The organism is Streptomyces sp. CAU 1734 (assembly GCF_039888735.1).
Lineage (GTDB): Bacteria > Actinomycetota > Actinomycetes > Streptomycetales > Streptomycetaceae > Streptomyces.
In genome coordinates this window covers 457681-571904 of the sequence record NZ_JBDQQP010000001.1, presented here as the reverse complement: position 1 = coordinate 571904, position 114224 = coordinate 457681, and the positions used below count along the sequence as shown (strand labels likewise).

Annotated in this window: 95 protein-coding genes, 4 tRNA genes, 1 other RNA gene and 2 pseudogenes (2 of these 102 only partly in view); 53 read left to right on the top strand and 49 right to left on the bottom strand. The window is 72.0% G+C overall.

Going from position 1 to position 114224, the window contains the following annotated elements:
* The 3 genes in view from pdhA to AAFN69_RS02340 are tightly spaced (at most 29 nt apart) and all read left to right on the top strand, a layout consistent with a single transcriptional unit that may run on beyond the window.
* A protein-coding gene (gene pdhA, locus AAFN69_RS02350) for a pyruvate dehydrogenase (acetyl-transferring) E1 component subunit alpha (RefSeq protein ID WP_347726510.1) crosses the window boundary here: on the top strand, positions 1-984 show its 3' portion. It extends 186 nt beyond the left edge of the window; the window shows 984 of its 1170 coding nt (coding positions 187-1170); the start codon falls outside the window, past its left edge; it ends in the stop codon at positions 982-984.
* A 2-nt stretch (positions 985-986) separates the two neighbouring features.
* Complete coding sequence (locus AAFN69_RS02345) at positions 987-1967, top strand: alpha-ketoacid dehydrogenase subunit beta (RefSeq protein WP_347726509.1); 981 nt, start codon at positions 987-989, stop codon at positions 1965-1967.
* A 29-nt stretch (positions 1968-1996) separates the two neighbouring features.
* A complete protein-coding gene (locus AAFN69_RS02340) occupies positions 1997-3469 on the top strand; it encodes a dihydrolipoamide acetyltransferase family protein (RefSeq protein WP_347726775.1) in 1473 nt (490 codons plus the stop codon).
* Positions 3470-3544: 75 nt separating this feature from the next.
* Here the strand turns inward: AAFN69_RS02340 and AAFN69_RS02335 are convergent, their stop codons facing one another.
* Positions 3545-4474 (bottom strand): serine hydrolase, encoded by a 930-nt coding sequence (locus AAFN69_RS02335; protein WP_347726508.1) that lies wholly within the window; start codon positions 4472-4474, stop codon positions 3545-3547.
* Between the two features lie 307 nt (positions 4475-4781).
* Between AAFN69_RS02335 and AAFN69_RS02330 the strand changes: the two genes are divergently transcribed.
* Together AAFN69_RS02330 and AAFN69_RS02325 are read left to right on the top strand one after the other, a co-directional pair.
* A complete protein-coding gene (locus AAFN69_RS02330) occupies positions 4782-5429 on the top strand; it encodes a GntR family transcriptional regulator (RefSeq protein WP_347726507.1) in 648 nt (215 codons plus the stop codon).
* Complete coding sequence (locus tag AAFN69_RS02325) at positions 5426-6736, top strand: MFS transporter (protein ID WP_347726506.1); 1311 nt, start codon at positions 5426-5428, stop codon at positions 6734-6736. Before AAFN69_RS02330 ends, AAFN69_RS02325 begins: the two co-directional genes overlap by 4 nt.
* Before the next feature lie 17 nt (positions 6737-6753).
* Here the strand turns inward: AAFN69_RS02325 and AAFN69_RS02320 are convergent, their stop codons facing one another.
* Entirely contained in the window at positions 6754-7578 is an 825-nt protein-coding gene (locus tag AAFN69_RS02320) for a maleylpyruvate isomerase family mycothiol-dependent enzyme (protein WP_347726505.1), read from the bottom strand.
* 445 nt (positions 7579-8023) lie between these two features.
* Between AAFN69_RS02320 and AAFN69_RS02315 the strand changes: the two genes are divergently transcribed.
* Positions 8024-9826: an NHL domain-containing thioredoxin family protein gene (locus tag AAFN69_RS02315; protein WP_347726504.1), complete on the top strand. Its 1803-nt coding sequence runs from the start codon at positions 8024-8026 to the stop codon at positions 9824-9826.
* A gap of 39 nt (positions 9827-9865) precedes the next feature.
* Here AAFN69_RS02315 and AAFN69_RS02310 read toward each other — a convergent pair whose 3' ends face one another.
* From AAFN69_RS02310 to AAFN69_RS02295, 4 genes are all read right to left on the bottom strand, one after another.
* Positions 9866-11164 carry a M18 family aminopeptidase gene (locus tag AAFN69_RS02310; protein ID WP_347726503.1) on the bottom strand — a complete coding sequence of 433 codons (1299 nt, stop codon included), beginning with the start codon at positions 11162-11164 and terminating at the stop codon, positions 9866-9868.
* 9 nt (positions 11165-11173) lie between these two features.
* A complete protein-coding gene (locus tag AAFN69_RS02305; RefSeq protein ID WP_347726502.1) occupies positions 11174-11512 on the bottom strand; it encodes a hypothetical protein in 339 nt (112 codons plus the stop codon).
* Positions 11513-11592: 80 nt separating this feature from the next.
* A complete protein-coding gene (locus AAFN69_RS02300; protein ID WP_347726501.1) occupies positions 11593-12360 on the bottom strand; it encodes a hypothetical protein in 768 nt (255 codons plus the stop codon).
* Positions 12361-12522: 162 nt separating this feature from the next.
* Positions 12523-14349 carry an acyl-CoA dehydrogenase gene (locus AAFN69_RS02295; protein ID WP_347726500.1) on the bottom strand — a complete coding sequence of 609 codons (1827 nt, stop codon included), beginning with the start codon at positions 14347-14349 and terminating at the stop codon, positions 12523-12525.
* A 127-nt stretch (positions 14350-14476) separates the two neighbouring features.
* Here AAFN69_RS02295 and AAFN69_RS02290 point away from each other — a divergent pair, with 127 nt between their 5' ends.
* The 3 genes from AAFN69_RS02290 to AAFN69_RS02280 all read left to right on the top strand — a co-directional run bounded on the left by AAFN69_RS02290 (position 14477) and on the right by AAFN69_RS02280 (position 17333).
* Positions 14477-14938 carry an SseB family protein gene (locus AAFN69_RS02290; RefSeq protein ID WP_347726499.1) on the top strand — a complete coding sequence of 154 codons (462 nt, stop codon included), beginning with the start codon at positions 14477-14479 and terminating at the stop codon, positions 14936-14938.
* Between the two features lie 195 nt (positions 14939-15133).
* Positions 15134-16090, top strand: a complete 957-nt coding sequence (locus AAFN69_RS02285) for a pirin family protein (protein ID WP_347726498.1) — start codon at positions 15134-15136, stop codon at positions 16088-16090.
* 154 nt (positions 16091-16244) lie between these two features.
* On the top strand, positions 16245-17333 hold the full coding sequence (locus tag AAFN69_RS02280) for an AI-2E family transporter (protein ID WP_347726497.1): 1089 nt from the start codon (positions 16245-16247) through the stop codon (positions 17331-17333).
* A gap of 126 nt (positions 17334-17459) precedes the next feature.
* On the opposite strand, the gene AAFN69_RS02275 is transcribed toward AAFN69_RS02280, so the two are convergent.
* On the bottom strand, positions 17460-19604 hold the full coding sequence (locus tag AAFN69_RS02275) for a SpoIIE family protein phosphatase (protein WP_347726496.1): 2145 nt from the start codon (positions 19602-19604) through the stop codon (positions 17460-17462).
* A 158-nt stretch (positions 19605-19762) separates the two neighbouring features.
* On the opposite strand from AAFN69_RS02275, the gene aspS reads away from it, so the two are divergent.
* The 6 genes from aspS (at position 19763) to AAFN69_RS02245 (ending at position 24825) form a co-directional block, all read left to right on the top strand.
* Entirely contained in the window at positions 19763-21535 is a 1773-nt protein-coding gene (gene aspS / locus AAFN69_RS02270; protein ID WP_347726495.1) for an aspartate--tRNA ligase, read from the top strand.
* A 239-nt stretch (positions 21536-21774) separates the two neighbouring features.
* Positions 21775-22299 (top strand): SigE family RNA polymerase sigma factor, encoded by a 525-nt coding sequence (locus AAFN69_RS02265; protein ID WP_347726774.1) that lies wholly within the window; start codon positions 21775-21777, stop codon positions 22297-22299.
* On the top strand, positions 22286-23179 hold the full coding sequence (locus AAFN69_RS02260) for a hypothetical protein (RefSeq protein ID WP_347726494.1): 894 nt from the start codon (positions 22286-22288) through the stop codon (positions 23177-23179). Before AAFN69_RS02265 ends, AAFN69_RS02260 begins: the two co-directional genes overlap by 14 nt.
* A gap of 55 nt (positions 23180-23234) precedes the next feature.
* Positions 23235-24011, top strand: coding sequence for a L,D-transpeptidase family protein (locus AAFN69_RS02255; RefSeq protein ID WP_347726493.1), 777 nt, complete (start codon positions 23235-23237; stop codon positions 24009-24011).
* A 61-nt stretch (positions 24012-24072) separates the two neighbouring features.
* Positions 24073-24501 (top strand): hypothetical protein, encoded by a 429-nt coding sequence (locus AAFN69_RS02250; RefSeq protein ID WP_347726492.1) that lies wholly within the window; start codon positions 24073-24075, stop codon positions 24499-24501.
* A 36-nt stretch (positions 24502-24537) separates the two neighbouring features.
* The gene (locus AAFN69_RS02245; RefSeq protein ID WP_347726491.1) at positions 24538-24825 is read left to right on the top strand and encodes a hypothetical protein; all 288 of its coding nucleotides are present in this window, start codon (positions 24538-24540) and stop codon (positions 24823-24825) included.
* Positions 24826-24901: 76 nt separating this feature from the next.
* Here the strand turns inward: AAFN69_RS02245 and metG are convergent, their stop codons facing one another.
* Both metG and AAFN69_RS02235 read right to left on the bottom strand, forming a co-directional pair.
* The gene (gene metG / locus AAFN69_RS02240; protein ID WP_347726490.1) at positions 24902-26518 is read right to left on the bottom strand and encodes a methionine--tRNA ligase; all 1617 of its coding nucleotides are present in this window, start codon (positions 26516-26518) and stop codon (positions 24902-24904) included.
* Positions 26519-26646: 128 nt separating this feature from the next.
* Positions 26647-28953, bottom strand: a complete 2307-nt coding sequence (locus AAFN69_RS02235) for a VWA domain-containing protein (protein ID WP_347726489.1) — start codon at positions 28951-28953, stop codon at positions 26647-26649.
* A gap of 365 nt (positions 28954-29318) precedes the next feature.
* On the opposite strand from AAFN69_RS02235, the gene AAFN69_RS02230 reads away from it, so the two are divergent.
* Both AAFN69_RS02230 and AAFN69_RS02225 read left to right on the top strand, forming a co-directional pair.
* On the top strand, positions 29319-31400 hold the full coding sequence (locus AAFN69_RS02230) for a PhoX family protein (protein WP_347726488.1): 2082 nt from the start codon (positions 29319-29321) through the stop codon (positions 31398-31400).
* 72 nt (positions 31401-31472) lie between these two features.
* A complete protein-coding gene (locus tag AAFN69_RS02225) occupies positions 31473-31865 on the top strand; it encodes an RNA-binding S4 domain-containing protein (protein WP_347726487.1) in 393 nt (130 codons plus the stop codon).
* On the opposite strand, the gene AAFN69_RS02220 is transcribed toward AAFN69_RS02225, so the two are convergent.
* From AAFN69_RS02220 to AAFN69_RS02200, 5 genes are all read right to left on the bottom strand, one after another.
* Entirely contained in the window at positions 31862-32233 is a 372-nt protein-coding gene (locus tag AAFN69_RS02220) for a hypothetical protein (RefSeq protein WP_347726486.1), read from the bottom strand. The genes AAFN69_RS02225 and AAFN69_RS02220 overlap by 4 nt on opposite strands.
* Positions 32234-32439: 206 nt before the next feature.
* A complete protein-coding gene (locus AAFN69_RS02215) occupies positions 32440-34389 on the bottom strand; it encodes an FUSC family protein (RefSeq protein WP_347726485.1) in 1950 nt (649 codons plus the stop codon).
* Positions 34390-34577: 188 nt separating this feature from the next.
* Complete coding sequence (locus AAFN69_RS02210) at positions 34578-35597, bottom strand: endonuclease/exonuclease/phosphatase family protein (RefSeq protein ID WP_347726484.1); 1020 nt, start codon at positions 35595-35597, stop codon at positions 34578-34580.
* A 263-nt stretch (positions 35598-35860) separates the two neighbouring features.
* Positions 35861-36679: an ATP-grasp domain-containing protein gene (locus AAFN69_RS02205; protein ID WP_347726483.1), complete on the bottom strand. Its 819-nt coding sequence runs from the start codon at positions 36677-36679 to the stop codon at positions 35861-35863.
* A 110-nt stretch (positions 36680-36789) separates the two neighbouring features.
* Positions 36790-37614, bottom strand: a complete 825-nt coding sequence (locus AAFN69_RS02200; RefSeq protein ID WP_347726482.1) for a hypothetical protein — start codon at positions 37612-37614, stop codon at positions 36790-36792.
* Positions 37615-37839: 225 nt separating this feature from the next.
* On the opposite strand from AAFN69_RS02200, the gene AAFN69_RS02195 reads away from it, so the two are divergent.
* On the top strand, positions 37840-38217 hold the full coding sequence (locus tag AAFN69_RS02195) for a hypothetical protein (RefSeq protein ID WP_347726481.1): 378 nt from the start codon (positions 37840-37842) through the stop codon (positions 38215-38217).
* 159 nt (positions 38218-38376) lie between these two features.
* Here AAFN69_RS02195 and AAFN69_RS02190 read toward each other — a convergent pair whose 3' ends face one another.
* A complete protein-coding gene (locus tag AAFN69_RS02190) occupies positions 38377-39186 on the bottom strand; it encodes an SAM-dependent methyltransferase (RefSeq protein WP_347726480.1) in 810 nt (269 codons plus the stop codon).
* Positions 39187-39482: 296 nt separating this feature from the next.
* On the opposite strand from AAFN69_RS02190, the gene AAFN69_RS02185 reads away from it, so the two are divergent.
* The 3 genes from AAFN69_RS02185 to AAFN69_RS02175 all read left to right on the top strand — a co-directional run bounded on the left by AAFN69_RS02185 (position 39483) and on the right by AAFN69_RS02175 (position 42111).
* On the top strand, positions 39483-40076 hold the full coding sequence (locus AAFN69_RS02185) for an NAD(P)H-dependent oxidoreductase (protein WP_347726479.1): 594 nt from the start codon (positions 39483-39485) through the stop codon (positions 40074-40076).
* Between the two features lie 209 nt (positions 40077-40285).
* On the top strand, positions 40286-41257 hold the full coding sequence (locus AAFN69_RS02180) for an ATP-binding cassette domain-containing protein (RefSeq protein WP_347726478.1): 972 nt from the start codon (positions 40286-40288) through the stop codon (positions 41255-41257).
* Complete coding sequence (locus AAFN69_RS02175) at positions 41254-42111, top strand: ABC transporter permease (protein WP_347726477.1); 858 nt, start codon at positions 41254-41256, stop codon at positions 42109-42111. Before AAFN69_RS02180 ends, AAFN69_RS02175 begins: the two co-directional genes overlap by 4 nt.
* 816 nt (positions 42112-42927) lie before the next feature.
* Here AAFN69_RS02175 and AAFN69_RS02170 read toward each other — a convergent pair.
* The 7 genes from AAFN69_RS02170 to AAFN69_RS02140 form a co-directional block, all read right to left on the bottom strand.
* Positions 42928-46383, bottom strand: a complete 3456-nt coding sequence (locus AAFN69_RS02170; protein ID WP_347726476.1) for an AAA family ATPase — start codon at positions 46381-46383, stop codon at positions 42928-42930.
* Between the two features lie 259 nt (positions 46384-46642).
* Complete coding sequence (locus AAFN69_RS02165) at positions 46643-47248, bottom strand: FMN reductase (protein WP_347726475.1); 606 nt, start codon at positions 47246-47248, stop codon at positions 46643-46645.
* 1 nt (position 47249) lies between these two features.
* Positions 47250-48362, bottom strand: a complete 1113-nt coding sequence (locus tag AAFN69_RS02160) for an LLM class flavin-dependent oxidoreductase (protein WP_347726773.1) — start codon at positions 48360-48362, stop codon at positions 47250-47252.
* A 143-nt stretch (positions 48363-48505) separates the two neighbouring features.
* The gene (locus tag AAFN69_RS02155; RefSeq protein ID WP_347726474.1) at positions 48506-49282 is read right to left on the bottom strand and encodes a hypothetical protein; all 777 of its coding nucleotides are present in this window, start codon (positions 49280-49282) and stop codon (positions 48506-48508) included.
* A gap of 122 nt (positions 49283-49404) precedes the next feature.
* The gene (locus tag AAFN69_RS02150; RefSeq protein WP_347726473.1) at positions 49405-49653 is read right to left on the bottom strand and encodes a hypothetical protein; all 249 of its coding nucleotides are present in this window, start codon (positions 49651-49653) and stop codon (positions 49405-49407) included.
* 1112 nt (positions 49654-50765) lie between these two features.
* Entirely contained in the window at positions 50766-50957 is a 192-nt protein-coding gene (locus AAFN69_RS02145) for a hypothetical protein (protein ID WP_347726472.1), read from the bottom strand.
* A gap of 50 nt (positions 50958-51007) precedes the next feature.
* Complete coding sequence (locus AAFN69_RS02140) at positions 51008-51283, bottom strand: hypothetical protein (RefSeq protein WP_347726471.1); 276 nt, start codon at positions 51281-51283, stop codon at positions 51008-51010.
* A 240-nt stretch (positions 51284-51523) separates the two neighbouring features.
* Between AAFN69_RS02140 and AAFN69_RS02135 the strand changes: the two genes are divergently transcribed.
* Positions 51524-51730, top strand: a complete 207-nt coding sequence (locus AAFN69_RS02135) for a hypothetical protein (RefSeq protein ID WP_347726470.1) — start codon at positions 51524-51526, stop codon at positions 51728-51730.
* 30 nt (positions 51731-51760) lie between these two features.
* Here the strand turns inward: AAFN69_RS02135 and AAFN69_RS02130 are convergent, their stop codons facing one another.
* Positions 51761-52879: a magnesium and cobalt transport protein CorA gene (locus AAFN69_RS02130; protein ID WP_347726772.1), complete on the bottom strand. Its 1119-nt coding sequence runs from the start codon at positions 52877-52879 to the stop codon at positions 51761-51763.
* A 179-nt stretch (positions 52880-53058) separates the two neighbouring features.
* Positions 53059-53829 (bottom strand): aminoglycoside phosphotransferase family protein, encoded by a 771-nt coding sequence (locus tag AAFN69_RS02125; RefSeq protein ID WP_347726469.1) that lies wholly within the window; start codon positions 53827-53829, stop codon positions 53059-53061.
* A 223-nt stretch (positions 53830-54052) separates the two neighbouring features.
* Between AAFN69_RS02125 and AAFN69_RS02120 the strand changes: the two genes are divergently transcribed.
* From AAFN69_RS02120 to AAFN69_RS02110, 3 genes are read left to right on the top strand one after another with little or no spacing between them, the layout of a single operon-like run.
* Entirely contained in the window at positions 54053-55543 is a 1491-nt protein-coding gene (locus tag AAFN69_RS02120; RefSeq protein ID WP_347726468.1) for an APC family permease, read from the top strand.
* Positions 55540-55977, top strand: a complete 438-nt coding sequence (locus AAFN69_RS02115; protein WP_347726467.1) for a hypothetical protein — start codon at positions 55540-55542, stop codon at positions 55975-55977. Before AAFN69_RS02120 ends, AAFN69_RS02115 begins: the two co-directional genes overlap by 4 nt.
* A 1-nt stretch (position 55978) precedes the next feature.
* Entirely contained in the window at positions 55979-57376 is a 1398-nt protein-coding gene (locus AAFN69_RS02110) for a dipeptidase (protein WP_347726466.1), read from the top strand.
* On the opposite strand, the gene AAFN69_RS02105 is transcribed toward AAFN69_RS02110, so the two are convergent.
* The gene (locus AAFN69_RS02105; protein ID WP_347726771.1) at positions 57333-58598 is read right to left on the bottom strand and encodes a chloride channel protein; all 1266 of its coding nucleotides are present in this window, start codon (positions 58596-58598) and stop codon (positions 57333-57335) included. The genes AAFN69_RS02110 and AAFN69_RS02105 overlap by 44 nt on opposite strands.
* A 363-nt stretch (positions 58599-58961) precedes the next feature.
* Between AAFN69_RS02105 and AAFN69_RS02100 the strand changes: the two are divergent.
* Positions 58962-60224 (top strand): annotated as a pseudogene (locus AAFN69_RS02100) (hypothetical protein); the annotation flags it as partial.
* Positions 60225-60635: 411 nt separating this feature from the next.
* The gene (locus AAFN69_RS02095) at positions 60636-61094 is read left to right on the top strand and encodes a hypothetical protein (protein WP_347726465.1); all 459 of its coding nucleotides are present in this window, start codon (positions 60636-60638) and stop codon (positions 61092-61094) included.
* Between the two features lie 111 nt (positions 61095-61205).
* On the opposite strand, the gene AAFN69_RS02090 is transcribed toward AAFN69_RS02095, so the two are convergent.
* The 3 genes from AAFN69_RS02090 to AAFN69_RS02080 form a co-directional block, all read right to left on the bottom strand.
* Positions 61206-61469, bottom strand: a complete 264-nt coding sequence (locus AAFN69_RS02090) for a hypothetical protein (protein ID WP_347726464.1) — start codon at positions 61467-61469, stop codon at positions 61206-61208.
* A gap of 264 nt (positions 61470-61733) precedes the next feature.
* Entirely contained in the window at positions 61734-62258 is a 525-nt protein-coding gene (locus AAFN69_RS02085; RefSeq protein WP_347726463.1) for an NUDIX hydrolase, read from the bottom strand.
* Between the two features lie 4 nt (positions 62259-62262).
* Positions 62263-62661: an ATP-binding protein gene (locus AAFN69_RS02080; RefSeq protein ID WP_347726462.1), complete on the bottom strand. Its 399-nt coding sequence runs from the start codon at positions 62659-62661 to the stop codon at positions 62263-62265.
* Positions 62662-63098: 437 nt separating this feature from the next.
* On the opposite strand from AAFN69_RS02080, the gene AAFN69_RS02075 reads away from it, so the two are divergent.
* The 5 genes from AAFN69_RS02075 (at position 63099) to AAFN69_RS02055 (ending at position 66741) form a co-directional block, all read left to right on the top strand.
* A complete protein-coding gene (locus AAFN69_RS02075) occupies positions 63099-64082 on the top strand; it encodes a hypothetical protein (protein WP_347726461.1) in 984 nt (327 codons plus the stop codon).
* The gene (locus tag AAFN69_RS02070) at positions 64073-64600 is read left to right on the top strand and encodes a GNAT family N-acetyltransferase (protein ID WP_347726460.1); all 528 of its coding nucleotides are present in this window, start codon (positions 64073-64075) and stop codon (positions 64598-64600) included. The genes AAFN69_RS02075 and AAFN69_RS02070 overlap by 10 nt, the downstream gene beginning before the upstream one ends.
* 262 nt (positions 64601-64862) lie before the next feature.
* Positions 64863-65579: an antibiotic biosynthesis monooxygenase gene (locus AAFN69_RS02065; protein WP_347726459.1), complete on the top strand. Its 717-nt coding sequence runs from the start codon at positions 64863-64865 to the stop codon at positions 65577-65579.
* Between the two features lie 30 nt (positions 65580-65609).
* Positions 65610-66482 carry an aminotransferase class IV family protein gene (locus AAFN69_RS02060; protein WP_347726458.1) on the top strand — a complete coding sequence of 291 codons (873 nt, stop codon included), beginning with the start codon at positions 65610-65612 and terminating at the stop codon, positions 66480-66482.
* 58 nt (positions 66483-66540) lie between these two features.
* The gene (locus AAFN69_RS02055) at positions 66541-66741 is read left to right on the top strand and encodes a superinfection immunity protein (protein WP_347726457.1); all 201 of its coding nucleotides are present in this window, start codon (positions 66541-66543) and stop codon (positions 66739-66741) included.
* 21 nt (positions 66742-66762) lie between these two features.
* Here AAFN69_RS02055 and AAFN69_RS02050 read toward each other — a convergent pair whose 3' ends face one another.
* Positions 66763-67620, bottom strand: a complete 858-nt coding sequence (locus AAFN69_RS02050) for a phosphotransferase (protein WP_347726456.1) — start codon at positions 67618-67620, stop codon at positions 66763-66765.
* A gap of 585 nt (positions 67621-68205) precedes the next feature.
* Between AAFN69_RS02050 and AAFN69_RS02045 the strand changes: the two genes are divergently transcribed.
* A complete protein-coding gene (locus AAFN69_RS02045) occupies positions 68206-69717 on the top strand; it encodes an alpha/beta hydrolase (protein WP_347726455.1) in 1512 nt (503 codons plus the stop codon).
* A 27-nt stretch (positions 69718-69744) separates the two neighbouring features.
* On the opposite strand, the gene AAFN69_RS02040 is transcribed toward AAFN69_RS02045, so the two are convergent.
* From AAFN69_RS02040 to AAFN69_RS02025, 4 genes are all read right to left on the bottom strand, one after another.
* Positions 69745-70629, bottom strand: coding sequence for an NAD(P)-binding domain-containing protein (locus AAFN69_RS02040; protein WP_347726454.1), 885 nt, complete (start codon positions 70627-70629; stop codon positions 69745-69747).
* Positions 70630-70815: 186 nt separating this feature from the next.
* Complete coding sequence (locus AAFN69_RS02035; RefSeq protein ID WP_347726453.1) at positions 70816-75693, bottom strand: DNA repair ATPase; 4878 nt, start codon at positions 75691-75693, stop codon at positions 70816-70818.
* A gap of 130 nt (positions 75694-75823) precedes the next feature.
* Positions 75824-78022, bottom strand: a complete 2199-nt coding sequence (locus AAFN69_RS02030) for an SPFH domain-containing protein (protein ID WP_347726452.1) — start codon at positions 78020-78022, stop codon at positions 75824-75826.
* 159 nt (positions 78023-78181) lie between these two features.
* Complete coding sequence (locus AAFN69_RS02025) at positions 78182-78787, bottom strand: hypothetical protein (protein WP_347726451.1); 606 nt, start codon at positions 78785-78787, stop codon at positions 78182-78184.
* Between the two features lie 271 nt (positions 78788-79058).
* Here AAFN69_RS02025 and AAFN69_RS02020 point away from each other — a divergent pair, with 271 nt between their 5' ends.
* The 6 genes from AAFN69_RS02020 to AAFN69_RS01995 all read left to right on the top strand — a co-directional run bounded on the left by AAFN69_RS02020 (position 79059) and on the right by AAFN69_RS01995 (position 85739).
* Positions 79059-80120 carry a helix-turn-helix domain-containing protein gene (locus tag AAFN69_RS02020; RefSeq protein WP_347726770.1) on the top strand — a complete coding sequence of 354 codons (1062 nt, stop codon included), beginning with the start codon at positions 79059-79061 and terminating at the stop codon, positions 80118-80120.
* Between the two features lie 234 nt (positions 80121-80354).
* On the top strand, positions 80355-80510 hold the full coding sequence (locus AAFN69_RS02015) for a hypothetical protein (RefSeq protein WP_347726450.1): 156 nt from the start codon (positions 80355-80357) through the stop codon (positions 80508-80510).
* A 316-nt stretch (positions 80511-80826) separates the two neighbouring features.
* On the top strand, positions 80827-82092 hold the full coding sequence (locus AAFN69_RS02010; protein ID WP_347726769.1) for a hypothetical protein: 1266 nt from the start codon (positions 80827-80829) through the stop codon (positions 82090-82092).
* Between the two features lie 294 nt (positions 82093-82386).
* Positions 82387-82968 carry a hypothetical protein gene (locus AAFN69_RS02005; protein WP_347726449.1) on the top strand — a complete coding sequence of 194 codons (582 nt, stop codon included), beginning with the start codon at positions 82387-82389 and terminating at the stop codon, positions 82966-82968.
* 66 nt (positions 82969-83034) lie between these two features.
* Positions 83035-84381, top strand: coding sequence for an MFS transporter (locus AAFN69_RS02000; RefSeq protein WP_347726448.1), 1347 nt, complete (start codon positions 83035-83037; stop codon positions 84379-84381).
* 170 nt (positions 84382-84551) lie between these two features.
* Positions 84552-85739 (top strand): hypothetical protein, encoded by a 1188-nt coding sequence (locus tag AAFN69_RS01995; RefSeq protein WP_347726447.1) that lies wholly within the window; start codon positions 84552-84554, stop codon positions 85737-85739.
* A 226-nt stretch (positions 85740-85965) separates the two neighbouring features.
* On the opposite strand, the gene AAFN69_RS01990 is transcribed toward AAFN69_RS01995, so the two are convergent.
* The 5 genes from AAFN69_RS01990 to AAFN69_RS01970 all read right to left on the bottom strand — a co-directional run bounded on the left by AAFN69_RS01990 (position 85966) and on the right by AAFN69_RS01970 (position 90813).
* The gene (locus tag AAFN69_RS01990) at positions 85966-86556 is read right to left on the bottom strand and encodes a lytic polysaccharide monooxygenase auxiliary activity family 9 protein (RefSeq protein ID WP_347726446.1); all 591 of its coding nucleotides are present in this window, start codon (positions 86554-86556) and stop codon (positions 85966-85968) included.
* Positions 86557-86986: 430 nt separating this feature from the next.
* Complete coding sequence (locus AAFN69_RS01985; RefSeq protein ID WP_347726445.1) at positions 86987-88408, bottom strand: DUF2252 domain-containing protein; 1422 nt, start codon at positions 88406-88408, stop codon at positions 86987-86989.
* A gap of 160 nt (positions 88409-88568) precedes the next feature.
* On the bottom strand, positions 88569-88745 hold the full coding sequence (locus AAFN69_RS01980) for a hypothetical protein (protein ID WP_347726444.1): 177 nt from the start codon (positions 88743-88745) through the stop codon (positions 88569-88571).
* A gap of 37 nt (positions 88746-88782) precedes the next feature.
* A complete protein-coding gene (locus AAFN69_RS01975) occupies positions 88783-90141 on the bottom strand; it encodes an erythromycin esterase family protein (RefSeq protein ID WP_347726443.1) in 1359 nt (452 codons plus the stop codon).
* A 171-nt stretch (positions 90142-90312) separates the two neighbouring features.
* A complete protein-coding gene (locus tag AAFN69_RS01970) occupies positions 90313-90813 on the bottom strand; it encodes a carboxymuconolactone decarboxylase family protein (RefSeq protein ID WP_347726768.1) in 501 nt (166 codons plus the stop codon).
* A 40-nt stretch (positions 90814-90853) separates the two neighbouring features.
* On the opposite strand from AAFN69_RS01970, the gene AAFN69_RS01965 reads away from it, so the two are divergent.
* Positions 90854-92302 carry a PLP-dependent aminotransferase family protein gene (locus AAFN69_RS01965; protein WP_347726442.1) on the top strand — a complete coding sequence of 483 codons (1449 nt, stop codon included), beginning with the start codon at positions 90854-90856 and terminating at the stop codon, positions 92300-92302.
* On the opposite strand, the gene AAFN69_RS01960 is transcribed toward AAFN69_RS01965, so the two are convergent.
* Complete coding sequence (locus tag AAFN69_RS01960; RefSeq protein WP_347726441.1) at positions 92291-92920, bottom strand: NAD(P)-binding domain-containing protein; 630 nt, start codon at positions 92918-92920, stop codon at positions 92291-92293. The genes AAFN69_RS01965 and AAFN69_RS01960 overlap by 12 nt on opposite strands.
* Positions 92921-93309: 389 nt before the next feature.
* Here AAFN69_RS01960 and AAFN69_RS01955 point away from each other — a divergent pair, with 389 nt between their 5' ends.
* On the top strand, positions 93310-93924 hold the full coding sequence (locus AAFN69_RS01955; protein ID WP_347726440.1) for a hypothetical protein: 615 nt from the start codon (positions 93310-93312) through the stop codon (positions 93922-93924).
* A gap of 62 nt (positions 93925-93986) precedes the next feature.
* Here the strand turns inward: AAFN69_RS01955 and AAFN69_RS01950 are convergent.
* Positions 93987-94096: pseudogene (locus AAFN69_RS01950) on the bottom strand (VapC toxin family PIN domain ribonuclease); the annotation flags it as partial.
* A 151-nt stretch (positions 94097-94247) separates the two neighbouring features.
* Positions 94248-94335 (bottom strand) — tRNA-Ser (locus AAFN69_RS01945).
* Between the two features lie 72 nt (positions 94336-94407).
* Between AAFN69_RS01945 and ffs the strand changes: the two genes are divergently transcribed.
* From ffs to AAFN69_RS01915, 6 genes are all read left to right on the top strand, one after another.
* An RNA gene (gene ffs, locus AAFN69_RS01940) (signal recognition particle sRNA small type) lies at positions 94408-94506 on the top strand.
* Between the two features lie 86 nt (positions 94507-94592).
* A complete protein-coding gene (locus AAFN69_RS01935; protein WP_347726439.1) occupies positions 94593-96797 on the top strand; it encodes a DNA polymerase III subunit gamma and tau in 2205 nt (734 codons plus the stop codon).
* A gap of 79 nt (positions 96798-96876) precedes the next feature.
* On the top strand, positions 96877-98127 hold the full coding sequence (gene purD / locus AAFN69_RS01930; RefSeq protein WP_347726438.1) for a phosphoribosylamine--glycine ligase: 1251 nt from the start codon (positions 96877-96879) through the stop codon (positions 98125-98127).
* 583 nt (positions 98128-98710) lie between these two features.
* On the top strand, positions 98711-100405 hold the full coding sequence (locus tag AAFN69_RS01925; protein WP_347726437.1) for a hypothetical protein: 1695 nt from the start codon (positions 98711-98713) through the stop codon (positions 100403-100405).
* Between the two features lie 484 nt (positions 100406-100889).
* A complete protein-coding gene (locus tag AAFN69_RS01920; RefSeq protein ID WP_347726436.1) occupies positions 100890-102347 on the top strand; it encodes a N,N-dimethylformamidase beta subunit family domain-containing protein in 1458 nt (485 codons plus the stop codon).
* Between the two features lie 209 nt (positions 102348-102556).
* On the top strand, positions 102557-103459 hold the full coding sequence (locus tag AAFN69_RS01915) for a phosphoribosylaminoimidazolesuccinocarboxamide synthase (protein ID WP_347726435.1): 903 nt from the start codon (positions 102557-102559) through the stop codon (positions 103457-103459).
* A gap of 58 nt (positions 103460-103517) precedes the next feature.
* On the opposite strand, the gene AAFN69_RS01910 is transcribed toward AAFN69_RS01915, so the two are convergent.
* The 8 genes from AAFN69_RS01910 to AAFN69_RS01875 form a co-directional block, all read right to left on the bottom strand.
* Positions 103518-103590, bottom strand: a tRNA-Gly gene (locus AAFN69_RS01910).
* 23 nt (positions 103591-103613) lie between these two features.
* Positions 103614-104222: a response regulator transcription factor gene (locus AAFN69_RS01905; protein ID WP_347726434.1), complete on the bottom strand. Its 609-nt coding sequence runs from the start codon at positions 104220-104222 to the stop codon at positions 103614-103616.
* A 58-nt stretch (positions 104223-104280) separates the two neighbouring features.
* Positions 104281-105825, bottom strand: a complete 1545-nt coding sequence (locus tag AAFN69_RS01900; protein WP_347726433.1) for a histidine kinase — start codon at positions 105823-105825, stop codon at positions 104281-104283.
* Between the two features lie 64 nt (positions 105826-105889).
* Entirely contained in the window at positions 105890-106645 is a 756-nt protein-coding gene (locus tag AAFN69_RS01895) for an ABC transporter permease (RefSeq protein WP_347726767.1), read from the bottom strand.
* A gap of 214 nt (positions 106646-106859) precedes the next feature.
* Positions 106860-107777 (bottom strand): ABC transporter ATP-binding protein, encoded by a 918-nt coding sequence (locus AAFN69_RS01890; RefSeq protein WP_347726432.1) that lies wholly within the window; start codon positions 107775-107777, stop codon positions 106860-106862.
* A gap of 131 nt (positions 107778-107908) precedes the next feature.
* A tRNA-Gly gene (locus tag AAFN69_RS01885) sits at positions 107909-107984 on the bottom strand.
* Between the two features lie 79 nt (positions 107985-108063).
* Positions 108064-108135, bottom strand: a tRNA-Gly gene (locus tag AAFN69_RS01880).
* A 463-nt stretch (positions 108136-108598) separates the two neighbouring features.
* Positions 108599-108934, bottom strand: a complete 336-nt coding sequence (locus tag AAFN69_RS01875; RefSeq protein ID WP_347726431.1) for an Lsr2 family protein — start codon at positions 108932-108934, stop codon at positions 108599-108601.
* A gap of 320 nt (positions 108935-109254) precedes the next feature.
* Between AAFN69_RS01875 and purS the strand changes: the two genes are divergently transcribed.
* The 6 genes from purS to AAFN69_RS01845 all read left to right on the top strand — a co-directional run.
* Positions 109255-109500 carry a phosphoribosylformylglycinamidine synthase subunit PurS gene (gene purS, locus AAFN69_RS01870; RefSeq protein ID WP_347726430.1) on the top strand — a complete coding sequence of 82 codons (246 nt, stop codon included), beginning with the start codon at positions 109255-109257 and terminating at the stop codon, positions 109498-109500.
* On the top strand, positions 109497-110177 hold the full coding sequence (gene purQ, locus AAFN69_RS01865; RefSeq protein ID WP_347726429.1) for a phosphoribosylformylglycinamidine synthase subunit PurQ: 681 nt from the start codon (positions 109497-109499) through the stop codon (positions 110175-110177). The genes purS and purQ overlap by 4 nt, the downstream gene beginning before the upstream one ends.
* Positions 110174-112423, top strand: coding sequence for a phosphoribosylformylglycinamidine synthase subunit PurL (gene purL, locus AAFN69_RS01860; protein ID WP_347726428.1), 2250 nt, complete (start codon positions 110174-110176; stop codon positions 112421-112423). Before purQ ends, purL begins: the two co-directional genes overlap by 4 nt.
* Positions 112424-112535: 112 nt before the next feature.
* Positions 112536-113048 carry a winged helix-turn-helix domain-containing protein gene (locus tag AAFN69_RS01855; RefSeq protein WP_347726427.1) on the top strand — a complete coding sequence of 171 codons (513 nt, stop codon included), beginning with the start codon at positions 112536-112538 and terminating at the stop codon, positions 113046-113048.
* Between the two features lie 62 nt (positions 113049-113110).
* The gene (locus tag AAFN69_RS01850) at positions 113111-114088 is read left to right on the top strand and encodes a peptidoglycan DD-metalloendopeptidase family protein (protein ID WP_347726426.1); all 978 of its coding nucleotides are present in this window, start codon (positions 113111-113113) and stop codon (positions 114086-114088) included.
* A 42-nt stretch (positions 114089-114130) separates the two neighbouring features.
* A protein-coding gene (locus AAFN69_RS01845; RefSeq protein ID WP_347726425.1) for a sterol carrier family protein crosses the window boundary here: on the top strand, positions 114131-114224 show its 5' end (the start). The gene runs 698 nt beyond the window's last position; only the first 94 of its 792 coding nucleotides appear in the window; it begins with the start codon at positions 114131-114133; its stop codon lies beyond the right edge, outside the window.

The window sequence follows — 114224 nt, the reverse complement described above, 5'->3', positions numbered from 1 at the left end:
GGGCTCTACCGGGACATGGTCCTGACCCGCCGCTTCGACGGCGAGGCCACCGCACTCCAGCGCCAGGGAGAACTGGGGCTGTGGGCCTCCCTGCTCGGCCAGGAGGCCGCCCAGATCGGCTCCGGCCGCGCGCTGCGGGACGACGACTATGTCTTCCCCACCTACCGCGAACACGGTGTCGCCTGGTGCCGCGGGGTCGATCCCACCAATCTGCTCGGCATGTTCCGGGGCGTCAACCATGGCGGCTGGGACCCCACGAGCAACAACTTCCACCTCTACACCATCGTCATCGGCTCCCAGACGCTGCACGCCACCGGGTACGCCATGGGCGTGGCCAAGGACGGCGCCGATTCCGCGGTGATCGCCTACTTCGGCGACGGGGCCTCCAGCCAGGGCGATGTGGCCGAGTCGTTCACCTTCTCCGCCGTCTACAACGCCCCCGTGGTGTTCTTCTGCCAGAACAACCAGTGGGCGATCTCCGAGCCGACCGAGCGCCAGACCCGGGTGCCGCTCTACCAGCGCGCCCAGGGCTACGGCTTCCCCGGTGTCCGGGTGGACGGCAATGACGTGCTCGCCTGTCTCGCCGTGACCCGGTGGGCACTTGAGCGGGCCCGGCGCGGCGAGGGGCCGACGCTGGTGGAGGCGTTCACCTACCGGATGGGCGCGCACACCACATCGGACGACCCGACCAAGTACCGGCTCGACGACGAGCGGGCGGCCTGGGAGGCGAAGGACCCGATCCTGCGGCTGGGCACCCTGCTGCGGAACGAGGGCGCCGCGGACGACGACTTCTTCGCCGCCCTGGAGGAGGAGAGCGACGTGCTCGCCCGGCGGGTGCGGGAGGCGGTGCGCGCGATGCCCGACCCGGACGACATGGCGATCTTCGATCATGTCTACGCCGACGGGCACTCGCTCGTCGACGAGGAGCGGGCGCAGTTCGCCGCGTACCAGGCATCCTTCGCCGACGCCGAGGAGGGGAAGTAACCATGGCCGTACAGAAGCTCTCGCTCGCCAAGGCGCTGAACGAATCCCTGCGCCGGGCGCTGGACACCGACCCCAAGGTCCTGATCATGGGGGAGGACGTCGGAAAGCTCGGCGGGGTCTTCCGGGTCACCGACGGACTCCAGAAGGACTTCGGCGAGGAGCGGGTCATCGACACCCCGCTCGCGGAGTCCGGCATCGTCGGTACCGCGATCGGGCTGGCGCTGCGCGGCTACCGGCCCGTGGTGGAGATTCAGTTCGACGGGTTCGTCTTCCCCGCGTACGACCAGATCGTCACCCAGCTCGCCAAGATGCACGCCCGTGCGCTCGGCAAGATCAAACTGCCGGTGGTGATCCGCATTCCGTACGGCGGCGGCATCGGCGCGGTCGAGCACCACAGCGAGTCCCCCGAGGCCCTGTTCGCGCATGTCGCGGGCCTCAAGGTGATCTCGCCGTCGAATTCCTCGGACGCCTACTGGATGCTTCAGCAGGCGATTCAGAGCGATGACCCGGTGATTTTCTTCGAACCGAAGCGCCGTTACTGGGACAAGAGCGAGGTCGACACCGAGGCGATCCCCGGCCCGCTGCACACCGCGCGGACCGTCCGTTCCGGTACGGATGTCACGCTCGCCGCCTACGGCCCGATGGTGAAGGTCTGCACGGAGGCGGCAGCGGCGGCGGCGGAGGACGGCACCTCGGTCGAGGTGCTGGATCTGCGCTCGATGTCCCCGATCGACTTCGACGCGATCCAGGCGTCGGTGGAGCGGACGGGCCGGCTGGTGGTGGTGCACGAGGCACCCGTCTTCCACGGTTCGGGCGCGGAGATCGCCGCCCGCATCACGGAGCGGTCCTTCTACCACCTGGAGGCACCGGTGCTGAGGGTCGGCGGGTTCCACGCGCCGTATCCGCCGGCGCGTCTGGAGGAGGAGTACCTCCCCGGGCTCGACCGGGTGCTGGACGCCGTCGACCGCTCGCTTGCGTACTGAGGGGAGCCGCTGTGATCCGCGAGTTCAAGATGCCCGATGTGGGCGAGGGTCTGACCGAGGCCGAGATCCTCAAGTGGTACGTACAGCCGGGTGACACCGTCACGGACGGACAGGTCGTCTGTGAGGTGGAGACGGCGAAGGCGGCCGTGGAGCTGCCGATTCCGTTCGACGGGCTGGTGCATGAGCTGCGCTTCCCCGAGGGCACGACGGTCGACGTCGGCGAAGTGATCATCTCGGTGAACACCGGTGGCGCGGCCCCGGCGCCCGCCGAAGCGGAAGCCGAAGCGGAAGCGGAAGCCGAGGCGGAGGCGGAGGCCGAGGAGCCGAAGAAGCGCCAGCCGGTGCTGGTGGGTTATGGCGTGGCCGAGACCTCCGGCAAGCGGCGTCCGCGCAAGGCGGCCCCGGCGAAGTCCGTCGGCACCGCCGGTTCCGGCGGCCCGGCGGCGACCGCGCGGGCCGCGGCCGAGGCGATCCGGGACACCTCGGCGGCGGTTCAGGAGGCCGCCGTCCAGGAAGCCGTGGTCCGGGAGGCCGCGACGCGGGAGCCGTCCGCCGGCGCCGGGCTGAACGGCCGTACGGGAACCCCGTCCGCCCGTCCGCTCGCCAAGCCGCCCGTGCGCAAGCTCGCCAAGGACCTCGGTGTCGATCTGGCGTCCGTCACCCCGACCGGCCCCGACGGGATCATCACCCGCGAGGACATCCACGCGGCGGTCGCGGAACCGGCGGCTACGGAGCCGGTGTCCCCGGCTCCCGAGGCCCCCGCCACCCCCGCGGCGGCGGCACCGCCGGTCGCGGCGGGTGTCCGCGAGACCCGTGTCCCGGTCAAGGGGGTGCGCAAGGCCACCGCCGCCGCGATGGTGGGCAGTGCCTTCACCGCCCCGCATGTGACGGAGTTCGTCACCGTCGATGTGACCCGCACGATGAAGCTGGTCGAGGAGCTCAGGACCGATCCCGATCTGGCGGGGCTGCGGGTCAACCCGCTGCTGCTGATCGCCCGCGCGCTGCTCGTCGCGATCAGGCGCAACCCGGGGATCAACGCCTCCTGGGACGAGGCGAACCAGGAGATCGTCCAGAAGCACTACGTCAATCTGGGCATCGCCGCGGCCACTCCGCGCGGTCTGATCGTGCCGAACATCAAGGACGCGCACGAGCTGACCCTGCCCGGCCTGGCCCGCGCCCTGGGCGAGCTGGTCGGCACGGCGCGCGAGGGGAAGACCACCCCGGCCGCGATGCAGGGCGGCACGGTGACCATCACCAATGTGGGTGTCTTCGGCATCGACACCGGCACGCCCATCCTCAACCCGGGGGAGGCGGGGATCCTGGCGGTCGGTGCGATCAGGCTCCAGCCGTGGGTCCACAAGGGCAAGGTGAAGCCGCGTCAGGTCACCACCCTCGCCCTCTCCTTCGATCACCGGCTGGTCGACGGCGAACTGGGCTCGCGGGTGCTGGCCGATGTCGCGGCCGTACTGGAGAACCCGCGGAAGCTGATCACCTGGTCCTGACCGGGGCGACGCAAGGGGCGGGGCCCGTGACACGGCACAGTGTCACGGGCCCCGCCCTGGTCGTGCGCGTACCGGCTAGTCCTGCTGGGCGTTCGGCGAGAGCTGACGCAGCTTCATCGTCTTCGCGGTGCTGGAGCCGAAGCCGTAGTCGAGCAGCTTGGCCGCGTCCTTGTAGCGCTCGGGGACGCTCTTGCCCTTGAGGATGACGCCGACATATGTCTTGGAGCCCCGGGTGGCCGCGAAGACCAGGCAGGGGCCCGCCTTCGTGCCGGTGCCGGTCTTCATGCCGACCGCGCCGCTGTACGAACCCAGCAGCTTGTTGGTGTTCTCCCAGGTGTAGTACCGCTTCTTGCCGGCACTGGTCGGCGCGGTGGCCTTGTAGATCTTCGCCTTCACGACATCGCGGAACGTGGCGTTCCCGAAGGCGTGCTGGGCCAGCTTGGTCAGTTCGGAGGCGGTGGTGTAGTTCTGGCCGCCGGCCGAGATGCCGTCGAACGAGTCGAACTTGGTGTTCTTCAGCTTCAGCGAAGCGGCCTTCTTGTTCATCATGCCGATGAACGACTTGGTGCGCGCGGCGGTGGTGGAGCCCTTGCCCACCGCGTCGGCCAGTGCGTAGGCCGCGTCACAGCCGGACGGCAGCATCAGCCCGGAGAGCAGCTGTCGGATCGTCAGCTTGTCGCCGGTCTTGAGGTCGGCGGTGCTGCCGCCCTCCCGCGTCACATAGTCGCGGTAGGCCTGCTTGATGGTGACCTTGCGGTCGAGCTTGATGCCCGGAGTGGTCAGTACGGTGATCGCCGTGGCGATCTTGGTGGTGCTGGCCATCTCGCGGCGGACGCCGTCGCCCTTGGTGTAGAGGCGCTTGCCCGTCTTGAAGTCGATCAGATACGCGCCCGCGCTGGTGAGCGTGGGCGGCTTGGGTTTCGCCGCCGCCTGTGCGGGCGTGGCGAGTGGCGAGACCGTGAGGAGCAGGCCGCCGGTGAGGACAACCGTGGCGGCTCTGCGCACGCTCGTGTTGTTGAGTATCAAGGAAACGCTCCGGAGTTCGCACGTGCGTCGAAAACGTCTGGTTGGGGGCCGGGTGACACACGGGCCCCGATGTAAGACGGACGAGTGCCGCAAAAGGATGTACGCCGTGAGGCGATTCTCATCACAAATTTCGCGCGCCCCCGGGTGCGACCTCCGCACCCGACGCGCCGTCAGGGCTTTCCGCCACCGCCGTGCTCCCCCGCGTGCACCCGCCCGTGCCGGTATCACCCCGCGCTCCCCACCCCCGCCCCTGTAGATGTACACCACTTGTATCTAAGCTGTGCGCATGTCTGTCGCCGCCGCCACCCCCGCCGCCGTACGCGTCTACACCCACGTCAAGCAGGCCGTGCTCGACCGGCGGTACGAGGGCGGCACCCTGCTGACCGAGGGCGAACTCGCCGACGCGGTCGGGGTGTCGCGCACCCCCGTGCGCGAGGCGCTGCTCAAGCTGGAAGTGGAAGGGCTGATCAAGCTCTATCCCAAGAAGGGCGCCCTGGTCCTCGCCGTCTCCGCGCAGGAGATCGCCGATGTGGTGGAGACCCGGCTGCTGGTGGAGGAACACGCCACCCGCAAGGCCGTCCCCGCCTCCCCTCGGCTCCTCGCCCGGCTGGAGGAACTGCTGGAGCAGCAGCGCAGCCGGGGCGAGGCGGGTGATCTGGCCGCCGTGGCGGCCACCGACCGGCTCTTCCACGCCGAGATCGTGCGCAGCGGCGGCAATGAGATCCTCTCCCGTCTCTACGATCAGCTCCGGGACCGCCAGCTCAGAATGGGCGTGGCCATCATGCATGCCCACCCCGACCGGATCGCCAAGAACATCGTCGAACACGGCGAGATCCTGGACGCCCTCCGCGCCGGCGACCCCGACCGGGCCGCCGAACTGGTCCGCCGTCATGTCGGCTGGTTCTCCACCCTGGCGCGGGGCGAGGTCCGGTGAGCGCCCCGAGCGGCATAGCCACCCGGCTGCCGGGCGACCCCCCAGGCGGGCGGCGGGCCGTCGCCGTCTGGGGAATCGGGGTCTCCGTCTACTTCGTCGCGATCATCTTCCGCACCTCACTGGGCGTCGCCGGCCTCGACGCCGCCGACCGCTTCGACATCAACGCCTCCGCGCTCTCCACCTTCTCCATCCTCCAGCTGCTGGTCTACGCGGGCATGCAGATCCCGGTCGGACTCCTGGTCGACCGTTTCGGCACCAAAAGGGTCCTGACGATGGGCGCGGTGCTCTTCACCGCCGGACAGCTGGGGTTCGCGCTCTCGCCCTCGTACGGCATGGCGCTGGCCGCCCGGGTGCTGCTGGGCTGCGGCGACGCGATGACCTTCATCAGCGTGCTGCGGCTGGGCAACCGCTGGTTCCCGGCCCGCCGGGGGCCGCTGGTCGCGCAGATCGCCGCGCTCTTCGGCATGGCGGGGAATCTGATCTCCACCATCCTCATCGCCCGGCTGTTGCACGGCGTCGGCTGGACCGCCACCTTCGCGGGCAGCGCGGTCGCGGGTGTGGTGGTCACGGCGCTGGTGGTGTTCTTCCTCAGGGACCACCCCGAGGGCCATGAGCCCCCGCCCGTCCGGCACACGGAGCCCGCCTTCGTACGGAAGCAGATCGCCCGCTCCTGGCGGGAGCCCGGCACCCGGCTGGGCATGTGGGTGCACTTCACCACGCAGTTCCCGGCGATGGTGTTCCTGCTGCTGTGGGGCATGCCGTTTCTGATCGAGGCCCAGGGCATGACCCGGGAGGCGGCCGGCTCGCTGCTCACCCTGATCGTGCTGGTGAGCATGGTGATCGGCCTGGTGTACGGGCAGGTCATCGCCCGCCATCACGCGGCCCGCTTCCCGCTCGCCCTCGGCACGGTCGCGGTCACCGCCGCGGCCTGGTCCGCGATCCTGATCCATCCCGCCGACCGGGCCCCGATGTGGCTGCTGATCACCCTGTGCGCGGCGCTCGGGGCCTGCGGCCCGGCGTCGATGATCGGCTTCGACTTCGCCCGCCCGGCCAATCCGCCGGAGCGGCAGGGCACGGCGTCGGGCATCGTCAACATCGGCGGATTCACGGCCTCGATGACGACACTGCTGGCGATCGGGGTACTGCTGGACGCGACCGGCGGCAGCTACCGGATCGCGTTCTCCTCGGTCTTCGTCCTCCAGGCGGTGGGGGTGACACAACTCCTCCGGCTGCGGTCGCGGGCGGCGCGGCTGGAGCGGGAGAGACTGGTGGCGAGCAGAGTGGAGGCCGTCCACGTACCCGCGTAGCGCCCGCCCCCGGGTCCTCAGGGGGTGACGGCGAACTCCCGCAGAATCGCGGCGGCCAGCTCCTGGTCCCCGTCCACCTTGATCCGGTCCGCCACCGCGCCGGGCCGGACCCGCCCGCAGGCCAGCCGGTAGTACGTCTCCCAGTCCAGCGCCAGGGTGACGATGGGTCCGAGCGAGGGGGAGCCGTCGATGGAACCGCGCCCGTCGGCGTTCACCCGTACCGTCCGCAGAAACTCCAGCGGCCCGTGCACGTCCACCACGACCGCCGAGTTCGGCGGCGCGCCCGCGTCCTTGGCGACCACCTTCGGCAGCGCTTCGAGCAGTACGTCCCGGGTGATCTGAGCACCGGGGGAGTCCAGATTCCCCGGCCGGTTCAGCGCCCACCGCAGATCCTGCTCGTGCACCCAGGTGTCGAACGCCCGCATCCGCATGGCCACTTCCAGCGTCTGCTCGGCCCCCAGCGGCGCCCGCACCCGGGTCTCGGGCGACCGGGTCTCATTGCGCAGCTGCCGCGCCCGGCGGATCATCGTGTACTCCAGCTCGGAGGTCATCTCCGGAGCGGTGTGATGACGCCGGACATCCACCTGCATCTCCATGTACCGGGCGAAGTCGCTCTTCACATGGTAGAGATCGCGGGGCAGCGTGTGGATGGGCCGCGGATCCCCCAGCATCTCCGTCTCCATGCCGATGACATGAGAGACGATGTCCCGAACGGACCAGGAGGGGCAGGGCGTCGCCCGGTTCCACTCCCCCTCGACGAGCGGCTGCACCAGTTCCGCTATCGACTCGACGGCGTGGGTCCAGGCATCGGCGTAGTTCTGAAGGCTGGGATGGACGGTCACGGGACCCCTCGGCGGTTCTGCGGGACGCGGGCTGGCGGCGACTGACGGGTGAACGGCCGGCGGATGGCGGGCAGCCGGCCGGCAGTACGTGTGAGACGCGGGGCGGACGGGGTTGTCGGGGGCGGCGGTTCGGGTTCGGCAGTGTGGCGGGCGGGAGGTTCGGCAGTTAAGTTACGCTGCCGGGCGGCGCCCCGGCAGTGCTTTCGTATGACGATCGTAGGCGGGTGCCACTCGTCGCGGCGCAGGGGCGTCGGCCGACCATGCGGCCCAACTGGTCCAGACCACCACAGACGCGTACGAAACCCTCCCGGCGCCCTCCTCCCCTGCGGCGCCCCGCCCCGGCACCCCGGACGCCACGCCGCCACACCCCTCTCCCCTGCCCCGCCGGAGCGCGCGCCACACGGGGGTGCCGGGTGGTTCACCCGGGGATGGCACCCTGGACGGCATGAACGCCGCTTCCCCCGCGCCCCGCCGCCGTGTCCGTGTCCGTGCCCCCGAGCTGGTCGGGAAGGGCGGGTGGCTGAACACCGGTGACCGCGCGTACACGCTTCAGGATTTGCGCGGAAAAGTCGTGATTCTTGATTTCTGGACCTTCTGCTGTGTGAACTGCCTGCATGTCCTGGACGAGCTGCGGGAGCTGGAGGAGAAGCACCGCGACACCCTTGTGATCATCGGTGTCCACTCGCCGAAGTTCGTCCACGAGGCCGACCACCGCGCGGTGGCGGACGCGGTGGAGCGGTATCAGGTCCATCACCCCGTGCTCGACGATCCCGAGCTCGCCACCTGGAAGCAGTACGCGGTACGGGCCTGGCCGACGCTGGTGGTCATCGACCCCGAGGGGTATGTCGTCGCCCAGCACGCGGGCGAGGGACACGCCCACGCCATCGCCTCCCTCGTCGCCGAGCTGACGGCGGAGCACGAGGCCAAGGGGACCCTGCGGCGCGGGGACGGGCCCTATGTGCCGCCGGAGCCGGTCGCGACGGCGCTCCGTTTCCCGGGGAAGGCCCTGGTGCTGCCGTCCGGGAACTTCCTGGTCTCCGACTCCACCCGGAACCGGCTGGTGGAGCTGGAGCCGGACGGCGAGACGGTCGTGCGGGAGGTCGGCGGCCCCGGCGTCTTCAACGAGCCGCAGGGACTGGCGCTGCTGCCGGACGGGCGGGTCGCCGTCGCCGACACCGTCCATCACTCCGTCAAGTCGTACGACCCCGGCACGGGCGCCGTCGGGACGCTGGCCGGGACCGGGAGGCAGTGGTGGCAGGGGTCCGCCGCGGAGGGGCCCGCGCGGGAGGTCGATCTCTCCTCGCCGTGGGACCTCGCCTGGTGGGACGGGAAGCTCTGGATCGCCATGGCCGGGGTGCACCAGCTGTGGACCTGGGACCCGGAGACGGACACCGTCCGCGCGGCGGCCGGGACCACCAATGAGGGGCTGGTCGACGGCCCGGCGGCCGAGGCGTGGTTCGCGCAGCCGTCCGGGCTCGCGGCGGCCGGGGAGCGGCTGTGGATCGCCGACTCGGAGACCTCGTCGGTGCGCTGGATCGACCTGGACGGCGTGGTGCACACGGCGGTCGGCACCGGGCTCTTCGACTTCGGGCACCGGGACGGGGACGCGGCGCAGGCGCTGCTCCAGCATCCGCTCGGGGTCACCGCGCTGCCCGACGGCTCGGTCGCGATCAGCGACACGTACAACCACGCCCTGCGCCGCTACGACCCGGCGACCGGGCAGGTCACCACTCTCGCCACCGATCTGCGGGAGCCCTCCGGCGCGGTGCTCGACGGCTCGGAGATCGTCGTGGTGGAGTCCGCCCGGCACCGGCTGACCCGGCTGCGGCTGCCGGACGAGGCGGTACGGGTGGAGGCCGTCGCCCATCGCACCCGGCGCGCCGCCACCGACATCGCCCCGGGCACGCTCCGGCTCGATGTGGTCTTCAGCGCGCCGGCCGGGCAGAAGCTGGACGACCGGTACGGTCCCTCCACCCGGCTGCTGGTCTCCGCGACGCCGCCGGAGCTGCTGACCGGCGGTGCCGGCGCGGGGACGGATCTCTTCCGTGAGCTGGAGATCGATCCGGCGGCCGGGGAGGGCGTCCTGCATGTGTCGGCGATGGCGGCGTCCTGCGACGACGATCCGCTCAATGAGTACCCGGCCTGCCATGTGCACCAGCAGGACTGGGGTGTGCCGGTCCGGGTGACCGAGGGCGGCGCGGCCCGGCTGCCGCTGGTCCTGGCCGGCATGGACGAGCCGGAGGCGTGATCCGAGGGCCGGCGCCCCGCTTCCGGGGCGCCGGCGGACTCACTCGCCGAGAAACGCCGTCAGCACATTGGCCAGCAGATACGGGTCGTCGGCTCCGCACAGCTCGCGCACGCTGTGCATCGACAGGCATGCCACCCCGATGTCCACGGTCTGGATCCCGTGCCGCGCGGCGGTGATCGGGCCGATGGTGGTGCCGCAGGGCATGGAGTTGCTGGAGACGAACGACTGCCACGGCGTGCCGGCCCGCTCGCAGGCCGCCGCGAACACGGCCCGGCCGCTGCCGTCGGTGGCGTACCGCTGATTCACATTGACCTTGAGGATGGGGCCGCCGTTGGGGCGCGGGTGATGCGTCGGGTCGTGCCGCTCCGCGTAGTTGGGGTGTACCGCGTGGCCCACGTCGGAGGAGAGGCAGACGGTCGCGGCGAAGGCGCGCGCCCGGTCCTCGTAGGCGCCGCCGCGGGCGAACACCGAGCGCTCCAGCACCGCGCCGAGCAGCGGACCGTCCGCGCCGGTGTCGGCCTGGGAGCCGTTCTCCTCGTGGTCGAAGGCGGCGAGCACGGGGATGTACGAGAGCTCCGCCGAGGTCGCGGCGGCGGTGAGCGCCGCGGTGGCGGCATGCACGGAGAGCAGATTGTCCAGCCGGGGCGCGGCCAGCAGCTCCCGGTCGCGGCCGAGGTAGGCGGGCGGCTCGACGGAGTGGGTCATCAGATCCCAGCCGGCGACCTCGCCCTCCGGAATGCCGGTCTCCTCCTCCAGGAACTGGATCAGATCGCCCTCGTGCACCGGTCCGAGGCCCCAGATCGGCTGCATATGGCGCTGTTTATCCAGCTTGAGACCTTCGGATGACACCGTCCGGTCGAGATGGATCGCGAGCTGCGGAACGCGCAGCAGCGGCCGGTCGATGGTGACCAGCCGCTGGGATCCGTCGCGGAGGGTGAGCCGGCCCGAGATGCCCAGGTCGCGGTCGAGCCAGCTGTTGAGCAGCGGTCCGCCGTAGATCTCGACGGCGATCTGCCGCCAGCCCTGGGAACCGGCGTCCGGCTGCGGCTTGACCCGGAGATTGGGCGAGTCGGTGTGGGCGCCGACGATCCGGAAGGGGGTGTGCGGCTCGGCCCCCTCGGGGACGTACCAGGCGATCAGGGCTCCGCCCCGGATCACGTACTTGCCCCCGGTGGTCCCGTCCCAGACGTCGGTCTCGCGCACCTGCCGGAAACCGGCCTTCTCCAGCCGCTCGGCGGCGACGGCCACCGCGTGGTACGGCGACGGCGCGGCGGCCAGGAAGGTCATCAGGTCGTCGGTGTGTCCGCGGTCGAACCGGACGGGTGCGCTGGTGCTCATGGAGCCACCTTAACGAGGGGCATCCACCGGATGGGTGGTGATGCCCGGCACCTTTGCCCCAACGTGTCCGCGCGGTGGCCCTCGGTGGCCGGGGGCGACCGCGGCCGGTCGCCACAGGTGATCGCCGGCCGTCGGATCGATGCCGATGCCGTACGGGACGCCGATGTCGAGGCGGTCGCGGTGAATGCCCGCGGGGAGACGGCTGTGGGTGACCGGGTCGCACGCGCGGGTGTGCACCACGGACCGCTTCCGCGCTGCGTCCCTCTCGACGAGCCGGAAGCGGGCGATGCCCGCGGCGGCGCACTCGCGCGGCTCGGTGTCGCGCTCCTCGGAGTCGGGTGAGACCACTCCGACGGCCGGCAGGACATCGGCGGCCCGGCGGCGGGTCCGGGTCCGGTCCTCGTCGCCCGGCTGCCACGAGCCCCCGGTCAGCCGTCCACCCGGGCCGTCACCGGCTCCCCGCTCTGGGCCTGGCGGGAGCGTTCGGCGAACATCGCGGCGAGCTCGCCCAGGCGGCGCCCGTCCGGGCGTTCGGCGTCCAGGCCGCCGGTCTCGATCACCAGCAGAGTGGTGCCGACCCGGATCTGGACGTGCGCGGCGGGTGTGCCGAGGCCGCGGTGGGTGCCGTGCCGGGCCTCGCGCTGTTCGCCGATGGCGCCGGGGAGTCCGGCGGCGGTCACCGGCGGCCGGAGGGTGTCGCCGCGCTTGCGCAGATGGGGCCAGGCGGCCCGGGCCTCCATGGCGTTCGGGTAGGCGAAGAGGGTGAAGGAGATGGTGCCCTCGCCCTCCTTCACGAAGAGGGAGGTGCCGGAGAAGAGCGCCTTCCGGCAGGAGAGGTCCGCGGTCGCGGCGCAGGTCCTGGTGCCGGGCACGATCGGGTCGGCGATGTTGACGACGGCGGGTGAACCCGCGTTCTGCCAGCCCCCGACGGCGTCGCCGGCCGGCATCAGCTCCTTGATCCCGGTCTCGTCCAGCACGGCCGCGCGGACGGGTCCGGTGGCCAGGGCGGCCCGGTCGGTGCCGGTGCCGGCGGGGCTCTTCCCCGCGGCCGGCCGGGCCGCGGGGTCGGCCGCCGGTGTGGTGACGCATCCGGTGAGCAGCAGCAGAGCCGTGGTCGCGGTGGCCGCTCCGGCCGCCGCGTATCGCCGGCGGCGCGGGTGAGATCCGTATCGGGTGGCCGGTGCCGATGCCGTCACTGTTCCTCTTCCCCCGGGTGCCCCGCGTGGTCCGTGTCCCTCAAACGCCCCATGTCCCCCATGGCTTGTGCCGCTGATCATACGGACGGCCCGTCCGCCCCTCGCGGTTGCGGGGGGCGGACGGGCCGTCCGTGCGTGCTGTGCGCGGTAGTCGGGGAGGTTCTAGAAGGCGGCCTCGTCGAGGTCCATCAGCGAGCCGTCCACGTTCTCCGCGAGGGTGCGCTCGACCGAGACGCCCGGGAGCACGTTCGCCGCGAAGAACTTCGCCGCCGCGATCTTCCCCCGGTAGAAGGGCACGTCCTTCGCGGAGGCCGTCTCCAGCTTCTCCGCGGCCACCGCGGCGCCGCGCAGCAGCAGATAGCCGACGACGACATCGCCGGAGGCCATCAGCAGCCGGGTGGTGTTGAGCCCGACCTTGTAGATGCTCCGGACGTCCTCGCCGGTGGCGATGAGGTCGTTGGTCATCGCGCCGACGATCGCCTCCAGGTCCACGGCCGCCTTGGCGAGCGAGTCCCGGGCCGGGGCCAGGTCCTCGCCGCCGGTGCCCACCGCGAGGAACTTCTTGATCTCCTCGGAGAGGGTGTTCAGCGCCTGGCCCTGGTCGCGGACGATCTTCCGGAAGAAGTAGTCCTGGCCCTGGATGGCGGTGGTGCCCTCGTACAGGGTGTCGATCTTGGCGTCCCGGATGTACTGCTCGACCGGGTACTCCTGGAGGTAGCCGGAGCCGCCGAAGGTCTGGAGGGACTGGGCGAGCTGCTCGTAGGACTTCTCGGAGCCGTAGCCCTTGACGATCGGCAGCAGCAGGTCGTTGAGGGCGACCAGGGCCGAGGTGTCCTCGCCGGCCGCCGCGCGCGCCGCGATCTCGTCCTGGACGGACGCGGTGTGCAGGACCAGGGCGCGCATGCCCTCGGCGTACGCCTTCTGCGTCATCAGCGAGCGGCGGACGTCCGGGTGGTGGGTGATGGTCACCTTGGGCGCGGACTTGTCCATGAAGTTGACCAGATCCTGGCCCTGGACGCGCTCCTTGGCGTACTCCAGGGCGTTGAGATAGCCCGTGGAGAGGGTGGCGATGGCCTTGGTGCCGACCATCATCCGGGCGAACTCGATGATCATGAACATCTGGCGGATGCCGTCGTGCTTGTCGCCGATCAGCCAGCCCTTGGCCGGGTGCCGGTCGCCGAAGGTGACCTCGCAGGTGTTGGACGCCTTGAGGCCCATCTTGTGCTCGACATTGGTGGCGTACACGCCATTGCGCTCGCCGAGCTCGCCGGTCTCCCAGTCGAAGGTGAACTTCGGTACGAGGAAGAGCGAGAGGCCCTTGGTGCCGGGTCCGGCGCCCTCGGGGCGGGCCAGTACGTAATGGAGGATGTTCTCGGAGAGGTCGTGCTCGCCCGAGGTGATGAAGCGCTTCACGCCCTCGATGTGCCAGGAGCCGTCCTCCTGCCGCACGGCCTTGGTGCGGCCGGCGCCGACGTCCGAGCCGGCGTCCGGCTCGGTGAGGACCATGGTGGAGCCCCACTGCTTCTCGACGGCGATGCCGGCGATCTTCTTCTGGGCGTCATTGCCCTCCTCGTAGAGGAGGCCGGCGAAGGAGGGGCCGGAGGAGTACATCCAGACCGCCGGGTTGGCGCCCAGCAGCATCTCGGCGTACGCCCAGATCAGGGAGCGCGGTGCGGTGGTGCCGCCGATCTCCTCGGGCAGGCCGAGGCGCCAGTACTCGGAGTCCATGTACGCCTGGTAGCTCTTGCGGAAGGACTCCGGCACGGGGGCGGTGCCGGTCTCCGGGTCGAAGACCGGGGGGTTGCGGTCGCCGTCCGCGAAGGACTCGGCGATCTCGTTCTCCGAGAGCCGGGCGATCTCGGAGAGGATCGACTTGGCGGTGTCGACGTCCATCTCCGCGAACGGACCGGATCCGTACAGCTTGTCGCGCCCGAGGACCTCGAAGAGGTTGAACTCGATGTCGCGGAGATTCGACTTGTAGTGCCCCATGGCGACCGCTCCGTAAAGATCGGGAGTGTTCTCAACCGCATACCGGCAAGTAGCTACGATGATGCTACCCACGAGTAATAAGTTGCAACCCCTCTTGGGCGAAGTGTGACTGGTTACTCTTGCGGTCATGTACGGCTATGACCAGAGTCAGGGCGCTCACCAGCAGTACGCTCCCCAGCAGCCCTACGGGGCCCAGCAGCCGCAGGGGCAGCCGCTGTATCCGGAGCCGTCACCGCCGTCCCTCGCCGACGCGGTGCGCGCCTTCACCACCGGCACCCTCTCCGCCGAGGACTTCCAGCAGATCTTCGCCACCTCGAAGGTCTACTGCCCGCGCGGCGACAATCCGGGCTTCCTGGCGCTGCACAACACCCAGCAGCCGGTCATCCCGATGTTCACCTCGCTCAAGGAGCTGCGCCGGTACGCGGGCAAGGAGTCCAAGTACTTCGTGATCACCGGGGCGGAGGTGATCGATCTGCTGCCGACCGGGTACGGCTTCGTCCTCGACATGGAGGGGGAGCACCGGATGGTCTTCGACGCCAAGGCCGTGGAGCAGATGGTCGACTTCGCCATGCGGCGGATGTACGGCTGAGGCCGCCCGGCCCGCCTCGCGGCGGGCGGTGCGGGGTGGTGCGGGTGCGCGCGGGTTCCGGAGGACGGGGCCCGCGCTTTTCCGTGTCCGGCGGGCCCGCCCCGCCTCCCCGGGGAATACCTCCGCGCCCCGGCCCGTTCTGGGTAGCGGAAAGTTCAGTATTCAACTAAACTGGACGCACAAGGAGGTACTCCCATGCCCGCCGTGACTGTCGAGAACCCGCTCACCCTGCCGCGCGTCGCCGCCCCCGCGGAGGCCGCGTCCCGTCCCGTGCTCGCTGTGACCACCGCGCCCAGTGGCTTCGAGGGCGAGGGCTTCCCGGTGCGCCGCGCGTTCGCCGGGATCAACTACAAGTATCTCGACCCGTTCATCATGATGGACCAGATGGGCGAGGTGGAGTACGCGCCGGGCGAGCCCAAGGGCACCCCCTGGCACCCCCACCGGGGCTTCGAGACGGTCACGTACCTGATCGACGGAACCTTCGTCCACCGGGACAGCAACGGCGGTGGCGGGACGATCCGCAACGGCGACACCCAGTGGATGACGGCCGGCTCCGGTCTGCTCCACATCGAGGCGCCGCCGGAGCAGCTGGTCATGTCCGGCGGGCTCTTCCACGGCCTCCAGCTGTGGGTGAACCTCCCCGCCGCCGACAAGATGATGGACCCCCGCTACCAGGACATCCGCGGTGGCCAGGTGCAGCTGCTGACCTCCCCCGACGGCGGCGCGCTGCTCCGGGTGATCGCCGGTGAGCTGGACGGGCACGAGGGTCCCGGCATCACCCACACCCCGATCACGATGATCCACGCCACCCTCCGCCCGGGTGCGGAGATCACCCTGCCGTGGCGCGAGGAGTACAACGGCCTCGCCTACGTCCTCGCCGGACGCGGCTCGGCCGGCGCCGAGCGGAGGCCCCTGCACATGGGCCAGACCGCGGTCTTCGGCGACGGCGGCTCGCTCACCGTGCGGGCGGACGAGACCCAGGACGGGCACACCCCGGACCTGGAGGTCGTCCTCCTCGGCGGGCGTCCCATCCGGGAGCCGATGGCGCACTACGGACCGTTTGTGATGAACACTCAGGCCGAACTGCGCCAGGCGTTCGACGACTTCCAGGCCGGACGTCTGGGCACCGTGCCGGCGGTCCACGGCATGTGAGGCACTTCCCCGGGAGGGCCCGGCGGCCGGTCACCGGCCGCCGGGCCCTTTTCCGTCCACCCGCCGGCCTCCGTCCGCCCGCGGGCTGATGCGGTGTCACCCGCCCGGCGGCGGTGGGCGGGACGGGGGCGCCGGAGTGTGTTCCGGTGGAGGGATGCAGAGTCTGCTTCCCGAGCCCGTGCGGCGTCTCGGCGCCTGGTGTGTCGTCCTGCTGCTGGTCGCGGCCGTGGCGGCGGTGGTGATCTGGCTGATCGGGACCCTGCGGACCGCCGTCACCCCGGCTCTGCTGGCCATCCTCGGCACCGCGCTGCTCGGCCCGCTGTACCGCCGGCTCATCCGGATGGGCATGCACCCCTCTCTCGCGGCCGGGCTGACCTGCGCCGCCGTGGTCGTGATCGTCGGCGGGGCGACCTACATCATCGTCGCGGCGCTGATCGACACCGGCGACCAGATCACCGCCTCGCTGCGGCAGGCCGCGAAGGGCCTCACCGAGCACTTCGGCGCGGCCGGGACCTCGCTCACCGACCTCGCCGACAACGCCAGGGAGCTGCTCACCAAATTCGGCGGCACCGCCGCCTCCGGGGTGATCAGCGGGCTGAGCGTGGTGGGGCAGGCCATCGCCACCGCCGTCCTCGCACTGCTGCTGATCTTCTTCTTCCTCCGGGACTCCGGCCGGGCGGGCGCACTGGCCCGCACCATCGCGCCCCGCAACGGTGAGCTGGTCGAGGCGATGGGGCGGCGGGCCTTCGAGGCCGTCGAGGGCTTCATGCGCGGCACCACGATCATCGCCTTCATCGACGCCGTCTGCATCACCGCCGGGCTGCTGATCCTGCGGGTGCCCGGCGCGGTCGGACTGGGCGCGCTGGTCTTCGTCGGCGCCTACATCCCCTATCTCGGCGCGTTTCTCTCCGGGACGGTCGCCGTGCTGGTCGCGTTCGCCGACCGGGGGTGGGTGATCGCGCTCTGGGTGCTCGGGGTGGTGCTCGCCGTCCAGGTGCTGGAGGGACATCTGCTCCAGCCGATGATCCAGAGCCGTACGGTGCAGATGCACCCCGCCGTGGTGATGCTGACGATCACCGCGGGGGCGGGGGTCGCCGGGATTCTGGGGATGCTGCTGGCGGTGCCGATCACCGCCGCGGCCTTCGGGGTGATCGGCGAACTGCGGACGCGGTACGGGTCGGGCGGCGATCCGGGCAAGGACCCGCCGGCGCCCGCCTCCTCCGCCGCACCGGCCGGCGGGTGAGACGGAGCCGTACCGGCGGGTGAGACGGAGCCCGCCGGCCGGTGACGGAGCCGTACCGGCGGCGGCCCGGGGCCGTGCGCGCGGGGCCGTGCGTCCCGGGGCCGTACACGACTGCCCCGTACGCGACTACGCCGGACCGCCCTCGCCGCCCGGCCCGTGCTCCGGCTCACCGTGCTTCCCGGCCTCCGATTCGTACAGCTCGAACCAGATCGACTTGCCCTCGCCGCGCGGATCGACCCCCCAGGCGTCCGCCAGCATCTCCATCAGCATCAGCCCGCGCCCCGACGAGGCCATCTCGCCCGGCCGGCGCTTGTGCGGCAGATCGTCGCTGCCGTCCGCGACCTCCACCCGCAGCCGCCGGGGCCCGCCGTCGTCGCCGCAGGTCACCTCGGCCACCAGCAGGGCGTTGCCGTCCGTGTGGACCAGCACATTGGTCACCATCTCGGAGACCATCAGCACCGCGGAGTCGACCTGCTCCGGATCGGCCCAGTCGTGCAGCAGCTCCCGCACCTGGTGGCGGGTGGTCGCGATCCGCTCCGGCTCCGCCTGGGCGACCGTCATCGCCGTACGGCGCGGGGCGGTGCGCGGCGGGGCGCCGTCCCGGGCGAGGAGCAGTACCGCGACATCGTCCTCGCGCCGGTCCGCCAGCGGGCCGGTGGTGTAGTGCGAGACCGGGCCGTGCACCGCCTGGACCAGCGAATCCGCCAGCTCCTCCAGCGAGGCGTGATCGCCGTGGGCCTCCATGACCTCGCGCAGCCGGGCCCACCCGGTGTCCAGATCGTGGCCGCCGGTCTCCAGCAGCCCGTCCGTGCAGACCATCATCGTCTCGCCCGGCTCCAGCGTCAGCCGGGTGGTCGGATAGTCCGAGTCCGGGTCGATGCCGAGCGGCAGCCCGCCCTCGGTGGGCCGCATCATCACCGTGCCGTCGGCCATCCGCACCGCCGGGTCGGGATGCCCGGCCCGGGCGATCTCCAGTACCCCCGTCGCCGGGTCGGCCTCCAGATAGAGGCAGGTGGCGAAGCGCGGCCCGGTGTGGTCGCTCTGACCCGGGGCGTCGGTGATGCCGTGCAGAAAGCGGGAGGCCCGGGAGAGCACCGCGTCGGGGCGGTGGCCCTCGGACGCGTACGCCCGCAGGGCGATCCGCAGCTGGCCCATCAGCCCGGCGGCCCGTACGTCGTGGCCCTGGACATCGCCGATGACCAGGGCGATCCGCCCGGACGGCAGCGGGATCATGTCGTACCAGTCGCCGCCGACCTGGAGTCCGCCGCCGGTCGGCACATAGCGCGCGGCCACCGACATGCCCGGGATCGCCGGCCCCAGCACCGGCATCATCGACCGCTGGAGGCCCAGCGAGAGCTCCCGCTCGGTCTCGGCGACCCCGGCCCGGGTGAGCGCCTGGGCCAGCATCCGGGCGACGGTGGTCAGCACCGAGCGCTCGTCGGGGGTGAAGGCGACCGGGTGGCGGAAGGCGGCCATCCAGGCACCCATCGTCCGCCCGGAGACGATCAGCGGGAGATACGCCCACGACTGCCGTCCCAGCCGCTGGGCCAGCGGCCAGCTCGTGGGATAACGCCGGTTGTACTCCTCCGGGCTCGGCAGATAGACCGCCCGCCCGGCGCGCACCACCTCGGCCGCCGGGTGGTCGGTGTCCAGCCGCATGTCGCTGAACGGGTCCTCGCCGGCCCCCTGGTGCCCGTGGTGGCCGATGATCGTTAGCCGCTCGCCCGCCGCGCCGAAGACCGCCAGGCCGTCCGGGGAGAAGCCGGGCATGGAGAGCGAGGCGGCCACCCGCAGCACCTCGGCGGTGGACCGGGCCTCGGCCAGCGCCCGTCCCGCGTCCAGCAGGAACGCCTCGCGGGAGCGGCGCCAGTCGCCGGTGATGGGGGTGCGGGCGGCGGTGCCCTCGGTCTGCTCGGCGACCTCCTGGAGCATGCCGGTCAGCAGATAGGAGCCGTTGTGGAGGAGGGGTTTGGAACGGCTCCGCACGGTGCGGAGCACCCGGCCCTCGTCGTCGACGACCCGGAGCCGGCCCTCGGCGAGTGTTCCCTCGGCGATCGCCAGGGAGACCACGCCATTGATCTCGTTCCAGTCCACGGGGTGGAAACGGGCGCGGACCAGGGTTTCGGGATAGACATGGGTGGGGGAGTCGCCGTCCCCCGCCGGCAGCTCCAGCATGCGGGCGGCCTCGGAGTCGAGGGTGACCGACCCGTTTGCGTTGTCCCACCGCCACAGGCCGGTCGCGATCGCGGCCAGGACGTCCTCGGTGCGCATTGCCTCACTTTATTCCGATCCGCGGCGTCTCCACCCCCCGGGTCCGTCACCGGGGGACATTGAGTGGCGTGTATATGCCAATGAGCTCGATGGGATGCGGGCGGTAACCTGGACGGGCCCGACCCATTCCCGAAATCACCAAGACTGGATGAACGACGATGCATCGGTACAGGTCACACACGTGCGGCGAGCTCCGCGCCTCTGACGTCTCCACCGACGTCCGGCTGAGCGGCTGGCTGCACAATCGCCGAGACCTGGGCGGCATCCTCTTCATCGATCTGCGGGATCACTACGGCATCACCCAGCTGGTCGCCCGGCCCGGGACCGCCGCCAACGAGGCGCTGAGCCACCTCACCAAGGAGACCGTCGTCCGCATCGACGGCACGGTCGTCAGCCGGGGCGCGGACAACGTCAACCCCGAGCTGCCCACCGGTGAGGTCGAGATCGAGGTCTCCGAGGTGGAGGTGCTCGGCGCCGCCGCGCAGATCCCCTTCACCATCAACACGGATGACGGGGTCAACGAGGAACGACGCCTGGAGTACCGCTTCCTCGACCTGCGCCGTGAGCGCATGCACCGCAACATCATGCTGCGCACCGCCGTCATCTCCGCCATCCGGCACAAGATGACCGCGCTCGGCTTCAACGAGATGGCGACCCCGATCCTGGCCGCGACCTCCCCCGAGGGCGCGCGCGACTTCGTGGTCCCGTCCCGGCTCAACCCCGGCAAGTTCTACGCCCTGCCGCAGGCGCCGCAGCAGTTCAAGCAGCTGCTGATGATCTCCGGCTTCGACCGCTACTTCCAGATCGCGCCCTGCTTCCGTGACGAGGACGCCCGCGCCGACCGCTCGCCCGGCGAGTTCTACCAGCTCGACGTCGAGATGAGCTTCGTCGAGCAGGAGGATGTCTTCCAGCCGATCGAGAAGCTGATGACCGAGCTCTTCGAGGAGTTCGGCGGCGGCCGTCATGTCACCTCGCCGTTCCCGCGCATCCCGTTCCGCGAGTCGATGCTGAAGTACGGCAGCGACAAGCCGGACCTGCGGGCCGAGCTGGAGCTGGTCGACATCACCGATGTGTTCGCCGGCTCGGAGTTCAAGGCGTTCGCCGGCAAGCACGTCCGCGCGCTGCCGGTGCCGGATGTCGCCGCGCAGTCCCGGAAGTTCTTCGACGGACTCGGCGACTACGCCGTCTCGCTCGGCGCCAAGGGCCTGGCCTGGGTCCGGGTGGCCGAGGACGGCTCGCTCAGCGGCCCGATCGCGAAGTTCCTCACCGAGGAGAACGTCAAGGTGCTCACCGAGCGCCTGGGCCTCGCCGCCGGACACGCCGTCTTCTTCGGCGCCGGTGACTTCGAAGAGGTCTCCAAGATCATGGGCGGCGTCCGGGTCGAGGCCGCCAAGCGCGCCGGTCACTTCGTGGACGGCGAGTTCCGCTTCTGCTGGATCGTCGACTTCCCGATGTACGAGCGGGACGAGGAGACCGGCAAGATCGACTTCTCTCACAACCCCTTCTCCATGCCGCAGGGCGGGATGAAGGACCTGGAGGAGAAGGACCCGCTGGACATTCTCGCCTGGCAGTACGACATCGTCTGCAACGGCATCGAGCTCTCCTCCGGCGCCATCCGGAACCACGAGCCCGAGATCATGCTCCGCGCCTTCGAGATCGCCGGGTATGAGCGCGAGACCGTCGAGCAGGAGTTCGCGGGCATGCTCCGCGCCTTCCGCCTCGGCGCCCCGCCGCACGGCGGAATCGCCCCGGGTGTCGACCGCATCGTGATGCTGCTGGCCGATGAGCCCAACATCCGCGAGACGATCGCCTTCCCGCTGAACGGCAACGCCCAGGACCTGATGATGGGCGCCCCGTCCGAGCTGGACGAGTCGCGGCTGCGCGAGCTGAACATCCAGCTGCGGAAGCCGGTGGCCAAGCCGTCCGAGTGACCTCGGCGGTCGTGTGGTGGTGAAGGTCCCGTACCGGTCGTGGGTGACCGGTACGGGACCTTTCCCGTGTACGGGTTCCCGGCTCGGGTGCTCTCGGTGCTCTCGGTGCTCTCGGGTGTCCGGGGTTCGGTGTTCCGGTGTCCGGGGTTCCGGGGTTTTCCGCCGGGCGGGCAACCCGGCCCGCATGCCACCGCGTTCCACGGATGTGGACCACGCAGGACAACGGCAAGGACGGCACCATGGGCCCGGACGGCGGCGAATGCGACTTCGAGGACTTCGTCGCCGCCCGGGGCCCCCGACTGCTCAGAATGGCCTGGCTGCTGACCGGCGACGCGCATCTCGCCGAGGATCTGCTCCAGACGGTGCTGGCCAAGGTCTGGCCGAAGTGGCGGCGGATCGCGGACGACCACCCGGAGGCGTACATCCGCAAGGCACTGGTCAACACCCATGCCTCCTGGTGGCGCAGGCGCTGGCGCGGCGAGGTGCCGCACGGCGAGCTGCCGGAGTCGGTGACCGAGACCGATGTGTACGCGGACATCGACCTGGAGCACTCCCTCGCCCAGGCCATCCGCACCCTGCCGCCCCGGCAGCGCGCGGTCGTGGTGCTGCGGTTCTTCGAGGATCTGAGTGTCGAGGAGACCGCGGCCACGCTGGGCTGTGCCCCCGGGACGGTCAAAAGCCAGTCGGCGAAGGCCCTGCGCACCCTGCGGCAGCTGCTGCCGGCCCCTTTCGCGGAGAGGGCTGAGTGCGATGTGGCGGCCTGAGGAGCCCCGGGAGCCCGGGGCACAGACGGGATCCGGGTATCCCGCGGACCCCGGGGAGCACGAACTGCGGGTACTGCTGCAACGGGCCACCCCGAGACTGCGCGCCCCGGACGGACGTCTGGGGCAGGTGCGCGAGCGGATCGCCCGCCGGCGCCGCCGTGTCCGGGCCGCCGGGGCGGTCGCCCTCGGGGTGACCGCCCTCGTACTGACCGGGACTCTGGTGCCGTCCGTACTGCTCACCACCGAGGAATCCGCCGGCGGGCCCGCGGCGGCGCCCACCGGGGCGCCGGACCCGCCCGCACCGGAGCCGGGAGCCCGGTCCTATCCGGGACTCGGCTCGCTGGTCCTGCGACTTCCCGCCCAGTGGCATGCGCGGGAGGTGCGGCTGCCGGCCGGGGGCGCGATGAGCACCCATGGCTATGTCTCCACCGGGATGTTCACCGAACGGAACAGCCATCCCGGGGAAACGACCTGCGACCCGGACGGCCGCACCTACTGCCTGCCGATGCGGCTGATGAGACCCGGGGACGTACTGATCGCCCTGCGGTCGACGGTCAATCCGCTGCTGGTCGACAAGGCGGAAGCCCAGGGCAGCGGCGTACTCGTCAGGGCCCCCGAGGTCTCCGGCCGCTGCCAGGGCATCGAGGGAGTCACCTCGTACAACGCCCTGATCAACGGGCATCCGCGGCCCGGTACGGCGGTGCTCGCCGAGGTCTGCCTCGCCCGGAAGGCCGGCAAGGAGACGCTCGAAGCGGTGGAACGGTCGCTGACCGGCGCCCGTTTCGACGCGTCGGCCCCGGCGCTGCCCGCCCACCCGGTCACAGGAGTGGCTGCCGGGAAGGGGGCAACCCGGGAGGGAAGAGCACGCGCTGACCGATGAGGACACGACATCGTCCCCCAGCGCTCTCGCGGAAGCCCCGGCCGGAAGGAACAGCATGAGAAACACGATGGAAAAGGCACGCACGGCCGCCGCCGCGCTCTCGGCGGGCCTGATGCTCACCGGCTGCGGCGCCGGGGGCCCGGGGCCGGATCCCGCCGCCGGTCCGGATTCCGGTCCCGGCACGCGCACCGGGTCCGCTCCGGCGGCCGGCGACCCCCGGCAGATGGGGAGCGGGCCCGCACCGGAGATACCCGGCCTCGGCCCCCGGACCTTCGCCCGGATAGGCCCCGCCACCCGGCAGGTGCTCGTGGTGACCGGCGCGACCATGGACACCAACCGCGCGACGGCGGTTCTTCATGAACGCGACCGCGCCAGGGGCTGGAAGCCCGTACTCGGCCCCTGGCCCGCGCGCAACGCGCTCCGGGGCTGGACCGAGGACCACCGGCTGAACGATCTGCGCTCCCCGATCGGCATGTACGGCCTCACCGACGCGGGCGGCAGATCCCGCGACCCGGGCACGGAACTCCCGTACCACCGCTGGCCCGGATACACCCCGAGCGGCACGAATTCCGAGGGCGAGTCGATCGCCGGGGCCTTCGACCATGTGGTGGCGATCAACTACAACCGGAAGGCCGGGGTCTCCCCCCAGGACTGGACCCGTCCCCTCGGTGAGGCGAAGGGCGGCGGCATCTGGGTCCATGTCGACCACGGCGGTCCCACCCAGGGCTGTGTCTCCCTCTCCAAGGCCCGGGTCGCCGAACTCCTGCGCCAACTGGACCCCGGCGCCCGGCCGGTGGTGGTGATGGGGCCGGCCGCGAGTCTGGCGCGTTAGCCGGGGCCCCGGAGGTCCGGGGACCGGCCTCGTTGTCAGTGCCGTGTGCGACTCTCTGATCATGGCTGTCTTCGCGGATTTCAACTTCAAGCTGCTGGTTGTCGAGAAGCTCATGTACGACGAGGGCACGCTCGTCCCGGCGTTCAGCATCGACGCGCGGATGGCGGCCCGGGGGATACCGGATCCGACGTCCCATGTCTTCGAGAACGATCTCGCGTACACGGTGCTCGACGAGTCCCGCGCCTTCTTCGAGGAGCTGGAGATCGGCGAGGAGCTGCTGGCGAGTGTGGACACCCTGCTCGTGGACGGCGGGCTCCAGGTCTACTACGAGTGCTCACCGGTCTGGGACGGCGAGGACGACCTCTTCGACGTCCGCTCGCTCGACGACCTGGCGCTGCTGCCGAATCTCCGGGAGGTCATCGGTGCGGAGGAGCTCAGGGTCCCGGGCGCCCTGGAGCGGCTCGCCGCCCGCGGCATCTCCGTCTCCTGACGGCGGCCCGGCTCTCGGAAGGGGGTGCACGGATCCATGGACGGCGATGACCGGCGGTTGGCCGGGATCGGGAAGGCGTATCTCGCACAGCTCGGTGGCGGTGGCGCGGAGTTGGTTCCGCAGGTGCGCGAGCTGCCCGACGGGCTCGGGGTCTGTGTTTTTCTGCCGATCCGGGGCGGGGGGACCGTCCTCGTCGCGCGGGACGAGTCGGTGCTCTTCGTCGGCTCGGCGATGGGCTTCGAGCGCGGTCTCGCCGCCTTCCGGGAGGGCCGGCGCACCCCGCCCGAGCGATTCCGGCGCCCCGGCGGGGACCCGGCGCCCTGAGGCGCGGGAAGCGCTGCCGGGAACGCGTCCTGCCCCGGGCCGGGGGCCCGGGGCAGGACGGGGGGACAGGACGAGCTCAGTCCTTCTTCGGCTCCTCCAGGCGGGGGAAGAGCACCGCGCCCTTCGTCACCGTGGAACCGGCCGGGAGAAGACCCCAGTCGCCGGCGTTCTGGACCCGCTGGCCGGCGAGGGCGCCCAGGGACGCCTCGGCGCCCAGGGAGTCCCAGAGCGCCTGGGAGGTCTCGGGCATCACCGGGTTGAGCAGGACCGCGAGCGCGCGCAGCGACTCGGCGGCCGTGTAGAGGATCGTCGCGAGGCGGGCCCGGCCCTCCTCGGACTCGTCCTTGGCGACCTTCCACGGCTCCTGCTCGGTGAGATAGCCGTTGACCTGCTTCACGAAGTCGAAGACGGCCAGGATGCCGCCCTGGAAGTCGAGCTCCTCGCCGATCTTCCGGTCCGCCTCCGCGACCGCCCTGGCGAGACCCTCGCGCACCGCCGTCTCGGCGTCACCGGAGGCGGTCGCCGCCGGCAGCGCGCCGCCGAAGTACTTGCCGATCATGGCCGCGACCCGGGAGGCGAGGTTGCCGTAGTCGTTCGCCAGCTCGCTGGTGTAGCGGGCGGTGAAGTCCTCCCACGAGAAGGAACCGTCCTGGCCGAACGCGATGGCCCGCAGGAAGTACCAGCGGTACGCGTCCACGCCGAAGTGCGAGGTCAGATCCTGCGGCTTGATGCCGGTCAGATTCGACTTCGACATCTTCTCGCCGCCGACCATCAGCCAGCCGTTCGCGGCGACCCGGCCCGGTACGGGCAGTCCGTTCGCCATCAGCATCGCGGGCCAGATGATCGCGTGGAACCGGAGAATGTCCTTGCCGACCAGATGCACATTGGCCGGGAAGGTGTCCGCGAACTTCGCCGGGTTCTCGTTGTAGCCGACGGCGGTGGCGTAATTGAGGAGCGCGTCGATCCACACGTAGATCACGTGCTTCTCGTCCCACGGCACCTTCACGCCCCAGTCGAATGTCGACCGGGAGATGGAGAGGTCCTGAAGGCCCTGCTTGACGAAGTTCACGACCTCGTTGCGGGCGGACTCGGGCTGAATGAAGCCGGGGTCGGCCTCGTACAGCTCCAGCAGCTTCGGGCCGTACTCGCTGAGCTTGAAGAAGTAATTCTCCTCCTTCAGCAGCTCCACGGGCTTCTTGTGGATCGGGCAGAGCTTCTGCCCGGCGTACTCGCCCTCGCCGTCGATCAGATCGCCGGGGAGCTTGTACTCCTCACAGCCCACGCAGTACGGGCCCTCGTATCCGCCCTTGTAGATCTCGCCCTTGTCGTAGAGATCCTGGACGAATTCCTTCACCCGGTCCGTGTGGCGCTTCTCGGTGGTGCGGATGAAATCGTCATTCGCGATGTTCAGGTGCTCCCACAGAGGCTGCCACGCCTCGGTGACGAGCTTGTCGCACCACTCCTGGGGGGTGACCCCATTCGCCTCGGCCGTGCGCATGATCTTCTGACCGTGCTCGTCCGTGCCGGTGAGGTACCACACCTTCTCACCGCGCTGGCGATGCCAGCGGGTGAGCACGTCGCCTGCGACGGTCGTATAGGCGTGGCCCAGGTGAGGAGCGTCGTTGACGTAGTAAATGGGGGTCGAGACGTAGAACGCCTTCGCCCCCTGCTTCTCGGATCCAGTGGCCGCCATGGCGAAATCCTAACGGCCCCGGAGGGTGTCCCTCGCACGGATAAAACCCGCCCCGTGGAACGGCGACGGCCGGGCGGGGAGCGATGCTCCCGCCCGGCCGTCGTCCGTTCGTCCCCGGCGGCCCCGGATCAGGCCGCGCCGGCCCCCTCCGGGCGCCAGTTCCGCAGCACTCCGTCGTAGAGCTCCGCGTCCGGGAGCTCACGCGGGGCCGGCCCGGCGTGGAAGAAGCCGGCATTGGCGGCGGTCAGCTTGCGCAGATAGTCGAACGCCTTGGCGTCGTGCTCGCCGAAGGCCACGAACTGCCAGAACACCTTCCCGTGCGAGGCCGCCGCGGCCGTCAGCGCGGCGGTGGCGGCGGTCTTCGACTCCGGCGCTCCGTCGGTCTGGAAGATCACCAGGGCCGGGGCGGCGGGGTCTGTCCCGGTGTGCAGGGCCAGGACCTCCTCGACCGCGAGGTGGTAGTTGGTCCGTCCCAGGCGGCCGAGGGACGCGTGCAGCTCGTCGATCCTGCCCTCGTACGACCGCGGGGTCAGCTCACCGGTCCCGTCGACCTCGGTGGAGAAGAACACCACCCCGACCTCGGGCGCCCCGCCGAGCCCGGCGGCGAGGGCGAGTGCCTGCTCGCCGAGGTGCTGGGCGCTGCCGTCCTTGTAGTACGGCCGCATCGAACCGGAACGGTCGAGTACGAGATAGACCCGCGCCCCCACACCCTCCAGCCCGGCCCGGCGCACGGCCTCGCGGGCGGCGTCCAGATGGGGGAGGCTGTCCGCCGCGTCGGGTGCCTCGGCGGCGGGGGCGGGGGCGGGCACGGGGGCTGCCGGGGCGGGGACGGGCGCGGGGGTGGTGGCGGGCTGCTCGGGCTCGGGCTCGACCTCGGCTTCCGCTTCGGGCTGCTCGGCTGCGGGTGCGTCGCCGGCGGGCTCGGTGACGGCCCCGGGCTCGGGGATCTCTGTGCCGGCTCCGGCCTCCTCGGGCTCGGCGGCGGTGGCCACCGGTTCCGTGGCAGGCGCTTCGGCGGGGGTCTCCGTCCCGGTGGTGGCGGTCGGCTCGGTCTCCGGGGCGGGTGCTTCCGCCTCGGGCTCCGGTGCAGTGGCCTCGGCGGTGGGTTCCGGCGCGGGGTCGGGTTCCGGTGCCGGTGTCTCGGCGGGGGTCTCCGTCCCGGTGGTGGCGGTCGGCTCGGTCTCCGGGGCGGGTGCTTCCGCCTCGGCTTCCGGTGCCGGTGCTTCGGCGGTGGGTTCCGCTTCCGACTCGGTTTCCGGGGCCTCGGCCGCAGTCCCGGCCGCGGGAACGGCGGTCGGCGCCGGCTCGGAGGCCGCTGCCCCGGGCTCCGGTGCCTCAGCCTCTTCCGGCTCGGCCTCTTCCGGCTCGGCCTCGGCATCCGCTGCCGAGTCGGCCGGTTCCGCTTCCGGCTCGGTCTGCTCGGGGGCGGGCTTCTCCCCGGCCTCGGCCGAGGGTGTCTCCGACGCGGTTGCGCCTCCGGCCGGCTCCGGCGCGGCGGCCGGAATCTCCACCGGCGGCTCGGGGGCCGCAGCGGTGGTGTCCGCTTCCGTGCCGATCACGACGGCTTCCGCCGGTTCGGCTGCGGGGACGACCACCTCGGTCTCCGCACCGGTCTCCGTGCCGGTCTCGTCCCCGGCCTCGGCGGGCGTGGCGGGTGCAGCTTCCGCGACGCGTACGGCTGGCTCGGGCTCCCCGTCCTCGGCGGCGACGGCGGTCTTGGGTTCCGCTTCGGGCTCCGCCGCGACGGATGCATCAAGGCTGACCGGTACGGCGAGATCCACCGTGACCGGCTCGATGGCCGGCTCTGCGACCGGGGCCGCAGGCGCGGTCTCGGCGGGCTCCGGGGCCTTCTCCGCCTCGGCCGGGGCTGCGGCTTCGAAGGGCGCCGGTTCCGGTTCCGTCTCCGGGACCGGCTCGGTACGGCTCTGGGACGGCACCGTGGCCGTGCGCGGGCGAGGGCTCGGGTTGTCGAACGCCGCCGACACCAGCTCGGCCGCACGGTCCTCCGGCGACGCGGCGGACACCGCGTCCCCGACCGGTGCCGACTCGTCAGATGCGGAGGCGGAGGCGGAGACGGAGGTGGAGTCCGCGAGGGAGTCCGGGCCGGAATCCGGGCGGGAGTCCGAAGAGGGGACCGGAGCGGACTCCGGACCTGTGGCCGCGGCGGAGACCGTGCCGGTCTCCTTCGCCGAAGCGGCCGAAGCGGCCGGAGCCGTCGCGACCGTCGCAGCCGGTTCCGCCACCGGAACCGGCTCCGCGGCCGTCGCCGGTTCGGCGGGTGCCGCGGTCGCCGTCGTGGCGGTGGTGCTGCTCGGCGCGGTGGCCGATTCCGTGCGCTCGGACTGGGCCGGGACGGAGGGAGCGCCGGCCGTGGACTCAGTGGGCTCCGAACGGTCGCGGCCGAATACCTTGCGCAGCAAGCTCCGAATGCCCATGTGCGAGGACCTTTCGCATAAGTTGGGTGCCGTATTGTCCACACTCGGGCCAAGTTGTCCATGGCGGGTCCTGGCCAGGGGTGACACGTAAGGTTAGCGGCCAACTATTCGGGAACCCCGCTGGGGCGGTACGCCCACTCCGTACCGTCAACTCGTCCACCCCGTGCCGACAGCGCCTCCACGCGGTGTCCACGATCCGCCGCCGGTGCGGGCCCGCGCACGGCCGGGGCCAACCCCCGCGTCACGCTCCGGATTCATGCGTCGTTCACCCGGAGTCCGCCACTTCGCACACCTCTGCCCCTAACGTCACGACGGGGGAAGATTCCGACAGTCTGTCGGCGCGGTCTGCGCCGGAGGAGGACGAAGTGCGCAAACTGCTGCCGCTCCTGAGCACCAAGCCGCATGCGGGCGGGCGTTCCGCGCTCACCTGCCGCTACCGCTGCGGTGACGCTTGCTTCCGGGAAGTGCCCAACACCAGTGAGAACGAGTACGCCGGTGACATCATCGCCGGCGCTCTCTCCCGCCGCTCCATGGTCCGCGCGGCGGCGGTGGTGACCGTGACGGCCGCCGCCGGTGCGGCGACGGTGGCCGGTGCCGGCGGCGGGGGCCAGGCGTCCGCCGCCCCCCTCATGGGCGCGGACCGGCACGGCAGGGGACACGGCCACGGTTCCGGGAAGAAGGACGGGGCCAAGGGGCTGCGCTTCACCCCGGTCGCCCCGAACCAGGACGACAAGGTCACCATCCCGGCCGGGCATGCGCAGAACGTCGTGATCCGCTGGGGCGACCCGATCCTGCGGGGCGCCCCGGCCTTCAACGCGGAGAAGCAGACCGCGAGAGCCCAGGCGGGACAGTTCGGCTACAACAACGACTTTCTCTCCCTGCTCCCGCTCCCCGGTGAACGGGGCCGTCAAGTGCTGGTGGCCAACCACGAGTACACGGACGAAGTACTGATGTTCCGGGGGTACGACCGCGAGAATCCGACCCGGGAACAGGTCGAGATCGCCTGGGCCGCGCACGGGCTCTCCGTCGTGGTGGTGCAGGAGGAGCGGGGCTCGGGCCGGCTCACCCCGGTCAGCCGTCACCCTCTCAACCGCCGTCTCACCGTAACGAGTGAATTCCGGATGACCGGCCCGGCGGCGGGCGGCCCGCTGCTGCGGACCTCGGCCGACCCCTCCGGCACCCGGGTGCTCGGCACGCTCAACAACTGCGCGGGCGGCACCACTCCCTGGGGCACCACGCTCCACGGCGAGGAGAACTTCGACCAGTACTTCGCCCATGCCTCGTCCCCCACCGACAAGCGGTACGGCCTGGGCCAGGGCGCGTCCGAGCGCAAGTGGGAGCGGTTCGACCGGCGCTTCGACACGGCGCGGGAGCCGAACGAGCCGCACCGCTTCGGCTGGGTGGTGGAGCTGGACCCGTACGACCCCGACTGGACCCCGCGCAAGCGGACGGCGCTCGGCCGCTTCAAGCACGAGGCGGCCCAGCCGCGTCTGACCGCCGACGGCCGGCCCGTCGTCTACATGGGGGACGACGAGCGGTTCGACTACTTCTACAAGTTCGTCTCCTCGAAGCCGATGAAGCGCGGCGGCTCCCGGGCCGCGCGGGAGCACAACCGCACCCTGCTGGACGAGGGCACGCTCTATGTGGCGAAGCTGACGGGTGACAGTCCGCAGGACATCGACGGGAGCGGGAAGCTGCCCGCCGACGGCGAGTTCGACGGTTCGGGGGTCTGGATTCCGCTGGCCACCGGCGATGTCTCGCATGTGCCGGGGATGACCGCGGAGGAGGTGTACGTCTTCACCCGGCTGGCGGGTGACAAGGTCGGGGCGACCAAGATGGACCGGCCCGAGGATGTCGAGCCCTCGCCGCGCACCGGCCGGGTCTATGTCGCGCTCACCAACAACACCGACCGGGGCAAGGCCGGCAAGCCGGGCGCGGACGAGGCCAACCCGCGCAACCTCAACAAGCACGGCCAGATCCTCGAACTCGCCGAGCACTGGGACGACCCGGCGAGCGACGGTTTCGCCTGGCGGCTCTTCCTGGTCGCGGGCGATCCGGCCGACCCCGCCACCTACTTCGCCGGATTCCCCAAGGAGAGGGTCAGTCCGATCTCCTGCCCCGACAATGTCGCCTTCGACGACCACGGGAACATGTGGATCTCCACCGACGGCAACAAGCTCGGCTCCCACGACGGGCTCTTCGGCGTGGCGACCCAGGGCGAGCGGCGCGGCGAGCTGAAGCAGTTCCTCACCGTCCCGACCGGGGCCGAGACCTGCGGGCCGGTGATCCAGGACCGGCGCGTACTGGTCGCCGTCCAGCACCCCGGGGAGGTCGACGGCGCCTCGGTGGAGCGGCCGGCGAGCAGCTGGCCGGACGGACCCGGCCGGATCGTCCGGCCCTCCGTGGTCGCGGTCTGGCGCCGCGACGGCCGGGACATCGGCGTCTGACGCCCTCCCGCCGGTCCGCCCGCCCCGGAAAAATCACCGGGGCGGGCGGACCGGAGCCTTACAGTCGGGGGTATGGAGAACGAAGGGACAGCAGGGTCCGTACGGATCGACGCGTGGATCTGGTCCGTACGTCTGACCAAGACCCGCTCCCAGGCCGCGGACGCCTGCAAGGCGGGCCATGTCCGGGTCAATGGCGCCCGGGTGAAGCCCGCCCACACGATCAGCGCCGGTGACCAGGTCCGGCTCTTCCACGACGGCCGGGAACGGCTGGTGCGGGTCGCGAAGATCATCCGCAAGCGGGTGGGCGCGCCGGTGGCGGTCCAGTGTTACGAGGACAACAGCCCGCCGCCCCCGCCGAGGGAATTCACCGCGCCGGTCGCGATCCGGGACCGGGGCGCGGGCCGCCCGACCAAGCGCGACCGCCGGGAGATGAACCGCCTCCAGGGTGGTGCGAAGGGGCTCTAGGGGGCCCGTTGGGCCGAGGTCCGGAGGGGCTCCGGAGGGCGCTGGGAAGGGCTTTCGGAGCTGCCCCGGTGACCGCTGTGTGCCGGGTGTCCCCCGGCCCGGCCGGCCGCCGGCGCGGCCCGGCAGTGGGGGCAGGGCCGCCGTGCCACATCGGTCAGCCGCCCCTGGGCGTCATACGCGAAGGTGTCGGTGACGGCCGCGCCGCACTGCCGGGTCGTGCAGCGGCTGCTCACCGTCTCCGTGCCGAGCGCGGTTCCGAAGCGGATGGAGTGTTCGCAGAACAGGCAGGGGAAGGGGTACAGCCCCTTCTCGTTCTCCACGAAGGCGACAGCCTCGGGACGTTCGCAGCGGGGACAGATCCAGGCCATTTCCACCCACCGGGTCGTTGGACAGAAGAGACAGAGAGACAGAGAGACAGAGAGACAGAAGGAGATCGAGGGCACGGAGAAGAGATTGCGGAGACGGCGGATTATGCGCCCGTGATCCACTGCTCCGTGGCCCTCTCCGGCCCTCATTCACTCGTTGGTGGTGTGAGAAAGCCCCGGTCGGCGCCGGGTGCGCCGGGTGGGGCGGGTCAGCGCTCCCGCCGTGTCGGGGAGGCGATGGCCCGGGCCGCCGTGACCTCGTGGCGGAGGGGAGCGAGTACGCCCCGCTCGTCGCCGTCGAGCACGGCCACCACCTCCACCAGTACGTCACTGCTGCGCATCCCCTCCGCCAGCTCCCGGAGCTGGCGCTCCACCTCCGCCACCTCGTCCGGGGACGGCGGGGCCGCGCCATGGGTGACCCGGACCCGGGCCGCCGTGGCGGCGTCCACGATGCGCTCGACCGCGACCACCAGCGGCCACCAGGCCGCCGCATGCCGGCCCATCGGCGGCGGCTCGGTCAGCGCCCGCTGGAATTCGGAGCGCACCGAGGACAGCTCCCGGTAGATCCGGCGGCGTCCGCGCACCTGGTCCCCCGGGTCGCCGTCCGCGGTGAAGGCGCAGCCCACATATCCGGCGATCTCGTCCACCGCCGAGGCCAGCCGGTCGCCGATCCGGGTGCGCCAGCTCTCGGGCCAGAGCAGATAGCCCGCGACCAGGGCGATTCCGCAGCCGACCAGACTGTCCAGCAGCCGGGGCAGCACCAGGTCGAATCCCTCGTGGTTGAGGGTGTCCGAGAGCAGCAGGATCACCGGGGTGATCGCCGCGGTCTGGAAGGCGTAGCCCTTCGCCGAGAACCACGGGATCAGCGCCGCCAGTACCAGCATCACCGGCACGTCCCACCAGCCGCGCGGCACCTGGGCCAGGACCGGTGTGGCCACCAGGAGGCCCGCGGCGGTACCCAGCGCGCGCAGCACCGCGCGGGAGAAGACCGACCCGAAGTCCGGCTTCAGGACGAAGGTGATGGTGAGCGCCACCCAGTAGGAACGGGGCACCGCCACCAGGGACACCAGCGCCTGGGCCAGCCCGATGCAGAGCGCCAGGCGCAGCCCGTACCGCCAGGAGGGGCCGGAGAACAGCACCGAGCGGGTCATGGCCAGGAAGCGGGTGCGCAACGCCGCCGGACGGCCGAGCCGGTCGTCCGCGCCGTACGGGTCCGGGTCGGCCTTGTGGACCACGGCCGCCGCATAGCGCAGCGCCGTCTCCACCGCCCGGTCCGCCGGGCCCTCCGGCTCCGGCAGGTCCGACAGATCGGGCACCTCGCCCCGTCCGGCGGAGACCGAGTCCGCCAGCGCGTCCACCGCCGCCGCGATCGGCGGCCGGCGGGACGCCCGGCCGTAGAGATGTGCCGCCGCCGCGCCTTCCACCAGTGGGATCAGCACATTGAGCTGCGCCAGCAGCCGCACCAGCGGGCTGCGGCGTCCGTGGTCGCGGGCGCGCAGGGCGAGGATCAGGTCATAGGCCGTGTTGAGCGCGTCGGTCACCTGCCGGCGCTTCTCCGGGTACGCGTCGGTGCCCGTCGCCCGGAACAGCCCGGCCGCGCTGCGGTAGGCGTCGGCGACCGCTTCCCGCTCGGGCCGCCTGCCCCGCAGCGGCCAGCCCAGCAGGGTGAGCACCAGGACGAACAGACCGCCGAGGCAGAGCAGCACCGCCGGTTTCCACCAGGGGTCCGGCATCTCCAGACCCGCACCCACCACGGCGTTCAGCAGCAGGAGCAGCCCGGAGACGGAGGCGACCGACCCGATGGACGAGATCATCCCGGAGACCAGTGCCACCAGGGTCAGCACGACGACCGCGAGCCAGCCCTCTCCGTACACCAGAGTGCCGAGGGTGACCCCGATCGCGCCGAAGAACTGCGGCACCGCGATGTTGAAGATCCGCATCCGGTAGGAGTCCGCGGTGTCGCCGATGACGCCGGAGAGCGCGCCCATCGACACCAGCGCCCCGTCCGTGGGCCGCCCTGCGGCGAGGCCGACCGCCAGCGGTACGGAGAGCGCCACCCCGGCCCGGATGACCCCCGCCCAGGGCACGGGCGCGGACTGCGGTCGCAGGGTGCTGAGCAGCCACTCGGGTGGGGACAGCCGTCCCGCTCGGGTCTCCATGGGTTCAGGAATGCCTCATCGGACTCCACCAGGGCAAATCGGCCGCCCGGGTGGGTGTCGCGGGGCGGGCGGGCACTGTGGGCGCGGCTTGATCTTGTGCGGGCGGGCGTTGTACGGGGCGGCCCGGCCGGGACGTACGGTTACCGCCCGCCGCCCGCCGTCGTGACGCGGGGCGCGGCTCACTCGGCTCAGCGGGCGCTGTGCAGCTCCAGCCGGACCACCAGGGAGCGGTGGTCGGTGTTCTCCAGCTCCAGGAACCTCGCATCGCGCACCGAGAACTCCCGGCTGATCAGCACATGGTCGATCTGCGCGCCCAGCGGCCTCCCGACGAAGGACGGCCACGACGGTGTACGGGACGCGCCGCCGAGGTCCGAGCTGTTGCGGAGCTTGCCCGCGTCCATCAGCCGGCGGAAGGAGGCATGGTCCTGGGTGGCGTTGAAGTCGCCCGCCACGATCGCCGGCTCCTCCCGCACGGTCGACACGTACTCCCGCATCATCCCGAGCTCCCGGCGCCAGTCGTCCACACCGCCGGGTATCGGGGGCAGCGGATGGGCGAGCTGGAGATGGACCCGCTTGCCGGCTATCTCCGCCACCGAACCCGGCATCGCCATGGTGCTCTCGATGCCCGGCGCCCTGCGCAGCGGGTACTTGCTGAGGATCGCGGAGCCCTCCGCCATCGTGCCCTCGATGACATTGCGGTACGGATAGTCCGTCATGGACACCCGCTGGGCGAGCCCGTCCGAGCACGAGGCGGCGCACTCCTGGACGAAGACGAGATCCGGATCCTCCCGGCGTATCGCCTCCAGCAGACCGGCCGTGCCATTGCCGAACTCGACATTCGAGGTCAGCACCTTGACCTGTGCCACGACCGGGCCGGAGGGCCTGTCCGCCAGACCGGTGTCGTACGGACGGACGAACCAGCCGGTCAGGGCGAGTACGGCCACCGACCACACCATCCCCGCCCGCCATCTGCCGAGGAAGGTCAGCAGCAGGGCCGCTCCGGCGGGCACCAGCATCCAGGGCAGAAAGGCGATCAGCTGGGGTATCGGGGTGACGGCGTCGGTGTCCGCGACCCGGCAGGCGACCACCACCGTGGGCACGAGCAGCAGCAGGACCGACAGCCAGACCGCGCCGCGGCGCCGGCCCGCCGGACGCGCCGGAACATCCGGCTCGGCGGCCGTGGCCGCGGGCGAGAGCGTGCTGTCCAAAACTGCCTCCGGGCGTTGATTCACAGGTTCATGAGTTCACAGGTCACAAATCCATGAGTTCACGGTCCATGAGTTCACGGGTCCATGAATCCACGAGCTCACGAGTTCGCAGGTTCACGTCCGGCCCGCCGCCGCCCCGGCCGGGGGTGCGGCGTCCGGGTGCGCCGGTGATTCCTTGTGGCCTCACTCAGATGACGATGACGTCACCGGATTTGTTCCGGCCGGGGCAGTGGTGGCGACAACTGGACAGAACGCACCCCCTTTCAGGGGTTTTCCTCCGTATTCATCCGCAGAAAGGGTGCGTCCCGCGAGGTGATCAATCGGCGGGGGCCGGCGGCGCGGAGCACCACATCGAGCGCGAGCTCGGGTTCGGCGGCGTAACACTGCGCGAACCACGGCATGTTCGCCTCCACCACCGCCCACTCGCGGCCGGGTTCCCCGCCCCCGGGCGCCCGGGGCGGTGCCCCCTCCGCCGGCCGCAGCCGTCCGATGTCGACCACGACGGCGCTCGGCAGGGTGGGCCCGGCGAGGGTGAGCAGCCGCCGGGCGAACTCCCGTGCCTCCCCGGTCAGCGGCCCGGGGTCCAGCCGCCCGTGGACCGCGTACCGGCTGCCGGTGCGCACCGCTCCGTCGAGTATCCAGAGCCGGTACTCATCGGTGAACCCGACCACCTCACTGACGAGCACCGGGGTCGCCGGACCGATCCGGCCGTCATCGCCCGGCAGCGCCCGCCCGGACGGGTACACGGCGGCCGGCACGGATTTGTCGGACGGCGGTTTGACGAACGCGGGCGACTCCAGCCGCCGGGCGGCGGCGAGCGTCGTCAGCCGGATCCGCCGGGCGACGAGCTCGTACGGCAGGCCGGTCAGCCAGTCGTCGCGCGGTTCGAGCAGACCGACTCCGAGCGCCGGGGTGATCCGGGCGGCGGCGAGGGGGCCGCCGTACCAGTGGACGTCCTCGCCGGGCCGGATGCCCTGCCCGGGGCGGGCGGACGCCGCCACGCCGAGCCCGCGCCGGGCGGCGGCCCGGGCGAGCAGCTCGGACGTGCTCGTACGGGGACGCGGGGCGAGGAGGACGGCCATGACGGCACGTTAGCCGGGCCCGCCGGGCCGCCGGATCACCGAAAGCCCCGGGCCGCCCCACCACCCGGCCGCCCCACAACCTGGCCGGCGACCGCCGGCCGGGGGCGGTGTCAGACCGGAGCGGGCCCGCGCTCCTGCCGTCCGGTCAGCCAGACGATGATGGCGACCACGATGCCGGCCCCCATCAGCCACCATGACGTCGTCCGCAGCGTCGCCGTCAGCGCGTCGAACACCGCCCCGGCCGCCGGACGGTCGAGTCCGGGCGGAAGATCCTCCATGGCCAGTCTCCGGCCCGCGGCGACGATCAGCATCAGCAGCAGGCCGCCCACGGCGAGCGCCAGCCCGAGGGCGATGACCGCGCCGGCCCGGCGGGCGGCGAGCAGGACCGCCGTGAGGGCGATCAGCACGGTGCCGATGGGGAGCCAGACCCCGGCGATCTGGAGCCCGTCGAAGGCGTCCCGGGCCGCGCCGAGCTTGTCGGACTCCACCACCGTGATCCGGGTGCCCACCACCGGGATCTGGTCGGCGAACGGCACCCCGTCCTTGCCGAGCTGCCGCTTCACCTGCTCCGTCACCGGCGCCAGATCGATATGGGCCGTATCGCCTTCCTCGCTGGTCAGCGCCTGCTCCACGGCGGTGTGCGCGGCCCGGTTGACGGTGTTCCAGGCCGTCGCGTACGCCGTGGTCCCGGCGAACGAGAGCACCGCGTCGCGCACCAGGGCCCGTACGCCTCCGGAGAGGGGTCCCGCGTCGATCTTGCGCACCACCTCGCCGGCGATCCGGTCGGCCACGGCGTGCTGCACCCGGTGGTCGGAGGCGAGCGGGGCCATCGCGGTGACATAGGCGTCCGAGTCGCCGATTTCCCGCTCGGCCCAGACGGCGAGCACGCCCAGTGGCGTCAGAACGGCCACCAGCGCGATCAGTACCGCCGACACCGCTGAGAGAAATCTCCGCACCCCTCAAGAGGACGCGGCGGGTGGCCCGGCCGCGACCGCTGCTCGGCCGACCGGCCCCTTCCCGTCCCCCTTTCCTCTCCTCGCGGGGCCAAGGGGTCCCCCGTGAGGGGTTCCCGCTCCGCGCGGGCCGGCCGCCGAGTTGCCGGGACGGGTGGCCGGGTGTGCTCTGGGAGGAGGTATGAGCGCGAGGGAAGGAGTCCCGCGATGGCCACACATGCGTCGGTGCCGATCCGGCACCACGGCTCACTCGGCTTTGCCATTCCCCTGGCCCTGGGCACACTCTTCGGCTTCTACGCGGGATTCCTCCGCCGCACCGGTGAGGCCGTGAGCTGGTGGGATGTGCTGTACGGGGTGGTCGCCGGGCTGGTCTTCACCGCGCTGGCCCTCGGGCTCGGCCGGATCCAGGCCGGGCTGCCGCGTGAGCTGAGGGCGATGGCCTACGCGGTCCTGGGCGGGGCCGGAGTCGGATTCCTGCACAGCCTCACCGGGTGCAGCATTCTGCGCGCCGCGGGCATGGGGCTGATCATCGGGGCCGTGACCCTCGTGGTGTCGTTCTATGTCTTCTACACGCGCGAGAACTAGGCCGTAGGAGACGGCCCGGCCGTTCGCGCTGATCGCCGAGACCACCATGCCCGCGTTATTGCCATGGGCATACGCCAAGGGCAATAACGCGGGCATGGACGGCCACTCTCCGCGGGCGCGGCGGCCGGTGCTCCGGTGAGGTCGGCTCCGGCCGGCCGGTCAGGGCTTGCGGGCGACGGCTCCGTACATGGCGATGTCCCGGTCGTCCAGCGGCTCCTGGTCCTCCGCGGGCCGCCAGTAATGCACCTGCATCAGTCCCGGCTCGACCATTTCCAGGCCGTCGAAGAACGCCTCCGCCTTCTCGCGGCTGCGCAGGTGCATGGGCATGCCGCGGGCTTCGTACTCGGCGGCGACCCGGCCCACCTCCACGGGCGCGAAGTCCGCGGTGCCGATGGTGGCGGCCAGATAGCTGCCGGAGGGGAGCGGGTCCAGGAGCCGGCGGAGCAGGGTGTGGTCGTCCGGCGGCGCGATGAAGTGCAGCATGCCGATGACCATGAGTCCGACCGGCTTCCCGAGGTCCAGGAGCTCCTGGAACTCGGCGGAGTTGATGATCGCGTCGGGGTCGCGCATGTCCGCGTCGACATAGGCCGTACGGCCCTCCGGCGAGCTGGTCAGCAGTGCCTGGGCGTGGGCGAGGACGATCGGGTCGTTGTCGACATAGATGATCGCGGCGTCCGGGCGCTCCTGCTGGACGACCTCGTGCAGATTGGGCGAGGTCGGCAGGCCGGTGCCGATGTCGAGGAACTGGCGGATGCCCGCCTCACGCGCGAGATAGCGCGCGGCGCGGTGCATGAACTCGCGGTTGGCGCGCATGTGCACGGGCAGCGCGGGCCATCCCTCGCACATGGAGTCACCGGCTTCGATGTCCACTTGGTAGTGGTCCTTGCCGCCGAGTATGTAGTCGTAGACGCGGGCGGAGTGCGCCCGCGTCGTGTCGATCCGGTCCAGCACGTGCCTTTGATCTGACATCCCGCAACTCCCGTCGATCCGCGGATGATCCTGGAGTGTAGGCGGTCATACGGTCGGATACCGCAACTCCACTCGAAGTCGGGCGTACCGCTCGTGATGTCCCTTACCCGGAAGGGGAGTTGGAGCGTCCGGTACGACGGGGGCCGGGGCGGGTGCCCGGGTGCGAGATGCCGTCTGGCAGGCGATTGCCAGATGGGATCTGGCGGTCGCGCGTCCCGGTCTGGCGCCCATGGAGTGAGGGCGTCGCCGCGACGGGGAGCGGCGGCGGGGGAGAGACAGGGACGGAGGCGAGGGTCATGCGGCACGAGGAAGCCGGCGGGGAGGATGTGCCGCCGCTGCGGGTCGCCGTCGTCATCGGCAGCACACGCGAGGGGCGCGTCGGGGAGAAGGTCGGCGGCTGGTTCACCGGTCTGGCCGGGGAGCGGACCGATCTGGAGCTGGCGGTGGTCGATCTGATCGACTTCGACCTCCCCGCCCGCTATCCGAACCGCCCCACCCCGCGGACGGAGGACTTCAGCCGCCGGATCGGCCGTGCGGACGCGTTTGTGATCATCACCCCCGAGTACAACCGCTCCTTCCCGGCCTCGCTCAAGCAGGCGATCGACTGCGCCTATGAGGAGTGGCAGACCAAACCCGTCGCCTTTGTGAGCTACGGCCACGGCTCCAGCGGTCTGTACGCGGTGGAGCAGCTGCGCTCGGTCTTCACGGAACTGCACACCGTGACGCTGCGCAATGGCATCGGCCTCAATCTGCTGGCCGAGGGGCGGGAGGAGCGGGGCCGGGAGGGCTGGGACGGCCGGGACGAGGAGGCCCATCGGATGCTCGACCAGCTCCGCTGGTGGGGGCTGGCCCTGAGGGAGGCGCGTGCCGTCCGCCCGTACCGCTCCTGAGGCCGTCCCCCCGTACCGTTGGCGGGCCCCGGCCGGTCTGTCCCGCCTCCGCGGGCCCGCGGCCGAAGGCGCCTCCGCGGGCCCGGCCGGTCCGGTTCGGTCCGGACCGCCCGATCAGGGGCGCCGATGCCGATGAGTTGCGCCGCTCGCACGAGTCGACACCCTGGAAACACCGAAGACCTTGAAGAGCTTTTCGAAGGAAGTAGTTGATGAGTACAGAACTGGCTATTGAGACGAAGGGCCTGGTGAAGGTCTTCGGCGAGAACCGGGCCGTCGACGGGGTCGATCTCGCGGTCCCCACCGGCACGGTGTACGGCGTCCTCGGCCCCAATGGCGCGGGGAAGACCACCACCGTCAGAATGCTCGCCACCCTGCTCCGCCCGGACGCCGGTGAGGCGCGGGTCTTCGGCAAGGATGTCCGCAAGGACGCCGACGCGGTCCGCAGCCGGGTCAGCCTGACCGGCCAGTACGCCTCGGTGGACGAGGATCTGACCGGCACCGAGAATCTGATTCTGCTGGGGCGCCTCCTCGGGCACTCCAAGGCCGCCGCCGGGCACCGCGCCGAGCAGCTGCTGGACGCCTTCGGGCTCTCCGAGGCCGCCGCCCGCCAGGTGAAGAACTACTCGGGTGGCATGCGGCGGCGCATCGATATCGCCGCCTCCATCCTCAACACCCCTGATCTGCTCTTTCTCGATGAGCCGACCACGGGGCTCGACCCGCGTAGCCGCAATCAGGTCTGGGACATCGTGCGGGCCGTGGTCGCGCAGGGCACGACCGTGCTGCTGACCACGCAGTATCTGGACGAGGCGGACCAGCTCGCCTCGCGGATCGCCGTGATCGACCACGGCAAGGTCATAGCCGAGGGGACCAAGGGCGAGCTGAAGGCATCGGTCGGTTCCGGCTCGGTCCATCTCCGGCTCCGGGATGCCGCTCAGCGGCCGGAGGCCGAGCGGGTACTGGCGGCCACCCTCGGCACCGAGGTGGTGCTCGACCCCGATCCGGTGGCGCTGACCGCGCGGGTGGACGGGCAGAGCTCCGAGCAGGGAGCGGCCGAGCAGGCCGCGCGGGCACTCGCCGAACTCTCCCGTTCGGGGATCACCGTGGACAACTTCTCGCTGGGACAGCCCAGCCTGGACGAGGTCTTCCTCGCCCTGACCGACCGGAAGGGGGCGGCGGCGTGAGCACCGCGACGACCACCAGGGAAACGACCGACGCGAGCCTTGAGGCACCGAAGGCGGATGAGCTCGCCGCGCTGCTGGTGAGCAAGGAGAAGCCGCCGAGGCCCAGTGCGCTCTCCGCCTCCGTCACCTTCGGCTGGCGGGCCATGCTCAAGATCAAGCATGTGCCGGATCAGCTCTTCGACGTGACGGCCTTCCCGATCATGATGGTGCTGATGTACACCTACCTCTTCGGAGGTGCGCTGGCCGGCTCGACCTCGGAGTACATCCAGTTCCTGCTGCCCGGCATTCTCACCATGAACATCGTGATGATCACGATGTACACGGGAATCGCGGTCAACACCGACATCAGCAAGGGTGTCTTCGACCGCTTCCGCACCCTGCCGATCTGGCGTCCCGCGCCGATGGTCGGCTATCTCCTCGGCGACATGGTCCGCTATCTGATAGCCGCCGCCGTGATGGTCACCCTGGGTCTGATCATCGGCTACCGGCCCGACGGAGGACTCGTCGGTGTTCTGCTCGGGGTGGCGCTGCTGATGGTCTTCGCCTTCTCCTTCTCGTGGGTGTGGACCATGTTCGGACTGCTGCTCCGCACGGAGAAGTCGGTGATGGGCGTCAGCATGATGGTCATCTTCCCGCTGACCTTCCTGAGCAATGTCTTCGTCGACCCGAAGACGATGCCCGGCTGGCTCCAGGCATTCGTCAACAACAGTCCGGTGACCCATGTCGCCTCGGCGGTGCGCGAGCTGATGGCGGGCAACTGGCCCGCGGCGGACATCGCGTGGTCGCTGGGATGGTCGGCGCTGTTCGTGATCGTCTTCGGGATCCTGACCATGCGCCTCTACAACCGCAAGTGATGCCCGTGCACGGGGGTCATGGGCTCGGCGGTACGGCGGCGGGCGTCCTCCCGGACCGGCTCTCCGGCCGGCTCTCCGGATTCATCCGGCGGGCCGGGGGGCGTCCGCCGTCGTGGGATCCGGGCCGCCGCGTGAGGCGCGCAATCCCGGGGCAGTCCTGGGACCCGGGCCGTACGGGGCCGGCGGTTCGCCGGCTCTCCCGGGATCCGGGCCGCTGATCCGGGGCGCGGCTTCCGGCGGCTGACCGGGGTGAGGCTTCCGGCGGACGCGTGAGCGACCGGCCGGGAGCCTCCGGTATGCCGGGGGAGCGATCCTCCGGGTGTGCCGTGTGCCGTCTGCCGTGTGTCGTCTGTCGTCTGTCGTGTGCCGGGGGAGCGGCGGGAGAGTGGCGCCGGACGGGGGAGGGAGGGGGCGGGCCGGGAGAGCCGGGGCCGGGGAGCGGGGGGACGGGGCAGTGACGGGGCGTCCCCACCGGTCTTCCGGTTCCGGCTCAACCGGTTCCGGCTCATCCGGCCCGGTTTCGACACGGCCCCGGCTCAACCGGTCCCGGATTCAAGGCGGCTTCAGCCCGGGGGCCTCGCGGCCGGGTCTGCCGGCCCCCTGACTCGGGCGGGCAGGGGCGGACTTGCGAGCAGCGGTCCGGGCTCATGGGTGGGCGGACCCGACCGGCCGGACCGCACTCGACCGGCCGGACCGCACCGCACTCGACCGGCCGCACCGGACCCGGCCGGACCGCACCGCACCGGACCCGACCGCACCGGACCGGACCCGACCGGGCCGGGTGTGCCGGACCGGGCTTGTGTGCGACGGGCGGGGTCAGAGCCGCCACTTCGCGGGGGCTCCCGGGCGGTAGGAGCAGTGGGCCCCGGTGGTCACCGAGTCCGTCAGATGGGCTGCCAGCTCGGGGTGGAGCACGGTCAGCTTCCGCAGGGTGTCGCGGATGCGGGCGGTGACCGTCTTGCGGGCGCGCTCGGCCTCGTCGCCCAGGCGCCTGGTCCGGCCGCCCAGGCCCGCCGCCGCGCGCAGCTCCTCCAGCAGGGCGGCCCGCTCGCGGCCGAACTCCTCGGTGCGCCCGGTGTCGCCCAGCTCGGCGGCGCGGTCCAGCTCCTCGTCCAGGCGCTCCAGCCGGCGGCGGTAGCTCGCCTTCGCCGCCTCGTCGAGCACCGCATCGCCGCCGAAGCCCCGGGCGGCGAGCACGGTCGCACCGCCCTCCGGAGCGAGCAGGGAGACGGCGGAGAGATCCTCGCCCGCCCGCGCCACCAGGGCGTGGAGATCCCGCAGCCCCTTGGCATCCGGCACATGGACCGTGCGACCGCCGAAAGTCAGGGCCCAGACCGCTCCCGTCCGCCGGAACTGCCGTTCCGGGAGCGGGGCAACAGCGGCCCGTGCGCCGCCGCCCCCCGCGCCGTCGCTGTACGTCTCACTCCCACCGGCGGACCCGCCACCGTCCGGGATCTCGGCGCCCCCGTGCCGCGCGGACCCGGCCCGGGCAGGGGATGCCCTCCGGGCGGGAGAGTGTTTGCCCCCGGATCCCCGGGCGCCCGCCCGCGCCGGGCCGCTCCCGCTCGCGCCGCCCGCCCCGGAGGCGGTCCCGCCGTCACCCAAAGGTCCGGCCGGTACGGCCGGCGCCCCCGTGATGTCCGAGCCCGCCGCGCCGGCCGTGCGGGGCGCCTCCGCGGCGGCTTCTCCGGGGGCGGCCCCGGGGATCGCCGGGAGGTGGGTCAGGCCGAGCTCCGCGCTCTCCCGGTGGATCTCCTCCGCGAGCCGTCCGGCGGAATCGGCCGGGGTGCCGGGCGCTCGGCCGCCCCTGTGGAGCACCGCGAGCAGCTCCGCGGCGACCCGCAGCGACCAGGGCCGGGCCCGGAGCCGGTCCGCGGACTCCCTGGCCGCGGTCAGCCGTACCGCCGCCGCGTCGAGATCGCCCCGGGCGGCCTCCAGCAGCCCCAGCCAGAGATCGACCGGCCCGCCGATGTCGCACCCGAAGAGCGAGACCAGCCAGCGGCCCGCGTACGGGGCCAGCTCCGCCCGCGACTCCGCGATCAGCGCCGGATCGCCCGACGCCGCCGCCACCTGTGCCCGCAGCCGGATCGCCAGCGGCGCGAAGACCCGGGACGCCGGCGCCGGCAGGGCCGCCATCTCCGCCGCGCACAGCCCGGCCGTGTGGAGATCGCCCTGCTCCGCCGCCGTGATCCCGGACAGCAGCGCCGGATAGGGATGAGCCGCGCCGCCGGGGGAGCCGATGGTTTCCCGGGCCTCCTCGAACCTGCCCTGAAGGAGCAGGGACGACCACCGCATATGGGCGATCATGTAGTCGAAGAGGCTGATCCCGCTGTGGAGTTCGGCAGCCGCCGAGAGCAGCTCGGCGGCCTCGGCGAAGCGGCCGTTCAACCCGGCCACCAGGGACTGGTCCACCTTCACGGCCAGCTCATGGCGGCGCAGGCCGGACCGCCCGGCGAGTGCGCCGAAGGCCCGCAACTGCTCCAGATAGCGCGGATCTCCCAACTCCAGCAGTGTCACCCACCGCATGGACGAGGCATGCAGCTCCATGTCGGTATTGCCGGTGCGCTGGGCCACCTCGATCATCTCGCTCGTCAGACCGAGCCGCTCGCGCGAGGTGCCCAGGCCCCAGATGGTGTCGTGCCGTGCCCAGAGCGAGAACGCGAGCGCGTCGTCGTCCGCGCCGGTGCGGGCCAGCTCGGCGGCGCTCACCGCCAGCTCCTCGGCCATGCGCTCCGCGCTCAGCCCCGCCGGATCCGCCTCGCCGCCCCCGAACATCGCCCGGTGGGCCTCGCGCAGCAGCCCGATGCCGCGATTCTCGTCCAGAGCCCCGAGGCCGTGGTGGTGGATGGTGATCGCGACCCGGGCGGTGAGCGCGGGATCGCGCACCTCGGCCGCCAGAGTCACCGCCCGGTCGAAGGCGCGCCAGGAACTCTCCTCGTCGCCGCCCTGCCAGAACTCCCGGCCCAGGTCCAGATTGATCAGGGCGGCCCTGCGGGCGTCGTCGCCGGCCGCCTCGGCGGCCCGCCGGAAGTGCCCGATGGCCTCCTCCCCGGCCAGCCGTCCGGACGCGTTCGTGCCCGCCGCCGCCAGCAGATCGACGCGGTGCCCGCGCTCCAGCTCCCCGCCCGCCAGATACGCGTGCCGCGCCAGCTCGGCGGGGAGGATCCGCCCCTCGGGCACCGCGTCCGAGCCGTCCATGGCCCGGACGACCCCGGCGTGCAGGATCCGCCGCCGTCCGTCGTCGAGCGCTTCGTACAGCGTCTCCCGGACCAGGTCGTGGACGAAGGCGAACCGGCCGCCCGTGCGCGCGGTCACCAGCCGGGCCGCGGCGGCGCGCGCCAGCAGCCGGTCCACATGGGGCACCGGCGCACCGGCCACCGCCGCCAGTACCTGCCGGTGGAACTGCCGCCCCAGCACGGCCGCCGTCTCCAGCAGCCCGCTCACCGGCTCCGGCAGCAGGGTGAGCCGCCGCCGCACCGCCTCCCTGACCCCCGGCGCGACCGTGCTCACCGGACTGCCGCTGCGCCATATCCGGACGGTCTGTTCCACGAAGAAGGGATTGCCCCCGGTGCGCCGGTGCACCTCGTCCACCACACCGGGATCCGGTTCGACCCCGCTCGTGAGCGCTATCAGCGCGCCCACTTCGTCACGGGCCAGCCCGGTCAGGGTCACGGTCGCCGAAGCCCGCGCGGCCAGCGGCAGAATCAGCTCCTGAAGCGGATGATCGGCCGACTCGACCTCGGCGTCCCGATAGGTGCAGATCAGTACGATCCGCTCGAACCACGCATGCTGGGCGGCGAATTCGAGCAGCTTCAGGGAGGCGGCGTCCGCCCAGTGCAGATCGTCGATGACCACCACGAGAGGCCGCCTCTGCGAGGCCGTGACCAGCGCCGTCGTGACCGCGTCATAGAGCGGGAAGCTTTCCGTGTTCTCCCGGGACAGGCCGGGATCCTCGCCGAGCAGTACCGACAGCAGCCCGCCCGCCGCCTTCTCCGCCTGCGGCCACTCCTCGCCGAGCCCGCGCCGCAGCCCGCGCACCACCTGGACCCATGGCCAGTACCCCGGCGCGCTGTCGGAATCCCAGCAGGAACCGCCGAGCACCAGTGCCCCGAGCCGCCGTGCCTCATCGGCGGCGTCCGTGACCAGGGAGGTCTTCCCGATGCCCGCCTCGCCGGTGACCAGCACCAGTCCCCCGTGGCTTTCCGTGGCCCGGACGATCTCGCTCCGGAGGACACTCGCGGGATGGTTCCGCCCGATGAGTACAGGGGTCATGCCCGAAACCATAGAAGGCACCACTGACAATCGGCATTTGAGATTTACCTCCCGGCCGTGAGCCGGCGGCGAGGCGGGTGGTACCGGCGGCGAGGCGGGGCCCGGCACCGGTGCCGTGCGGTACCAACCGGCACCGCACGGGGCCGGCACCGGCGGCAGGGGCGGGCCCGGTGCCCGCCGCCCCCGGACTCCCCGCACAGCACCGGGGCCCGGCACTCCGCCGGGAGTGCCGGGCACCGGCAGGAGGGAACAGAAGGCGTCAGGGGAAGGACAGCACCGGTACCGCGTCGGCGCCGTCCCGCCGCCGCGGAGTCGTCGCCATCAGCCGCGCGAACTGCGCGCCCGCCCGCTCGATCCGCACCGGCAGGGTGTCGGTCAGCGCGTCACCCGTGCCGCCCCAGTCCTCCGAGGCCGCGTAGACCGCCGTCGGCGCGACCACCGCCCGCAGATAGGCGAAGAGCGGACGCAGCGCGTGCTCCAGCACCAGCGAGTGGCGGGGGGTGCCGCCGGTCGCCCCGATCAGGACGGGCTTTCCGGTCAGCGCGTCCGGGTCGATCAGGTCGAAGAACGACTTGAAGAGCCCGCTGTACGACGCGGCGAAGACGGGGGTGACCGCGATCAGGCCGTCCGCCTCGGTCACCGCGTCGATCGCCTCGCCCAGCTCCCGGGAAGGGAAGCCGGTCACCAGATGGTTGGCGATCGGCACCGCCAGCTCGCGCAGTTCGACGATCCCGACCTCCACCTCGGCGGTGTGGTCGGCGCCGAGCGACCCGCGCACCGACTCGGTGAGCCGGTCGGTCAGCAGCCGGGTCGACGACGGCACGCTCAGCCCGGCGGAGACGGCCACCAGTTTCAGTGCGGTCATGTCATGCCTCCTTGCCGGGAAGGGTCTGCTGCCGGGCGCTGTCCCGCGTGGCGGCGAACGCCGGGTGCAGCGGTGCCGTCTCCGGCACCCCGGCCGGCCGCAGGTTGGCGAATTCCTTGCGCAGGACCGGTACGACCTCCTCGCCGAGGATGTCGAGCTGCTCCAGTACGGTCTTGAGCGGCAGCCCCGCGTGGTCCATCAGGAACAGCTGGCGCTGGTAGTCGCCCACGGCGTCCCGGAACCCGAGGGTCCGCTCGATCACCTGCTCCGGGGAACCCACGGTCAGCGGGGTCTGCTCGCTGAAGTCCTCCAGCGAGGGCCCGTGTCCGTAGACCGGCGCGTTGTCGAAGTACGGACGGAACTCGCGTATCGCGTCCTGCGAGTTCTTCCGCATGAACACCTGCCCGCCGAGCCCGACGATGGCCTGCTCGGGCGTGCCGTGACCGTAGTGCGCGTACCGCTTCCGGTAGAGGTCGACCATCTTCTTGGTGTGGTACATGGGCCAGAAGATGTTGTTGTGGAAGAAGCCGTCACCGTAGTAGGCGGCCTGTTCCGCGATCTCCGGGGAGCGGATGGAGCCGTGCCAGACGAACGGCGGAGTGCCGTCCAGCGGGCGCGGGGTCGAGGTGAAGCCCTGGAGGGGGGAACGGAACTTGCCCTCCCAGTCCACCACGTCCTCCCGCCACAGCTTGTGGAGCAGGGCGTAGTTCTCGATCGCCAGCGGAATGCCCTGGCGGATGTCCTGGCCGAACCACGGATAGACGGGGCCGGTGTTGCCGCGCCCCATCATCAGGTCCACCCGGCCGTCGGCGAGGTGCTGGAGGTACGCGTAGTCCTCCGCGATCTTCACCGGGTCGTTGGTGGTGATGAGGGTGGTGGAGGTGGAGAGGATCAGATTCTCGGTCCGGGCCGCGATATGACCCAGCAGGGTCGTCGGGGACGACGGCACGAACGGCGGGTTGTGGTGCTCGCCGGTCGCGAAGACGTCCAGACCGACTTCCTCGGCCTTCCGCGCGATGGCCACGGTCGCCTTGATCCGCTCGTGCTCGCTCGGCGTCCGCCCGTTGGTGGGGTCGGTGGTGACATCGCCGACGGTGAAGATGCCGAACTGCATGAAGCTCACCTCTCGAACAGTGTGGTTGAACGTTGAACTAAACCATACAACCCGGCCTCCCTCCTGGCTATTCCGGCCTGTGTTTTCGCTGGTCAGGGCTGTGCGGCGGGCCTCTTACCGCCCGCCGCGGGGGTACGGGGGCGTCAGCCGACGCCTGGGAAGAGCTGCCGGAAGGCGTCGGCCGACTCCGATCCGGACCGCCCGTACGGGGCGTCGAAGTCCCACACCAGGAAGAGCAGGAAGGCGATCAGCACACTGAACAGTCCGGCGATCAGCAGTTCCCGCCAGCTCCGCCCGATTCTCATGGTGAAGATCAGCCCCACGGTGAACACCGCGCCGATGATCAGGCCGAACCAGACCACCCCGGGCAGGGTGGCACCCGCGTTCTGCGCCCTGCTGGTCCGGATCTCGTCGGCGAGGGCGACCCGGTCGAGCATGGGCTGGTACGCCTGGGCCTCCAGATTGTTCGCGGGCTCGCGCTGGGCGATGTCCGTCCGGAGGTCCTTGAGCAGCTCCGCCCCCCGGTCGGGCAGCTCCTCGCCGTCCACCATGCGCGGCCACTCCTTGTGCACGACATGCGACACATAGCGGTCGATGTCCGCACGGATCCGGTCCCGGGTGTCGGCCGGCAGCACCTCGGCCCGCTGGGTGACCTCGTAGAGGGCCTGCGCCTCGCGCCGGACGTCGTCCTGGGCGGTGCCGCGGGCCTCCCAGACGCCGGCGATGGCGAGACCGAGGACGATCGCGTACACGACGCCGATCATCATCGTCATGTATTCGAGCACGTCGGGGATGTCGGTCTCCGAGTCGTCTCCGGGCGCGCCGGCGGCCTCGCGTCTGCGCTGGCTGAGCACGGTGACGGCGATGACGACGGCACATGCGGCGGCCATCGCGATGGCCAGGACCAGCCATTCGGACATGGTGGGCTCCGTGTCTGTGTCGGGTGTTCTCACGGGTGGACGGGCGGTCCCGGGCGGTGCCGGGGGTACGGCGGCGGCGCGCCCGGCCGCCGTGCGGGGCGGGCGCGCCGGGTACGCGGGGGTCAGCCGCGCCGGGGCCGCAGCAGGACGGCGGCGAGCACGGCGGGGGTGGTGGTGACGAGCACCAGGATCACCAGCGGCATGCCCTCCCCCTCCGGCTTCGAGGGCGGCGGGGTGTGACCGGGTGCGGCGAGCAGGCGCGGCGTGGGGGACGGCCGGGCCGGGGGGCTCGGCGCCGGTGTGGTCCGTACGGGCGCCGGCGGGGCCGCGGCCGGCGGTGTCCCGGGTACGGGTACCGGCGGTGGCGGCACTGGCGCCCGCTCGGGCACCCGGGGCGCGGGCGCCGGCTCCGGTGTACTCGGCGGCGGCACGCTCGGAGTCCGCGTCACCGTCGGTGTGGGGCTCGGCGTCGGCGTCGGTGACGGCGTCGGCGTGGGGGTGGGTGTTGGCGTGGGTGTCGGGGTCGGTGTCGGGGTCGGGGTGGGGCTCGGCGTCGGGGTGGGAGTGGGGGTCGGCTTGGTGGGTGTGGGCTTGGGGCAGTGCGGTTTCGGCGGCTTGGGAGGCTTGGGCGGCTTGTGGCAGGGCGGTTTCGGGGGTTTGGGCGGCTTCGGGGGCTTCGGGCAGTCCCGCAGCACCTCGACCGACACGGAGGTGCCGATCGCGATGGGCCGGGGTCCGCTGACGGACACGGAGGCCGACGCGCAGACGATCCCGGGCACCGACACATAGGCGGCGACATCGAAGGGGAAGGGGCCGGCCACTCCGGAGGCCGATGTGGCCCGCGCCAGCGGCACGGGGGTGCGCGGCGGAATCCCGCGCACGGCGGCCGGCGCCGACGGTCCCGGTGCCGGTCCCGATGCCGGGTCCGCACCCCCGCCCGAGCCCGAGCCCGGAGCGGTCGCCCGCTCGGGCGGACGGGCCGCCGGGCTCGCCGCGGGGGCGGTCGCCCCGGGCCGTTCCGTCCGGACGGGCGCCGGTTCCGATATCCTCGCGGGTCCCGCCTGGGGCTCTCCCGGTGCCGTTGCCGACGGCCGGGCCGGCTCCCGCATGTCAACTGCCGCCGCACCGGCCGCAGTCACTGCCTGCGAGCCCAGAAGTGCCGCGATCCCCAGTGCGCTCAACTTCTCCCATCCAGCCACATTCGCAAGGTAGGGCGCACACAGGGCATTCGGGTGAGCTATCACCCGGACAGGTGAATAAAACGTTTGTCCGATTCTTCACTCTCAAGAGTGAATTCGAGGTGGGAGAATCCGCCCCCGCGCCCCCTGTCGCGCGCCCTCCCCCGGGAGCCCCCGCTCACCCCGCCCGCGCGACCGCTCCCCACACCCCCGCACCCCCGCGTGCCGTGGACCGCCGGCGCCGCCGGGGGCGGGACGGGACGGGGCTGGACGGAACGGGGCTGGACGGAGCGGGACGGGACCCGTCAGACGTACACCACGCGGACGACCGAGACGGTGAGCACGCTCGCACTCACGTAATAACGGACCACCACACCGGCGACGGTGGCCTCGCGACGGTCCTGATCACCCCTGATGGGGGTGGATCCGTGCCCGTACGGATCGGCCGCCAGGCGCAGCATCGCGAAGTCGAAGCGGACCCTGAGGGCATGGGCCATCGCATGACGGGACTGGTCCGCCGGTGGCGCGTACTGAACACGGCAGCGTTTCACGCGATCTCCGGCCGGTCGTGGTCGGCCGGTATGGCGTCGATGTCCTCGCCGCGCGAGAGCCGGTCGAAGAGATCCGAGTCCTCCTCGTCGGCGGGGGTCCCGGCCAGCGCCCAGCGCACCAGTGCGGCGGGGAGGTCCGCGACGGAGAGATTCTCGATCTCGCGGTCGAAGGCGGCTGCCTCGTCGGTGCTCATGGCGGCCCGGATCGCGGCGATGGTGCCCGGGAGTTCGACCAGTTCACCGCCGATGCTCGTCTTGAGTGTGGCGTCCATGGATCCCTCCTGGCTCCGGTCTGCGCACACCGTACGCGGCGGTCCGGAACATGTCGCCGGTGGGGTGCCGCCCGGCACCGCGAGAGCCCGGGGACGGCACCGCGCCGGCCCCCGGCCCGGCCCGGGGGCGCGTGACACGGGCGCAGGCGCGCGGCGCCGGCGCAGTGAAGTGCGAAGGGTGGTGAACCGGACGGAGTACGCCCGCGTGCGGCAGTTGACGGCGCGTGAGACGGTCGCCGGGTGATCGATACCGTACTCGCCGCCATTCCCGTGCCCGTGGTCGCCGCGTCCGGTGCCGCCGCGCTCTGTCTCCTCGGCACCTCCGCGCTCCGCTTCGCCAGCGCGAGCCGCAGCGACCCCTCCGACGAGGCCCGTTCCGTCACTCTGGCGCTCTACGGGTGTCTGGTCGCGCTGCTCACACTCGCCCTCTTCGTGACACTGTTGTGAACCGCGCGGCGGCCCCCGCCGCCGTGCCGGTCACAGCCAGCCGTTGCGCCGGAAGCTCCGGTGGATCACCAGACAGGCTGTCACCATCACGCCGATGACCAGCGGATACCCATAGGTCCAGCGGAGCTCCGGCATATGGTCGAAGTTCATTCCGTACACCCCGCAGACCATCGTCGGCACGGCGACTATCGCCGCCCAGGCGGTGATCTTCCGCATGTCCTCGTTCTGGGCGACCGTCACCTGTGCCAGATGGGCCTGGAGGATGGAGTCGAGCAGGGCGTCATAGGCCACTATCTGTTCGTTCAGCCGGGCGACATGGTCCGCGACATCCCGGAAATATGGCTGGATACCAGTCTCGATCCCGGGCTGGGAGGAGTTCGCCAGCATCGCCATCGGACGTTCCAGCGGACCCACCGCCCGCTTCAGCTCCAGCAGTTCCCGCTTGAGCAGATAGATCCGTCCCGCGTCGGCCCGGCCGCCGTGCTCGGTGAAGACATCGGTCTCCACGGTGTCCACATCGGCCTGTACGGCGTCGGCGACGGCGAGGTAGTCGTCCACCGCCTGGTCGGCGATGGCATGCAGCACGGCGGCCGGCCCCTTGGCCAGCTGTTCGGGTCTGCCCTCCAGGGATTCGCGCAACGGCCCGAGCGAGCCGTGCCGGCCGTGCCGGATGGTGATCACGAAGTCCGAACCGGTGAAGACCATCAGCTCTCCGGTGTCCACCACCTCGCTGCCGGCGTAGGACTCCTCATTGCCGACATAGCGGCAGGTCTTCACGACGGTGAAGAGCACTTCGGCGCCCTTGCCGCCGCCGGCGCCGCCGCGCTGCTCGTACCGCTGGATCTTGGGCCGCTGATGGGCCTGTACGGCGTCCTCCACGGCGAGCGGATGGAGCCCGAAGAGCTCGGCGAAGACCGCGAACTGCACCTCGGTCGGCTCATGCAGGCCGATCCACACGAATCCCCGGCCCTGTTTGCGCACCTGGCGCAGCGCCTCGGCGGCATTGCCGTCGCAGGGCTGCCGCATCCCGTCCTCGTACACCACACAGTTGACGACGCTGCTGCCCAGCGGGGAGCGCTTGGGGTGGCTGAGGTCGACGACGGTGCGGCGGTAGGCGCTGCGGATCACACGGCGCAGTCGGTGAATCATCGGCACGGCGCAGCTCCTTCGGATGCCGGGGCGGCGTCAGTGTGTCATCCGGTGCCCCCTGGGGTGATATGCCCGCCGGATCCCGTTCCTCATTCGACTGTGGCAGTCCGCTGTCCGCCGCCGGTCGCACCCCCGGCCCCGCGGTCCGCGGTCCGCCGCACCGGTCGCCCGCCGCCCGTCTACCCGCCGCCCGCGAGATGCCGCTCGAAGACGGCCCGTTCCCGCTCCAGATACTCCGCGTCGCCGAGATAGAGCAGATGATGTCCGTCGGCGAGATGCCCCGCGAAGGCGGCGTTCCCGGCCGCCGCCCGGGTGCGCATGAAGTCCACCAGGGCGTGGAGCCGGGCGACGACCGCGTCCACCAGCCCGGCCCGCCCGGCCGCGTCGAGCCCGTACCGGTCGCAGAAGACCCGTGCCAGGACGGCCTGTTCCGCCGGCGGGCGCGGGCTCTCGGTGCTCAGCGGCACCCAGCGGTAGACGGCGTGGGCGATGTCCCACAGCCGGGGCCCCGGGTGCGCGGCGTCGAAGTCGATGATCCCGGTGGTCCGGTTCCCGTCCAGGACGCAGTTGTGGGGACCGTAGTCACCGTGGCAGATCACCTCGGCGGGCTCCCGCGCGGCCATCATCCACCCCTCGGTGACCGCCGTCAGCGGGCCGGTGGCGGCGTCGTGGTAGGCCCGCAGCAGCTCGGCCGCGGTCTCCAGGGCCTCCCGTGAGGCGGCGGCGGGCGTGGCCGGGTAGTCGCTGACCTCGCCCGGCAGGAAGTCCAGGATCTCGAAGCCGTCCGCCGTCACCCCGCGCACATCGGGCGCGGCGGTGAAGCCCCGCTCCCGCAACTGCCGCAGCAGCCGGTGCACCAGAGGGGACCACGGGCCGGTGGGCCGCCGCACGGTCGCCCCGGTCCTGATCACCTGATTGACCCCGCCGGACAGCACCTCGTGATCGGTCACGTCCCATGTCCCCCTCGGTCAGGGCGGCGGGACCAGCCGCGCCGCCGTCCCGCCGAGCATGGCACCCGGCCCGCGGGCCGGGAAAGTTCATGCGTTTCCGGCGCCGTCACCCCAATGCCCTCCCCCGGATGCACGCCGCCACCCCGCCCCCGACGCTGAGACGACCCGCGCTCCGCGCCGCGGCCCGAGGGCCGCAGGGGTGCCCGGCTCCGGAAGGTGTGCCTTGAGCTCGATGGACCTGCCCGCGGACGCGCCGCGCCAACCCGCGGCGGCGGAGACGGCCGCGGTGGGCCGCCCCGCCAACCCCACGCTCACCTGGGTGACGCTCGCCCTGATGACCACCGCGTCGGTCGCCAGTCTGCGCGCCGCGCCGACCATGGCCGTCTATGGCCTGGCCTGCGTCTTCCTCTATCTCGTCCCGGCGATCGTCTTTCTGCTGCCGACCGCCCTGGTCTCCGCCGAACTGGCCTCCGGCTGGTCCGGCGGTGTCTACCGCTGGGTCAGCGAGGGGCTCTCCAAACCGCTCGGCTTCCTCGCCGTCTGGTGCCAGTTCGCGATGACGATCTTCTACTACCCCTCGCTCCTCGCCTTCGTCGCCAGCACCATCGCCTATGTCATCGATCCGGCCCTCGCCTCGAACGGCCTCTACACCGCGATCGTGATCATGGTGCTGTACTGGACCGGCGTCTGGGTCTCCTCGCGCGGCACCAAGGCCCTCGCCGGCCTCTCCTCCTGGGGCCTGATCATCGGCACCCTCGTGCCGGGCACGCTCCTCGTCGTCCTCGGCATGGTCTTCCTCGGCCAGGGCAATGCCTCCGCCGCCCCGATGGACGCCTCCCATCTCCTCCCGCAGTGGACGGGGCTGGCCAGCCTGGTGCTGATCGTCAACAACTTCCTCTCCTACTCCGGCATGGAGATGAACGCGGTCCACGTCTCCTCGCTCAAGGACCCGCCGAGGGAGTACCCGAAGTCGATGTTCCTGGCCATGGGGCTCGTCCTGCTGATCTTCATCCTGCCCGCGCTCGCGATCAGCTGGGTCGTCCCCTCCGGACAGCTCAGCCTCACCGCCGGGGTGATGCAGGCGTTCGACGCCTTCTTCTCGTACTTCAACATCGGCTGGCTCACCCCGGTCGCCGCCGTGATGCTGGTCTCCGCCGCCCTCGGCGGCATGCTGACCTGGCTCGCCGGACCCTCCAAGGGGCTGCTGGAGATCTCCCGCCAGGAGGGCTATCTCCCGCCCTTCCTCCAGCGGCTCAACAAGAACGGCATCCAGCAGAACATCCTGGTCACCCAGGGTGTCGTGACCACCGTCATCGCCCTGCTCTACGCCTTCATCCCCAATGTCTCCAGCGTCTACTGGATCTTCTCCACCATCACCACCCAGGTGTATCTGATCGTCTATCTGCTGATGTTCGCCGCCGCGATGCGGCTGCGCCGCAATCAGCCCGACCACCCGCGCGGCTACCGCGCCCCCGCGCTCGGCCTGCTCTGCACCGTCGGCCTGCTGGCCTCGATCGCCGCGCTCTCCATCGGCTTCGTCCCGCCCTCGCAGTTCGGCGGCGGCAGTGTCTGGTCGTACGTCCTCATCATCGGCTGCGGTCTGGTGATCCTCGGCCTGGTGATCCCCTGGGCCTTCCTGAGATTCCGCAAACCCAGCTGGAAGACCACCGGCGCGGACACCGGCTCCGCCGCCGGGGAAGGGAGCGGTACATGAGCCCCACCCGGTTCGCCTCCGAACACCGGTGGATCTACCTCACGGCGATCGCGCTGCTCGTCGGCCTGCTCATCGCCGGACTCGTCCGCTTCAACAGCGTCCGGGTCACCAACGACGCCGAGGAGAAGGCGAACCGGCTCGCCCGCGCCCTGGACGACGCCGGATTCCCGCACCCCGACACCGAGACCATCAGCCGTGCGCTGGGCACCGACGGCGGGCCGGTCTGCGACGACCCGGCGAGCGCGCTCAAGTCCGCGCTCTGGCGGATCAATCTCTCCAACGGCGCCGGCGGCCCCGGCCAGCGGCCCGTCATCGCCGACTCGCAGGCGGTCGAGGCCATGGCGATGGTCCTGGAGGTGTACTGCCCGGAACGACTCCCCGCGATCCGGGACGAGATCGACAAGCTGAAGACCGACGACACGGTGAGGCAGTGAGATGAGCGGCGACCAGGGCGGTACGGAGACGGCCCTCGCCGGCCGGATCGCCGGACTCATGGACCGGGCCCGGGCCGACCTCACCGAACTGGTGGCGATCCCGTCCGTCGCCGATCCCCGCCAGTACCCGCCCGAGGAGTGCGAACGCGCCGCCCGCTGGGTCGCCGACGCCTTCACCGGGGCCGGACTCACCGGCGTACGCCTCGTCCCCACCCCCGACGGCAGCCTGGCCGTCCTCGGCTCGCGGCCCGCCCCGCCCGGCGCGCCGACCGTGCTGCTCTACTGCCACTACGACGTCCAGCCGCCCCTCGGCGAGGAGGCGTGGACCACCCCGCCCTTCACCCTCACCGAGCGCGACGGCCGCTGGTACGGGCGCGGCACCGCCGACTGCAAGGGCAATATCGTCATGCATCTGACCGCGCTGCGGGCGCTCGGTGACGATCTGCCCGTGGGGCTGCTGTTCGTCGCCGAGGGGTCGGAGGAGCAGGGCACCGGCGGGCTGGAGCGGTATGTCGCCGAGCACCCGGAGGAATTCCGCGCCGACGCGCTGCTGATCTGCGACACCGGGAACGCCGCCGTCGGCACCGGCACCGCGACCGTCTCCCTGCGCGGGCTCGTCAATGTGGTCGTCACCGTCGACACCCTCGCCGGAGCGGTCCACTCCGGCATGTTCGGCGGGCCCGCGCCCGACGCGCTGGCCGCGCTGATCCAGCTCCTGTCGACCCTGCGCGACCCGGAGACCGGCGCGACCACCGTCAAGGGCCTGGCGGGGGACGGCCGCTGGCACGGCGCCGGCTACGACGAGGAGCGGTTCCGCACCGATGCCGGGGTGCTCGACGGCGTCCGCCTCACCGGCACGGGCACCGTCGCCGACCGGCTCTGGGCGCGGCCCGCCGTGACCGTCCTCGGCATCGACTGCCCGCCGGTCGTCGGCTCGTCCGCCGCCGTGCCCGCCACGGCCCGGGCCCGGGTGAGCCTGCGCGTACCGCCCGGGACGGCGGCCGAGGACGCCCGGGACGCCCTGATCGCCCATCTGACGGCGGCGGCCCCCTGGGGAGTGCGCGTCGGGGCCGAGCCGGAGAGCACCGGTTCGCCCTTCCGGGCCGCCACGGACGGCCCCGCCTACGCGGCACTCGGCGCGGCGATGGCCGAGGTGTACGGCGAGCCGATGGCCTTCCTCGGGCAGGGCGGCTCGATCCCGCTCTGCAACGTACTGGCGGAGAACTTCCCCCGGGCCGAGATCATCCTGATGGGGGTGGAGGAGCCCAAGTGCCTGATCCACGCGCCCGACGAGAGCGTCGACCCGACCGAGATCGAGCACATGGCTCATGTCGAGGCGCTCTTCCTGAAGACCTTCAGGGACTCTTTCGCGCGGGTCTCTCCAGCAGCTGGGCGGTGACGAAACCGACCACCGCGCAGACGGTGATCAGCGGCATCTGATGGTGCGCGTCGTCCCCGAGAAGCAGTACGGCGAGGACGGAGCTGGTCACCGGGAGCCGGGTCACCACCGCCGTCGCCGTCACGATCCCGACCGCGAGCGCCGGTGTCGTACCGAACCCCGGCAGCCCCGCGCACCCCACCCCGAACGCCGCGCCGATCAGCACGGACGGAAAGATCGGCCCGCCGCGCAGCGCCCCCAGGCTGATGCCCCAGGCCAGGCCCTTGCAGAGCACCAGCACGAAGAGCGCCGCCACCGGCCAGGAGTGCGGATCGGCCGCCAGGGTGCCGAGGGTGGCCTGTCCGGAGAGCGCGGCCTCCGCCGGATCGCGCCCGGTGATCAGGGCATACGCGGAGATCGCCACCCCGACCCCGCAGGCGGCGAGCACGGTGCGGACGGCCGTCCTGCGGGCGGTCCACTCGGCGGTGAGGGCGCCGAGCCGGTGCGCGGTGGAGACGACGGCCGCGATCACCACGGCGACGGGAATGCCCCAGAGGAAGTCGCCCGCGTCCGGGTTGACGTCGGAGGGGACCGAGGGGAGCTCCAGCGCCCCGATGGAGAACCCCGTCCAGGAGCCGAAGCCGGTGAAGACCAGCGCGCCGACGCCGCTGGCCAGCAGGCAGGGCAGCAGCAGGACGACGAGTCTCGGCCCGGCGAGTCCGGCGGCCTCCACCACCATCACGGCCGCGACGATCGGCCCGCCGAGGATGGTGGAGATCGCCGCCGTGGAACCGGTGGTGCCGAGGACCAGCACCGCCTTCGGGTTCTCCGCGCGCCTGGCGGAGCGGATGGCCAGCAGGGCGAGTCCGCTGCCGAGGGCCATCAGGGGTGCCTCCGGGCCGAGGACCACACCGAGCGGAAGGGTGGCGAGGGCGGCGAACACCACCCCGGGCAGGGCGCTGGGCCCGAGCGGCGGTCCGCCGAGGCCGTGCACCGGCAGATGACCGCCGCCGCCGGGCGCGCGGGTCACGATCGGCGCGAGCAGCAGCCCGGCGAGGAGCAGCGCGGGGAGCGGCCACCACCAGGGGGGCCGGTGGTAGCCGACGGCCTCGGGGAGGCTCGTCCAGACGGCGTGCTGGATCTCGTGCTGGAGGCTGACGAAGAAGAAGCAGGCCAGGGCGATGGGTACGCCGATGAGGGCGGAGAGCAGCAGGAGCCGGAGATAGTCGCGGCTGAGCAGCATGGCCCGGAGACCGGCGGCCGGGTCGGTGCCGGTGTGGGCGTCCGTGCCGGGGGACGGTTCCGGGGCGGGGGCGTGGGGCGCGTCCTGCGGGCTCATGGGGCCATGCAAGGCGAGCGGAGCCCGCGGGGGGCGGGGGCGGGGCCCGGGGAGCGGCGCCGACCACCCGTTCGGTGGCCCGCGACGGGTGGTCGGCGCGGGTCCGGACGGCTGCCCCGCGGCCCGGCGCCCGCTCTCCGCCCGGGCCCGGCCCCGGCGCCCGGTTCGTACCCGGAGCCCGCCCCCGGCCACCCGTTCGGTGCACCCGGCTCGCTGCCGGGCCCCGCCGCGCATTCCCTGGACCTACGGGAGCGAGAGGTGGCCGGGATGCCGGACGAGACCGAGCTGGATCGGCTGCACGCGCGGATCGCCGCGCTGGAGTCCGGGGACAGGGGCGCGGCCCGGCGCCCGCCGCACCACCGGGTGCGGTCCTTCCTCGCCGCCGTCCTGATCGTGATCGGCTGTGTGCTCGCCCCGCTGAGCGTGGTCGCCGCCTGGACCTCCGACGAGGTGGGCGACACCGACCGCTATGTCGCCACCGTCGCGCCGCTCGCCTCCGACCCGGCGGTCCGGTCGGCCGTGGCCAACCGGGTCACGGACGCCGTGATGGACCACATCGACCTGGAGTCCCTGCTCTCCGATGTCTCGCCGGCGGACCGTCCCCGGCTCGCCAAGGCGCTCGGCAAGCTGGGCGGGGCGCTGGAGAACGCGGTCCGGAGCTTTGTCCACGACCGGGCCGAGGAGTTCGCCTCGTCGAAGGCGTTCGCCACCCTGTGGACGGAGGCCAACCGCAAGATCCACGACGCGGTGGACAAGGCTCTGACGGGCAGCGGCGGGGGAGCGGTCGAACTGACCGACAACGCCGTGGAGATCGATCTGGCCCCGGTGATCGACCAGGTCAAGCAGCGTCTGGTGGCCGACGGGCTCACCGTCGCGGAGAAGATCCCCGAGGTCCACACCTCGCTGACGGTCTTCCGCTCCGACGACATCGGCAAGCTGAAGACCGGCTTCCGGCTCCTCCAGCTCGCCGGCTTCTGGCTGCCCGTTCTCGCGTTCGTGCTGGTGGCGGGCGGGGTGCTGCTCTCGGTCCGGCGGCGCCGGGCCGTGGTGACCTCGGCGCTCGCGGTCGCCGTCGCGGTCGGGCTGCTCGGGATCGCCCTGACCGCCTTCCGGGCGGTGTATCTGGACCGGCTGCCGTCCGGTGTCTCCCAGCCGGCCGCCGGAGCCGTCTACGACGAGCTGGTCCGCTATCTCCGGTCGGCGGTCCGGATGGTGGTCACGCTCGGTGTCGTGATCGCCCTCGCGGCCTGGCTGACCGGCCCCGGGCGCCGGGCGACGCTGGTACGCCGTTTCTGGCACTCCTCCCTGGCCTCGGCGCGCACCGGGGCGGGCCACGCGGGTCTGCGCACGGGCCCGGTGGGCCCCTGGGCCCGCCGTCTGCGGCACTGGATCGCGTGGATCCTGGTGGCGGGCGCGATCCTGGCGTATCTGCTGTGGAGCCACCCCACGGCCTGGGTGGTCGTGGGCCTGGCCCTGGCCCTGCTGGCGGCCCTGGCGCTGCTGGAGTTCCTGGCGGCGGACGATTCCGGGGCGCCGGCGGGGGACGACGGCCCGGGAGGCGGTTCCGGCGGTGGACCGGGCGTACCCCCGCCGCCGGTGGCCCCGCCCGGCCCGGAGTGGGGCCCGGACCCGGTGCACCCCGGCCCCGGCCTCGCGCCGGGCCCGGGAAGAGGCCCGGGAAGCGGTGGCCGTACGGATCCGGCGGCACCGGACACCACCCCGCTCGGCCACCCCGGCGCCGACCCCCACCCGCGGACCGGCGGCCCCGTGCCCCCCGCCCCGGACACCGCGTCCGGCCTGTCCTCCGGCACACCCCCCGGGCACCCGCCCGACTCCGCCCCTTCACCCGAACGGACGCATCCGAATGGCGGGCGCACGGGTACGGGCTGACGCTCGAATTCCCGTCCGCGTCGGGCGGCCGGGACAGAGAAGGGTGGTCCCATGAGCCACGCATCACAGCCAGCCGGGACTCCGCCGCCGAGGCAGGCGCCCGGCCGTCAGACACAGAGGAACAGCGGCTGGGCGGTGGGCGGAGTCGTCTTCGCGGGCATTCTGATGCTCTGCAACGGTGTGCTCGCGATCCTCCAGGGCATCTCGGCCATCGCCAAGGACGACGTGTACACCCGGGTGGGCGACTACGTCTACGCGATCAACCTCACGGGCTGGGGCTGGATCCACCTGATCGTCGGCATCTGTCTGGTGATCACCGGCTACGGCGTGCTCAAGAACCAGCCGTGGGCGCGGTGGACGGGCATCTTCTTCGCCTCGATCAGCCTGATCGCGCAGTTCCTGTTCCTGCCGTACCTGCCGGTCTGGGCGATCATCATGATCGCGATCGATGTCTTCATCATCTGGGCGCTGGCGTCCTACCACGACGAGGAAGGCCCGGATCTCCTCTGACCCTTCGAACCTCCACATCAGGGGGCCCGGCCCCCGCCCCGCTCCCCGGGGCGGGGGCCGGGCTCCTGGCGTGTGTCGGGACTGTTCGCCGGCCGGGATCCGTGTCGACGGTCAGCGCGCGACGGGCTGGACCACGGTCACCAGCAGCGCGACCTTCGTCACCTGACAGGCGATGACGGCGACCCCGCCGATCCGATTCATCCGGTGGTCCCTTCCCCCGCCGCCCGGGTAGGACGTGGACCCGCTGCCGTACGGGTCCCGGGCGATCTCCCGGCGCCGGTCTTCCGGCAGTGCGTCCCGGATGCCGCCGACCGTGGCCGGCACGTCCACTCTCTCGCCGCCGTGGAGTGTCCACAGCATGTCGCCCTCGGCCATCGTCGGACTCCTCGTGTTCGGGGTTTGCGCTGAAGCAGCGTTGTGGGCCTGCCGGGTGGGGTCCACCGATTCAGCCGGGCGGGAGGTCTGTTCGCTCGTCTGGGTCGGCACAACGTGTGTGTTCGACTCGCGTGTCCGAACGTCTCCGGCTGCCCGGGCCGGCGGAGGGAGCACCTTCTCAACCACCGGCGAACACCGCCCCGGTCAGGGCCAGGAGGAGCAGGAACACCGCCGTCACACAGGCGATCTGCTCATCCCTCGGACTCACGGCGTGCTCGTGAGCCACGGCCGCAGCCGCTCCGCGAGCCGGTCGCCGGCCTCGGACATCGCGAGCCAGTGGAAGCCCCCGCCCTCCAGTCGTGCGGCAGGCAGCATCCGCGCGTGCCCCCGGAAGAGATAGCGGAGCCCGATCAGTCTGCGACCGCATCCGGCGCGGACCTCGATGTCCAGCGGCTCCTCCGTACCCGGAAGAGTCCATACGTCCTCCACCCCCGTGTACTCCCGCAACACCCGCAGCGCGGAGGCGTGCAGGGACCGGTCCCCGGCCACCGGCGGGCCGTCGGCGAAGGGCCGGCCGCCGGGCCGCAGCAGGCCCAGTACCCGCTCCCGCTCGTCCACGAGGATCGGTACGGCCACCACGAGGGGGCACCGGTCCCGGTGGGTGCAGCGGCCGTGTGCGGTGTGGTCGTGGGCCGCGTCGTACACCGGCATCAATCCGGCGGCCTCCACCGGGTACCGGTGGAGATACCCGGTGATCGCCTTGACGATGTGGCTGTCACTGACAGTCATACAATCACTTTCCCGATGTCGCGAATACGCATGTGATGACCTTTCCGGTCGCGGTGATCACGGTTTCCCACCGCGCTGCCAGCGCATCGACCAGGACGAGACCCCTGCCGTCCTCTTCCTTTCCGCAGAACGGCCGCACGACGGGCGGCCTCCGTGCGGTGTCGCCGACGCGGACGATCAGTTCTTCGTCGGCGTATTCGATTTCGAGTACGCACTCGCCTTCGGCGTGCTCATGCACATTCGTCAGCAATTCACTGACGACCAGGACGACATCCCCGGCAAACTCCGAAAGGTCCCAGGTGAACAGGCGGTCCCGCACTCTTCTCCTGATGTCCCGCATGGTTGACGGCTCGACGATCAGGCTGATGGTGAGCCGATCTTCGGTCTCCGTGGTGGTGATCATGGCCTCTCCCACCCTCGCTGGCTGCTGGATTAGTCAACGAGTGCGGAATGGCTGCTCACAGGATGGTTCCGCCGAGGGGAATCATGCCGAAACCGGAAGAGTTTGCGCCCTCGTGGATAGTGGTCTGGTGCGGCCAATGGGATGGGAGCTACCTTCAGGGCATGGGGGTCAATAAAGCTCTGAAGCGACAGATGAAAGAACTGGGACTGACGCAAGAAGAATTGGCGCGTCGGCTGAACACCGCCCTGGAGGAGATCACGGGCAGGGAAGGGAGCATGACCGATCGCAGCGTCCGCAATCTTGTGAACGGTGCCACCCGGCGCCCCATCGGACGCACGTGCGTCGCACTGGAATGGGTGTTCGGCTGCCGGGTAGAGGACTTAGGGTTTACGCCATCGCGAATCACGGCACCACCACCACGACGGCAGGAGGTACCCGTGCGACGCAGAGTATTCATAACCGCCGCGACCGGTACGGCGGTGGCGGTCACCGCGCCTGCCGTGGGCGCGCAGCGCCGGGTCGGCTTCTCCGATGTCGAGCGGCTGCGGTCACGGCTGACGACTCTCCAGCTTCTGGAGAACCACCAGGGCGGCCACACCGCACTCGAAGAGGGTGCTCTGGCCGCCGCCGAGGAAGCGCTCACCCTGCAGAGTCAGAACGCCACGGAATCGGTGAAGCGCAGGCTCTTCGGGCTCGCGGCGGACTTCAACACCCTGGCGGGGTGGTCGTGCACGGATGCGGGCATTCTCGACCGGGCGCAGACGCACCTGGACCGGGCGATGACCCTGGCGGGAATGGCCCGGGAATCCGCTGCCCAGCTTCGTATCTGGAACAACGTTGCTCTGGTCGCGACTCAGCGGGGCGATCACGGTGACGCGGTGATCGCCGGGCAGGCGGCCCAAGCCCTGACCGTCAGCCGGCGCGATCCGCTGTTCGCCTCACTGGCCCATGCCCGAACCTCCGTCGGCTATGCGAATGTGCAGGACCGCCAGTCGGCACTGCGGAGCCTCGGTCATGCCGAGGACGCGCTCGCCCGCGCTGTGGCGGCCCCGCGACCGGGGTGGATGGACTTCTACGGCCCTGGAGAGTTCTTCGGGCTGACCGCGAGCGTGCATTTTCACCTCGGCGCCCCGGCGGAGGCGGAGCGGGCAGCTCATCGATCACTCACCGCCATTCCCGAACGCTTCCGCCGCAACAGGGCCATGGTCACGGCACGGATGGCCCGGGCCCAGCTCCACCAGGGCGATCTGGAGCAGTCGTACGAAACTGCCAACCGCGTCCTCGACCTCATGGACGGCGCGACACTTCCGACCCGCATGCGAACTGAGCTGGGCGACTACCACCGCGATCTCCTCGAACTCTTCCCCGGCACGGCACAGGCCCACGACTGGACCGAGCAGGTCCGGATGAAATGGAGCTGACCCGCATGATCGAGCTGCGCCACTTCACCCATGCCGATCGCGACGCCATCCGCGACGTCCTTCTCTCCGTCCACGCCAAGATCCCCGAGTACCCGCCCGGCGACCCCTTCGTCGCCCGCTTCCCCTGGTTCGTGGACCACTGGGGCGGCCACCCCGGCTTCACCTGCGTGATCGGTTACGACGGCGACGAGCCCATCGGCTTCGCCTACGGGGCCCCGCTCGCGGACGGGCACGAGTGGTGGCGCGACGGGCTGAGGCCGCCGCCCGAGCGGACGCGGACATACGGGCTCTCCGAGCTGATGGTGCGTCCCCGGTGGCGCAAGACGGGGGCCTCGGACCGGCTGCACGGGGCGCTGCTCGCGAACCGGACCGAGGATCTCTCCGTACTCCTGGTGGACATCGAGCATCCGAGGGTGGAGGCGCGGTACGAGAAGTGGGGGTACGGCCGGGTCGGCATCCGGCGGCCGTTCCCCGACTCGCCCGTCTTCGCGGTCATGGTCAAGTATCTCGACGGATAGCCGGTGCGCGAGGGGTGCCGACAGCACTGGCGGCAAGGCGTCTTGCACGGCCCTGACCTTCTCCTGTCGGTTCGCCGAGCTCCGCGGCGATGCCTGACGCAACCTCACACCGGCCTGAACATCAGGGCATTGATCTGACGCCGCGGGGCGCGGAGCCTGGATTCAGGGAAGTCCCCGCCCTCCGCGTCCCGCCGCGAACCGGCCCGGGAGAACCCGTGCGCGACCCTCCGCTGAATCCCCCACGACCCGACGGAGTTGTCCCATGCCAGTGCAATGCGCCGAGCCCGCCGCCCCCGCCGATCCGGAGACCGGTTTCGTGACCTTCGGTGTGCTGCGGACGGAGGGGCCCGAGGCCGCCGCCGAGGTGATCACGGTGCTCACCGCCGAGGTGCGGGAGTGGGTGCGGTACACACCCGGCTTCATCTCCTCACGTGTCCACATCAGCGCGGACGGCGCCACGGTGATCAACCGGGGCGAGTGGACCAGCGAGGCCGCCTACCGCACCTCCTTCCGGGAGAATCCCGCCGGGGCCGTGCTGCACGGTCTCGGCAGCCGGCCGGGGGTGATCGGGGCCAGCGTCTTCAGCGGGGTGCCCGCCGAGGGGTTCACCGGTCCCGAGGCGAGTGCGGAGCCGGGTGTCGTGATGGTCGCGACCCGGCATCTGGACGGTCATGAATCGGCTCGGGCGCTGCTGGAACTGCTGTCCCGGAGCGGACAGTGGAAGCGCGAGTTCCCGGGCTTCATCTCCGTGACCCCCTATCTCGGCAGGGACGGCACCACCTTCGTCAGCTATCCGATGTGGGTGAACGAGGCCGCGTACCGGTCCTGGACGGAGGATCCCCGGATCTCCGAGGGACAGCAGGAGGTGGCCCGGCTCGAAGTGGCGCCGCCCGAGTATGTGCTGTGCACCGTGGCGGCGCAGGTGGACGCGGCTCCCCGGGACCCCGGGGCGGCCGTCGGTGCCGGTGGGGTCGGGTAACGGTCGCGGCCCGGCGGGTGTTGCCCGGACATGACGACGATTCCGCTGAACACCGAGAACGGGACGGGTACCGGCACCGCCCCCGTCGCCCGGCGCGACGGGCGGCCGATGACGGCCGGGGAGCTGACCCCGCTGGCCTTCGGGGGGTACGCCCACTTCACCGCCATGCAGGTCCGCGACGGCCGGGTGCGCGCCCCCGATCTCCATCTGGACCGGCTGCGGGACGCCTCGCGGCGGCTCTTCGGCCGCGCCATCCCCGATGACCGGGTGCTGTCCGGTCTGCGGGCGGCCATCGCGGCGGGCCCCGCCGACCTCTCCCTCACCGCCACGGTCTACTCCCCGGCCGGGGAGTTCACGGCGGCCGGGTCCGAGGTGGAGCCGGAGATGCTGGTGCGGCTGGGGCCGCCGTCGTCGGGTCCGGCGGGTCCGCTGAATCTGGCCGTGGTGGAGCACGAGCGCTTTCTCCCCGAGGTGAAGCATGTCGGCGAACCGGCGAAGACCTATCTCCTGCGCGAGGCGGCGGACCGGGGCTTCGACGATGTCGCCTTCACCGACCGCCGGGGCCGGCTCAGCGAGGCGTCCATCTGGAACCTGGTCTTCTGGGACGGCACGGCGGTGGTGTGGCCGGTGGCCGGGATGCTGACGGGCACCACGATGGGCGTGGTCCGCCGCCGGCTGGACGCCCTCGGCGTACCGCAGCGGTCCGAGGAGATCACGCTCGCCGGGCTGCCGGAGCTGCGCGGCTGCGCGGTGATGAACTCCTGGTCGCCGGGGATCCCCGTGCACCGTATCGGCACCGTCCCGCTGCCCGGGGCGCCCGAGTTCGTGGAGGTGCTGCACCGGGCGTTCCGGGCCGAACCGCTGGTCTCGCTCCGAGAGATGCCCCACCGGATCACGGCGTGAGCATGATCAGGGCAACTAGACTGCGCCCGAACGCCGGAGACGAGAGCTGGAGCGCCCTGTGGAGATACTGCTGACCGTGGTGGTCGCCATCGCCATCACCGTTGTCTACCTGCTGCCGACGTACATCGCCTTCTCGCGCGGTGCCAAGAACCGCTGGCTGATACTCGTCATCAATCTGGTCTTCGGCGCATCGCTCATCGGGTGGGGCGTGGCCTTCTTCATGGCGACCCGTACCCCGAAGCCCGCCGCACGCGTGTAGCGGCCCTGCGCCGGGACCGGCTCAGCGGAAGAGCCGGCGCACGGACGCGCCCCCGGCACTGCGCGCCACCGGCCGGGGCCGCGCGGCCGGGGCCGCGTCCAGCAGCACGCGGAAGCGGGCGTTGCTGGCCGCCGCGCCCTTCTCGCCGACCGTGGCCGTCCAGCGCCGGCACTCCGCGTCCACGAAGGTCTCCACGGCGGTCCGGTCCGCCGTGCACCAGTGGGGGAAGCCCGACAGCCAGGCCATGGCCTCCTCGGGGCTGCGCTCGCACTCCATCAGCCGGACCGCCGTGTACGCGGGGTCGATCCAGGACGGGCCGGTCGCGGGCATGGCCCAGTCGATGATGTACGCGACCCCGCCCCGGCCGATCATGATGTTGTGCGGGTTGGTGTCGGTGTGCAGCAGATGGCGTCCGTGCAGGGCGGCGGCCTCGTGCGGATGCAGGAACTCCGCGTACCGGTCGGCGAACCGGGGCAGGGGCAGGTCCGGGACCCGCAGGGCGGGGATTCTGCGCAGGGTGCGCGCGACCGCGTTCAGATCCCGGCTGCCGGGTCCCAGATCGGCGTGGCGGCCCTCGATGTGGACGAAGGCGAGACATCGCCAGCCCGCCGCCGCGAAGGTGTGGCGGATCGAGGGGCCGATGCCGCGCACGGTGCGGTTGACCGACTCCTCCCACCGTAAGGCGGCGAGCTCCGCGTGGTCGCTCTCCCGCACGCCCTTGAGGAAGAGCATGCCGTGCGCGGTGGTGGACAGGGTGAGGGCCAGCGAGCAGTTGAGGCCCTCCGGGACGACGACCGCCGATGTCACCCGTCCCGTACGCCGCTCCACGGCCGTGCGCAGCTCCTCGGGCAGCGCCTCCCAGTCGACTCGCTCGGACATGTGCTGCCTTTCGTGACGGCCGGGTTGAGAGGCGGGGGTGGGGAAACGACGTTACCCCCGCCGGGCCGGCCACTACTTCTGTGTGACACCGCACTTGCGGCAGCGCTGCTTTCCGCTCCAGCCCACCCATTCGTGGTCGCATTCCCTCAGAACCCACGGTTTCATATCCGGTTTCCTCCCTGGACCGCGTTCCACGGCGCCGGCTGTTCGCGGCTGTGGCCCGGACGGCCCTTCACTCGTACAGATGGCGGGATCTCCCCTTCGGTCCCCGCCACCAGGGGCCGAAGGCGCCGGCGGAGAGTGGAACCTCCTCCTTCTTCCCCTGTCCGGGCCGCGCTTCACCGTCCGCCGGGCATTTCCTCCGCCGCCGCCGGGGTACCGGCGGCCGGTGGTACAGAAGTTGACGTACGGTCACAAGTGCGCCGTCCACGACCCCGAATGAGCCGGGGATGCCTCCATGCGCCGGAGTGCGTTCCCCCGGGGAGCCCCGGCGGGCCCCGGGAAGCGCCCCGGGGGGTCAGCCCCACCCCCGTCCACCTGCCTGCCGGATGGGACGGCGGCCGGTCGCGCGGCAGGCTTCCCGCCATGACCACCTATCCCGCCCGCGTCATCGCTCTCGCTCTCTCCGCCGCCGCGGTCGCGACCACCGTGGCCGCCGTCACCGGGCCCTCGGCGCGGGCCCGGGAGGCGCCGGGGCCGCGCACGGGTCTCGACTGGCGGCCCTGTGCGGCCGGTACCGGTGCCGGGTCCCGGGAGTGCGCCGAACTCTCCGTGCCCGTCGACTACCGGGATCCCCGCGGGGAACGGCTCACGGTGGCCGTCACCCGGCTGGTGAGCGACCGGCCCGCGGCGCGGCGCGGGACGCTGCTGCTGATTCCCGGCGGGCCGGGCAACTCCGGGACCGCCGAGGTGGCGCGGAAGGGCCCGGCGCTGCGGGCGGAGCTCGGCGGGGCGTACGACATCGTCGGTCTGGATCCGCGCGGGACCGGCGGGAGCACGGGTGCCGCGTGCGGGCTGCCGGCGGAGGACCGCAGACTGGTCAATCTCCGTCCCTGGCCGGCGGCGGACGGTTCGATCGCGGCCGGCACCGAACGCGCGCGGCGCACGGCCGGGGCGTGCGGGCGCGACGGCGGTCCGGTGCTGCGCAGCATCAGCACCCTCAATGAGGTGCGGGACATCGAGAGCTTCCGGCGGGCGCTGGGGGTGGAGAGGCTGTCGGCGGTCGGCACCTCGTACGGGGCCTACGCGGGGGCGGTGTACGCGCAGAAGTATCCGCACCGCACCGATCGCTGGGTGCTGGACAGCAGCGGGGACCCCGATCCGGCCCGGGTCGGGCGCGGCTGGCTGGCCAATATGGCGCGCGGCGCCGAGGACCGGTTCCCCGACTACGCGGCCTGGGCGTCCGATCCGGCCCGGGAGGGGGAGGGGTTGCGGCTCGCGGACCGCGCCGAGGAGGTGCGCCCGCTCTTTCTCGCGCTCGCCGCCGAGCTGGACCGGGCGCCGAAGGAGTCGGCGACTCCCGGGGTGCCGCTCACCGGGAATCTGCTGCGGCAGGCGATGCAGACCGCCCTCCACTCGGACACGGCCTTCCCCGGCTTCACCCGGCTGTTGTCGGCGGCCCGCACCCCCGGTGCGAAACCGGTGCTCCCGGCGGCGCTCGTCGAGCCGTTGACGGAGCGCGAGACGGCCGTCGCCATCGCCGTGGTCTGCAACGACGTGAAGTGGCCCGGGTCGGTCCAGGGGTACGGGCGGGAGGTGGCCGCCGACCGCGCCCGGCACCCGCTGACGGCCGGAATGCCGGTGAACATCACGGCCTGCGCCTTCTGGAAGAACGACCGGCGGGAGAAGCCGGTGCGGATCACCGACCGGGGTCCGTCCAACATTCTGATGATCCAGAATCTGCGCGATCCGGCCACCCCGTACTCCGGCGCCCTGCGGATGCGGGAGGCGCTGGGGGAGCGGGCCCGGCTGGTCTCGGTCGACCGGGGCGGGCACGGTGTCTACCCGGCGGCCGGCTCCGTCTGCGGAAACCGGGCGGTGACCGGGTTCCTGACCACCGGGGAGCGGCCGGCGAGGGATCTGAGCTGCCCCGCCTGACGCCGCGTGCCGTCCGGGCCCGCTCCCTCAGCGGCCCGGCTCGGCCTTCCTCAGCAGCTCCACCAGGCTGGAGAAGCTGTCCCCGCCGTGTCCGGCCGCCATCCCGCGCCGGAAGAGCGCGGTCACCGTCTCCGGCAGGGTGGTGTCCAGGCCGGCGTCCGCCATGGTGTGCAGGACGTGTTCCGCACTGGCCGTGCCCATCGCCAGCCGGTCCACATCGCCCGCGTGGTCGCCGGCGTCGATGCGTTCCGCGTAGAAGCCGAGGAAGCCCGGCATCACCGACATGGTCTCGGAGGCGTGCGGGAGGATGTCCGCCGCCTTGAGCCCGTGCGCCCCGGCCAGCGCGACCGCCTGCCAGAAGCTGAGCATGGAGGTCCAGAACATGCCCATCCCGATCTGGTACATCAGCGCGGCCAGCCCCGGATCCTCGCCCCGGAAGTCCGTACGGGTGAGGGCCTCCAGCACGGGCCGGTGTTTCTCGAACTCCTCACGCGGGCCGCTGTAGAAGGCCGACGACTCCGGCTTCCCGATGCCGGACGGCGGCACGGTGAGCCCGCCCGCGATCATCACGCCGCCGTGCCCGGCGATCCACCGGGCGCCCTCGCGGGTCTTCTCCGGGGTGTCGGAGCTGAGATTGACGATCACCCGGCCGGCGAGTGATCCGGACACCGGCTCCAAGACCCGGTACATGGCCTCGTAGTCCGTCAGGCTCAGCACCACCAGCTCATGGGCGGTCAGCGCCGCCGCCGGATCGGGGGCGAGCACGGCGCCCCCGGCCACCAGGGCGTCGGCCCGGGACGCGGTCCGGTTCCAGACGGTGACCTCATGGCCCCGGCCGAGAAGGGTGCTCACCATCGCCCGGCCCATGGGGCCGAGTCCGATGACGGTGACGGGCTGCTGCTGCGTACTCATGACGGCCTCCGGTGCGGAAAGGGGCGGATCTGCTGCTTCAACTCACTGAAACGAACGCTCTATTCAGCGCCTGGAGCAGACGGTAGCACCCACTGAAACGAACGCTCTACTCAGTTGCGGGCGGAGGGATTGGGGGAAAGTTGTCCACAGGCTGTGGACAGAATCCGCCGAAAGGACCCGCCGGGGTCAGCGCGGACCGCGCGCCCGCCCCGCGATGGCCGCCTCCACCGCCGCGAGCCGCTCGGCCAGCAGCCCCAGCGCCGCCACCGCCGCGTCCGCCACCGCCTCCGGAGCGCCGGGCGCGGCGGATGACTCCGTACGCCCGTCTCCGTCTCCGCCGCCGGCCGCACCGCCAACGGCGCGGTTACGGACATATGCTGACGTGATCTCGGCCCAGCGCGCCGCACGCGCACCGTCCAGCGTGCCGCGCAGCTCCGCCAGTTTCAGCAGATTGGCCTCCGCGCCCGTGGTCAGCGTCTGCGCCTCGCCCGCGTAATGATCCCCGATCACCGCCGCCAGCTCGGCATCGTTCATCACCGGACTGATGCGCTGCACCATCCTGTTCATGTTCCGGTAGGAGCCCTGGAGCCGGAACGGCGGCTCGGTACGGTGCTCGTCCGCCTGCGCCGCCGACGCGATGTACGCCGCGTTCACCGCCAGCACCGTCTTCCGGGCCGTCAGCACATGGCCCAGCACCGCCACCACCCGGTCGAGCTCCGCCGCCGGGTACGGATGCGCGAGCTCTTCCCGGCGCGCCCCCGGATCCCCCGCCGCCAGCCGCGTCAGCAGCTCCAGATCGGCCCGCTCCCGGCCCGCGAGCGGCGCGAGCACCGGATGGGAGGTCAGCGCGTTCTCCACGAAACTCAGCGCGAACGCCTCCTCCCGGCCCGTCAGCACCTCGCCCAGATTCCACACATCGGCCCGGTTCGCCAGCATGTCCGGGACGGCGAACCGCCGGCCCGACTCGGTGTACGGATTGCCCGCCATGCAGACCGCGAACCGCTTGCCGCGCAGATCCCGCCCGCCCAGGGTGCGGGTCGCGTCGCAGAGCGGGATGAACTTCTGGAGCAGCTCCGGCGAGGTGTGCTGGATGTCGTCCACGTACAGCAGCACGTTGTTCCCCGCCGCGAGCGCGAACTCCACCTTCTCCAGCTCCCGGCGGGCCGCCGCGTCCGGCGCCCGGTCCGGGTCGAGCGAGGTGGTGTGCGCGCCGAGAGCCGGGCCGTCCACCCGGACCAGCAGCAGGCCGAGCCGGTCGGCCACATACTCGATCAGCGTCGTCTTCCCGTACCCGGGCGGCGAGACGAGCAGCAGCAGCCCGCTGCTGTCGGTGCGCCGGGCGTCCCCCGCCGCGCCCAGCTGTTTGGCGAGACTGTCGCCGATCAGCGGCAGATACACCTCGTCCACCAGCCGGTTGCGGACAAAGGCCGACATCACCCGGGGCCGGTGGTCGTCCGGCCGCAGCCGCTCCCGCTCGGCGGCCACCAGCGAGCGCCGCAACTCCTGATACGCGCGGAACCCGGGCACCTCGTGCTCGGCGAACGCGGCCGTACGGGAGAGGAATTCATCCAGCCGCACCGGCAGCGACCCCCGGACGATCCGGGGATGGGAGCCCAGCAGACCGGTGACCGTACCGGTGAGCGGCGCGTCCACCTCGCGGCGCGGCAGCTCCGGACAGAGCTCGGCGGCCACCGCCTCCGCCAGATCGCCGGGGTCGGTCTCCTCGCCCCGGGCCGCCGCCCACGCCGCCAGCCAGCCCTCGGCGATCCGGTGCGCGGAGAGCGGATCGCCCCCGGCGAGCAGGGCGCGCAGATCGGCCTCGTACGGACTCTCCGCGCCCGGAGCCGCCCGGCGGAACTTCTCCAGCAGCGTCCGGGCCGCCGGACCCGACACGAAGGAGCCCCCGCCCTCCGCCAGCTCCTCCACCAGATACCCGGCCGCCTCCGCCGCCGTGCCCGCCGGGACGGCCGGGAAGCCGGCCCCGCCGATCGCCGCCGCCAGCTCGCCGACGAGCGCGTCCAGCGCCGGTGCCGCGCCGAACGACTCGCGCGCCCGCACCAGCGAGACGGCATGCCGGCGCCACCGCTCCCGCTCGGCCGGGCCCGTCCCGTGCACCCAGAAGAGCTGGGCCGCCGCGCGCGCCCCGGCCGGGTGCCGCAGCAGCCCGGCACCCGCGCGCAGCCGCAGCACCAGCCGCAGGATCGCGGCGGTGTCGTGGTCGTGGACACCGCGCTCGTACCCCTCCTCGGGGGCGTCCGCCAGCGCCCGGGCGATCAGCGCCGCCGGCTCGGCACCGGCCACCGCCGCCGGCAGCAGCCGGGCCGCCAGATACTCGGCCCGGCAGACGTCGGCCGACTCCGACGGCAGGGTGCGCGCCCAGTGGCGGCGGGCGGCCGTGAAGCGCGGATCCGTCACCGGGGAGCGGTAGTCGGTTCCCGTCAGCGCGAAGGCCATGCCGTCCGTGCCGTGCGGCACCAGGGTCAGCTCCGGCGGCCGGGTGGTGACCGCGAACCGGTGCCCGCCCAGCCGGATGGTGTCGCCGCCCTCCTCGAAGAGCTCCCGGCGGTCGCGCAGCGCCCGGCCGGCCTCCTGGCGGGCCGCCTTCAGCCGGCCCAGCAGCTCCTCCGCCCGCACCCGGTCGCCCAGGGAGCGCAGCTCCTCGGCCGTGCGGCGGACCCGTACGGCCATCGGATCGGCGGCGAACCACGCGTGCACCTCGTCGGCGCTCTCCAGCGCCGCCGCCCGGCGCCCGATCGCCTCCAGCACCCTCCCCGCCGACTCCGCGAGCCGCTCCGCGCGCCGTGCGCGCTCGTCCCGGAGCGACTGCCCGCGCGCCTCGAACGCCTCCCGCACCTCGGCCCGCCGCTCCGCCACGGCGGTGAGAAAGCCGTCGTGACCGGAGAACCGGGACTCCAGACTCTCCAGCTGGAGCAGGATCGCGGTCAGTCCGCGCTCACAGCTCTCCGGGGTGTCGGCGGCGGCCAGCGCGGCCGTCACCGACTGGGCGAGCAGGGCGGATTCGGCGGCGAAGCCCTCCCGCCCCTCCCGCTCGGCGAGCTCGGCCCGGCGGCCCGCGGCACCGGCACGGGCCCGGTTGAGCACGCCCAGCACCTCGGAGATCCGTTCCAGCACGGCGGTACGGACCCCGGCGTCCGCGATCTCCAGCCCGGTGACGACCTCGCTCAGCGCGCTCAGCCCCGCCGCCCGGCCATCGATCCGCCCGGTCAGCTCCTCGGCGGCGGCGGTGCTCGTGAGCGTCCCCGCCTCGGCGGCCAGCGCCTCCGCGTCCGCCCGCCGGTCGGCGAGACCGTCCGGCCGGCCGATGAAGGCGACGGCCCGGCGGGCGGTCGCGGCGGTGTCGTTCGCCAGGTCCTCGCGCAGGGCGTCGACGGCCGCGACATCCGCGTACGGCAGCTCCCGCAGCCCGGCCAGCCTCCCCTGCGCGCCGCGGAGTTCGGTGATCCGCGCCACCCACTCCGCCGCGCCGGCGGGTGCCTCGCCGCGGACCCGGCGGACCAGCCGGGCGATGTCCTGCGCGGTGTCGGCGAGGGCCTCGGCCGCCCGCCGGGTCAGATCGCGGACCTTCCCGTATTCGGCCAGCGCCTGCTCGGCGGTGGTCCGCACCTCCAGCAGCGGGGTGAGCAGATCCCCGGCCGCCGCCTCGCCCAGCCAGTGGTGGCGGTCGGCGGCCCGCGCGCAGTCGGCGGCCAGCGACTCGTACACCTCGCTCGTCGGTGCGGTCACCGCGGCCCGCCGCACGATCGCCAGAACCTCGGAGACCCCCCGGACCAGATCGGTGTTGCCGATCCGGGCGAGCGGGCCGGCCGCCGCGGGGGCGGGATGGGTCTCGGAGACGTACGGACTCGTCCAGCTCCGCACCGGATGCAGCCGGGCGGGCTCCCCGTCCGGGGAGCCCGAGAGCGTGGTCAGGGCGCCGTCGGGGAAGAGGGCGTACCCCCGGCAGAAGAGCGGGGCCGCGATCTCCTTGCGGATGGTGCTGTACGGCAGCAGCAGGGTTCGGCTCCCGGCGGGGGAGCGGAAGGCGAAGAGGATCTCGTCACCGCCCGGGGAGCGCAGCACGCGCTCGTACACCAGGCCGTCCACCGGTTCGGTGTCGAAGACGCGCACGGTGCCGTCGGCGAGGAGCGAGCCGCCGGGGAAGACGATGCCCTGCTCGTCGGGGAGGGCACGGCAGGACTGCCCGATCCGGTCGAGCCGGACCGCCGACCCGGTGAGGGTGTTGACCACCAGATGGCGCACGGTGTCCTCGCGGTACGGGCGCACCCGGAGCAGCAGCAGCGGCCCGACCCTCGCGTACGCCATCTCCGCGTCGGCCAGCGCCTGGAGCGGGTCCTCGACCGGCTCGCGGTGGATCTCCGCGGCCGATTCGGGGTCCTCGCCGACGGTGAGGACGAGGAAGCCGCCGGTGGTGGCGGCGTGGACCGTCCCGCCGTCGAGCCGCACCCGCGGCCGGGGCCCGGCCGGATGGTCGTCCCGGGTGGTCCCGGTCCAGACGACGTCGTACGGCGGCGGCAGCACATCGTCCCGCTCGCCGCGCGCGTCCATGAAACGGACCGCGCCGGCCGGGGTGATCTCCCAGCGCAGTACGCGGATGTCCTTCTCGCCGGTGTGGAAGACGGCGAGCACCCTGGTCTCGGTGGCGCGCAGCCGGCCGAGCCGGGCGCCCTGGAAGTAGCGGCAGAGCGAGGCGAACTCGGTGCGGAAGGAGGGGTCGTCCAGGAGCCCGGGGACGGCGTCCTCGGGCAGCGGCTCCGGGTCGGCGCCGGCCCCGGGGCGGTGCAGCGAGAAGATCTCACCCGGTTCGGTGCCCGGGGTCAGCCCGTCCGGCAGATCCCGGCCGAGGAGCAGCAGTCCCCCGACCGCGGCGAGCCCGCGCGGCAGGCCGGGCACGGCGGCGCCGAGATGACCGGAGCCCGCGAGCGCCAGTTCGCCCGATCCGAACGCCCCGGCACGGGCGGTGTTCAGCGCCTCGGCCCGGCGGCCCAGCTCGGCGGCGCGGCGGTGGAGCCGGTCACGCAGGACGTCATGGGCGTCAGCGTCCATACCGGGTTGCACAGTTCTGCTCCCTCGACGGGTGAGTGGTGGTGGTGAGAGGGGCGGGGCGGCCCCCGTGTCCGCGCCCGCCCCCGGTGTGTCCGCAGCCGCCGCCCCCCGCGCGGCGGCTGCGAAGCGGTCAGCCCTCCGCGCCGTTGAGGGAGGCGAGCGGGGCGTCGGCGGCCGGGTTCGCGGGGATGGTGGTTCCGGCGCCGGTGCTCGGGGTGATGGTGGTCGCGGTGACGGGGCCGCTGTCGGTCACGCCCAGCCGCTCGGCGGCCTCCAGCAGCCGCCGCAGCCGCTCACCGTCCGGGCCGGCCCCCGCCGCTCCCGTGCCCATCAGCTTCATCAGCAGCGCGGAGACCGTCAGATTCTGCACATCGGAGGTCGAGACCGAGCCGAGAACCGAGGTCAGGTCGTCGGTGAAGGAGGCCGAACCGTCCAGCCAGGGACCGGCCAGCGCCTGCGCGGTACGGGAGTTGTCGACGAACCCGTCCACGCTCTTCCCGAGGCTGATCGACTGCACCAGCCGGTCGAAGAAGACCGACTCGCCGCCGACGATGCTGATGTCCGCGCTCTCCAGCCCGCTCGCCAGCACCGACGCCTGCGCCTCGGCGATCCGCCGGTGCGCCTCCAGCCCGGCGAGCCGGATGTCCTTCTCCGCCGTGAGCCGCAGCCGGTACTCCTCATGGGTGCGGGACGCGTCGTCCAGCAGCGCCATCGCGGCGGCCTTCTCGGTCAGGCCGGCGGCCTCCGCCTTCAGCTTCTCCCCGATCGCGGCGGCCTCGGCGAGTGCCTTCTCCCGCGCGCCCCCGGCCTCGGCCCGGAGCCGTGCGGCCGTTCCCTCCGCCTCGGCCAGGAGCTGCGCCGAGGTCCCCTCCGCCTCGGCCCGCCGGCGCGCGGCCGTCGCCCGGGCCTCCGCCTCGCCCGTCCGCTCGATCGCGTCGGCCTCCTTCTCCCGTACGCGCACGGCCGCCAGCCCCTCCGCGGCCTTCTCCGCCTGGAGCCCCTCCGCCAGCCGGATCCGCGCCCGGGCGTCCATGTCGGCGGCCTTGTTCCGGGCCTCGGCGAGCGTCAGCTCCTCCGCCGCCCGGTGCACCGCCGCGGCCGCCGCCGCCTCGGCCGCCTTGATGTCCTTCACCAGCCGTTCCTGCGCGGCGCCCTCGGCGGCGATGACCAGCGCCTGGCGGTCCCGCTCGGCCGCCTCCACCGCGCGCAGCCGCTTGATGGACTCCTCCTGCTCGGCGACCGTGCGGTCGACCGCCACCCGCTCCCGGATCACCTCGGCGATCTCCCGGCGCTCGGCCTCCACCTCCTTCTCGGCGGAGATCCGCGACAGATCGGTCTCCCGCTCCCGGGCGATGACCTCCAGCAGCCGGTCCTTCTCGATCCGCTCGCTCTCGATGGCGATCACCCGCTCACGGTTCTTCGCCGCGACCGCGATCTCGCGGGAGTGGTTCTCCCGCTGCACCCCGAGGGCCTCCTCGGTCTTCAGGAACGCGGCCTGCGCCCGCAGCCGCTCCTCCTCCACCACCCGGGCGGTCTCGGCCTCCTCCCGGGCCCGTACGGTCTCGATCTCGCGCCGCTGCCGGATCTCGGCATCGGCCTGCCGCCGCTCCAGCTCCAGGATCGCCTCCCGGGCGTCGACGTTCTGCCGGGTGATTTCCTTCTCCTCGTGGCGCTGGTACTCATTGGTGCGCACATGCTCGACCGCGGTCAGCTCGGTGATCTTCCGGATGCCCTGGGCGTCGAGGATGTTGCTGCTGTCGAGCTGGGCGAGCGGAGTCTGTTCGAGCTGGTCGATGGCGGCGTCCTCCAGGCTGTAGCCATTGAGGTCGGTGCCGATGACCTGGATGATCCGGTCCCGGAACTCATTCCGCTTGGTGTAGAGATCGGTGAAGTCGAGCTGTTTGCCGACGGTCTTCAGCGCCTCGGAGAACTTCGCGTTGAAGAGCTCCTGGAGGGTGGACTGGTCGCTGGCGCGGGCCGTTCCGATGGCCTGGGCGACCTTGATGACGTCCTCCGCGGTCTTGTTGACGCGGACGAAGAACGAGATCCGGATGTCGGCGCGGATGTTGTCCCGGCAGATGAGCCCGTCGCGGCCGGTGCGGGAGATCTCGATGGTCTTCACCGAGATGTCCATGACCTCGGCCTTGTGGAGCACGGGCAGGACGACCTGCCCGGTGAAGGTGACGTCCACCTTCCGCATCTTCGAGACGATCAGGGCCTTGCCCTGCTCCACCTTGCGGAAGAGCCGGCCGACGACGAGGACCAGGGCGACGGCGATGAGCAGGACCACGGCGACGAGCACGCCGAGGCCCAGGGAGATGGCATCCATGTGAAACCCCTGTGGTGCGGATGGGAGCCCGCCGGCGGCACGGGTGCGGCACGGGCGCGGAAGGTCGGTGCGGGTACGGGGGCGTACGGGCGGGGATGTACGGGCCGGGCCGGGTGAGCCGGGGGCGTCCCCCGTGCTCCCCCGCGGTGCCCGGAACCGTCAGGCGGTCGGGTCGAGCGCCGTGTCGAACGGCGCGACCCAGAAGAACTCCCCGGCCTCGTCGTACGCGTAGAGGAGCCCGGTGCCGCCGAGGGCGAGCGCGGCGTCGGATTCGCTCCGGCGCACCTGCACCACGGCCGCGGAGCCGTCCCGGGCCCGTACCTCCGCCTGGCCGAAGACGCCGTCGACCCGTCCGGTGCGGATCACACAGGTCTGCCCGATGAAGTCCTGTCGGGACGGCCCGGGTTCGTCGGGGAAGAGCTTGGCCAGCGGCCGGATGATCAGCCGGGTGGCGCGGAGGGAACACCAGAGCGCGGTGGGCAGCAGCAGCGCGCCCAGGAGATGCCCGGTCGCGGATCGGCCGCCGTCCGGCAGCAGGAGGGAGCCGGTGAGGCTGAGGAACCAGGCGATGGCGATGAGCAGCGATCCGGCCACCGAGACGGGCACTCCGCCGAGACCGAACGCGCCGGCGTTCACATCGGCGTCGAAGCCGTCGTGCTCGGCGGCGCCGATGACGACCAGCAGCCAGAAGACGACGACGACCACGAGCGCGGCGGTGAAGAGCACCGTCGGGAACCCGGCGAGAGCGTTGATGAACCGTTCCATTGCCCGTCCCCCCACTGCTCGATGACCACGGCACCGCGGTGCGGCGGCCATACGCCCGCCGCCACCGGAACTTTCCGTTCCCCGGCAGGGAGGGTGTTCTCCACGCCCTGCACTCCGGCTGCCCGCTGCATCGTGGCAGAGGTGAACGGAGGTTCGCACTGCCGTAATCCGGCAATCTTTACGCGCTCTTAATGCCGGGCACCGCCCCCGGTGGACATGGCACCCTGGGGCGCGGAGGCGTCAGGAACGCGTTAAGAAGCGGGGGATGGTCATGGCGGTCGAGCGGATATCCGAGGAGTATCTGGAGGGGTATACCCAGATCCTGGCCAATGCCTGCGCGACCGGCCGGCGGCTGACCAGGGACGAGCTGGAGTCGCTGCGCACCCGGGGGGAGCGGGCGGCGGAGGCCGGTGTCGGACTGCGTCCGCTGGTACGCGCCCAGCTCGCCACCGCGCGGGAACTCGGCCCGGAGCTTCCGCTTCCGGCCACCGGCCATCTGCTCACCGCGCTGGAACAGGCCGTGGACGCCTTCGCCGAGGGCCATGAGCGGGCCCAGCGCCTCGCCGTCCGCCGGGAGGAGGCGGCCCGCCGGGAGTTCATCGACGATCTGCTGCACGGCCGCAGCGACCTCGGCCGGCTCGCCGAACGCGCGGTCCGGTTCGGCCTGCTGCTCTCCCACGCGCATGCGGTGGCCGTGGCCCAGGGGCCCGAGCCGTACGACGACGGCTTCCCGGTCACGCGCGGGATCGAGTCCGCGCTCCGGGCCCGCTTCGGGAACCGGCGGATCCTGCTCACCACCAAGGAGGGCCGGCTGATCTGCATCGCCCCCGGTGACCACGGTGATGTGCTCAACTTCTTCGCCAAGCAGGCGTACGCGGCCACCGGCGGCGGCCGGGTGGCCATCGGCCGGGCGCACTCGGGCGCGGGCGGGGTGGTCCACTCGTACGAGGAAGCCCTCAACGCCCTCGATCTGGCCGCCAGGATGGCGCTGGAGGCGCCGGTGCTGCACGCCGCCGATCTGCTGGTCTATCCCGTGCTCACCCGGGACCGGCAGGCCATGTCCGACCTGGTGACATCGGTGCTCGGCCCGCTTCAGCAGGCACGCGGCGGGGCCCGGCCGCTGCTCGACACGCTCAGCGCGTACTTCGACACCGGGTGCGTGTCGGCGGAGGCGGCCCGGCGGCTCTCGCTGAGCGTGCGCGCGGTGACCTACCGGCTGGACCGGATCCACCGGCTGACCGGCGCTGATCCGGGAAATCCGGTGCACCGCTACACCCTTCAGACGGCGGTGATCGGGGCCCGGCTGCTGGGCTGGCCGGATCAGGAGCTCTAGTACGCCGGCCCGTGCACCCTGTTCCTCCCCTCCCCGGCCGGCCCGGGGAGGCCGTCACACATCCTTCCAACACGCCTCCCGGAGGGGAAACATGAGAATGTCCCCATGAAGGAGGCTCCCTGAATGAGTGTTCTCTCATTCAAGATCCATTGACTTGGACATTGCCAACTCTTAACTTCCAGGAAACGGAAGTGCGGCCCCCCAGCCGCAGCCCCGAACAACCGGAGGTCCGCAATGGAACAGCTCATCAAGAAGATGGCCCAGGACGACATCTGGCAGGCATGGAACTCCGCCAATTCGGCGAGTGCCGGAGACAAGACCGGTTGTATCAGCGCGAGCGCCAAGGCGGGTTGTATCAGCGCCGCGCCCAAGGCCGGCTGCATCTCCTGAACGGCCGCCTGACCGGTTGAACGGGTCCGGACGGCGGACTTCCCCACCGCCGCCCGGACCCGTCGGCCCCCGGCCGTCCGATCCGCTCCTCTGACGGGTGCCCCCATCACCCGGCGAATCGGCTGCCGGGAGCGCCGCGCACCGGAAGAAGACCGCGCCGGCCAAACACTCGCGAATACCGGTGCCGTGCATACCCGTGCCTGAATTCGCCCCACCGGATCCAGGTTCCCGTAATCCCTGTATCTCTCGTATTCCTCGTGTCCGCACCCCGAATCGCCTTGCCCTCCGCCGATGGAAGGTCACTGTGAACGTCACCGTGGACGGTCAGCCCGACTCCGGCACCATCGACCTGATAAGAGATATTCCTCTCTATCGCCCGTCGATCGAGCAAGGCCATTTCCCCATTCTGGAGAAGCCGGAAATAGCCCGCGGATTTCCGGACAACTGGATGACACCGCGGCTCGCCGCCGCGCTGGAGGCGGGCGAGGCCGAGTTCGTCCTCTCCACCGGGACCAACCACGCCCGGATGCAGATCATCAGGCCCCCGTACTTCCTGCTGAAGTCGTACTACCGGCTGTGGAGCGAGCACCCCGACATCGCGGCCACCTGGCACGAGGGCTGCCGCCGGGTCTCGCTCACCACCGTGCTGGCGACCGAGCACGTGGCCCGGATCAACGCCCGCAAACGGGCGCCCGGACAGGCCGGCGGCGTACCGGAGCCGGCCCCGCCCGCGGTGCCCCGGCTGGAGGACCGCCGGCTCGACGAGCGCACCGTCTATCTCAATCTGCGGCTGGACCCGGCGCTCTGGAGCCGCGAGGACGTCGACCGGATGATCGCGGAGATCCGGACCGAGCGGATGTCCCATCCGCAGGGCGGGTACCACCTCGACTGCTCGGGCCCGCATCTGGCACAGCTGGTGCGCAAGGCCGTCGCCTGGGGGCTGTGGAAGGACTTCCCGCAGCCCGCGAGCGTGGTCACGGCGTACGAGTACACCCCGGTCAATGTCCGGCGCTATCTGGAGCGCCATCTCGACTGCCCGGTGGTGGATCTCTTCGGCAGCACCGAGCTGGGCTATCTCTACTACGGCGACCGCGAGGGCCGTTACCACCCGTATCTCGACCGGATGAGCCTCGAACTGATCCCGGTCGCGCCCGGCAGCAGGCTGCACAGCCTGATCGTGACCAGTGTCCGCAACCCCTGGATGCCGCTCGTGCGCTACCGCTCGGGCGACTGCGTGCGCACCCTCGACGGTTCGCCGGACCCGGCGAAGGTGACGCGCTTCTGCGGCCGGGAGAAGGAACTCCTGACCACGGCCGGCGGCCCGGTCTCCCAGGGGGACCTGGACGACTGCGTCTCGGCCGCCTCCCCGCGGATCTTCCTCGCCCAGCTGCACACGGGGGGACGGGACGGATTCCGGCTGCTCCACACCACCTTCGACAGCACCCCGCTCGATCCGGACGAGCGGACCGCCCTGGAGAAGCATCTCGGCGAGCTCACCGGCACGCGGTGCGTCGCCGAACACCGTACGCACATTCCGATCGGGGCCTCCGGGAAGTACGCCTGGCTCGTCACGGAGAGCTGACGGAGAACGACGGAGCTGACGGAGAACGACGGAGAACGACGGAGCTGACGGAGAACGACGGAGAACGACGGAGAACGACGGAGAACGACGGAGAACGACGGAGAAGCAGACGGAGAACTGAGGACCGGGCACCGCCGGAGAACCGCGCGGAGGAACCACCCGGAAGAGCCGCCCGACAGCCGTCCGACAGCCGCCGGGCGGTGCCGGGAGCAACCCGGCAGCGACCGGGAGCCGGGCCGTCCGGCCCGCCCGGTGACGGCGTCCCGCCGCGACCAGACCACTCGGGAGACCCCCATGAGCACCCAGACAGCCCCGCAGACAACGGTGTCGTCCGCCCAGGCCGCCCAGGCCGCGCAAGCCACCCGGCCCGCGCACCGGACGATCTCGGCGGAGGAACTCCGCGCCCTGCTCGGTGAGACCCTGCACACCGAGGTCGTGGAGTACTTCGTCCGGCAGACCGGCGAGACCCCCGCCGAGGTCGAGCGCCAGGTGCTCGAATGCCTGCGGTACCTCTATCTCATCTCCAGCCACCGCACCGAACTGAGCGGGCTCTTCCTCCCGGTGGAGCAGCACATAGACGAGATCTGGCACTACCTCATCCTCCAGACCCGGGAGTACCGTGCCCTGTGCGAGGAGCGGCTGCCGGGCGGCTTCTTCATCGAGCACCGCAGCATCGGCTACGAGGCCTATCAGCAGGAGCCGGGCCGGGAGCGCTCGATCGAGGAGGCGCTGCGCTGGATTCCCCTCTACTGCTGGGAGTTCGGCCCCTTCGACGAGGGCGCGCTGCCGCACTGGACGATCGTCCGCTTCCTGCACGAGCGGATGCGGATGCCGTTGTCGGACATCGCGGACCTCCAGCCCGAGAACGCGCGGTGACCCGCCCGGACGGGCCCGCCGGGCCGGCCGCCGCCGCCCATGGGGAATGACACGAGGAGCCAGTCCATGAGCCCCCGGCCGCCGGTCCCGTCCCCGCCGCCCTCCGAGGCGGCGGCCCCCGGCCCCGTACCCACCGCCGAACACCCCGCCCAGCGGCGCATCCTGACCGTGCTGGTGGTGGCCCAGATCCTCAGCGGCGCCGCGCTCGCCGCCGGATTCACCATCGGCCCGCTGCTCGCCAAGGCCATGCTCGGCTCCACCGGCCTGGCCGGGGTGCCCAGCGCGCTCTTCGCGGCGGGCGCCGCGCTCGGCTCGGTGGGCATCGGCCGGAGCTGCCGCGACCGGGGCCGCCGGCGCGGTCTGACCCTGGGGTACACGGTCGGCGCGGCCGGCAGCCTCGCGGTCGTCGGGGCCACGGTGCTGGACAGTGTGGTGCTGCTGCTCCCCGCCCTCTTCGTCTACGGCGCGGGGACCGCCTCCATCATGCTGGCCCGGTACGCGGGGGCCGATCTCGCCTCGCCCGCCCGGCGCGGGCGCGCGCTGGGCACGGTCCTCTTCGCCACCGCGGCCGGGGCCATCGCGGGCCCCAATCTGGTCGGGGTGACCGGCGATCTCGCGGCGGGCTGGGGTGTCCCGCGGCTGGCCGGCCCCTTTCTGCTGGCGTTCGCCGCGTTCGCCGCCGCGGCGCTCTTCCTGGGGGCCTTTCTGCGGCCCGACCCGCTGCTGATCGCCCGGGACCGGCCCGAGGAGGAGGCCGCTCCGCCCGCCGCCCCGGCCGCTTCGGGGGGCGCCACCGTCACCACCGACCCGCGCGGAGTGCTGGTCATCGGGGTGACGGTGATGGTCCTCTGCCAGCTCGTCATGATCGCCATCATGACGATGACCCCGATCCACATGACGGCGCACGGCCACAGCACCGGCACCGCCGGGATGGTCATCGGTCTCCATCTGGGCGCGATGTATCTGATGTCACCGGTTTCCGGATATCTGGCCGACCGGCTCGGCCGACTGGTCACCGCCGCGCTCTCCACCGCGACCCTGCTCGCCGCCGCGCTGCTGGCCTCCTTCGCGCCGCCGCACTCCGCGGCGAGTCTGACCTTCGCCCTCGTGCTGCTGGGCATCGGCTGGAATCTCGGCTTCGTCAGCGGTTCGGCCCTGGTCACGGACGCCCTTCCGGCCTCCGGACGGGCCACCGGGCAGAGCACGGTCGACTTCGGCATCCTCGTGGTGGGCGCGACCGGCGGAATGCTCTCCGGAGTGGTGGTCGCGGTGAGCAGCTTCCACCTGCTCGCCCTGGGCGGCGGAATCCTGCTCCTCGTCCTCGTACCGCTGTTCACCCTGGCCGCGGCCCTGCCCTCCTCCCCGGCCGGTCGGCGTGGAGGGAATCCGGCACGGCCCGCCGACGACCGGTGACGGGCCCCACAGGCCCTTGAGGGCCGCTATTACTGTGCGATTGTCAGTGGCATGGCTTACGCTGCCGTCACACGGGCCGCGCCCCGGTTTGCGCAGAGAGTGCCATTCCGGAAGCCGCGCGGCATTCCAGTCGAGTTCAGCGTGTTTTTCTGTGGGGGGTACGCATCACCGTGCGTGTACGCAACAGCATTTCCACCGGTACGGCTCTCGCCGTCATCTTCAGCTCCGTCGCCCTGGTGGCCGGAGCCTCGGGCACGGCGGCAGCCGGCCCCGTCCCCGGCCCGTCCGCCGGCGGCTTCTCGGCGGAGGTGCTCAACAAGCCCGCCGCCGGTTCGGCCGGTGCCGGCGGCACCGCCACCGAGAGCACGGAGCGCCGCGCCGCCGCCCCGGCCAAGGCCCTGCGGGTCTCCAACGACCCGAACAAGGCGCAGACGGCCCTGACGGTCAGCGCTCCGGCGAAGGCGGTCCGGGGCAAGGCCCTGACGGTCACCGGCAAGCTGACCGCGACCCCCGCCCTCCCGGCCGGGACCGCGCTGACGGTCACCCGTACCGACCTGGACAGCCCGAAGGGCAAGTCCCTCGGCACCAAGACCACCGCCGCCAACGGCACCTTCTCCTTCAAGGACACCCCGCCGGCCGGCGGCAAGGTCACCTACCGCGTCGCCTACGCGGGCAGCGCGACCCACAACCCGGCCGCCGGCCAGGACACGGTCGAGGTCTCCCGCACCGCGGTCAAGCTCTCCGTCGACCGGAACAAGCAGACCCACAAGTACGGCGCCTCGGTGAAGTTCACCGCGACGCTCGGCAAGACGTACAAGAACCGCACCGTGAAGCTGTACGCGGACGTGGCCGGCGACAACAAGCCCCGCGCGCTCTTCAAGTCCGGCAAGGTCAACAGCGCCGGCAAGCTCGTGGGCACGTTCAAGCTGACCCGTGACACCTCGGTCACCGCGGTCTTCGACGGCGACTCCCGCACCGCGAACCGCTCGGTCACCAGCACGGTCGGCACCCAGGCGAAGGTCGTCACCTCCGTCGCCCGCCACTACCGCACCGCGAACATCGGCTCCACCAAGTACCACTGGTTCACCAAGAAGACCAAGCCGCTGCTCACCACCTCGATGAACCAGTACCCGAACCGCTCGCAGCTGTTCGAGGTCCAGGTGTACTCGGGCGGTCAGTGGCGCGCGGCGCTCAAGGAGTACTTCCCGGTCGAGGGCGGTCTCTCCGTGGTCGAGCTCACCACCCCCGAGCAGGCCGGCCTCAAGCTCCGGATGCGCTCCTCCTACATCAACGGCTCCTCGGGCGACACGGTGAACGCCACCGTCAGCAGCGCCTGGAAGTACCTCTACTTCACCTAGGAGTACCCGGGGCGCGCGGCGTGAGCCGCCCGGCCCGATCCGGCGGCCCGGTACGGAGCACCCGCTCCGTACCGGGCCGCCGTCCGTTTGCGCCGCGGATTCCGTGCCGCCCTGAACGCGGAACACCGGCCCGCGGGTGTCCACGGGCCGGTGTGTTTCCCGCGCGGCCGTCCCGCCGGGGGGTGCCGGGGAGGCGGCGGGGGGAGCCGTCAGCGGCGGTGCGGCATCAGAACCGGACGTCCGAGCAGGCGTAGAAGGCGTTCTGGGTGTCCGCGATCGTCCAGACACCGAGGATGAGGTGCCTGCCGGACTTCTGCGGCAGGACGCCGGAGTGCCGCACCACGGAATCCGGCCGCGCCCCGCCGAACGGCACCGTGAGGAACGGCTGCGGCTCCAGGTCGGCCCTGGTCAGCGGCTTGTTGGGGTTGTAGCCGTCCTTGGTGATGTAGTACCGGAAGTCGGTGGTCGCATGCCGGACCTTGATCCACCAGCTGAAGCTGTGACTCTGCCCGGCATTGAGCTTGGTGGTGGGCCAGGCTCCGCCGCGCGGGTCGTCCAGCTCGGAGAAGCGGCCGAGGCCACCGGAGCAGATCTGCCCGTCGGCGGGCCCGCGGCTGGGGAATCCCTTGTAGCCCTCGACGCTCTCGGGCTCCCATTGGATCTGGCCGCAGTTCTGCACGGTGCGATTGCCGCAGAGCTGCTGACGGCTGATGGCGGAATCGGCATAGCCGTGGCCCTGGGCACTGCCGGTGGCCACGGCGAGGGTGCTGCCGAGGATACCGAGGCCGAGCAGGGCGGAAGTGATCTTTCTGCGCATGCTTCGCTCCTGGGGGAGGGTGTGGGGGTCGCCCGTGATGGGGGGAGGGCGATCAACGCAGTGCGGTCTAGACCAAGTTCGAGCGTAGACCCGTTGCGACGGCCAGGTCCAGACCAAGTCCCCGTGAGTGCGCGCCTGTTGAGTAAAGAATGCGTCTGCTCCGTGTACGGCGCCCGGCCGCGCCGCGTTTCCCTCGCGTTTGCGGCGTGCCCGGCCGGCCCGCGGTCACCCCGTTCCCCGTTTTCACGGCCTGTCCGGGCGCCCGTGCCGCCACCCGCCCTCGGGCACGGACGACCGACACCCCTGGGCACCGCCTCGGCGACGGACGCCCGGTCCCGCCGGATCGGACCGCGTCAGACCGCATCGGACCGTATCGGACCTGACCGGACCGCATCGGACCTGACCGGACCGGATCAGGCGTCAGACCGGATCAGGCCGGCGCGGCCTCCACCCGGCCCTCGCGGACCGCGGTCTCCAGCGCCCGGTGGTCGCGCTCGTTCTGGTCGGCGTAGCTCTCCGCGAACTCGGCCAGCGCGCGGTCGAAGACATCGCCGGAGCCGAGATAGCCCGCGATGGCGATCCGGTCCCCGGAGCGGGCGTGGGCGCGGGCCAGGGTCGCTCCGCACAGCTCGCCGAAGACCCGCATACCGCGCGGGACCATGATCTGGGGCGTCACAATGCCCTTCCAGTCGCGCAGCTGGCGCACATAGAAGTCCCGCTGCCGGCCGTCCGCCCCGCGGACCCGGTCCCAGCCCAGGAACACATCTCCGACGGCCTGCATCAGCCGCTGCCCGGCGACCACCCGCCGCCCCTGGTTGTCGTACTCGCTCTCACCCGTGTACGCGGCCAGTACCGAATGGTCCGCCTCCTTCGCCTGGAGGATCAGCGGATCGCCGTCGTCCTTGCCCAGGAGCAGCAGAATCCAGCAGCGCGTCCCCACACTGCCCACACCGACGACCTTCCGGGCGATGTCGACCAGGTGGTACTCCCGGAGCAGATGCCTCCGCTCGGTGGACAGGCTCTTGGCGTACCGGTTGACGAGATCGTGGAGCTCCCGGACGAGGAGATCGCGCGGCGCGCCCCGCAGCACGTCCTCGATCGGCACGATCAGCGGCGGGTCGGGGACGAAGCGGCGCTCCCCGCCCGCCTGCCGGGTGAGCTTTTCGTACGCCTGGAGGCTGTCGCGGGTGCGCGCCTTCGTCATGGCCTCGGTCAGCCGCCGGCGGCCCCGCGCGCCGAGGCGCTGATCGGCCACCGGCCGGAGCTCCTCCATGTCGGCCCGGTCGTACCAGACGGCGAGATTGCCCATACCGGCGTACGTCCGCATCCGCTCGCGGTACGACCGGACGGCGGCCCGGACGATCACCGCCCGCTCCTTCGCCGGCCAGCCGTTCTCCCGGGCGGCGATCACCAGACTCGCGGCCAGCCGCTTGACGTCCCACTCCCAGGGGCCCGGCAGGGTCTCGTCGAAGTCGTTGATGTCGAAGACCAGCCGCCGCTCGGGCGAGCCCAGCAGCCGGAAGTTCATCAGATGCGCGTCCCCGCAGAGCTGTGCCCGGATGCCGGTGTCCGGGGTGGTGGCGAGATCCCCCGCCATGATCGCGGCGGCGCCCCGGTAGAAACGGAACGGGGACTCGGTCATCCGCCCGTACCGGATCGGAACCAGCTCCGGCACCCGCAGGGCCGACTGCTCCTCGATCACCTCGACCGGATCGCGCCGGTCCGCGTCCGGCGCGAAGACACCATGACTCGACCTCGGCACCTTCTTGCGCGCGGCCCTGCCCTTCTCCGCCCGCTCCCGGGGAGTGGGACGGTGGTCCGGCCTCCGGGGTACGCCGCTGTGCTTGGTCATGGGGTGCACCTCCCGTACGAGAGCGCGAACCGGCATCGGCGCCCGCCCGGCCGCCCCACCTGCTCATTATCCGGGCCTCGCCCCCGCCCGCATGTCGGTCGGGGCCGGGAGCGGCTGTCCGTCGTTCACCGTGTGGGCCGGTCGGGTACGGGCTCGTCGTTCACCGTGTGGACCGGTTGGGTGCCGTCCGCCACAGCCCCGCCCCCGAGGCCAGCAGGACGACGCCCACCCCCGCCAGCGCGGCGGCATACGCCCCGCCGTCCAGGCCGGAGAAGTTGTTGACATAGACATTGCCGGCGATGGCGGCGGCGAACAGCAGCCACAGCGCGATCCTCATCAGCGGGCCCTCCTGGGCGTGTGTGCGGGGCGGCGGATCAGCGGAGCGGCACGGCCGCTTCCACCCGGTGCAGATGCACCAGTACGTCATACCCCTCGGTCAGTGTCTGCGGCCGGGTCATCACCTCGGGCACATGGGTCGCGGGTACGAGGAAGGTGGGACGCGCGGTGTTCAGCCAGCCGCCCGCGCCGGGGTCCCGGCCCGCCCGGCGCAGATCGAGGTAGTAGTCGCGGTGGCGGACCCGGTCCAGGGTGTGCTCATTGCTGCCGGGGGCGGCCGGTCCGGTGTCGAAGGTCTCGACATTCCCGCTCTCCCGGTGCGCCGCCAGGTAGCCGGCGCTGTGCACCGAGGTGCCGATGGCGAGATAACCGCTGCCGGTCAGCCGGCGGAGCCACTCCCCCTGAGTCACCGGATACTGTTCGGGCCACGGCGACCGGTAGGTGACATGGCCGTTGTGCGCCGCCGCCACGATCTTCCGCCCGGTCCACCGCTGCCACCACACCGTGTTCTCCGCCATCGCCCGGTCGCGGTGGAGATGCAGCGCGGCGCCGTCCAGTGCGTACATGCCGGCCATCTGGGCGATGACCCATGCCTCCTGAAGCACCCGGGGGTGCACGGCACCGGACCCCTTCAGGAGTTGGTGCGCGGCGCGGGCGTCGTCGGCCAAGGCCTGCTTCCGCTCCCGGGGCAGCGTGCCGATCGCCTTCATCCGCTCCGCCCGCCCGCCGGGCAGCGCGAGGAGTCCCGCGTACCGCTCGCGCAGTCCGGGAAGGAGCGCGGGCCGGTGTTCCGCCGTCCAGCCGAGGACCCGCGCGTACTGGTCGCGGCCCACATCGCCGATGTCATTGCCCATGATCCGCAGCTGGCGGGCGGAGGTGCGATTGTGCTCCCGCATCCAGCTGAAGAGCCGGAAGAACTCCTCCGTCCGCCAGGACTTGTAGTCGCCCTGGAACTCCTCGCGCAGGATGGTGCGGAGATCGCCCCGGCCCGTACGGATATGGGCGTCCAGCCGGACCCCGGTCGACCAGGGGGCCTCCAGGGCGAGCGCGGTGAACCCCTCCTCGGCGACCAGATGCCGGAACAGCCGCTCGCGGAAGGTGAACACCTCCTTCGACCCATGGGTGACCTCCCCGACACCGACGATCCCGGCCCCCCGGGTCATCCGCCCGAGGGCCGCCAGATCCCGGCTGGATCCGCCGTCCGGCCCGGTGGCCCGCAGCGGGTGCGCGTACCGCTCCAGACCGGCGACGACACCCCGGTCCGAGAGCGCCGCGGCCGGGGCCCGTACCGCCGCCGGCGCGTCGGACGCCAGTGCGGGCGCGGCGGACAGCATGCCCAGCGCCGCCGCGAGGGCGAGCAGGGCGGACAGGCCCCGGCGGGCGGGAATTCGACTCATGGGGACGGTCTCCTCGGCTGGTCGGCGAGCGGGGAAGCGGTATCTCTCCCCGTCCCGCCAACCCTGTCGTCCGCCGGGGCGCCGGGCCATCGGGCAGGCTCCCGGACGGTGGTGTAGCGGGCACCACCTCAACTCGCCGACGCATCAGGGCGAGTTGGCGGAACGCGAACCTCAGCGAACCGCGCGCTCGTCTGTACCCGGCTCCTTCGCGGTGGCGAGGGCGATCCGGTTCCAGGTGTTGATGGTGAGGATCGCGGCCAGCAGCCGGGCCAGCTCCTCCTCGTCGAAGTGGGCCGAGGCGCGGGCGTACACCTCGTCCGGCACACCCGCCCGCCCGATGAGGGTGACGGCCTCGGTGAAGGCCAGGGCGGCCCGTTCCTTCGGTGTGAAGAACCGGTCGGCGTCCTTCCAGACGGCGACCATGTGCAGCCGCTCCTCGCTCTCGCCGGCCTTCCGCGCGTCGGATGTGTGCATGTGCAGGCAGTAGGCGCAGCCGTTGAGCTGCGAGGAACGTATCTGGACCAGTTCGACCAGGGCCGGATCGAGCCCCTCGCGGGCGGCGTCGGCGAAGCCGAGCAGTGCCCTGAAGACCTTCGGCGCGGTCCTGGCGAAGTCGATCCGGGCGGTTCCGGCAGTGGTGGGGGCGAGTGCGGCGGTGTTCGTCATGACCATGAATCTACGGCCCGAGAGACCCCCGGTAGAGTGCACTCTCATGCCGGAATCATGGGTCAATTCCGCTGAGCGCATCGGCGCCGACCTGCATCTGAACCTCACCGAACCGGGCAGCCGCCAGGCCGCTCTCACCCATGCTCTCCGGGAGGCGGTCAGAGCGGGCCGGCTGGCTCCCGGCACCCGGCTGCCGCCCTACCGCTCCCTCGCCGCCGATCTCGGGATCGCCCGCAACACGGTCGCCTCCGCCTATGCCGAACTGGTCGCCGAGGGCTGGCTCACCGCCCGCCAGGGCTCCGGCACCCGGGTCGCCGAGCGCGCCGCGCCCCCCGCGCCCGTACGCGTGCCGAAGAAGGCCCCGGATGCCGTCCCGTCCCCCGTCCACGATCTGCGGCAGGGCCGGCCGGACGCCTCGGCCTTCCCCCGTACCGCCTGGCTCGCCGCCGCCCGCCGGGCCCTGAACGCGGCGCCCGCCGAAGCCTTCGGCCCCGGCGACTCGCAGGGGCGCGCCGAGCTGCGCGCCGCCCTCGCCGAATACCTCTCCCGGGCCCGGGGAGTGCGCACCACCGCCGACCGGATCGTGGTCTGCTCCGGCGTCGCCCACGCCCTGCGGCTGCTCTTCGGCGGCACCGGCGGCCGGGCGCGCGGGGTGCTGCGCGGGCCGCTGGCCGTGGAGTCGTACGGTCTGGGCTTCCACCGGGGCCTGCTGGCCGAGGCGGGGGTGCGCACGGTACCGCTGGAGATCGACGAGCGGGGCGCCCGTACGGCCGAGCTGGCCGCGCACCGGGGCGTACGGGCGGCACTGCTCACCCCGGCCCATCAGTTCCCCACCGGCGGGCCGCTGCACTCCGTCCGCCGCGCCGAGGCGGTGGACTGGGCCCGGACCCGCGACGGGCTGATCCTGGAGGACGACTACGACGGGGAGTTCCGCTACGACCGCGAACCCGTGGGCGCCGTCCAGGGGCTGGATCCGGAACGGGTGGTGTATCTCGGCTCGGTCAGCAAGAGCCTCGGCCCGGCCCTCCGGCTGGGGTGGATGGTGCTCCCCGCGCATCTGATCGCGCCCGTCCTGGAGGCCAAGGGCGAACGCGAGGCGTGGGCGAGCGTGCCGGACCAGCTGACCCTGGCCGAGTTCATCGCGTCCGGCCGGTACGACCGGCATGTCCGCCGGCTGCGGCAGTGCTACCGCCGGCGCCGCGACCGCCTCGTCGCCGCCCTGGCCGAACACGCGCCCCATGTCGCGGTCACCGGCGCGGCGGCCGGGCTGCAAGCGGTGCTGCGGCTGCCCGCCGACACCGAGACCACCGCTGTGCGGGCGGCGGCCTGGCAGGGCCTCGCCCTGGACGGCCTCGGCGCCTTCCGCCACCCCGCCGCCGGGCAGCCCGCCTCGGACGGCCTGGTCGTCGGGTACGCCGCACCGCCCGAGCACGCGTACGGCGCGGCACTGGAGGCCCTGTGCCGCGCCCTGCCGCCCGAGCCCTCAGGAATGTGACCGCCCGACGACCCGGATATTGAAGACATGCGAGCCCAGGCCGTGTGCGATGCCCATGAAGAGGAGCGCGAAGTGCTCCTGTCCCCGGGCGCTGGAGATCGGCCCGATGTCCAGCTGTGAACCGGCCGGCCAGCCGAGATCGGTGAGCAGCCGCGCGGTGATCTCCTTGGCCCCGGCGCTGTCCCCGGAGAGGAAGACGGTGCCCGGCCCGTCCAGGGTGTCCGCCGGGTTCACCATCACGGTCGAGTCCATCGTGCAGAGCGTCTTGACCACGCGGATCCGGGGGAAGGCGGCCTGGATCCGCTCGCCGAGACTGTCGTTGGGGTGGGAGAGAAGGGTGTAGTCGTCGGAGAGCCCGACGCCGACGTCGACCAGCACCGTATCCGCGAGACCGGCGGCCCCGGCGGCTTCCAGTACGTCCACGGAGACGCCCCCGGGGGTGGCGTTCACCAGGATGTCCGCACGGGCCGTCACCTCGTCCAGCGCGACGACGTCAAAGCCCAGATGTGTCCGTTCGGCGGGTTGGCGTGATGCCAGCACGATGTCATGTCCCGCATCGCGCCAGCCCGTTGCGAGTGCTCGTGCGACATTGCCGGTGCCCAGAATTCCTATACGCATGGGGCGAAGCCAACCCCGCCCGGGCGGTGCGCACATCGGCCGTGCGCCCCAACTCGCCCTGGTTCCATGGGCGTACATCCACCGCACTTTGACAGCCGGACCGGTCCGGGCCGCCCCGCGCCCCCTCCGCGAGGCCGCCCCGCGCCCCCTCCGCGAGGGCCGCCCCGCGCCCCCTCCGCGAGGCCGCGCCACTCCGCCCGCGCGGGCTCTCGCGGCGAGGACGACCGCGCCCCGCCCATGAGGTGTACTGGCAGTACACCCCTACAGTCTGTACTGTCGGTCCATGCTGCCTTGTCCATCCCGCCCGCCGACTCCGCACAGCACCCGGGGGAGTACCGCCGCGCGCCGTGCCCCGGCCTTCGAGTCACTTCCCGCAGGACGGACCCACCATGGCTGAGCCCACCGCCCCCGGGCACATCGACCCCGCCCCGCCCCCGGACGACTGCGCCCGCGTACTCGCCGACGCCTTCGCCCGCGAACCGGCCGTCTCCTGGATCTGCGGCGACTCACCCGTCACCCGCCGTCGCTGGTTCGCCGCCACCCTCCACGCCCAGGCGACCGTCCCCGGCGCCCGCCACTACCTCCTGACCGACCGGACCACCCACCCGGCCGGCGCGGCCGTCCTCACCCCACCCGCCACCCCACCCTCACCCGGCGCCCGCGCCCGATGGGCCACCCGCACCCTCACCCTCTGCGGCCCCCGCACCCTGGGCCGTACCCTGCGCTATCTCCACGCCACCGAATCCGCCGTACCCGAAGGCGCCTGGGTACTGGAGTTCATCGGCATCACCCCCACGGCGGCGGGCCGCGGCGCCGGCCGCCGCCTCCTGGACCGCCTCATCGCCGACACCCCGCCGACGGCCGGAATCTTCCTCAGCACGGCCGACCCGGCGAATGTCCCGCTCTACACCCGCTTCGACTTCGAACCCCTGCACCGCCTGGCGGTGGGCCCGCTCTCCGTCACGCTCATGCACCGGGCGGCGGGGCGGGGGGCTCGGCCCTGAGGGGTCACACCGTCTCGCCTTCGATCTCCGCGTAAGGAGAACTCCAGCTCGGTGATGGGTCAGGTCGCGACGAGCCGGCTGCTGCCGCTTGGTCCCAGCCGTACTGTTCGGCGTCTCCGCGAAGGAATCGGGCGAGCGCGCTGGCGTCGATCAGAAACTGTGCCCCGCTCAGCCGGACAGGCTGATTCGGTCTGTGAGGGGAAGAGGGGCGGCCCGCAGTGAGTACGAGATCGAGGCGCTGCCTCCGGCCAGGGGAGACGGAGAAACGTCGAAGGCCCCCATCTCGCGATGGGGGCCTTCGACGTTAGTGCCCGGTGAGGCACTGGCGGAGGATACGAGATTCGAACTCGTGAGGGGTTGCCCCCAACACGCTTTCCAAGCGTGCGCCCTAGGCCACTAGGCGAATCCTCCGCCGCAAACAATACAAGACGCTGGAGGGTGCTCGCGAACTCGTACCCACCCCCGGCCATCGGGTACTGTGTGCGGAGCCCCTCACGTGGCGCTATCTGACTGAACTCCCCCAGGGCCGGAAGGCAGCAAGGGTAGGTTGGCTCTGGCGGGTGCGTGGGGGGCGCTTGCGTTTGCCGGCAAGGGGGAGGCCGGTGGGGGAGCCGGGTGCGGTGGTGGTTCGGGGACGGTTGTCAGTGGGTCCCGATAACCTCGTGGATGTGTCGTCTCTTGCGCTGTACCGCCGCTATCGTCCCGAGTCCTTCGCCGAGGTCATCGGGCAGGAGCATGTCACCGACCCGTTGCAGCAGGCCCTGCGGAACAACCGGGTCAATCATGCGTACCTGTTCAGTGGGCCGCGCGGGTGCGGGAAGACGACCAGTGCGCGCATTCTCGCCCGCTGCCTGAACTGCGAGCAGGGGCCCACACCCACCCCCTGCGGCGAGTGCCAGTCCTGCCGCGACCTCGCGAGGAACGGACCGGGGTCCATCGACGTCATCGAGATCGACGCCGCCTCGCACGGTGGCGTGGACGATGCCCGTGACCTGCGGGAGAAGGCTTTCTTCGGGCCGGCCGGCAGCCGGTACAAGATCTACATCATCGACGAGGCCCACATGGTCACGCCGCAGGGCTTCAATGCCCTGCTGAAGGTCGTCGAGGAGCCGCCGGAGCATCTGAAGTTCATCTTCGCGACCACGGAGCCGGAGAAGGTCATCGGCACCATCCGCTCGCGTACGCACCACTACCCCTTCCGGCTGGTGCCCCCCGGGACGCTGCGCGACTACCTCGGTGAGGTGTGCGGCAAGGAGGACATCCCGGTCGCTGACGGTGTGCTGCCGCTGGTCGTGCGGGCGGGTGCCGGGTCGGTGCGGGATTCGATGTCCGTCATGGACCAGCTCCTCGCCGGTGCCACCGAGGAGGGTGTGACCTATGCCATGGCCACTGGGCTCCTCGGATATACGGACGGGTCCCTGCTCGACTCGGTGGTGGACGCCTTCGCGGCGGGGGACGGCGCCGCCGCGTTCGAGGTGGTCGACCGGGTGATCGAGGGGGGCAACGACCCCAGGCGATTCGTCGCGGATCTGCTGGAGCGGCTGCGTGACCTGGTGATTCTGGCCGCCGTGCCGGACGCGGGGGAGAAGGGGCTCATCGACGCGCCGGCCGATGTGGTCGAGCGGATGCAGGCGCAAGCGTCCGTCTTCGGGGCGGCCGAGCTGAGCCGGGCCGCCGATCTGGTCAACAGCGGGCTCACCGAGATGCGCGGGGCCACCTCGCCCAGGCTCCAGCTGGAGCTGATTTGCGCGCGGGTGCTGCTGCCCGCCGCCTATGACGACGAGCGGTCCGTCCGGGCCCGGCTCGACCGGCTGGAGCGCGGGGCCGCGGCCGCGGCGGGCGCGGGACCCGCGCCGGTGGCCGTGGCGTATCCGGCCCAGGAGCCCGGCCGGGCGGCTCCGGCCATGGGGTACGTCCCCGGGCCCGAGGCCGCACCCCATATGCCGGGTCCGGACGGCCCCGTCCCGCCCGCGGCTCCGGCGGCCCCCGTCGCACCCCCGGCACCCGTGCCGGACACCGCTCCGGCCGCCGAGCCCGCGGCCCGGCCCGGTGCCTGGCCGGGCGCCGCCGCGCCCGCCCAGCCGCAGCAGCCCGCGCCCGCCGCCGGCGGCGACACCGCCAGGCGGCCCGGTGGCTGGCCCACCGCCTCCGCCCCCGGCCAGGGCTCCCGGCCGGCCGCCCAGCCCCAGCAGCAGGCCCCGGAGCCGCCGCAGCAGTCCGTACAGCAGCCCGCCCAGCCGCAGCAGCCCGCGGCGGCCAGCGGCGGCCCGGCGGGGCCCGGCGCCGTACAGGTCCGCAACATGTGGCCGGACATCCTGGAGGCGGTGAAGAACCGCCGGCGCTTCACCTGGATCCTGCTCAGCCAGAATGCCCAGGTCGCGGGCTTCGACGGCACCACCCTCCAGCTCGGCTTCATCAATGCGGGAGCGCGGGACAACTTCACCAGCAGCGGCAGCGAGAGCGTGCTCCGCCAGGCGCTCTCGGAACAGTTCAATGTGCAGTGGAAGGTCGAGGCGCTCGTCGACCCCTCCGGCGGTGTCGGCGGATCGCCCGCCGGCAGTGGAGGCGTCGGCGGCGGTTACGGCGGCGCCCGGCCCCCGCAGCACACCCCCGCCCAGGTGCCGCCCCCGCCGCAGCCCGCCCGTACGGCTCCCCCGGCGCCCCCCGCTCAGCAGGCCCCGGCCGCGCACACCCCGGCTCCCGGACCGGCCGCGCCCGCCCCCGCCCCCGTCTACACCCCGCCCCCGGTCGCCCCCGAGGACGATGTGCCCGAGGACGACGACCCCGATCTCGTCGACTCCGCGCTCTCCGGACACGAGCTGATCGTGCGCGAGCTGGGCGCGACCGTGGTGGAGGAATACACCAACGAATAGAGGAAGACACAAACGGCCCGCACGGGCCGCTTAGGAGGCCCGTACAGGGGAACCCGTCACGCCGGTTAGGCTGACTGCCGTGAAGGTCCTCGTCATCGGCGGCGGCGCCCGCGAACATGCCCTGTGCCGCTCTCTCTCCCTCGACCCCGACGTCACCGCTGTGCACTGCGCGCCCGGAAACGCCGGCATCGGCGAGGTCGCCGAGCTGCACCCGGTCGACGCCCTGAACGGTGATGCCGTCGCCCGGCTCGCCCTCGACCTGGAGGCCGGTCTTGTCGTCGTCGGTCCGGAGGCCCCTCTGGTCGCCGGAGTCGCCGACACCGTCCGCGCCGCCGGGATCCCCTGCTTCGGCCCGTCCCGCGAGGCCGCCCGGCTGGAGGGCTCCAAGGCATTCGCCAAGGATGTGATGGCCGCCGCCGGGGTGCCCACCGCCCGCAGCTATGTCTGCACCAATGCCCAGGAGATCGACGAGGCGCTCGACGCCTTCGGCGCTCCCTATGTCGTCAAGGACGACGGCCTCGCCGCCGGAAAGGGCGTGGTCGTCACCCATGACCTCGCCGAGGCCCGCGAGCACGCCCTCGCCTGCGAGCGGGTGGTGATCGAGGAGTATCTGGACGGCCCCGAGGTCTCCCTCTTCGCCATCACCGACGGCGAAACCGTTCTTCCGCTGACCCCCGCCCAGGACTTCAAGCGCGCACTCGACGGCGACGAAGGCCCCAACACGGGCGGAATGGGGGCGTACTCCCCGCTTCCCTGGGCCGATCCCAAGCTGGTCGACGAGGTCCTGGAGTCCGTTCTCCAGCCCACCGTCGACGAACTGCGCCGCCGCGGCACCCCCTTCTCCGGGCTGCTGTACGCGGGCCTCGCGATCACCTCGCGCGGTGTGCGGGTCATCGAGTTCAACGCCCGGTTCGGCGACCCCGAGACCCAGGTGGTCCTCGCCCGGCTGCGGACACCGCTGGCCGCCGTGCTCCTCAACGCCGCCGAGGGCACCCTCGCCGATCAGCCGCCGCTGCGCTGGCGCGACGAGGCCGCCGTGACCGTGGTCGTCGCCTCGCACAACTACCCCGGCACCCCGCGCACCGGCGACCCCATCGAGGGCCTCGCCGAGGTGGCGGAGCGGGACGCGCCGCATGCGTACGTCCTCCACGCCGGGACCCGGCACGACGGCGACACCGTGGTCAGCGCCGGCGGCCGGGTGCTCTCCGTCACCGCGACGGGGCGGGACCTGCGGCAGGCCCGGGAGCGGGCGTACGAGGCCATCGGGCGCATCAGGCTGGACGGTTCCCAGCACCGCACCGACATCGCCCGCGTCGCCGCCGGGGGCTGAACCACGGCACATCGGTCCCCGCCTCCCCGTTTCGACCGGGGAGGCGGGGATTCCGTGCGTCCGGGCCGGTGTGCGGGAGTACGGGGTCTCCCGCGTCCGGAGCGCGTGCGGAGCGGACCCGGGCCCGGACTCCGCCCGCGCGCGGGCCCGCGGACCGGCCGCGATCCGGGGTACGGCCGAATCCGTACCGGCCGAACCCGCCGGACCGCGCCTTCCCGCCGGGTGGTCCGGATCGCGGCCATCGGTCCGTTCGCGCAGGTCGGAGCAGGTCGGAGCAGGTCGGAGCGGGTCCGGCAGGGCCGGCGCCGGTACGCGGGGACGCGGCGCGCCGGGCGGGATCCCGGATCGGGTGCCGGCGGCCGAAAAGCGTGCCCACACTGGCCGACAGCAGTCCTCACCTTTACCCAAAGCCATTCCATCGGGTGACGGCTGCGCCATCCGGATGACGCCCGCCGACTGCCCAACTAGGGTGCGGCGCAGGCGTTCCGGCACTTGGCCCACCGGCATTGCGATGTCAGTGGTGAGTGCCACAGTGGGGGAGTGACCTACACCGTCGCAGTGCAGAGGGGGGTGAGGACCGACCGTGTCCGGTAGCGGAATCGGTGAGTCGATCGGCGCGCGGGCAGCGCGGTCACGGGCGCTCGCGGTGCTGCGCGTTCGCGGCAGGGCGGTCGCCGTCGCCCTGCTGCCCGCGGCGGCCGCGGTCATTCTGTTCGCCGGCGGTGTCACCGGGCACATGCGCGGCGAGGGCTGGGACCTCGCCCGCTGGGTCGCCGGCGGTCTCGCCGCGGTGGTGCTTCTGCTGGCCGCCGCGGTCACCGCCGTGATCGTGCGGGCCAGTCCCGCGCTCAGTCCCACCGTGGAGCTGCCCGAGCGGGCGGCCCCCGATCTCTACCGGCTGGTCAGGGATCTCGCCGAGCGGCTCGATGTGCCGCCGCCCTCGGCGCTGGCCCTCACCCCCGACTGCGACAGCTGGCTGGAGGACCGCAGCCACCCCGCCCACGCGCTCCCCCGGGCGATACGCGGCGGCGGCCGCCGCCGCACCGCCGAGGCGCCGGTGCTGGTGATCGGCTCGCCCTTCCTGTGGTGGATGCGGGTCGCCGAGCTGCGCGCCCTTCTCGCCCCCGTCGTCGCCGGTACGGCGCCCTCCGCGCACCCCGACATAGCCGCGGCCCGGCGGTTCGTCCGGGGGCTCGACGCGGCTGTCGCCGTGGCCTCCGATCCCGGTCAGGGGCCCATCCGGCCGCTGCGGAAGGTGGCCTTCGGTTTCGTCGGCCGGGTCTCCCGGCTGCTGCTGCACAGCTGCCAGGGGTATGCGGGGGAGATGGAACGGGGCGTCGCCGCCGCCGCCTCCGAGCGGGCCCAGACGGTCGATTACGGTCTGCGGATCGTCGCCCAGGAACAGGTGGGCCTCGCCTACGCCGGCTGGGACCGGCTGCTGACCCGGGTGGCACTGCCCGCCTGGCGCATGGGCCGGTGGCCCTCCCGGCTCGATGCCGGGGTGGTCTCCGCGCTCACCGAGCTCTCCCGCCGCGACCGCCTCGCCGAGGGCTTCACCTCCCGGCTCGGCGAGCGCCCCGCCTGCGATCTGCTGGAGGAACCGGGCGCGATCGACGAAGCCGCCTCCCTCCTCGCCGCCCGGCTCTTCCACGGCGGACCCGCCGAGACCGGCACCGACTGGTCCCCGGTCGACTGGCAGCACTATCCGGAGGAAGTCGTCGACCGCAAATGGCGGACGGAGGCGGCCCGGCTCCACCGGGTCCTGGACGACCTCGGCGGTCCGGGCATCGAGACGGACAGGCCGCCGGGCGCCGGTCCCGACAGCCCCACTCTCGCCAGGGTCATGGCACACCTCTCCGCGGCCGGCCCCGACGCCGGCGACAATCTCGCGGCCGGCATCAGCGCGGCCGTGGCCCGCGAGGAGGCCGGCCGCCAGGCGGCCGACACGAGCGGTCCCGTCGCCAAGAGCCCGGGGGACGCGCTCAACGGCTGGGGAGCGGATCCCCTGCCCCTCTTCCCCCTCCAGACGCCCCGCACCGGCAGGGAGCTCCTCGCCGACCACGTCATCGCGATGGTCTGCTGTGCCGCCGTCGACACGGCGGGGGCGATACCCGGCCTCGACTGGCTCGACGGGCCCGTACTGCTGATCCGGGGGACCCGCTGCGCGGACCTCATGGGCCAGGTCCTCAGCCTCACGGACGACGGAGACGCCCGCCCCCTCCGCACCTGGCTCACCGCGGTCGGCGTCCGTCCGGAGAAGCCCGTCCGGCTGGTCTAGGAGGAGGAAAGCAGGCGGGGGCGGGAGGGGAAACGGTCTTCCGGAGGATGTCCCCGGTGAGCCCCGGACGGTATACCTTGCCGCAAGCCCGCAAGCCCGCAAGCCCGCAAGCCCGCAAGCCCGCAAGCCCGCAAGCCCGCAAGCCCGCAAGCCCGCAAGCCCGCAAGCCCGCAAGCCCGCAAGCCCGCAAGCCCGCAAGCCCGCAAGCCACGCGTGCCCGGGGCCGGTTGGCGCGCGGGCGGTGAGCAATCGCCCCTTCCCGTGCCAGGCGGCCATGTCCGACCGCCCGCACCGCACCCGTGAACGGCGCCCCGCCCGGCGGCCGTTACCACCCCGCCGCCCACCCGCCCCATTCGGTGGAAATCCTCCCGTGCGCAACAATTCGCGACGAAGGGTGACGGCCCACATGCGTAATGTGATGTGCTGGGAGCCGGTGCCGGCCCGTCGGCGCACCGGAGTTGGTCGGTGAACCGAGGGAGGGCGCATGGGGGCGGAGCAGATTCGGAGATGGGAGTCCGGGGCGCTCGCCCATGCCGTCTCCGATCCCTTCGGGCAGGGCCCGCTCCCCTGGCTCCGCGGCAATGAGCTGTACCTGAGCGAGACCGGCAAAATGGTCGCCTGGTACGCCGACCCCGACGGCAGCCGCGACTCCCGGGGGATCCTCAGCGCCACGGACACCGAGCAGCAGATCAAGGGCTTCGCCTCCAACGGCGCCGTCACCCCCGGTGAGTCGATCGACTTCCACATCACCGTGAACCCGCCCCGGCAGTTCTCCGTCGACATCTACCGGATCGGGCACTACGCCGGCCACGGCGCCACCAAGATCACCACCAGCCCCCGGCTGCCCGGCATCGTCCAGCCGCCCCCGCTCACCGCCTGCCGCACGGTCTCCTGCCACCACTGGTGGCTCTCCTGGCGGCTCCAGGTGCCCTCGTACTGGTCGATCGGCGCCTATGTCGCCGTTCTCACCACCAGCGACGGCTACCGCTCCCACATCCCCTTCACCGTCCGCGACAGCCACCCCGCCGATCTGCTGCTGCTGCTCCCGGACATCACCTGGCAGGCGTACAACCTCTATCCGGAGGACGGCCGCACCGGAGCCAGCCTCTACCACGCCTGGGACGACGAGGGGCAGCTCCTCGGCGAGCGCGACGCCGCCGTCACCGTCTCCTTCGACCGCCCGTACGCGGGCGCCGGACTGCCCCTCCACGTCGGCCACGCCTACGACTTCATCCGCTGGGCCGAGCGGTACGGCTACGACCTCGCCTACGCCGACGCCCGCGACCTCCACGCCGGGCACATCGACCCCACCCGCTACCGGGGCCTGGTCTTCCCCGGCCACGACGAGTACTGGACCGCGCCCATGCGGCGCACCGTCGAGTCCGCCCGCGACCACGGCACCTCGCTGGTCTTCCTCTCCGCCAACACCATGTACTGGCAGGCGGAGCTCGGCCCCTCCCCCTCCGGTGTCCCCGACCGCCTGCTCACCTGCCGAAAACGCCGCGGGCCCGGGAAATCCGCCCTCTGGCGCGAGAGCGACCGCGCCGAGCAGCAGCTCCTGGGCATCCAGTACGCGGGCCGGGTCCCCGAGCCGCACCCCCTGGTCGTACGGAACGCCGGACACTGGCTCTGGGAGTCCACCGGCGCGGGCGAGGGCGACGAACTGCCCGGACTCGTCGCGGGGGAGGCCGACCGCTACTTCCCGCGCACCTCTCTCCCCGAGCACCGCAGCCGCATCCTCCTCGCCCACTCCCCGTACCGGAACGCCGAGGGCGCCGCCCGCCACCAGGAGAGCTCGCTGTACCGGGCACCGTCCGGAGCCCTGGTCTTCGCCTCCGGCACCTTCGCCTGGTCCCCGGCGCTCGACCGGCCGGGCCACACCGACACCCGGGTGCAGCGCGCGACCGCCAATCTCCTCGACCGCATCTGCAAGCGCGACTGAGGCGACCGCGACCCGCGACGGACCGAGACCCGGGGCGGGACCCCGACCCGCGGCGCACCGTCACCCGAGGCGAACGCGACCGACGCGAACCCGACGCGAACGCGACCGACGCGAGTGCGCCCGCCGGCGATGCGGGGACCTGCCCGCAGCTCCCCTCCCCGCCATGCGGGAGAATCGGAATCACTCGTTCAGAACCACGGGGAGAAACTGTGTCCGGATTTGTGGAAAAGCCCGAACCGCTTCAGGTGCCGGGCCTGGTGCATCTGCACACCGGCAAGGTGCGCGAGCTGTACCGGAACGAGGCGGGTGACCTCGTCATGGTGGCCAGTGACCGGATCTCCGCCTACGACTGGGTGCTGCCCTCGGAGATCCCCGACAAGGGCCGGGTCCTCACCCGGCTCTCGCTCTGGTGGTTCGAACGCCTGGCGGACCTGGCCCCCAGCCATGTCATCTCCACCGAGCTCCCCGCCGGCGCCCCCGCCGAGTGGGAGGGCCGCACCCTGATCTGCAAGTCGCTGCGGATGGTCCCGGTCGAGTGCGTCGCCCGCGGCTATCTCACCGGCTCCGGGCTGGCCGAGTACAACGACTCCCGCACCGTCTGCGGCATCGCCCTCCCCGAGGGGCTGACCGACGGCTCCGAGCTCCCCGCGCCGATCTTCACCCCCGCCACCAAGGCCGCCGTCGGCGACCACGACGAGAACGTCAGCTATGAGGAGGTCGCCCGCCGGGTCGGCGCCGAGACCGCCGCACTGCTGCGCCGGACCACCCTCGACGTCTACGCCCGGGCCCGCGACATCGCCCGCGAGCGGGGCATCATCCTCGCCGACACCAAGTTCGAGTTCGGCTTCGACGCCGACGGCGGGCTGATCATCGCGGACGAGGTGCTGACGCCCGACTCCTCGCGCTTCTGGCCGGCCGCCGACTGGTCGCCGGGACGCGCCCAGCCCTCGTACGACAAGCAGTACGTACGCGACTGGCTGACCTCGCCCGCCTCCGGCTGGGACCGCCGCGGCGAGACCCCGCCGCCCCCGCTGCCGCCCGAGGTCGTCGCGGCCACCCGGGCGAAGTATCTGGAGGCGTACGAACTCCTCACCGGCACCCCCTGGAGCTAGGAAGTCCGGACATGCCAGAGGCCCCGATCCTGGATCGGGATCGGGGCCTCTGTACCGGAGCGGATGACCAGGTTCGAACTGGCGACCTCAACCTTGGCAAGGTTGCGCTCTACCAACTGAGCTACATCCGCGTAACGCCGTGGCGCGCAGCCCACTATACCCAACCGCGCTCCCGTGCGAGACGGACCGCCGTGTGACGGTTCTCCGCGCCCAGCTTGGAGGCGGCCGAGGAGAGGTAGTTCCGGACCGTCCCCTGGGAGAGCGAGGCCCGCTCGGCGATCTCCGAGATGGGTGCCCCGTCCGACGCGAGGACCAGTACCTCCGCCTCGCGCGCGGTCAGCGGGGAGTCCCCGGCCGAGATCGCGTCGGCCGCCAACTCCGGGTCCACATAGCGATGTCCGGCATGCACCGCCCGGATGATCTCGGCGAGCCGCTGGGCGCTCAGGGTCTTCGGGACGAAGCCGCGCACTCCGGCCGTCAGGGCGCGTTTCAGATGACCCGGCAGGCCATGGCTGGTGACGATCATCGTCCGGCACTCCGGCAGCGCCGACCGGAGCGATGTGGCCACACTCACACCGTCCGCGCCCGGCATCTGAAGGTCGAGCACCGCGACATCGGGGCGGTGCGCCAGGGCCATCGCGAGCGCCTCGGTGCCGGACGCGGCCTGGGCGACCACTTCGAGATCGTCCTCCAGCGCGAGCAGCGCGGCCAGCGCGCCGCGGATCAAATGCTCGTCGTCCGCGAGCAGTACCCGCACGGTCATACCGCACCCCTCCGTGCCGAAGCGGGCGCCGGCCCGGTCCTGTGTCCGATGTACCCGATCATGACGGCCGGTTCTCCGCCGGCCCGCCCGGCACCGGCACCCGTGCCGTCAGCCGGAAGTGCCCGGCCCGCCCGGGGCCCGCCTCCAGCGTCCCGTGCACGGCCGACAGCCGCTCCCGCAGCCCGGCCAGCCCCGTACCCACCGCCGGCTCCCGCACGGCCCGGCTTCCCGGTACGAGCCATTCCGCCACCGGCTCGGGCCCCGGCTCCGCACGCGGCGTCACGAGCGGTACGCGACCCTCCGCCACCGCCGCGACCCGCTCCGGCACCCGCCCCGGCTCCGGCCCCGTCCGCACGTCGAGCGGCACCTGCCCGGCCGCGTCCACCGCCACCGCCACCGGCTCCGCGTCCCCACCCGGCCCCGGACCACCCGGCCCCGGACCACCCGGCCCCGGACCACCCGGCCCCGGACCACCCGGCCCCGGACCACCCGGCCCCGGACCACTCGGCCCCGGACCCGTCTCCGTCTTGCCCACCCGCCCCGTGCCGTCGTTCTCGACGGTCAGAACGACCTCGCCGTCCACGCATCCGACGGAGATGGTGCACCGCCGGGCGTCTCCGTGCCGCAGTACATTCGTCGTGGCCTCCCGCACGACCCATCCGAGAGCGGACTGGACGGCCTGCGGCACCTCCAGCTCACCCACCACGACCGTGCAGGTGATTCCGGCGGCGGTCAGCACCCCCCGCGCGCCGTCCAGCTCCACCCGGAGATCCGCCTCGCGGTACCCGCGCACCACGTCCCGGACCTCCCGCTGCGAGTCCCGGGCGATCTGCTGCACCTCGGTCATCTGGCCGGCCGCCTCGGGCCGCCCGCGCCGGGAGAGCTGCACCGCCAGTTCGCTCTTCAGCGCGATGGCGGCGAGATTCCGGCCCATCACATCGTGCAGATCCCGGCTGAAGCGGAGCCGTTCCTCGGCGACCGCGAGCCGGGCCTGGACATCGCGGGCCGCGTGCAGCTCCCACATCACCGCCAGAATCCACATGGAGGCGCGGGCGGTGAAGGCCAGCCACGAGGTCAGGAAGAAGACGACGACGATCGACCCCAGCGCCTGGCCCGGGGTGTGTCCGATCAGCAGGAGGAACAGACAGATGCCGAGCAGCAGGCCCGCCTGGACCGCCGCGGTGACCCGGTTCCGTACCAGCAGGCAGTGCACCGTGGTCAGGGGTGTCAGCACGGCACCCAGGAGAATGGGGCTCACCGGAAGGTAATCCTTCGGGTTGCCCAGCGCGAGCAGGACGAGGACCACCGCGGTGACCCCGGCGGTGACCGCGGTTGCCGAGCAGAGCAGCCGGCGCGGCACCTCCCCCTGCCCGAGATAGGCGTCCATCGCGCGCCGGGCCAGCCGGGCGCAGAGCACCGCCTGGACGACGCCGAGCGCGGCGCCGGCCCAGGCGAGCGGGGGCAGGGGATCCCGGATGGGCGGGAGCAGCAGAAAGACGAGGATCGGGATGATCTCTCCCCAGATGAGCACATAGACCGTGCCCCGGGTGTAGAGGTCGACCTTGGACAGCCCGCTCCGCCCGCTCCAGCCCTTCACGCGCACGACAGGCTCCCGTCCTCGCACCGGTCGACTCGGATCGGCCCCGCTCCCGCCGTGCCGGGCCGGATCAGCGCCGGGGTTCCCAGCGGAACCACCGTCGTACAGCAAACACCGAGACCGCGCACCAGACCAAAGCGCTCACCGCGGCGGTGAGCTGGTCGCCGGATTCCACCCCGCCGACCCAGCCGGCCCGTGTCAGGGTCATCGCACCCGTCAGCGGAAGCAGCTCACAGATCGAGGCCAGCTCGTCCGGCATCATCTCCAGCGGGAAGAACAGCCCCGAGCCCGGGAGCGAGATCAGGAACATCGGCATCGTGGTGATCTGCGCGCTCTCCACGGTACGGGTGAAGGTCGCCGTGACCGCCGCGAGCGCCGCCATGACCAGCACACCGAGTGCGATGCCCGCGAGAAGGAGATCCGGCCGGGCCGGCGCGTCCACGCCGAGGAAGACGACTCCGCCCGCCACCAGCAGCAGACACTGCACCGCGGCCAGCCCGACCGCCGGGAGCGCGGTGCCGGCGAGGATCTCGGGGTCGGTGACCTCTCCGGTACGGAGCCGCTTGAGCACCAGCTCCTCGCGGCGGGCCACATAGGCGGAGACCAGATTGAGATGGACGACCAGGATCAGCACCATCCCGATGCCGCCGGTCATCGACGCCTCGGCGACGCTCATCCCCGCCTCGCCGAGGTCCATCCCCTCCAGGGTGGACTTCATCAGCACCACCATGAGGGCGGGCATCAGCAGCGCCACGAAGAGCGCGGTGCGGTTCCGCACCAGCAGGGTCAGCTCCGCCCGGCCGAGGCCGGCCAGCCGCCCCGCCATCGTGCTGCCGCCGGCCCGGCGGCCCCCGCCGCCTCCGCCGTGGTCTCCTCCGGCGCCCGCCGCCGGACAGCTCTTCGTACCGCCGGCCCTCGTGCCCGTCATCGGATTCTCCGCTCCTTCTCCGCCTGTCCGGCCGCCGGTGCGGGCCTTCGCCGCACCATCCGTCCGCCCCCCGGGGGGATGGCCCGCCCCGGATCCCGTCATCGCCGCCATGTCAGACACTCGCCACTTCGGCCTGGGCGATCTCCAGGAACGCCTCCTCCAGCGAGGCCGACCTGGCGTCGAACGCCTCCAGCAGCAGATTCCGCTCCCCGGCCCACCGGAGCAGTTCGCCCAGGGACTCCTGGAGCCGCTGGGTACGGATCTCCACCCGGCGCCCGTCGGCGGCGGCCATGAGGGAGAGCGGCAGCTGAGCGGCGGTGACCCCATCGGGCAGGGTGAAACGGATTCGCGCCGGCCGGTCCGCGGTGACCTCGGCGGGCGTGCCGGCGGTCACGATCCGGCCCCCGTGCATGATCGCCAGCCGGTCCGCCAGCGTTTCGGCCTCCTCCAGATAGTGCGTGGTCAGCAGCACGGTGGTGCCGGTGTCCCGGAGCGCCCGCACCAAGTCCCAGGTGTCGCGGCGGCCTTCCGCGTCCAGGCCGGTCGTGGGCTCGTCGAGGAAGAGCACCTCCGGCCGTCCGAGCAGCGCCATCGCGAGGTCCAGCCGCCGGCGCTCACCGCCGGAGAGCTGCTTGACCCGTACGGAGGCCCGTCCGCCGAGCCCGACCAGATCCAGCGCCTCGCCCACCGGCCGGGCCCCGCTGGTGCAGCGGGCCCACATCACGGCCGTCTCGGTGACCGTCAGATCGGAGGGGAAGCCGCCCTCCTGGAGCATCACGCCCATCCGGGGGCGCACGGCGGCCCGCTCCCGGTACGGGTCATGGCCCAGAATCCGTACGGTTCCGGCGGCGGGGGCGGCCAGGCCCTCCAGCAGTTCGACGGTGGAGGTCTTTCCCGCGCCATTCGTCCCGAGCAGGGCGAAGATCTCCCCGCGTGCGACGGAGAAGGAGACACCGCTCACGGCCTCGAAGCCGCCCGCGTAACTCCGCCGCAGGTCATCAGCTGTGATCACGTACTGGTCTGAGCTCATGCACTCAGACTTCCGGCGGAGGGGGACGGTCGGCAGTGCGCGCTGTCATCGGTGGCCATGACAAATGTCATGAGTTCGGGGATGATCAGTAAATGACAAAGGCCCCGATCAAATGATCAGGGCCTCTGCACTGGAGCGGACGACCAGGTTCGAACTGGCGACCTCAACCTTGGCAAGGTTGCGCTCTACCAACTGAGCTACGTCCGCAGTGCCTCCGCCTCGGCTTTCACCGGGCGGTGCGTGCATCACTCTACCTGATCCACATCGGTGGCCGGTAAAGGATGAGAGCGGGTGACAGGAATTGCACACTGCGCCTTCCCCCTGGAAGGGGGATGTTCTACTACTGAACTACACCCGCACGCTGCTGAGGTGGGCCTTTCGGCCTTGCCCCTCGGCGTGATCCAAACTCTAGCCGACGGTGGGGGGTGCAATGCAACTCGGATCCGCGCCGGATCAACTCCGGTCCGTGCGGGGCCCGGGCGGCACGGCGGGGCGGTGCCGCCGGAGGGGCCGGCTGGCGCACGGGCCGGCGGGTACGGGGGCGGGCCGTACCGGCGCCGCGGAGGGTGAGGGCGGTCCGGGTTCACCCCGCCGCACACCCGATGCACCTGCCACACCCGGCCCGCTCCGCCGCGCGGACGGCCGCCGGCGGCCGCGGGGGCTCTCACCGGCCGGGCGGGATCGCCGCCCCGGACCGGCCGTGCCGCGCATGTCCCGGGGAGCCCGGCGGAGGAGGGGGCTCACCGTGCCCCCGTATGCCCCCGCCGGTCCGGATCCCGGGCCGGGAGCGCCCCGTCGGCCGGTCCGCCCCGGCCCACTGATCAACTGGCCTCGCGGAACGCCTCGTACACGGCCTTCGGGATCCGCCCGCGCGCCGGCACGTCCATCTTGTTGGACTGCGCCCACGCGCGTACCGCCGCCGGCGCGGGCTCCAGCGCGGTGTGGGTGTAGGTGATCGCCCGCCGGCCCCGCTTCGCGCCGCCCGGGAGCTTCCGCCCGGCGGCCACGTACGGCGCCAGCGCCTTGCGCAGCTTCTTTGCATTGGCGGGATTGAGGTCGATCTCGTAGGACTTCGCGTCCAGGCCGAACTCGACCGTTTCCGCCGCTTCTCCGCCGTCGATGTCGTCGGAGAGTGTGACCACTACTCGCTGAGCCACGGATTTCGGTCCTTTCCCGAGGCATCCCGCACGGTCCATGGTGCTGACGGGCGGCGACACCGGTATTCCGGCTGTCAGGGAGTAAAACCGCTCCCCTCTGTATTCCTTTCTACAGCGACCGGTGGCGCATTGTGAAGCCCACCCAATTATTTGCGCGTGTCCGATCATTGGGCCACAGGTTTTTTCCTGTTGGATTTCCGCAGGTGGTTACCCGGTCCGTTCAGGCGGGTATCCCTCCGATATCCACCCATATCTACGCGAGTAGATTTCCGGGCCGGGTACGCTGAGCGGACCGCCCTCGCAACACACCGGGAGTACCCGTGGCACGCGTCGTAGTCGACGTCATGCTCAAGCCCGAGATCCTCGACCCGCAAGGACAGGCCGTGCAGCGCGCGCTGCCGCGTCTCGGATTCGAAGGCATCGCGGACGTCCGTCAGGGAAAGCGTTTCGAGCTGGAGGTGGAAGGGCCCGTCGACGACGCCGCGCTCGCCCGCATCCATGAGATGGCCGAAACATTCCTCGCCAACACCGTCATCGAGGACTTCATCGTCAAGGTGGAGTCGTGACAGCTCGTATTGGAGTCGTCACTTTTCCCGGCACCCTGGACGACCGGGACAGTCTGCGGGCCGTGCGGCTCGCGGGCGCCGAGCCCGTCTCGCTCTGGCACCGTGACAAGGATCTCAAGCAGGTCGACGCGGTGGTCCTCGCCGGGGGCTTCTCCTACGGCGACTATCTCCGCGCCGGAGCCATTTCCCGGTTCTCGCCGGTCATGGCCACCATCATCGACCAGGCCAGGGCGGGACTGCCGGTTCTCGGTATCTGCAATGGCTTCCAGATCCTGACCGAGTCGCATCTGCTCCCCGGCGCCATGCTGCGGAACAATCATCTCCACTTCATCTGCCGCGATCAGAAGCTGCGGGTGGAGAACGCGGAGACCGCCTGGACCGCCGATTACGAGCAGGGCCAGGAGATCTCCGTACCGCTGAAGAACATCGACGGCCGTTATGTCGCCGAAGAGCGGGTTCTCGACGAGCTGGAGGCCGAGGGCAGGGTCGCCTTCCGCTATCTCGGCTCGAACCCGAACGGCTCGCTCCGTGACATCGCGGGCATCACCAACGCCGAGGGCAATGTCGTCGGCCTGATGCCCCACCCGGAGCACGCCGTCGAGCCCCTGATCGGCACCGGCCGCACCGATGGTCTCGCCTTCTTCACCTCCGTTATCAAGAAGCTGGTCACGGCATGACTCTCGACACCGTCAAGCACGCCAACGAGACCCCCGACACGGATCAGCCGTGGGCCGAACTCGGCCTGAAGCAGGACGAGTACGCCCGGATCCGCGCGATCCTCGGCCGCCGTCCCACCGGGGCCGAGCTGGCGATGTACTCGGTCATGTGGTCCGAGCACTGCTCGTACAAATCGAGCAAGGTCCATCTGCGGCAGTTCAGCGAGAAGGCGCCGGAGAGCGACGCCCTTCTCGTCGGCATCGGTGAGAACGCGGGCGTGGTCGACGTCGGCCAGGGATACGCGGTCACCTTCAAGGTCGAGTCGCACAACCACCCGTCCTACATCGAGCCGTACCAGGGCGCGGCCACCGGCATCGGCGGCATCGTGCGCGACATCCTCGCCATGGGCGCCCGCCCGGTCGCCGTGGTCGACCCCCTGCGCTTCGGCGCCGCGGATCACCCCGACACCAAGCGGGTGCTGCCCGGCGTCGTCGCGGGTATCGGCGGCTACGGCAACTGCCTGGGTCTGCCGAACATCGGCGGCGAGGTCGTCTTCGACTCCTGCTACCAGGGAAACCCGCTGGTCAACGCCGGTTGCATCGGTGTGATGAAGCATGAGGACATCCACCTGGCGCAGGCGTCCGGCCTCGGCAACAAGGTCATTCTGTACGGTGCCCGCACCGGCGGCGACGGCATCGGCGGAGTCTCCGTGCTGGCCTCGGAGACCTTCGAGAGCACCGGCCCGGCCAAGCGCCCCGCCGTCCAGGTGGGCGACCCCTTCCAGGAGAAGCTCCTCATCGAGTGCACCCTGGAGATCTTCCGGGAGAAGCTGGTCGCGGGCATTCAGGACCTCGGCGGCGCCGGCCTCTCCTGCGCCACCTCGGAGCTGGCCAGCGCCGGCTCCGGCGGTATGCGGGTCGACCTGGACACCGTGCCGCTGCGCGACGCGACGCTCTCGCCCGAGGAAATCCTCATGAGCGAGTCGCAGGAGCGCATGTGCGCGATCGTGGAGCCCGCCAAGGTCGAGCGGTTCCTGGAGATCTGCGAGAAGTGGGACGTCATCGCCACCGTCATCGGTGAGGTGACCGAGGGCGAGCGGCTGGAGATCTTCTGGCACGGCGAGCAGATCGTGGACGTGCCGCCGCGCACCGTCGCCCACGAGGGCCCGGTGTACGAGCGCCCCTACGCCCGGCCCGAGTGGCAGGACGCGCTCCAGGCCGATGACGCCGGCAGGCTGCCCCGGCCCGCCACCGCCGCCGAACTGCGCGAGCAGGTGCTGCGGCTGGTGTCCTCGCCGAACCAGGCGTCGAAGTCGTGGGTCACCGACCAGTACGACCGCTTCGTCCAGGGCAATACGGTGCTCGCCCAGCCCGAGGACGCGGGCATGATCCGCATCGACGAGGAGTCCAACCTCGGTGTGGCGATGGCGACCGACGGCAACGGCCGGTACGCCAAGCTCGACCCCTACGCGGGCGCCCAGCTCGCGCTGGCGGAGTCGTACCGCAATGTCGCCGCCTCCGGTGCCCGGCCGCTGGCCATCTCCAACTGCCTGAACTTCGGTTCGCCGGAGGACCCGGATGTGATGTGGCAGTTCGCCGAGGCCACCCGTGGTCTCGCGGACGGCTGCCTCGCGCTCGGCACCCCGGTCACCGGCGGCAATGTCTCGCTCTACAACCAGACCGGCGAGACGGCGATCCACCCGACGCCCGTCGTCGCCGTGCTCGGTGTGATCGACGACGTGAACCGCCGTACGCCGATCGCCTTCGCCGAGAAGGGGCAGCTGCTCTACCTGCTCGGCGACACCAAGCAGGAGTTCGGCGGTTCCGCGTGGTCCCAGGTGGTCCACGACCACCTCGGCGGGCTGCCGCCGGCCGTGGACCTGGACCGGGAGCGGCTGCTCGCCGACATCCTGATCTCGGCATCCCGGGACGGCATGATCGACGCCGCCCACGACCTGTCGGACGGCGGTCTGGTCCAGGCGGTCGTGGAGTCCTGTCTGCGCGGCGGCCGGGGTGCCCGGCTGGTCGTTCCGGACGGTCTGGACGCCTTCACCTTCCTCTTCAGCGAGTCGGCGGGCCGCGCGGTCGTCGCCGTGCCGAGGAGCGAGGAGCTCCGCTTCACCGACATGTGCGGCGCGCGCGGGCTGCCCGCGACCCGGATCGGTGTCGTGGACGGTGCCGAGGTGGAGATCCAGGGGGAGTTCACGATCCCGCTGACCGAGCTGCGCACGGCGCACGAGGAGACGATTCCGGCGCTGCTCGCCTGACCGTCTCCGTACACCGGCACGTACCGAGCCCCCGCCCACCGGCGTCACCGGTGGGCGGGGGCTCGGCTGTTTGCGCCTTGCACGTAATTACGTACTTACGTATATTGAACGCATGGAGCTGGAGGAGCGGGTAGCAGAGCTGGAACGCCGCCTCGGCGCGCTGGAGAGCGCCCGCGGCGCGGCGCCCGAGACCGGCACCGAGCCGGGCGGGGGCGATTTCTGGGCGCTGGAGGGGTTCCGCGGCCGGCTCGCCGAGGCCGGAGCGGAGGACGGCGGGGTGCTGTTCACCGGTGCCGTGCGACTTGCCGCCGGGGAGCGGTACGAGTGGCAGTACGGCGCCCTCACCGAGCGGCTGCTCCAGGAGGACTGGGCGAACGCCGCCGACTCCTTCGCCGCGCTCGGGAGCGGGGTACGGCTGCGGCTGCTGCGCGAGATCCTCGGCGGCCGGCGCTCCGCCGCCGAACTGGCCGAGCTGGAGGGCCTGGGGACCACCGGCCAGATCTACCACCATCTGCGCCAGCTCACCGGCGCGGGCTGGCTGCACAGCCCCGACCGGGGGCGTTACGAGATCCCGGCCGCGCGGGTGGTCCCGCTGCTGGTGGTGCTGACCGCCGCCCGGCCGTGACACACGACGGCACCGACACCGACGCCAACACCGACATGACCGAAGCGAGGGGGACCCGACCCATGTCCACACGGAGCCGCAAACTGCTGATGACCCTGCACCGGGTCATGTGGATCACCATCACCGTGCTGCTGATCACCGCCGTCAGCGGCCTGCTGCCCTTCAGCGGGCTCTGGCTGCTGCTCCCCTTCGCCGCCTCCTGCCTGGTCGCCCGCGTCCTGGACCGCTCGGCCGGGCGGGCGCACACCCCGGAGCTGCGCCCCGCCGGGATCGAGGTGGATCCCCCGGTCACCGGCCGCTGGAGCGCGCTCAACAGCCCCGCCGACAAAACCCCGAGCCATGGCACCCACGCCTACGGCCAGACCTACGCCATCGACATCGTCGCCGAACCGGACGACCCGGAGCACGGCCGCCCCGGCTTCTCCTGGCTCTGGCCGGTCCTCCGCCGCAACCGCGCCTATCCGTCCTTCGGCCGGCCGCTGCTCGCGGTCGCGGACGCCACCGTCGTCCGCGCCTCCGACCGGCAGCGCGACCATCTCAGCCGCACCTCGCTCCTCGGTGTGCTCTATCTGATGGTCGTCGAGGCACCGCTGCGGGACATGATCAGCCCCCGTCTGATCATGGGCAACCATGTGATCCTCGATCTCGGGGACGGTACGTACGCGGCGTACGCACATGTCCGGCGCGGCTCGCTCCGGGTCCGGGCCGGTGACCGGGTGCGGGCCGGGCAGCAGCTTGCCGACTGCGGGAACTCGGGCAATTCCAGCGAGCCCCATCTGCACTTCCACCTGATGGACGGGCTCGACCCGGACACCGCGAGCGGGATCCCCTTCCGGTGGCGCGGGGTCGGTGTCCCCGCCGACAACGAGGTGTTCACGGTCGCGGAGCCCGCCGTGGTCACCGCGCCGGCCGCACAGTCCGCCGTGGTCCCCGCGCCGGCCGCACAGTCCGCCGTGGTCACCGCGCCGGCCGCACAGTCCGAGCCCGAGCCCCGGCCCGAGTCCCGGCCCGAGCCCGAAGCGGCGCCGGCGGGGCGGTAGGTCCCGCGCCCCGCCGGGCGGCGCCCGGTTAACCTCGGCCTCATGCCAACGGCCGCCAAGCGCACCCGCAGTCACGATTACGCCAAGACCCGTACCGCGGTGCTCGCACAGTTCTCGCATCTGCGGAAAGCCGTCG

Excerpts from the sequence above, each read along its gene's own strand:
- AAFN69_RS02345 (WP_347726509.1), top strand. The coding sequence starts at position 987 with ATGGCCGTACAGAAGCTCTCGCTCGCCAAGGCGCTGAACGAATCCCTG.
- AAFN69_RS02340 (WP_347726775.1), top strand. The coding sequence starts at position 1,997 with ATGCCCGATGTGGGCGAGGGTCTGACCGAGGCCGAGATCCTCAAGTGG.
- AAFN69_RS02330 (WP_347726507.1), top strand. The coding sequence starts at position 4,782 with ATGTCTGTCGCCGCCGCCACCCCCGCCGCCGTACGCGTCTACACCCAC.
- AAFN69_RS02315 (WP_347726504.1), top strand. The coding sequence starts at position 8,024 with ATGAACGCCGCTTCCCCCGCGCCCCGCCGCCGTGTCCGTGTCCGTGCC.
- AAFN69_RS02310 (WP_347726503.1), bottom strand. The coding sequence starts at position 11,164 with ATGAGCACCAGCGCACCCGTCCGGTTCGACCGCGGACACACCGACGAC.
- AAFN69_RS02295 (WP_347726500.1), bottom strand. The coding sequence starts at position 14,349 with ATGGGGCACTACAAGTCGAATCTCCGCGACATCGAGTTCAACCTCTTC.
- AAFN69_RS02290 (WP_347726499.1), top strand. The coding sequence starts at position 14,477 with ATGTACGGCTATGACCAGAGTCAGGGCGCTCACCAGCAGTACGCTCCC.
- AAFN69_RS02285 (WP_347726498.1), top strand. The coding sequence starts at position 15,134 with ATGCCCGCCGTGACTGTCGAGAACCCGCTCACCCTGCCGCGCGTCGCC.
- AAFN69_RS02280 (WP_347726497.1), top strand. The coding sequence starts at position 16,245 with ATGCAGAGTCTGCTTCCCGAGCCCGTGCGGCGTCTCGGCGCCTGGTGT.
- AAFN69_RS02275 (WP_347726496.1), bottom strand. The coding sequence starts at position 19,604 with ATGCGCACCGAGGACGTCCTGGCCGCGATCGCGACCGGCCTGTGGCGG.
- aspS (WP_347726495.1), top strand. The coding sequence starts at position 19,763 with ATGCATCGGTACAGGTCACACACGTGCGGCGAGCTCCGCGCCTCTGAC.
- AAFN69_RS02265 (WP_347726774.1), top strand. The coding sequence starts at position 21,775 with ATGGGCCCGGACGGCGGCGAATGCGACTTCGAGGACTTCGTCGCCGCC.
- AAFN69_RS02260 (WP_347726494.1), top strand. The coding sequence starts at position 22,286 with ATGTGGCGGCCTGAGGAGCCCCGGGAGCCCGGGGCACAGACGGGATCC.
- AAFN69_RS02255 (WP_347726493.1), top strand. The coding sequence starts at position 23,235 with ATGAGAAACACGATGGAAAAGGCACGCACGGCCGCCGCCGCGCTCTCG.
- AAFN69_RS02250 (WP_347726492.1), top strand. The coding sequence starts at position 24,073 with ATGGCTGTCTTCGCGGATTTCAACTTCAAGCTGCTGGTTGTCGAGAAG.
- AAFN69_RS02245 (WP_347726491.1), top strand. The coding sequence starts at position 24,538 with ATGGACGGCGATGACCGGCGGTTGGCCGGGATCGGGAAGGCGTATCTC.
- metG (WP_347726490.1), bottom strand. The coding sequence starts at position 26,518 with ATGGCGGCCACTGGATCCGAGAAGCAGGGGGCGAAGGCGTTCTACGTC.
- AAFN69_RS02235 (WP_347726489.1), bottom strand. The coding sequence starts at position 28,953 with ATGGGCATTCGGAGCTTGCTGCGCAAGGTATTCGGCCGCGACCGTTCG.
- AAFN69_RS02225 (WP_347726487.1), top strand. The coding sequence starts at position 31,473 with ATGGAGAACGAAGGGACAGCAGGGTCCGTACGGATCGACGCGTGGATC.
- AAFN69_RS02220 (WP_347726486.1), bottom strand. The coding sequence starts at position 32,233 with ATGGCCTGGATCTGTCCCCGCTGCGAACGTCCCGAGGCTGTCGCCTTC.
- AAFN69_RS02215 (WP_347726485.1), bottom strand. The coding sequence starts at position 34,389 with ATGGAGACCCGAGCGGGACGGCTGTCCCCACCCGAGTGGCTGCTCAGC.
- AAFN69_RS02205 (WP_347726483.1), bottom strand. The coding sequence starts at position 36,679 with ATGGCCGTCCTCCTCGCCCCGCGTCCCCGTACGAGCACGTCCGAGCTG.
- AAFN69_RS02195 (WP_347726481.1), top strand. The coding sequence starts at position 37,840 with ATGGCCACACATGCGTCGGTGCCGATCCGGCACCACGGCTCACTCGGC.
- AAFN69_RS02190 (WP_347726480.1), bottom strand. The coding sequence starts at position 39,186 with ATGTCAGATCAAAGGCACGTGCTGGACCGGATCGACACGACGCGGGCG.
- AAFN69_RS02185 (WP_347726479.1), top strand. The coding sequence starts at position 39,483 with ATGCGGCACGAGGAAGCCGGCGGGGAGGATGTGCCGCCGCTGCGGGTC.
- AAFN69_RS02180 (WP_347726478.1), top strand. The coding sequence starts at position 40,286 with ATGAGTACAGAACTGGCTATTGAGACGAAGGGCCTGGTGAAGGTCTTC.
- AAFN69_RS02170 (WP_347726476.1), bottom strand. The coding sequence starts at position 46,383 with ATGACCCCTGTACTCATCGGGCGGAACCATCCCGCGAGTGTCCTCCGG.
- AAFN69_RS02165 (WP_347726475.1), bottom strand. The coding sequence starts at position 47,248 with ATGACCGCACTGAAACTGGTGGCCGTCTCCGCCGGGCTGAGCGTGCCG.
- AAFN69_RS02160 (WP_347726773.1), bottom strand. The coding sequence starts at position 48,362 with ATGCAGTTCGGCATCTTCACCGTCGGCGATGTCACCACCGACCCCACC.
- AAFN69_RS02155 (WP_347726474.1), bottom strand. The coding sequence starts at position 49,282 with ATGTCCGAATGGCTGGTCCTGGCCATCGCGATGGCCGCCGCATGTGCC.
- AAFN69_RS02145 (WP_347726472.1), bottom strand. The coding sequence starts at position 50,957 with ATGGCCCATGCCCTCAGGGTCCGCTTCGACTTCGCGATGCTGCGCCTG.
- AAFN69_RS02140 (WP_347726471.1), bottom strand. The coding sequence starts at position 51,283 with ATGGACGCCACACTCAAGACGAGCATCGGCGGTGAACTGGTCGAACTC.
- AAFN69_RS02130 (WP_347726772.1), bottom strand. The coding sequence starts at position 52,879 with ATGATTCACCGACTGCGCCGTGTGATCCGCAGCGCCTACCGCCGCACC.
- AAFN69_RS02115 (WP_347726467.1), top strand. The coding sequence starts at position 55,540 with ATGAGCCCCACCCGGTTCGCCTCCGAACACCGGTGGATCTACCTCACG.
- AAFN69_RS02110 (WP_347726466.1), top strand. The coding sequence starts at position 55,979 with ATGAGCGGCGACCAGGGCGGTACGGAGACGGCCCTCGCCGGCCGGATC.
- AAFN69_RS02105 (WP_347726771.1), bottom strand. The coding sequence starts at position 58,598 with ATGCTGCTCAGCCGCGACTATCTCCGGCTCCTGCTGCTCTCCGCCCTC.
- AAFN69_RS02095 (WP_347726465.1), top strand. The coding sequence starts at position 60,636 with ATGAGCCACGCATCACAGCCAGCCGGGACTCCGCCGCCGAGGCAGGCG.
- AAFN69_RS02090 (WP_347726464.1), bottom strand. The coding sequence starts at position 61,469 with ATGGCCGAGGGCGACATGCTGTGGACACTCCACGGCGGCGAGAGAGTG.
- AAFN69_RS02085 (WP_347726463.1), bottom strand. The coding sequence starts at position 62,258 with ATGACTGTCAGTGACAGCCACATCGTCAAGGCGATCACCGGGTATCTC.
- AAFN69_RS02080 (WP_347726462.1), bottom strand. The coding sequence starts at position 62,661 with ATGATCACCACCACGGAGACCGAAGATCGGCTCACCATCAGCCTGATC.
- AAFN69_RS02070 (WP_347726460.1), top strand. The coding sequence starts at position 64,073 with ATGGAGCTGACCCGCATGATCGAGCTGCGCCACTTCACCCATGCCGAT.
- AAFN69_RS02065 (WP_347726459.1), top strand. The coding sequence starts at position 64,863 with ATGCCAGTGCAATGCGCCGAGCCCGCCGCCCCCGCCGATCCGGAGACC.
- AAFN69_RS02060 (WP_347726458.1), top strand. The coding sequence starts at position 65,610 with ATGACGACGATTCCGCTGAACACCGAGAACGGGACGGGTACCGGCACC.
- AAFN69_RS02050 (WP_347726456.1), bottom strand. The coding sequence starts at position 67,620 with ATGTCCGAGCGAGTCGACTGGGAGGCGCTGCCCGAGGAGCTGCGCACG.
- AAFN69_RS02045 (WP_347726455.1), top strand. The coding sequence starts at position 68,206 with ATGACCACCTATCCCGCCCGCGTCATCGCTCTCGCTCTCTCCGCCGCC.
- AAFN69_RS02040 (WP_347726454.1), bottom strand. The coding sequence starts at position 70,629 with ATGAGTACGCAGCAGCAGCCCGTCACCGTCATCGGACTCGGCCCCATG.
- AAFN69_RS02035 (WP_347726453.1), bottom strand. The coding sequence starts at position 75,693 with ATGGACGCTGACGCCCATGACGTCCTGCGTGACCGGCTCCACCGCCGC.
- AAFN69_RS02030 (WP_347726452.1), bottom strand. The coding sequence starts at position 78,022 with ATGGATGCCATCTCCCTGGGCCTCGGCGTGCTCGTCGCCGTGGTCCTG.
- AAFN69_RS02025 (WP_347726451.1), bottom strand. The coding sequence starts at position 78,787 with ATGGAACGGTTCATCAACGCTCTCGCCGGGTTCCCGACGGTGCTCTTC.
- AAFN69_RS02020 (WP_347726770.1), top strand. The coding sequence starts at position 79,059 with ATGGCGGTCGAGCGGATATCCGAGGAGTATCTGGAGGGGTATACCCAG.
- AAFN69_RS02015 (WP_347726450.1), top strand. The coding sequence starts at position 80,355 with ATGGAACAGCTCATCAAGAAGATGGCCCAGGACGACATCTGGCAGGCA.
- AAFN69_RS02005 (WP_347726449.1), top strand. The coding sequence starts at position 82,387 with ATGAGCACCCAGACAGCCCCGCAGACAACGGTGTCGTCCGCCCAGGCC.
- AAFN69_RS02000 (WP_347726448.1), top strand. The coding sequence starts at position 83,035 with ATGAGCCCCCGGCCGCCGGTCCCGTCCCCGCCGCCCTCCGAGGCGGCG.
- AAFN69_RS01990 (WP_347726446.1), bottom strand. The coding sequence starts at position 86,556 with ATGCGCAGAAAGATCACTTCCGCCCTGCTCGGCCTCGGTATCCTCGGC.
- AAFN69_RS01985 (WP_347726445.1), bottom strand. The coding sequence starts at position 88,408 with ATGACCAAGCACAGCGGCGTACCCCGGAGGCCGGACCACCGTCCCACT.
- AAFN69_RS01980 (WP_347726444.1), bottom strand. The coding sequence starts at position 88,745 with ATGAGGATCGCGCTGTGGCTGCTGTTCGCCGCCGCCATCGCCGGCAAT.
- AAFN69_RS01975 (WP_347726443.1), bottom strand. The coding sequence starts at position 90,141 with ATGAGTCGAATTCCCGCCCGCCGGGGCCTGTCCGCCCTGCTCGCCCTC.
- AAFN69_RS01970 (WP_347726768.1), bottom strand. The coding sequence starts at position 90,813 with ATGGTCATGACGAACACCGCCGCACTCGCCCCCACCACTGCCGGAACC.
- AAFN69_RS01965 (WP_347726442.1), top strand. The coding sequence starts at position 90,854 with ATGCCGGAATCATGGGTCAATTCCGCTGAGCGCATCGGCGCCGACCTG.
- AAFN69_RS01960 (WP_347726441.1), bottom strand. The coding sequence starts at position 92,920 with ATGCGTATAGGAATTCTGGGCACCGGCAATGTCGCACGAGCACTCGCA.
- AAFN69_RS01955 (WP_347726440.1), top strand. The coding sequence starts at position 93,310 with ATGGCTGAGCCCACCGCCCCCGGGCACATCGACCCCGCCCCGCCCCCG.
- AAFN69_RS01920 (WP_347726436.1), top strand. The coding sequence starts at position 100,890 with ATGGGGGCGGAGCAGATTCGGAGATGGGAGTCCGGGGCGCTCGCCCAT.
- AAFN69_RS01905 (WP_347726434.1), bottom strand. The coding sequence starts at position 104,222 with ATGACCGTGCGGGTACTGCTCGCGGACGACGAGCATTTGATCCGCGGC.
- AAFN69_RS01895 (WP_347726767.1), bottom strand. The coding sequence starts at position 106,645 with ATGGCGGGGCGGCTGGCCGGCCTCGGCCGGGCGGAGCTGACCCTGCTG.
- AAFN69_RS01890 (WP_347726432.1), bottom strand. The coding sequence starts at position 107,777 with ATGAGCTCAGACCAGTACGTGATCACAGCTGATGACCTGCGGCGGAGT.
- purL (WP_347726428.1), top strand. The coding sequence starts at position 110,174 with ATGACTCTCGACACCGTCAAGCACGCCAACGAGACCCCCGACACGGAT.
- AAFN69_RS01855 (WP_347726427.1), top strand. The coding sequence starts at position 112,536 with ATGGAGCTGGAGGAGCGGGTAGCAGAGCTGGAACGCCGCCTCGGCGCG.
- AAFN69_RS01850 (WP_347726426.1), top strand. The coding sequence starts at position 113,111 with ATGTCCACACGGAGCCGCAAACTGCTGATGACCCTGCACCGGGTCATG.